Genomic DNA, 115,343 nt, shown 5'->3' on the forward strand with positions numbered 1-115,343 from the left:
AAGCGGACGCCTGCGCCAGTGTTTACAGACTCCAAAATCACGAACTTCCTGAATACTGAGGCATAACCTTGCTTTTCTTGAAGAGCAGTTATACCCCACTATCAAAAATTTTTTGTACAGTCAAATCTGCCGTTATGCAAGAGAGCTGTGCAGTTCGTAAAAGTCCTCTTTTGAAGGGGGCAGGGGGATGAAAGGCGGCCGGAAGACCCATTTCTGCTCTTGCTTGATGAGAAACAGCTTCTGAAACACCACACATATGAATGTCCGCAGGGTGTGTCATCCCCCTAACCCCCTTCTTCTTAGAGGGCCCCTACCCCCAAGGGGGACAAAAGAGGGCATTTTGTAACAGCAGATAGTAAACACTGCAGAAAATACTTCAAAGCGCAAAATCCATTCGATACTGGTATTATACCCCTGACCCCTGCATGCTACAAAGCCCCTTTTGCCTGCAGCGCCTCCAGCCCTCCGGCCAGGTACACGAATGGCGCGTTCCAGTTGATGGCGATCTCGTTGGAGGCGTAGGAGCAATCGTCGTCGGTATACATCTCATCGGGGAAGGTTGAGGAGTACGTGGTGCAGTTGTCCTGCTTGTCGGCGCGCGCGTTGGTGCCGCCGGATAGGAGGCCCGGCACTGGGTCTGCGATGCCGTCGGCAATGGAGGGACGATGGTGTGGGTGCAGGGTCGGTTTACCTCCGAATCCGGTCAGGAAGGAGTAGCCGGTAGCGTTGCGGCCCAGCAAATAGTCGAGGTTGGAAACTGCCCCCCGGATATACTTTTTGTCATTCGTCAGGCGGTAGGCCTGGAGCAGGGCGATGCCCTGGTTTGCCGCCACTGCGCTGCTGCCCCATACATAGTCTTTCTCGGTTTTTCCCATCACGGTCCGGTAGGTGCGGGCATCCACTCCGTCCAGCAGCGCATCGGCCATACCTACCATGCGTGCCTTTATTTCCGGCAGCGCTTTCCGGCCCACCGGCGTAAGCGAATCGCCCAGGCGCACCAGGGTGTAGTAACCCAGCAAGCGCACCTGCGCCCAGCTCGGCAAAGGCATATTTTGGTCGGGCAGCATATTTACGGCGGTATAAAAGCTGTCCTGCTTGGTAGTGGCGTACAGCTCGGCCGCCGCCCAGATAAACTCATCGCTCAACTCGCGGTCGCCGTAGGCCCCTGTGGTTACCTCGGGCTTAAACTGCTTGTTCATGGTGTCCTGCTCATACCGTACGGCGGGGTTTTTCCGGGCCCACTGCCAGGCGCTGGTCGCTGCCGCAAGGCAGGAGTCGGCTAGCCCCGGGTACTCGCGGCTGTAAGTGCGGTATACCCGGCTGGCCTGCGCCATCACGGCCGCAAAGTCGAGTGCGGCGGCTGTGCCTTTCTGCACCACGTAGCGCGGGTTAGTGGCCGCATCGGGCATCACCATGCCGTCAAACGCCGGATTGGTGAGTTTGTGGTATACGCCGCCGTCGTGTGGGTCCTGCATGGTCAGCATCCAGCGGAGGTTCCACAGGGATTCGTCCAGCAGGTCGGGCACGCCATTGCCGCTCTCCGGGATGTTCAGCTCCAGCGACGCAAAGTATTCCGGGAAGTCCTCGTAGGCAGCCAGCAGGGTGCCCATCGTGATGCCGGAGTTAACGATGTACTTGTTGTAGTCACCGGCATCATACCACCCACGCGGAGAGGAGAGCACGGTACCGGCCGGACGCTGCGCAGAGGCGGCAGAGGGATGCACCAGCACGTTTTTGTCGGGGTGCCCGGCGGGCCGTGCCCACTGTCCGGCATAGCGCTCCGGCAACTCCACAGACACGCGCTGGAAGTAGAACCCTTTGATGGCAGCGGCTGCGGCCTCCCGGTGTACGTTTTGTTTGATCTCAAAAGGGTATGAATGGCCTACCTCCGGCACCACCAGCACATAGCTCCCAGCAGCGGTAAAAGCAGAGAAGTCCGCCACGCGCGTGGGCCTGCCCGAAAACTCGTTGGCTTTTGGCTCGGTCAGTTGGCCGGTATAGAGCGTCTTCTGGAGATCCGTGGATTTCACAAAGAACTTCCCGCCGCTGTTATCGCCCACCACCACGGCCAGCTTTGTGGCGTTGGGGTAAAAGCCCACCTGGTTCAGGCGAATGTTCCCGGAAAGTTGCTGCTGCTGCGGTGCGCGTGTTCCACTTTCAGGCTTCAGGCCGGAGCACGAAAACAGCACGGCAACCGCCAGGCCATACAGCGCTGTTTTGATCATAGAATTAGGCATAGGGTATAACGTTTGCGTTGGATACAAAATCAGAAAACGAAAGGCGCGACATCTGCTGCGCCCCGTGAAACACGGGAATTTTAAACTTGCTCTAAAAGGACTTTGTACAGATGCCTTACTTCTGCGCCACAGCCTCTGGGCTGGTTTCGGCCAAGCGGCCTGTCTTGCGCAGCACCCACGCGCCTACCTGCAGCCCCTGCACGCGCCCGTTGTCGATCGCGTCAATGAAGTGGATGCCGCCATAAAACCGGGACATTCCCGCCTCGATGGCCGCCTGCTGGAAGGAGTCGAACGACCTGGCGGGCAGGTGATAGCGCTCCTCCACCGTGTCCACAAACTTGAAATCATCCCCGAAATAATGCGTGAGCACCACCGCCGAGGCGGCAGAGATGGTAGAGTGGCCGCTCAGGTACTCCGGAAAAGGCGGCGTCTGGAGAAATGGCTTCCATGAGGGATCCAGGTACTTGCGGATCGCCGTTTCGGGCCGGATGCGGTTGCTCCGGTACTTCTCATCCCAGCAGGAAATAAAGCCGTCCATCAGGGCAACCGACAGGACGGTATGGATTTCCATGGCTTCGGAAAAGCTCTTGTTGGCCTGTTGGCACACCAGGCCGGTTATACCCAACCAATGCGCGCCGGGGGAGATCTTCTTCATCCCGACCATCAGGTGGCCGTTTTCCTGCAGGGCAAAGGGGTTGCAGTCCCAGAAGGCGGCGATCTGCTGGTTTTCTTTGGATAAACTTGCCGCGCCCTGCTGCTGGCACTGGCGCAGGAGGGTATAAAACTCCGAGTCTTCTTTTGTGGAGAAAGGCACGGGGGCCGCGGGCTGAAACTGGCTGCAGGTATCGAGGGTGAGGGTGCGCAGCGTGTTAAACTGCGGCTCCACGGGAGCAAAAAATCCGGGTGGCGTGGGCTGCCAGGTGCCCTCCTCGCCGGTGGGCGAGTAGCGGGCATAGTTGCTGATGCGGTTGTATTTGTCGGCTTTGGCGTAGGCCAGCACCTGCTGGCTCACGGCCTGGGCATACTGCAGCGAGGCGGCGATCACCTCCTCAGGCACCCCGGCCGTGCGGCAGGAGTCGAGGAACTGCGTTTGGTAGGCTGCCAGCATGGCCCCGGAAGGCTGCATTTTCTGGGCGGTTTCCAGCATGGCCAGCAGCGCACTCAGTTGATAGGAATACCCTGTGAGGCCCGCAGGTTTGGCAATCTGCGGATAGTCGTTGAGGAGGCCGTGCATGCTGGGCTGCGTGCTGTCGTGCTGCGACACCACCTCATACCCGGCCAGTGTGGCGTAGGCGAAAAACCGGCCCGCCAGCGGTGGGTTCGTCACGTCGTTCACCATCACCTCGGTCATCTCGTCTATCACCCCGCTGATGTGCTGCGGGCCAAATTCCAAGGGGGCTTCCGCCTTGCGGGAACAGGCAAACGCGAACAGCAGGAAAACAGCGATAAGGTAGCGTTTTGTCATAGGTTACTTCAGTTTATATGCCTTCAGCGGTTGCTGGTTTATACCAACAACCATCGTTTTATTAAGGAGCAACACACGCCGCACGTCGCCTTTCAGCTGGAGTCCCGACCGGGCCTGCGGCACGTAGGCAAACCCGCCTTTGCCATTGCCCTGCAGCAGCACGCCGTAATTGGCATCGTACTGGCCGAAGCGCAAACGGGCCTCGTTCATGTTGCCGGTCAGCAGCACATCCAGCTTGCCGTCGTTGTTAAAATCCAGCGGAGAGATGGCGTATACCGGGGCAAACTGCGCCTCGATGGGCAGCTTTTTCTCCAGTAGCTTGCCCTCCGGGGTGCTTTCAAAGTAAGTTGTCGCTAAGTTACTAACAGACAAGTGTTTTGCGCCACTAAGTTCCTCCGGGGTGAAGATCTCCTGCAGCGTTGCGTCGGCGTAGCTCGCGTAGCTGGTAAAGCGCGTGCGCATCAAACTGATCTGGTCGAGGAGCTCATCGCGGGTAACGTAGGGGTGGCGCTGCCCTTGCATGTAAAAAGTGAGGATGGGGTCTACGGAGCCGTTGTCGTCGAAGTCTTTATAGTATAGCTCGGCCAGCTGCCTGTCTGAGGCCTTCACCTGTGTGTTCAGGCCCATGTTGCCCACCAGCAGGTCAGGCTTGCCATCCTGGTTAAAATCCGCAATCGCCAGCGTGTTCCACCACCCGCTATGCCGCTTCGTGAAATAGGCGTCCGTCGCCTCCGTCAGTTTGCCGCCCTCGTTCCTGAACACCGTGACCGGCATCCACTCCCCCACCAGTATCAGTTCGGGCTTTTGGTCACCGTCCAGGTCGTGCCAGGCCGCATCCGTCACCATACCGATGCGCTGCAATGCCGGGGCCACGGCAGCGGTGGCATCCGTGAACGTGCCCGTGCCATCGTTGAGCAGGATATAGCTGCGCGGCGTTTCAGGGTAGCGCCCCGGAATCACGCGGCCTCCCACAAACAAATCCATATGCCCGTCGCCATTCACGTCGGTGGCGCAGGCCACGCTGCTGCTGCCCGGCATGCGGGGCAGGGCACTGCCGCTTTTCGTGAAGTTGCCTTTGCCGTCGTTCAGGTAGAGCCTGTCCTGCAGCAAGGCGTCGTCGGGCGCAAAATTGCCATACCCACCGCTGCTCAGGTAGGCATCCACGCTCCCGTCGCCGTTCGCGTCGAAGAAGGTTACGTTGGCATCGTGGCTCAATTTGTCGGCTTCCAGCGCCGGGGTTGCCCTGGCTGTAAACCGGCCGCCGCGCTGCTGTATAAAGAGCGCCCCTGCCTGCCCTGCTCCGCCCCCTACCCATACATCCTCCAGCCCGTCGCCGTTCACATCGGCCTTCGCCAGTGCCAGTCCTGCGGAAGACAGCGGGTTTACCAGCAGCGGCTGGCGCTTGAAATCGTTTTCCCTGGTTTTCTGGTGCGTAAAGCGCACCGGCGACGCGATTTCCTCAAACACCGGAGCGGCACTGGCTTTGGGAAAACGGTAAGTCGCCGTGGCCTCTGTCTCCCGCAGGGTGAGCGTCTGGTTTGTCTTCACTTCGCGCAGCACCTGCTGCCTGCCGCCCGGCCATACTACCCGCAGCGAGTCGAGCTCACGGTCCTGCCCCGTCCCAAAATGCAGCACCCCCGACACGCTCGACTGGTAGCCGCGCGTGGGCATCTGCTCCTGGTATTGTTGCCTGCCTTCTTTGTAGAGCGTCACCCTGGCGCCCACCCCTTGCGTGTTTTTGCCGCTCCCCGCCAGCTTCAGCCGCAGGTAGTGGTGCCCCAGCTGCTTGCTGGCCTCGTTCCGGTAGATAAAAGCCGGCTTGTTGATGTTGTTCACCACCAGGTCCAGGTCGCCGTCATTATCCAGATCGGCGTAGGCGGCCCCGTTGCTGTTGGAGGCGGCGTCCATACCCCACTCCGCGCCTTTGTCCGCGAAAGTCAGGTCGCCGTTGTTGCGGAAGATGTAGTTGCGCACGTTGGAGGAGGGGATTTTATGTACCAGGTCGAGGACGCCTTTCCGATTCCCCCCACCCGCTTGCTGCATAAAGGAGCTTTTGTATTTGATGAAATCCAGGTTGGTGAAGTCGCGCAGGAAGCCGTTGGACACGAAGAGGTCTTTCCACCCGTCGTTGTCGTAGTCGGCAAACAGGGGCGCCCAGCTCCAGTCGGTGTTCGAGATGCCGGCCAGCTGCCCCACCTCGCTGAAGGTGCCGTCGCCGTTGTTCAGGTGCAGCATGTTGCGCATGTACTGCGGGCTGAAGCCCACCCGCCGGAAAAGGTCGAAGTACTCGTAATTGTCCGGGGCGAAAAGCAGTTTCTGCCGCCTGTTATCGGCTGGCAGCATGTCCAGGGTATACACATCGGGCAGCCCGTCGTTGTTGATGTCGGCAATGTCGTTCCCCATCGAGTACAGGGAGGTATGGCCCACACTCTGGTTGAGCCTGTCTGTAAAGGTGCCGTCGCCGTTGTTGAGGTATAGGTAATCCGGGGCAGAGTAGTCGTTGGAAATATAGATATCGGGCCACCCGTCCTGGTTCAGGTCTGCTATACCGGCGCCGAGGCCATAGGTAAACGCCGAGCCTGCCAGCCCCGCCCGGTCCGACACGTCCGTGAATTTGCCGGTATCGTTTCGGTAAAGCTTCACGCGCATGGCGGGCTCCTTCTGTTTCTGGATCTGGGAGATGCTCACCTCATCCAGATTCTGGAACACCATGGGGTTGTGGTTCAGCAGCAGCATGTCCAGGTCGCCGTCGCGGTCGTAGTCGAGGAAAGAGGCGCTGGTACTAAAGGCAGGATCGGCCAGGCCATACCCTGCCGCCTCGTCCACAAACACCGGGATGCCGTTCGCGCCAGCCCCCCTGTTGACAAACAGCTGGTTGGCCCTTGCCTGCGGGGGCATGTTGCCGGAATAGCAGAGGTAAATATCCAGCAGTCCGTCACCGTTCACATCGGCCATGGCCACGCCCGTTTTCCAGTTGTTAGGTCGGCCCGCCACGCCCGCCGGCGCCGTCACGTCTTCAAACTGCATGTTCCCTTTGTTGAGGTAGAGCCGGTTGGGCACCATGTTCCCCGAGAAGTAAAGGTCCTCCAGCCCGTCGTTGTTAACGTCGCCCACGGCTACACCTCCCCCGTTGTAAAAATACTGGTAGGCAAGAATATTGCCGTATGGGCTCTCCTGGATGGTATTGGCAAAGCTGACGTTAGTTTCAGTTGGAGGGAGCAGGCTGAAAAGGGGTTTTGTGGCCTGTGGGTTTTTGCTTGCCGTGCCTGCTTCTGTTGCGGCACCCTCTTTCTCGCCACACCCCGTAGCCAAAGCCATCAGGAGGAGGAGATAAAGCAGATAAGATACTCTTATTGGGCGCATGCGAGTGAACAATATACTTCTAAAATTATAAAAATTTGGCGTTAACGCAACAGGTACCCGATCCGCTGGTTACCGGTGTCGCGCGCGTAGCAGCGTGCTGATTTCTTGTGTTTTCAGTATTTCACGATCCTCACGGTTTTCGTGCGCTCCTGCTGCCGGATGCGCAGCAGGTACACGCCAGCCGGGAGTGTGCCGCCAACAGCACATGCATCCTTACAGGTCCCGGCTTCCAGCTTACTGCCCAGCAGGCTCGTGATGGTATAAGTAGCGGCCCCTTCGGTGCGGAGCTGCAGGGCTCCCCGGAAAGGATTCGGCCCAAACGTCACGGCTGGCTCCGGCGCATCGTTCAGTCCGCTTACCACGCCCATTGCATCGCCATACACAATCCCCCGGCCTGAGGTGGCGATGTATACCCGCCCGAAATGGCGCGGGTCGCCGGTGATATCGTTCACGCCGCCAAACTGGTGCTGTGCGTCATCAATTCTCAGCCAGGTGCCCCCGGCGTCATCGGAGCGGTAGAAGCCGTTGACCTGGGCAATCTTTCCCGCCAGGTATACCGCTGGGTAGGTTTTCCCCGGAGCGGGTTTCCCGAAGCCAACGTTAACCGCATCCTGCACCTGGGCCTGCTTCGCAAAGCTTGCGCCCGAATTGGAGGAACGGTACAGGCCCTGCCCGGGTATGGTTAGCCAAAGCTCGCCCGCGCTGCCATCCACCGATTTCAGGTTCGCTGCCCAGGTTAGCCAGCTGGGCACCTGGGGCAAGCAGCTGGCGGCAACGGCAAAAGAGGCTCCGCCGTTCGTGCTCACCAGCACCTTGCCCGCCTCAGCGTCATAGAGGTAAAACGTGTTGCTGCTCACTCTGTCTGCCACAGGCCGCAAACCTGCTTTCGCCACGCCAGTTGCGCTGCTCCAACTGCCTCCCTGGTTGCGCGAGTAAAACATACCCGAAACGCCGCCCGGTGTCCATACCAGTATAGCCCCATCTGCTGAAACGGCGATCGAGCCCCCGCCTGTCGTCCCGGCGGGAAAGGTGCCAAAGCTGCTCCACGAGTTGCCCCCGTCTGCTGAGTGCGCGCCATACCTGCCATCCGCGATGTTGTGCGTCCGGGCTATGATCGCGGGCTTCAGCGCAGCGAAAGCGATGCTGGTGTTCGTGCCAAAGGACGGAGCCAACCGGCCAGTGGCCGGAGACGCATCCAGCGACTCGTGCCGGAACCCGTCGATGTCCCCCAGTGCGCTCAGCAGGGGCGCGCCCTCCGGCGGACTGATCAGTTGCAGGGGCACAGTTTCCTCCAAACCTCGGTTCTGGAACTTCCAGTTTATAGGGAGGTTAGCGGCTGCGGCAGTCAGGTTAACGGTCTGGAAGACGCCATAGCCGGTCACAAACCAGGCTTTGTCGGAGTCAAAGGGGTCGAGGGCGACATCCCCGACCCAGTGCGGGGTGGAGGCGGCGGCATAAGGTGCCAGCGAATGGTCGAATGTGGCTGTGCTGAGCAAAGGCTTCCAGCTCCCCCCGCCGTTGCTGCTGTAAAACACTTCGTCTCGTGGCCACCAGCGGTCCATGGTGGAGACCAGCAGTGTTCCGGGTTTTTGAGGATCGAGGGCAAGTCCGGCGTAGCCCCCCTGCCCTGCTGGCGGGCTGATATCGGTCCAGTTGCCTGCGGCCGTGTTTAGTTTCCAGACCGCCCCATCCGTAATGTTGTTGGGGCCGGGCGCGTTGGTATAGGTCAGGTATAAAGTGCCATCGGCAGCCAGTTGGGCATGCTGCGGCATTTTAGTCGTCGGTTGCCCGGGCACAGCCGCCCAGGTGCCGCCGCCATCGGTGCTTTTATACAGGTTTGTGCCTTGCTTTAACACGCCCACATATAGGGTTGGCGTGGCACTGCCGCTGGTTCCGCTGGCCTTATCGAAGTGCACAAAAGAAATACCGCCGGAACCGACCGGGGAGCTGGACACCGGAAAGCTGCTGACTTTAGCCCAGGTGGCACCGTAATCGGAGCTTTTCCAGAGGCCGTCGGTGCTGGAGCCCAGGTATAGGATCCTCCCCAAATTCGGGTCTACCTGCAGCCGCTCCCCCGCCGACCGCCCGTCTTCGTTCCCGCCCAGTTTGATGGGGAGGTTCGCCTGAGTCCATGTAACGCCCTTATCCGTTGAGGCGAGTACTGCGCCAGTGCCGGCCCACGATTGGGTATAAAGCCCGGTGGCCAGGTATACTCTGCTGGGGTCGGCAGGGTCTGTGGCCAGGCTCAGCACTCCGGTATAGTTTTCCTGGCCTCTGCCCAGATGGTCGGTCATGGGCACCCACGTCTCCGTGAGGGCATTCCAGCGGTAAGCGCCCCCCACATCGGTCCGGGCATACGCCACATCTTTCGCCGTGGGGTGGTATTCCACTCCGGTTACAAAACCGCCACCCTGTATCTGCACATTCTTCCAGGTATAAGCGGCAGGATCCTGCGCCTCTGCACTTGGTTGGACCAGCAACACAAAGCAGCTCAGAAGAAAAGCAAAGAGTTTATTCATGGGTATAGGTTAGGCTATATGGCATAAGAGCGGGGCGCGGAAACGTTTCAGCTTCTGTAAGAATGGGCTGTTCCAGCCCCTCAGTTTGTAAGCTATAAATTTTAAGATAACGTGACCTTGGGAATATAGCGGTTATTTCAAAACTTGAACAGCCTTGCTTTCATAGCTTGCTTTGCGCTCCACGCCCGCTGGGGCGCGTTTTCCCGCTCGGCACTGTGCCGTGTTCCTTTGCTCGCTGCGCTACGCAATGCCTCACTCTGTTCGGCACCGGAACCCGCCAAGGTGCCTCCCGGAAAAACTGGGAATCACTTTGCCTTGTTCTAACAGTAAAGTATGCCCTCGATGGCTAAAAACTTCATTTTGTTTTTTTTAAACTACAACAATTCGCGGGTTCACTTCAAACTATAAAACACGCGCGCACCCCAAAGCATGTGCTTGCAATGTTCCTTGCATGAAACGTAAGTTAGATTTCGTTTTTCGAAGCGAAATCTAAACGTGCTTTCGCTACTGTTTCACCACTTTCACGGCTCCTTCCTGATCGACCTTCACGAGGTATACCCCCGGTGCGAGGCCCACGAAAGGCACCGTGGCTTTCGTGCCATTCACTTTCTGGCTGATTACCCGCATTCCGAGGGAATTATACACCTCTACCTTGTGCATCCGCTCGGTGCTGCTGACCGTCAGATGACTGGTGACCTGTGTCGGGTAGGCGATAAAGTGGCGTGCTGCCGCGGGCCTGCCCCAGATACCAGTTGGCCCTTTCACCACGTCCTGCCGTTCGTAGGTGCGAAGCTCGGGCATCTCGTCCAACGTGATCACGTAGTCGTGGGCGAACATCTTCTTCCAGAGGTCGAGGGTGTTATACTTGCTGTTGCGGGTATACCCGCCATACCAGGGCATGTACCACGACCAAGCCGCCCCGTCGCGCACCAGGTTATCGACATCCGGGAAAGAGCCCGTTTCGCTCAGCGTCAGCATTTTTTTGCCGCCATACCGGTTGTTCATGTCACTGAACTCCAGCGTCTGCGAGCTGTGGTCGCCGTCTTTGTAGATGTCACGGCCCACGATGTCCACGTACGCGTCGCCGGGGTACCAGGCATCGTCGTTCGGCTCCCGGGTCCATACCCAAATCAGGTTGCGCAGCCCGTGGTGGATAACCATGCGCTCATACATCAGGTGCCACAGTGCCTTTAGCGGCTCCGGCCCTTTGGCTCCCCACCAGAACCAACCGCCAGCCGCCTCGTGCAACGGCCGCCAGATCACGGGCACGTGCTGGTCCTGCAGCTCTTTGAGCAAACCGGCGATATAGTCGATGTCTGCCAGCATGGCCGCGTATTCGGCGGAGTTCGTGTCCGTCACTTTGGAGATATCGAAGGTGGTGCCGTTCGGCTTGCCCTGGTTTTGGGTATAAAACTCCTCTGTGGCGCGGGAGGGGTCGCGCCAGTGCCACATCAGGGCCGGGATGCCGTTGCGGGTATACCAGTTTCTGGCGTCGGTGATGGGCTCCTTGTCGTTGTACCAGGTGTAGTTGCGGCCGCTGTGCATAAAATCCATACCTGCCAGGGCTGGCTCTTTGCCCGTGTTTTGCTTCAGCCAGTTCACTTCGTCCATGCTGTTCAGGGTCATCACGCCCGAGATGATCTTGTCGCCGTAGCTGTCGAGCAGGAAATCATACAGGGCCTTTGACTCCGCGGTGGGGTTCGGCGTCACGAGCGTCTGGTTCAGGTCAAAGCGGTCGGTGCCGTCTATTTCCTCAAACGCGATATAATCGATGTTTATCCAACCCCACGACTTCATGATCTTTGCCAGGTGCGGGCCTGCCGCCAGTTTCTGCGCACTGATTAACTTAAGCGTTGTATACTGGCTGTTTTGCTTTAATGAAAAGTCCAGGGTATTTCCGCCAATCTCAAAGGTGTTGATCTTGTCGCCTCCGGGCGCGGCAGCCCTGAGGTAGATGTTATAATAGCCTTCCTTCGGCAGCGTCACGGCAAAAGTCAGGTTGCCCTCGCCCTGTGCCACGGCAAAGCCACCCGAGCATGTCGCGCATGCCTGCTTTGCCGCGCCCCCGGCAAGTGTCGCGTCCTCGGCCTCATACCGTTGCGCCATGCCTTCTAGGGCCACCAGAAGCGGAAGGACCAAAAGCAGGAATTTGGTAAAAATTTTAATCATAATGAAAAGTTTATATCTGATTGCTTTTCGTCGACTGTATGTATATCAGGCGAATCGCCCAACTAGCTGATATAAAAAAGGAAGAGCATTTACGCTCTTCCTTTTTTTCTTTGGGATCAAATCTTAACGAAGTCCAAAATCATCCACGTAGACCGTGTTCGGGTTCGTACCGTAGTTTTTAATGTAGAGCTCGGAGATCCCGCCTGACACATCCCCTAAAGAGGTGATAGGAATCTCGATCAGCTTGTACTCGCCCTTTTTGATGTCGAAAGGAACATCGGCCAGCATGGTGCCGCCAGTGTTTTTCACCTGAATCGCCATGCGGCCGTCAGCTGTGGCACCATATACATAGAGTACCAGGTGCGTGTAACCCGCCAGCACATTGGCGTTGGTCGGGTGCAGTTGCACTGCGCCATACGCGTCGTTATAGCTTATTTTCAGCGCGCTTGAACCTCGGCTCACCTGCTCTGCGTTTGCAACATCCTGCACGGCGGTGCCCCAACCGCCCCACTTGTCCCAACCTTCCGCAAATGCGTCCTGGTATATATACTTGTCGATGTTTGGTGCGGCGGAGCCTATCTCCGCTCTCTTGTCCGACTGCACCTCGAAGTTAGACACTGTGATGAGTTTCAGCAGACCGGACTTAGCATCTTCCGGAACGCGCAGTACAATCTGGTTGGAGTTCTGAGCCACGAAAGTAGAAACTGTGGCTCCACCAGTGAATACCACCGATTTCACGAGCTGCAGCTCGGTACCGGTCAAGGTCAGGAAGTTGCCAGGTACAACAGGCTCTGGCGTAACCGTTTTGATGATAGGAAGCACAATAGTTACCTGCGCCTCTGTTACCACCACGTAATCTTTAACGGTGGTCAGGGTCAGAGCGCCTTTGGTGGCGTTCATCGGCACCTTCACCACTATCTGTGTGGCAGACTGGCTTACAAAAGCAGCTACTTTAGTGCCGCCCTTAAACTCGATGCTCTTTACCAGGTCCAGGTTCGTGCCGTTGATGGTCAGGTTCTGGCCCGGGTCGATAGGAGCCGGAGAAACGGAGGTGATGGCAGGCAGGATGATGGAAACGGCCTGCGTTGTCGCAACCTCCACACCAGATTTGGCTACCAATGTCATGGTGCCGCTGGAAGCGTTGTCCGGCACCTTCACCACGATCTGTGTAGCCGACTGGCTTACGAAAGTGGCTGTTTTGGCTTCGCCCACGCCTTTGAACTTGATCTCTTTCACCAGGTTCAGGTTCGTGCCCGTAATGGTTAGGTTCTCGCTGTGCTTTATATTACTCGGAGAAACGGCTGTAACGGCAGGTAAGGTAACGTCTAACGACTGTGTTGTCTCCACCTCTACGTCAGACAATGCCACTAGCGTCAGGTTGCCGGTTTTTGCGTTGGCCGGTACGGTCACCACCATTTCGGTTGGGGTCTGGCTCACAAACGCAGTAACGGTCGCATCTCCTACGCCTGAAAACATCACTGCTTTCACCAGATCCAGGTTAGTGCCTTTTATGGTCAGGTTAGCGCCGTTGTTCACAGCTGTTGGCGTCAGGGCAGTCACTTCGGGCAGCGTCACGATCAGCTCCTCCTCCGTCTCCACGAAAGCTGGCTCCGTACCACCACCTATCACCAGCAGTTTGCCGGTTTTGGCGGTCATCGGCACCTGCAGCACCAGTTGCGTTGCAGTCTGGCTTACAAAGGTGTCCACAGTGTCGCTTTCGAAAACCACGCCCTCTACCCAGTTCAGCTTTGTGCCCGTAATGGTGATGTTAGCACCGGGCCTAGCCTCTTCTGTCATAGACGTGATGGTGATGGGCACCTCGAAACTGAGGACTGTTTTAGAAACCACATCGCCCATTGGCGTTTTCAGGGTCACCAGACCCTCGGTGGCCTCTTGCGGCACCACCAGCACGATCAGTTCTGCTGTCTGGCTCACGAAATCAGCTTTATTCACTGTTACGCTGGGTAGTTCAATCGCGTCCACTTTGTTCAGGTTATGGCCGATGAAGCGGATTTCTTCGCCATGCTGCACACCGGTAGGGCCAAAACTCAGCAGTTCTACCTGACTTGGGCCGTTATCCTCTTTGTCATCGTCGCAGGAGGTGATAAAACCCAAAGACAGCACGAGGAATGCAAGCAGCAACAGCCTCACATTATATAACTTCTTCATATCGATCTCTTAAAGAATAGACAATTATTTAGCTGTTTTAGGCACTACACGCATGTTATCCATCGCAAAGTTCGTGTTTACTGCCATTGGTCCATGGAAGTAGAAAGACACGCCATACCCAGCCGGATTATAAGGAAACTCGTTGTTATCTGTGTAAAAGACCTCAAAAGGAATGGTCACTGTTTCCCACGAGCCTCCTGTGTCCACGTTCGGCTTCCAGTTGTAGTACACATCGTTTCGTTCAGCGGCCATGTTATTGCCCATGTACATCCGCATCTCGGCTCCGGCAAGCGGGGCTAACGTAGCAATCTCAAACTTAAGCACATATGCGCTAGGTTTCGCAAAAGCTGCCTGCGGGATTTTCACGGTTTCCATCGCTACATCTGTCGGAGCAACCCAGAATTCAGAATAAGGGTATTGCCCCAGGTTTTTGTTGAAGCGCAGGAACTTGCCGTTGATCGCGGTGATTTCTGGATCTGACGCTTTTACATAATCCGCCCCAGACCAGAAACCGGCTGTGGTGCCGTCGAAGCTGGCGATAATGTTGCGGTTGTCGCGGAACCAGAAGTCTGACTCTGTTTCACCGAAGTTGGTCTTCACCGTTATTGGCCCTGGCATCGCGCCCTCTGGCACCGTCACTTCAATTATGCCATCCTCCACCGAAACAACAGCGCCTTCCACGCCACCCGTGAAAGTGACTGTCACCGGCTCATAGAAGTAGCTGCCCATGATAGTCGCTACATCCCCAGTGTTTACATATTCGCTCAGCATTCCCGTAATCACCGGCTCGCTGATGTCCACCGTAAAGTCGTGCAACAGGGAGTCGCCGTTGGCGAAGACGATCTTCATTGTGTTCGTAATGCTCGTCGGGATATTGGACGGTACACGCGTAATAATCGTGGTGTTGGTGATGAAGGTTGGGATAAGCTGTGCCGGTTGGTCGTTGAACCAAAGCTTGCGGGCGTTCTGCAGGTTTTCGCCGATGATGGCCACCATACTTCCCTGTCCTGCTTTCACTACGAGTGAGTCAGAGGCAGCCGGGCGGGTCACCCGCACGTAACTTACCATCGGTTTGCCGCCGTTCGGCAGGACGTCGTCCTCGGAGCAGCCGGAGAATATGCCTGCCATCGCGAAGGCGAGGAACAGGAACAGCCAGGAATTGTATCTTCGTTTCATAAGTTCTTTTTTCACTGTTGAATGATTGAAACCGTTAACCACCGAAATCATAAGGAACCGGGTCTTCCCTTAGACTGGGTGCCTGACTGGATTCCACTGCGGGTATAGGCAGCTCAAAGTTTCCTGAGTTCGCGTTTGCCGTTCTTTCGTTAAAACCTTCCGTTTTGACAAATTTCCAAGAAGTGGGATTAGGCATCCGGTCAGGTCGCACGATAAATAAGCCACGATCCTGGTTATTAATGATTTCGTAGGCTTTTTCTGAATCATAATAATGCAGTCTGACTAAATCATACCAGGCAAGGCCTTCCATGGCAAACTCTTTCATGCGCTCCTCAAATATGTCGTCCCAGGTCAGGGCGCCTTCATGGGGCGGCAGCCCTGCACGCTCACGGATTGTGTCGAAGTATTTTAGTATAGTGGCATCTTCTGTGGAAGCGCTGTTGCCCAGCGCAGCTTCTGCATAGATCAGGTACATTTCCGCTAGGCGCAGCATGTATGTGTCGTTGGGGTAGCGCTGCGTAGTAGCCATACCGCCCAGATCGTCAGCCTTACCCACAACGTACTTCTTTATGCTGGCAAAGCTCCGGTCTGAATCTGCTCCTGGGCTTGGGAAGATCAATTCCTGTTCGCTTTGTTTTCCTTCGCTGTCCCGTACCGTCTGCGAGATTTCGGGATAGTGGAAACCAGGCAGCATGTAAGTAGCTTTCAAGCGCGTGTCGGTAGTAAATCCGTCCTCGAACAAGCCGTCATACAGGCTCAGCATCCACCAGGTAGCTCCCAGGTCACCGCCCCAGCCATCACCGTTGGCAATATCATTGCTATAGGTGATCTGCGAAACCATGGTATTTGCATATCCATAGTTGGTGGTGAACACCCACTGCTGCTCGAACAGCGACTCGCTATTGTTGTCATAAGGATAGCGGAACAGGTCGGCATAGTTAGTCAGCAGCTTGGCACCACTCATCTCAATAACCCTATCGGCGTACTCCTTTGCCTTGTTCAGGTACTCCTGGTTTCTGTTTCCTATGGCTCCTACTCCGGCTCTGGTAAGGTACGTTCGGGCCAGCATGCCCTCTGCCGACCATTTCGTCAGCCTACCTTCCTCTAATGCTACAGCAGGCAAATTCTCGGCGGCAAACAGGTAGTCTCTGGTAATAAACTCCCACACGCTTTCGATGGTGTTACGCTTTACGGCGGAGTTGTTCAGCAACTCCAGATTGTTCTCTATGATCGGCACCGCGCCATAGTTCATCACCAGCAGGGTGTAAGCTGTGGCGCGCATAAACCTTGCCTCAGCAATGGCATGGTTCTTTATTTCAGCGCTCACCCCTGGCCCGGCGTAGCGGTTTACGTTCTGGATCAGGGTATTCGCCTGTCCCACCACAATATAAAAAGCCCTGTATGCCTCGCTGTTCGAAGTCGATACTTCGGTGGTGTTAAACAATACGTCGTCTCTGTAGCCGTAGGCCCGGAAGGTTGTTCCGGCCCTCAGGTCGCCTAACGCCCACGAGGCCTTGTCAACATAATCCTTCCAGACCACACTGTAGAGCGGCGCGGTGGCAGCCAGTACTTGCCCGTCAGTTTTAAAGAAGTTGCCATCCACCAAGGTGTCCTTGGGAGGCCTTTCTAAAAACTCTTTATCACAGCCTGTGAACACAGATAAAGTAAGGAGAGCCCCTAGGTATAGATATTTATTTTTCATCTTCGTTGCTGTTTTTTATTAGAAATCAATACCGACGTTCACTGAGTAAACTGGTGTCAGTGGATAGCGGCCGTAATCGACGCCAATGGCAGCCTGATTAGGGTTTTCAAGCCCGCCCACATGCGACCCCACTTCCGGGTCGTACCCAGTGTAATCGGTAAGTGTGTAGATATTCTGAGCACTTATGCCCACCCTTGCCCCTTTCAGGTACTTCAATTTGGTCATGAGCGAACCTGGCAGGTTATAGGTGAGTGTCACGTTTTTAAGTCTTACAAAAGACCCGTCCTCAACGTATTTGTCTGTGTGGCGCTCAAAATTGTTGTTCTTATTGCCGCCCGACATCCTGGCTACCGTGGTGCCAGGGTTCAGGAGATAGGGATTACCCTCTGCATTCAACGCCACGTTGGCATAATCAAAAGCTCCCGTAAAAAGGTTACGCCCTAGGTTGATGTTATTGGGGTTGGTGTTCTCACTGCGCAAATAGTTATAGATGTCATTACCTATAGTGCTTGTGATCAACATACTCAGATCAAATCCCCTGTATGAAAAACTGTTGGTGAAACCGGCGTAGTATTTCGGCCATGGGTTGCCAATAAAGGTCTGGTCCTCTCCCGTGATAATGCCATCCCCGTTCACGTCGCGGTACTTCACATCCCCTACCCAGATACTGTTCTCGGAAATTGGAAATTCATTACCGTTTATGTCCGCAGGCAGGGCGCTGTTCTCCAGCTCCTCGACAGACTGGAATATACCATCCTCTATGTAGCCATAAAACAGCCAAGGCGCTTGCCCTACCACGGAGCGCTGCGTCCAGTTATTCCACTCTCTGGTAGGCTTGTTCAGGATGCTGCTTTCGGAAGAAAGGGTTTTGAGCTCGGTCTTAAAATGAGACAGGTTGAAGTTAGACGACCATTGAAAGCCCCCATTGTCGATATTGATGGTATTTAAGGTAAGGCTCCACCCTTTGTTCTGAAGGGAACCGATGTTTACGGTCGGGGGTGAGATCGCACCGCTTCCGCTCGTGCCCATGTACCAGGGCAAAGAGGCCTGCAGGATCAGGTTGTCGGTGTCTTTGATATAGTAATCTGCCTCCACTTGCACCCTGTTGTCAAACAAGCCCAGGTTTATACCAAAGTTGTTTGTCTTTGTCTCCTCCCACTGATAGTTCGGGTTCGGATATCGGTTTGGTATGAAGCCCGTGCCCCACGGCGTTGGGCCTGCTCCTAGTGTGCCATATATAGCGCCGCCATCGCCCTGATTACCTGTAAGGCCAATCTCATACCGCAACCTCAGGTCGCTAATGAATGGAACGGTGAAAAAATCCTCTTCAGAAATTCTCCAGGCAGCTGAAACTGACGGGAAATACCCCCACCTGTTTTCCGGTCCAAAATTCACGGAACCATCTGCCCGGAAAGCAGCCTGCAGGATGTAGCGATCATCAAAGTTATAGTTGATCCTGCCCAGGTAAGACTCCATGGCCCAGTCGCCCTGACCACCGCTTGTCACACTTTTGAGGATGTCCCCGGCATTCAGGTCGAGCACGTCGTTTGTCTGGAAACCGCGTCTTTCCCCGGATAACTGCTTCCAGGCAGACTCCTGTGACTCGTGGGTTGCCATGACATTGATACTGTGCTTGCCCAACTGCTTGTTATACACGAGCATTTGGTTCCAGTTCCAGTAGGTGTTCAGATCGTCTCTGTTGCTTAGGCGAGCCTCCGGGTTTTGCTGATAGCCAAACTGATAAGTTGGCAGGAAAAACGTGGAGTTGGAAAAGTTAACGTTACCGTTCACAGAGGTATTGAAATCCAGCCCTTCGAGTATCTTGAACCCAAGCGTTATCCCTCCTAATAATTGTCTTCTGGTCAACTCGTTAGTCGTGAGGTTTGCCAGACCGATGGGGTTTGGCGGAGTAAACTGCTCAGACGTGTTCCTTGAGTTTACCGTTCCCCCGCCATAAGTTCCATCAATGTTTCGCACCGGGATATGGGGAGGCAACTGGATTGCCCTTGAGATCAGGTTCGATTGTGTGGCGGACAGCCGCTCGTTTGTCTGGGCGTAGTTGAAATTACCTTTGATCGTAAGCCATTTTTTGGCCTGGTTGTCCAGATTCATCCTGACAGAGTATCGGTCAAAGCCGGAGCCAATCGCAACGCCATCCTGGTTTAAGTACTCTCCGGAAAGGAAATACGTGGTTTTCTCGCTACCGCCGCTCAAACTCACCTGATGCTTTTGCATGGGTGCGCTTTTGAAGAGTTCATCCTGCCAGTTTGTTCCCTCACCCAGTAAAGATGGGTCTAAAAACTCTTCCCGAACATCACCCCCGGCAATCGTTTTATATTGATTGTCCATTTGTGCATATTGCCTCAGGTTCATCACGTTGAGCTTGTCTGGGGCATCCTGTATACTGTAGAGGTATGCATAGTTTATACGCACTTCGCCTGCCTTTCCCCGTTTCGTTGTAATCAAAACCACTCCGTTTGTACCTCTTGAGCCATATACCGCAGTAGCGGAAGGGCCCTGTAAAATCTCCATGCTCTCGATATCGGCCGGATTCAGCGCTGACAAAGGGTTCCCCCCAGAGGCTGAGGCTCTTCCAGGAATCTGCACGCCATCAATCACGTAGAGCGGCTCGTTGCTTCCGTTGATAGAGTTCACCCCCCTGATGTTCACCGAAATACCGCCACCAGGTGCCCCTGTGTTCTGGGTAACGTATACCCCTGCCGCACGGCCCTGAATGGCCTGCTCAATCGTGGTGTTTACGGTCTTTTCGATGGCGGAAGAGTTAATGGTGGTCTGCGCTCCCGTCAGGTCGCTTTTCCTGATCTCGCCATACCCCGTTACCACCACCTCATCCAGCAGTTTCTGGTCAGGGCGCAGCGTTATTGTCAGGGTGGAGCGGCCGTTCACCGGCACTTCCTGCGCCGTAAACCCGATATAGGACACTACAAGCACCGCGTCGGAGGCAGCCTGCAACTGGAACTGACCCATCGCATCGGTGATGGCCCCGGCCGAAGTTCCCTTCACGCCAATACTCACGCCCGGCAGCACCTGGTTATCCTCCGAAGACACTACTTTTCCGCTAATTGCCTGTGGTGTCTGGGCAAAAGCGCATATGCTCTGCAGGAATAGAATAGCCACCAGCAATGGGGCTATCCTCCAGACGCTCCGCGATTTACAGGAAGAGCATTTCAGCCGATTCCATCTGAAGTTGTACATGTGTTTCATCTTGCTTAGTATAAAATTGGTGAAGGTTAGATTTCCTATCCAGGAGGCAAGTTTTCTGTTACCTATCTCCCGGTTTACTCCATACATCACCTTCGCTTTCTAGCAAAAGTGATTAATCAATTATCAGTTTAAAATAACTCCGGGATAAAGAAAAAGCTAGTGGCAAAGGATCAGTGCCAACGTTGGCATAAACTTGCGAACTTTTATTTACATTTACAAGTGCTCACTGCCTAATTCTTTTTCCGGAGACTCTTTCTAAGATTTATTCGATTCTGCTCGTTTTACTGATGAACAGAATTATCAACGCCTATAAGTGCAAAGCACTGCGCTATAGTGGTTTTTCTCTCGATGGAGCGTAGTGTGCTATCGCTTACGTTTCTGCTAACCTGATTCTTAGGCGATTAAAATAATCACTGTCTGAAGCCTTGTCCTTTACTTCCAAACCATGATTTCAACTCCAGTCACAAATTTTCCACTATAGCCAGGTATTTAGAAGGAGCATCCATGGTCCTTATTCTTCTATAATTCATACCCCTCAAAACACATTAAGTAATTCTGCGGCAGAACCTAAAATAACTGTAACAAAAATAACTATAATCAATCCAGTAGAGTAATACAATTTTATCAAAAATTGTAACTAAAGCGCTTGTATCTGCTATGCTCCTGCTATTCAGCCGTGAGAAATCAATCAAAATGATGAAATGCAATCTGAAGTGAAAGTAATGGAAAATCAACTGAGGCAGGACCTTGTTAGTTCCCAGCGGGGTTCAGAAGCTATGGCAGGCTATCAGGAGGACATGAATTTGAGCTACCAGCCCAGACAGGGTATACTATTCCCAGAGGCACCGCATACATCCTATTTTGCACTTGAAGGTCAGTGTATATTCAGGGAGTATGGGCGGCGCGTATGCTCCATGCCTTGTTATACAGCACAAGCTCTCTACCGACAGCAGATGTTATACCTGAAATATGGACAAAAAACGGCCTTCTCTGCAAATGCTAGCAGAGAAGGCCGTTCGGTATGATTATACCTGTCTGAGCGCGCTATGGCGCAAGCGCTTATGCCTTATAAGCAATCCAACCTGCCGCACATCGCCCAACAATGGCAGCACAAGCGGACGCTTGCGCCGGTGTTTGTAAACTCCACTCGATAATGATATACCCCTGACTTAGCGCTTCGCCTCTGCGGAAACGGACAGTGCGTGGGTGGCTTGCAGGGCCTTGTAAACTTCTCTGGCGATTAGGGCTGCACCCTCGTCGTTAGGGTGTATGCCGTCCTTGGTGAGGGTTCCTTTGCCCAGGAACGGCGTGTAGAGGTCGATGGTTTTTACCCTGGTCTTCCGGGCGATCTTTTTCACGGCAGGCAACACTTCGTTTTTCACCACCGCTTCGTTGATGCCCCATTTATCCTCAAACACCGGCACGGGGTAGCACACGTACACCTGTGGGTCGGCGGGGAGCTTTTTGAAGGACTTCACAAATTTTTTGTAGTCGCGCACAAACTCGTCCTTATACTGCCAGTTCTGTGGCTTCGAATCATTTGTGCCCAGTTTGATTAGCACAATATCAGGGTTCCAGGCAAGCACATCCGCGTACTTCGCCTCTTTCCAGTAAGGGAAATCGCCCTTCTTCAGCAAGGTGCGGCCGCCAATCCCGTAGTTTCGGACCTCATACTCCTCGCCCAGCAGTTTCTGCAGTTTCTGAGGGTACGTCTCGGTCAGGCTTGCCCCCTCCGTGATGCTGTTGCCCACACAGGCGACTTTTATTTTTGCCTGAGCCAAGGCTGGCAGGACGTGAAAAAAGGACATTAGCAAGGCCACAAGGCCTATGGATACCATTCGTTTCATGTGCATCTATTTTGTTTAAAATTCTCGGATATCATATTCCTTAACTGGCTGTGGGGGAAAAAGCGGAAAGTCCCGGCTTACAATTCCCTGATCCAGATGTTGCGGTACTGCACGGGGTTCCCGTGGTCCTGCAGCGAGATCGGGGCCTTGCCGTGGGCTTTGTACTCGGGCAGGCCAATGTACTCCGTCGGTCCTTTCAGCTCGACGTTGTTCTGCACCAGCACGCCGTTGTGCAGCACCGTCACGCGGGCGGGGGTAAACAGCGCACCGTTTTCTTTAAAGCGCGGGGCGGTATAGATGATGTCATACACGTTCCACTCAGACGGCTTGCGCATGGCGTTTACCAGCGGGCGGTGCTGCTTGTACACGCTGCCTGCCTGGCCATTGGCATACGTGCGGTTCTCATAGTTGTCGAGCACCTGCACCTCGTAGCGGTCCTGCAAAAAGATGCCGCTGTTGCCCCTGCCCTGGCTCGTGCCCTTTACCTCGTCGGGGGCGCTCCACTCGATGTGCAACTGAAAATCGCCAAACTCCTGTTTCGTGGAGATGTTTCCTTTGCCCACGGTAAAGGCATTGTCTTTCACCTTCCAACGCGCCTCACCCTTGCCGTCGGTGGCTTTCCATTGTGAGAGGTCCTTGCCGTCGAACAGCACGATAGCGTCGGAAGGGGCACTGGTGCTATTGGCCGCCGGGGTGACCACGCGCACTTCCGGCTCCCAGAACTCCGTCATTTCAGGCACCATCTTGGGTGGTTTCGGGGTTTCCTGCGCCTGCGCCTGGGTATAGGCCAGTAGCGCCACGGCCAGAGCGGCCAGTATAGCTTTCGTTCGCATCGTGTTGTTCATTGGTCGTTTTATTTTGTCAGTAAGTAAATCGTCCTCCAGTCTGCCTCTTGGTATAAATAATCTGAGGCAGTTTATTATGTATGCTGTGGCCATACCCCTATTTCAGAGAGTTGATCCAGAAGGCTATTTTTATACCCCCTGCGTCGGGCGTGGGCGGCATCGGGGTGGCGCAATCCGGCCAACTCGGCGGCTTTGGCCGCTGGATGGGTCGTGGCCGAGTTGCGCGTGCTTGTCTCGCTCAGGCTCACTTTCTGCCCTTCCGGTAGGCTGTTGAGGGTATAATAACCAGCAGAGGTCATCACCCTGGCAGGAAGCACAAGGGCACGGGATATCGGCAAAATCTGTATTTTGTTAGGAAAACGTAGCATTAACCGTTCGAAAGTGGCACGGCCGAAAAGCTGGGTACAAAGGGAATGATTGGCGTGAGCGTCCCGCCGATTGCCAGGCCCTGCCCTAAAATTGCTGTGGTTGCCTCCTGCGCTGCACAAAACAGTGCTACAGCTTTGGCTACTTATGGCAAGCGGCTTAAAAGCAGAGACAGGCAGTTTTGACGTCATTGTTGCGGAGAGGCTGAAAGCTATATCAGGAATAGCCGGTAAGTGAGTCATTCATTTCAGGGGTAAAGTAATGCATTGACGTGACAAACACAATACTAAAGAAATGTTGGAGGGGGACATAATCCCCCTCCAGCATAGATAACTACTCACTTTCTAACACTATCTTTATACCCGGATCAGGGTAGCGTTCTTTGTGCGGAACCACATGCCAGCGGCTTTGCTGCGCATTCATACTTCTGTCCGGTCTTTATTATCTGTTTAGGTTCTGAGGCTTCCGTTTCGATCTTCCCTTTCCGACACTTCACTGTGTCTCGGGTGATTGTTTCAGCAAACCTGCCTCAAATAACTGCACGTTTTATTCTCTTTTACCGGGTTGCCTGCTTTTTGGTAAAGCAACCGGCTTTCAGTCCTGAGATATCATTTAAAAAACTTTAAATAGCACCGTACGGTGTTAAAAGTTCTCTTCTGATTTAGTGTAATTCCTCTTTCAACATTCAGTGAGTAAGTAATTACGATGACAAGGTAATAAAACATTTTTAAAGAACTAACCTTTAAGGTAAAAAAATGACAATATTTTTTAGTTAATTTAACGCAATAGCAATAAAAGCTTCTGTTTATAAGCAAATCAGTTGGCCCCAAAAGCCTTATTCAGGCAAAATAGCAGGGTCTTGCTGCTTAAGTAGCTTTTTAAATCGAGGAAAGGCCGAAAGCAGCCATCGTATACCCGCCGCCTTTGTGTTTATCCTGAATGCATACCTGTAGTTTAGCCCATGTATAAATTTCTCTTTAGGAAGCAAATTATCCGGGAACGGCTCTGGCAAAACGCTCACTGACCAGCACGACCGCCTGAGCAACGATCAATACGAGTCGTCAGATACTTGAACAGACAGTTTGCTGCCCCGAAGATGCCTCGTAAACAGGCTCTCAGCTCCCCTCTTGCGGCGTTCTTTCGGTGAGCAGGTACATGTGGTATTTCTTTTCCGGGGCTTCGGTGCTGTAATTGTACACGTTGAGTTTGCGCAGCCATACCTCTCCAGCTGCCGGGGCGGCGCCTATAGGTATGGGCTTTACGGAGAACACTATGGCCGGGAGCTTGCCGGGAATTTGCAGCCTGCGGTTCACGATCCGGATGGTGTCTACCTCCTTGCCTACTTCCCACACACTTTCGGGGCGCATGCCGTTTACCGAGTAAAAGGGCAGCAGACGCAGTTCATTCAGTTCCCGTACCTCCTCCAGCCCAGCGTAGTCGTGGGCAGGCGCCGTGATACGCTCATAGATCGGGATGGCCACCATCAGCAGGACCACATGCAGCCCCACGCCGCTGATGAATAAGTTTGCGGCTGCCTTTTTACGAACGAGCCAAAGCACGCCTGCGGCAGCCGCCAGAAAAAATACGGAAAAAGCTGCCAGCGCTCCGACTGAGATGGCCTGTACCCTATAGGCAAAAAAGTAGAGAAACACAGGCACTGCACCAACCGCCAGCGCCGTGATGCCACCGAAGGCCTGCAGAATACGACGGTCCCAGGCACTTCCCCGGCCGGCAGCAAACGCATCGATCAGGTACTTGAGGTAATGCGCGGTGAGTAATGCCATCGGGAGGAGCATGGGCAGCAGATAGCGCTCTTTTTTCTCCGGCACCAGCGAGAGCAGCACCACCGACACCAGCACCCAGGCTGCCAGAAAACGGTAATTGCCATAGCGCCCGATGCGGGGCCGGGCGTAGGGCGCGAGCAAGGCCACAAACGTGAGCAGGGTCCATAGGCCCATTTCCCCCGGGAAAGTCCAGTAATACCACACGGCCTTCACGTGCCGCGATATCCAGGCAGTGCTTTCCGCAGACATGTTTCTACTCAGGCTCTCCGGCTCAGCCACATGCACGTAAAGAGGCCAAAGCATGGCCACAACCGCGCAAATGCCCAGGGCCAGCAGCATACCGTTTCGCTTTTCCTTCACCTCCCGCAGGCCATACCCATACGCGTAACTCAACAGGAAAGGAAGCAGCAGGGCGTAAAACGAGACAGGGCCCTTGCTCATAAACGACAGGCCCAGAAACAAGCCGCTCAGGGCGAACACTCCGTATTGCTGCCCTTGCCGCCGGTACGCCACTACAAAAAGCCAGATCGCGCCCAGCATAAAGCTATGGCAGTATATGTCCCAGGTGGCCTGCCGCCCCAGGTGCACAAAAAGATAGGAGGAAAGCAGCACCAGGCCTGCCAGAAAAGGCACCAGCCGGTCGCGGGTGAGTTGGCGGGCCAGCAGAAAAAGAAACAGGACGGTGAGGCCCGCCATCACGGAGGCCGGGAAACGAAGGGCTGCCAGGTTGTACATGTCTCCGGCACGCACTCCCGCCAGTGCCGTCGCCCAGGTGGGAAGCGGGGGCTTAGCCAAACGCAGTTCGCCGTTCATGGTCGGGATGAGCCAGTTGTGGTGCTCCGTCATCTCGCGGGCAGTGATAAAGTTGCGGGCCTCCATCAGGGTTGGCTCCAGCGCGCCCAGGTGCGTGAAGAACGTGAGGCCGGTCAGCAACAGCAAAACCGCCAGCTGCACATACGTGTTTGCGAGATACTTATCTTTCACTTGCTCACTCATCCATTTTTGCCTCTACGGTATTGATCCCCTGCGTGCCACCTGGCCGGAAGATTGTCAACGTACAAAGGAATTCTGTCAACTATCTGTATGGAGCCGTCTTTTTCTCTTTTACCAATACGCATACTATGCTGTTTATCAATTATTTGCCGCTAAAAAAATCGCTTCTGCTGGCACCATAGCAAAAAAAGCCTGTCGCTGCCGCCTCATAACGAGGCAGAAGCAACAGGCTTTTCCATACCCTCCCCTACCTGTCGTCAGGCACAAGGGCGGTTTATGAGCAGGCTTTTTTAAAAATACACCTGATACTGCAGCCAGGCAGAGCTGGCGTTGGAGGCTTTGGTCACGTCGCCGTTTGCCTGCTGCGCATACACAGGCCGCACCTGGTAGTTAAGCGATAGCTTAGACTGGTGCTTGCTGAGGAGCCAGTTGATGCCAGCGTCATACACATTCACCGGGTCCTCCAGGCGATCGTAGCTTGAGCGGCGGTACGATGCATACGGCAGCAGCGTGCCCTGGTCGCCCAGCAGCTCGTTTGGTAAGCGGAGGCCCACCTGGGTATACAGCGTCTCGCCGGTCCCAAACATGGGGTAGGCATTGCCCGCGCCATTAAAGGCCGAGGCGTCACTGTTGCCGTTAGCCGGGTTCATCAGGCCGTTGTTCCGGATATAGTTTTTCCCGTAATCCGTGTTAAAATAGCCAGCGTAGGCCGACAGAGCATACTTATTCTCCTGCAAAGGCATGTCGGCAAAAGCGGCCACCGACCACAGTGTCATGTTCTCATACACCGGGTTCACGCCGTTGTTCGTGTGCCAGGTGGCGTCTCTCTGGTAAATCATACCTCCCTCCAGGTTCAGGATGCGCCTGTCGCCCAGGTACGTGCCGGTCATATAGGGGGTGGTGTGCGGCTCTTTGTCGAGGAAGTTATACACCAGCAAGCCCTGGTATTGCTTGGTATGGCCGAAGGTGGTGAAAGTGGCATTGGGACCAAGGGGCGGGGCTGTCTGCCCGTTCGTCTGCACTGGAAAGGGGTCTGTCAGGGCCACGCGGTAGTCGAGCTTGCCGACCTGGCCACGGGCATACACGCTCAGCTTGCGCCCGAACTCATCGGTCTGGTCTACGGTGGCCTGCGCGAACACAGGCACGTCGGTGGTCATGATGGTGCCGATGCTGGGTTGCGAGAAGCGGCTCAGGCCGCCCGTGATGGTCAGTCCGCCGCCCAGTTTCAGCATGTCACTGTCCTTAAACACCTTGTACTCGGCCAGCGCGTCGTGGAAGAAGGCCTGCAATTTTCTGTTGCCCGCATTCTGCGCCAGGTAGTTGAAGTTGTTCATCCCGAACTGGGTATAAAAGAACACATGATCCGAGAGCTGCCCGTAAAGCTGCATGCGCGTGCGCCGGAGGCCGATGTCCACGGTATTGTCCTGCAGGTCTCCGTTCACTGTGGTGCCGGGGTTGCTGTCGTTCCAGCGGAGCCATACCTGTGCCAGGAAAGTAGCTTTGATGTATTTAGAACCGTCTTCAGTCAGATTATACCGCAACTCAGACTTGGGTTTGGCTGCGGGGGTAAGGGGCGAACTGGTTTGTTGTGCCAGCGCTGGTTTGGCCAGGCCGAGCACGGCGGCCAACACAGGCAGTAGGATTTTTTTCATTGTAGGTGAAAGGTGCGTTGTTGAAATACAAAGATTAAAAGAAAGGCATAGCCAGACAAGCTGCGGGCACGGCTTCTGACAAATAGGTGTGTTGAAGGCGGCTGTCACCTCTCACACTAAATAATAAGCACTAGCGCAAGCGTCCGCTTGTGCTGCTATTATTGGGCGATGTGCGGTAAGTTGGATTGTAGTATCAATATTCAAGTACAACTTTTCCTCGGAGCGGTAGGAGTGGGTTATTTTTCTGCTGCTTCCGGATGAGCAATCATGACTGAGCAAAATCTATCTGATAATGGTATAATTAGGCACAAGCGGACGCTTGCGCCAGCAGAGAGATTCACAAATGCTAAATCATACCTTCAACCTAATCTACCCATTCCTACACCTTCCAAGAACACCCATACCCCCAAGTAGGGAAACTCGGGGTATAGAAGAATCCTCCTGACTAGAGGTCGCATTTAAAATAATCTGCGCTGTAGCCGGGAGCGGGCGTGTCTCCGATACGTACCAGGCGGTCGAGGCGGATCTCCTCGCCTGTGGCCAGGAGCAGGTATGCTGCCCCATCCGTTTCGATCAGCTCTGTGGGTACAGCCGTGGTGGTGGCAAACTCCCGGATGTCGGTAATGTACTGCACCCGTATAAATGGCCTATTGGTCACCACCTCCTGAAGATATTCTCTAAAACCGTTTTCCACGGGTTTATATGCCTGTTCCATCGTGTTGTTTTCTGTAAGATGAGGTGATTGAGGATTGTGTTTCAGTTAGCCGCATCGCGCAGGCAGGCATTGAAAAACCTAAACGCTTGTATGGTATAAAACCAAAGCGCAGGGCACAGCGGCAGGCATCGCCAAGCGTTGGTACCTGCCGCTGTGCTTTATACCCACTTCTTCAGCAGCGCCACCAGATCCTTATTGGTAAAAGGCTTGCAGAGGTGATCGTTCATACCCGCCTGCATGCTCTTGGAGATATCGTCTTTGTAGGCGTTGGCCGAAAAGGCCACAATCGGGCTGACGATTTCTGCACGCCGGAGCTTGCCTGCCGCCTCCAGCCCGTCCATACCCGGCATCTGGATATCCATGAAAATCAGGTCGAAGGGGTGGGCCAGCGCTATCCGCACGGCTTCTTCGCCGCTTTGGGCGGTGGTTACCCTGGCTCCCAGGCCTTCGAGCACAAACTGCATGAGCATCACGTTCACCGCATTGTCGTCCACTACCATAATCTCCACGTTCTCGCGCAGCCTGAAGGCCGGGTCTATCGTGTCGTCCTCCAGTTCCACGTTTTCCCCTCCCACGTATTCCAGCTGCACCTCAAACCAGAACATGGCACCTTTCTCCTCCCCTGGCAGCGGACTGACGATGCCCATGTCGCCGGCCATCAGGTTGACCAGCTTCTTGCAGATGGCCAGTCCCAGCCCAAAGCCGCCGTACTTGCGCGTCATGGACTGGTCGGACTGGGTGAAGGAGTCGAAGATAAGTGACTGCTTGTCTTTCGGGATACCGATGCCCGTATCCGTCACCATGAACCTGACGACAACCTTCTTATCGTGCTCGTGGAGGGCCTCCAGCCTGCTGTGCACCGAGATGCTGCCCGACTCCGTGAACTTGATCGCGTTGCTGATCAGGTTGATAAGCACCTGGTTGATACGGGTCGGGTCGCCGATGACCACCTGCGGCACGGCCTCCTCCACGGTATAGGAAAAAGCGATGTGCTTGCCCTCGGCCAGGTGCCTGTAGGGTTCGAGGTGCGAGGCGATGGTTTCGCGGAGGTTAAACGGGATAGACTCGATGCAGATCTTGTCCTGCTCTATGCGGTGCAGGTCGAGGATATCGTTGAGCAGTTTGGTGAGTGTGGAGCCTGAGGTTTTGATCAGGCTGACGTACTGGGCCTGGCTCGCGCTCATGGCCGTGTCCATCAGCAGGTTGGTGAAGCCCATGATGCCGTTCAGCGGCGTCCGGATTTCGTGGCTCATGCTGGAGAGGAAATGGCTTTTCGCCTCGTTGGCGGCCTCTGCCTTTTCCTTGGCCTCGTGCAGTTCCTGCTCTTTCTGCTTTAGCTCCGAGATGTCTTTGGCAATAATCAGGATGCCGTCTTTTTCCTGACTGCTGTTGCGCAGAAAAGAGAACGAGCAGGACGTGGGGATCATGGCTCCATTACTGCTGGTCAGCAGCAGCTCTACGTTCAGGCACTTGCCTCTTTCCTCAAACTTTGCCTGCAGGTCCTGCACAGTGCTTTCGCTGGCACAGCGGAAATCGGCAAACAGGTGCCTGCCCACTACTTCGGCCTCGGTAAAGCCCGTTGCCTCCTCAAAAGCCTCGTTCACGTTCCGGATGGTATAGTCTGTGTTGAGCACCAGCAGCATGTCCACAACGCCCTGGTAGATGCTTTGCATAAAGTCGCGCGACACGGTAGATCTCTTGAGTTCCTGCCCCAACATGCTGACCCCGGAAATCACCGCGTCCATTTCGTCGCCAGAGTCCGAGGGTTCCAGTTGGTACTCGAAATTTCCGTTCGCCACTTCGGCAATCAGGGTAATAATATCCTCAATCTTATCTTTCAGAACTTTCACGTGTTTACTCCTTGTTATATAGCACCGGTGCTTACTCCCGCTCCACGGCGATGGTCGCCTCCATCATCTCCATCGCGAAGTTGTCTTTCGCCTGGTAGTAACCGACCTTCGGGTACAGCACCGCCCCTATTCTCTTTTTCTCGATGGTGGCAGATATGCCAAAGTTTATTTTCCCGCACTTCAGGGCGTTCGCCCGCCTGATCACTTCGAAGAGGGTTTGCCTGTATACCCCGTACTCCAGCAGGTACTCATAATCCATACCGATGAGCATAGGGCTGTATACCTGCGCCGCGTTAAGGTGACAAAAGCAAACCGCCACCGGGTTCCGGTTGATGGAATATTCCTCTTTTATGTACAAGACCACAAACTCCCAGGCCGGGTTCTCATTTATCTGCTGAAACAGCTTTTCAGGAAAATGGAAAGAATTTATAGCAAAATTATTGTTCTTTACATTCCGAAACAGCTGAATCGCGCACTGAAGTTCGTCTTGGGATAATTTACTTTTAATCGCGACAGTATAAAAGTGATGGTTGCGTTTAATTTTCTGAACGTAGTGCCGCCTATTCTTCTGGGAGAGCGCCCGCACGTAATCCTCCTCGGTCTGGTTGCTCAGTTTCTCCACCACACAGGACTCCGGCAAATCGATTTTCACAAAGCCCTGGTCCACCATAAACTCGTGCATCTCAGTGTCGTCGGCTGGGAAGTCGCGCAGCAGGATATTGCTCACCTGCTCCTGCTCCTGCTCCCGGAAAAGCGCCTCCAGCAGCAGCTTGAGCGCCCCTTTCCAGTCGGGGCTTTCGCGGTCCAGGTACAGGTGATTGCCCTCCGTGAAGAGACCGCCCATGATGATGCCCCGCGAGGTCAGGTAGTAGGGGTTCTGCTCGCGCTCACGTTCAATGGCCATCGAAACGGAGGCCTGCGAGAACATGTCCTCCTTGTGCAGCGACGCCACCGTGAAGGTCATCAGAATGGTTTTGCCTGCGGTGTCCTTTACCTCAAAATACCGGAACTCCCAGTTGCTCTCCTGTTCCTCGTTCCCGCTGAAGGACGCCTCCAGAAACCGCATGCCCTCCCAGTCGAACATGGCCCGGTGCCCGAGGTGCCTGTTCCACTCCGCTTCGGGGATGCCCTCCACGGAGGTATGGGTGACCAGCCTGAGCGGCCCGGCTGCCTGCGGTAGCGCCTCGGTTGCCGCAACCTGCGGAGGCGCCATCTTGAAGGCCTTCCTGATTTTCTCGTCTGTCTGGTTGGTGGCCAGCAGCGCCTTCCGGAAGTTCGTGTCCAGTTTGCGCACCATCAGGTCAATGTCGTCGAGAGAGTTGTTGCGGGAGATGGTAATCCGGATGCCGATGTTCTTGGCCGGCACCGCCGGGAACGTGGCCAGGTTCACGTAGATGCCGTCGCGGATCAGTTCCTGCACCAGGTAATTGCCCATGTCCATGGTGCCGGTGCCCACAAAGAAGATCGGGCTGTTGTTTTCGTGCACCAGCGGCAGGCCGGTTTTTTTCAGCAACGTGTTGCAATAGGTTATCTTGTGTTGCAGCTCCTGCTGGAGGGCAATTATCTCGTCGCTGAGGTGGATGCGGGCCGAGGCGATGGCCGCCCCAAGCGTGGCTGGCTCTATCTGCACCGAGAAGGTGAGGGGTCCCCCGAAGGTGTTCACCTTGTTATACCATTCCTCGCTGGGGAACACCGAGAGGCCGCCGCAGGCCCCGAAGCCCTTGCCCAGGTTGGCGGTGAGCACCATCTTGCGGTACAGGCCGTCTTCCATCTGGCTCATCACATAGCCTGTGCCGTGCTTGCCGGCCCAGCTCATGCCGTGGGCATCGTCGACGTAGAGGTATAACTGCTCGTATTTCTCGGCCAGCGCAATCATGTCTTTGATGGGGGCATAGTCGCCATACATCGAGTACACGCCGTCGGCCATGTACCAGATCCGGTCGTACTTGTTCCGCAGCTTCTGGATGCGGTCTTCGAGCATCTCCAGGTTGTTGTGCCGGATCATCTCCACGGTAACGCCCTGGCTCAGCATTTTCTTCACGGCCTCCTGTATGCTGGCATGCACCTGGTGGTCCAGAATCACGAGGTCGGTTTGCCGGATAATGCTGGGGATGGTGGTGAGGTGAGACAGCGTGCAGTTTTTAGAAATAACAACGGGCGCACGATACATCTCCCAGATGAGTTGCTCCAGGGTGCGGTACAGGGGGTTGGAGATGTAGGTCCGCGACATCGGGAACTGCGTGCCATACCGCTCGATGGCATCGATGGCCCCGCGTTTCACGGCCGGGTGATGCTCCAGGGCCAGATAACCGCAGGTGCCAAAATGCAATACCTTATGGCCGTTCAGGGTCAGCGACTCGCCTGTAAGCACCTCATCCTCAGCATGCAAATGAATGATGCCTTTCTTCTTAGAGACGGCCAGCACAGCGTCTACGGTATCTAAGATGTTGTTATGTCTAATTTTTGCCACTTATTTTTGCTAAAATTGTTGTACAATTGTTGTGTGCAATTCGTATCAAGATTACTGTCTAACCAAGGGATGCCTATATGAAAAAAATCTACAACAAGGCCGAAAACAGATCGTTCGAATCTGCCTATATCAAGATGTCTATCATAGATGGGATATTGCACTTTACCTACAAACAGATTGAGAACATGGACCTCGACCTGGCAAAAACCTGCGTGGCCGACCGCCTTCGTTTCACCGGTGACGCATCATACCCCTGCCTGGTGGATGTGATCATGCTCAAAAGCTCATCTAAAGAAGCCCGCGACTACTTCGCGACGGCAGGCAACCAGGGCATCATCGCAAACGCCATCCTCGTGAACTCCAGCGCCTTTAAAATGATGGCCAATTTCTATATCATGGTGAACAAGCCGGTAAATACCACCCGCATGTTCACGGACAAGCAGAGCGCCCTCGAGTGGCTGCAGCAGTTTAAAGACTAAATTTCTCCTGATTTCACCCTCTCTTTACGTTTCCTTAATTCCAACAATACTCCCCGTCCACGGAACCGAAACGCCCTGTTCGAGTGAGCAAGCACTGCCCTCCCGGACTACTGTGCAATTAACAGGACTGCCCTATCAAATACAAGCTATTTCTAGGTATTCGCGCACATAAATCTGCTTGATTACAACAACGCGCCAGCGCACTTCCTAAACTACAGATGCAGCAAGTATAACTGCCCGGCATCCCCCACCCTATCTCTTGATTGTGCCATTCCCTGGCAAAGACGTTTCGCCGGTATAAAAAGACAAGATCCGGGTGATGTATCAGGCATTTTTCTGTTCCCAGGCTATTCAATGGGCTTCTATACCCACAATCAGCCACCTATAAGCATTTTACCATTTTTTCTTACTAGCATCCTTATTTAAGTGTCCTGCACCTAAAATGGAATATAGTCTTTCTTAGTTCCCTGTGTGGAAAAATCTAGCGAAAACATGCAAAGTTTATAATATACAAGGGCGAATATTTCGCAAAATGTTATAACTTTAAGAATAGCCGCCCAACCCATGAACAAACTTAACATCCTCAGAAGGCACCTGACTGTGCTACGCTTGGTTCAGCCACCGTTTACATACCCCAGCAAAGCCAAGATACTGCACCGCCTAGAGCAGGAGGACCTTGAATCCGTTTCGCCCAGAACCTTTGAGCGGGACGTTAAAGAGATTGAGTGCTCCTACGGTATAAGAATCGCGCACTGCCCGCGGCGCAGAGGCTATTTCCTGCACCAACCCGAAGACGAAGACCTTTCTAATTTCAGGCAATTCTTTCAGTTGCTGGAGCGCAGCGAGCGACTTGCCTTTCTCACCAATTCATCGGATGCCCTGCGCAGCAGCAAATACTTGCTGCTGGAGGAAAGTCAGTCGCTGTCGGGCCTGCAGCATCTGCCCGTGCTCTGGAACGCCCTGCGCCTGCAACAGGAAGTCACCTTTGGCTACCAGACTTTTAAGACCCCATTGCCCAAACCATACCAGGTAGACCCGCTGGTGCTGCTGGAGTACCGCAACCGCTGGTACCTGGCCGCCTGGGATGCAGCAGACCAGCGGTTCAAGACGTTCGGGCTGGAGCGCATGCAGGCCCCCGCCCTCACCCAACTACCGGTGCAAACAGACCGTCGGGCAGCCTTTCTGGCCCTCAAGCAGGATGCGCTGGGAGTCACCATTGGACCGGAGCACGAAGTGGCGCAAGTTGTAATAAGAGTGGATACCGCGATGGCTCCCTATATCAGAACTGTGCCCCTCCACCATAGCCAGATCGTTACTGCCGAAGACAAAGCTGGCATGACTGTCTGTTTGCACATTATAATCAACCACGAGTTAGAGAGTGCTATTTTAGGCTTCGGGGAGCATGTGGAGGTGTTGGAGCCGGTGGAATTACGGGAGAGAATACGGGGGCGGGTACGGCATCTTTTAGACCGCTATCAAAATAAAGAAACAAAAAACAACGCGCTCCGCAAGAATGTGGCGGAGCGGTTTCCTAAATAGCATCAACAACCACAAGATATGAGGATACAACTTAAACTATCGCCAAACACCCAGCCGGTTCCCTTCAACCACCTGCATCAGCTGACCCAGCGGCTGCACCACTGGCTGGGGCCGGAAAATGAACTGCACGACGGCCTGAGCCTATATAGCTTTGGGTGGCTGAAGGGAGGTACGGCAAAGAAAGGAGCACTCTCCTTCCCGACTGGTGCCAGCTGGCAGATTTCTTTCCATGATGCAGAAGCGACCCGTAAACTGCTGATGGGTATCATCAACCAGCCTGAGCTTTTCTGCGGCATGCGCATATATGAAGTGCAGGAGCTACCCACACCTGCTTTCGGAGAACAATACCGTTTTCTGGCAGATGGGCCTATTGTTGCCCGGCAGGTAAGGCCGGACGGTTCACGCGAATACCTGCTGCATGATGCTCCGACCGCTGACCTTGCCCTCACCGCCACGCTACGGCACAAGCTGGAAAAGGCCGGTCTCTCTGCCGAAGGCGTTTCTGTGGCTTTCGATCGTACGTTCCTGACACCACGCCACAAGCTGGTGGAAATAAAAGGCATCAAGCATAAAGGCAGCATCTGCCCGGTGGTGGTGGAAGGCCCGCCCGAGGCAGTGCAGTTCGCCTGGCTGGTGGGTGCTGGTGAGTTAACGGGAAGTGGTTTGGGGGCTTTGAGTTTATAGGTATGGAGGCAATGTACATAGTAGAATACAACGGCACCTTCGGGTTTATCAAACCCTGGACAGCGGTACGCGATGAAAAAACGTTCAGCCAGCAATTTCTGACACCTTCCATTATAGAGGGCCTTCGACAGAAGCTGGGCGTAACTGCCATTCTGCGGCACAAGCTTATGCATGCCGGAACCTCACTGCAGCAGGAAAGGACACAGTCCAGAGCGTTTGAGGAAAAACGAAAAGGAGGATTGAGACAGGCGGCAAGGGCGCTATCCATCATCAACAGAGGTATTATGCTGTACCCGCACCTGTGGCTGGCTTTTCCCACACTGGCAGATGCTGAACTTGCAGCCGAGCAACATATCTGCCTGAGTCGCAACGAAGATGTGCTGCTCCCCTCTTCAGGTATAGATACAGTATCAGAAGCTGAATTCGACAGGATGCCTGGCTTTGAACTGCTGTTCGGAGAAACGCCAAATAGCATTTTAGTAGGTCACAACCGCTACGAAGGCAATGTGCCTATGTATGGCGAAATTAGAATTACGGGTAATCCGATATTAGACCTCAGCCTAGAGCTATGACTTTACTAGCCAAAAGCCCAGAACAGGGAGGCCTTACCCTACATGACCATACCCGACAGGTGACTGATGCCATTGTGCTCTTTGCCAACGCCTATGGAATGCCAGCTGACCTAGCCGAAAAAGGGGCGCTGCTGCACGATTTAGGAAAAGCGCATCCATATTTCCAACGGGTACTGAAAGGAGAGATAAATCAGGATGAGGCACTACGTTCCATTCCGCACCGACATGAACTGTCGTCGCTGCTGTTTCTGCCTCTCTTTAACCGGGAGGACTGGGAGCCGCTTGTGGAAATGGTCGTTGCGCATCACAAGTCTGTGGAAGAGGACGCTCGTAGCCGTGGACTACTGGACCTGCTGAACCAGTATGGCCCAGACAAAGTGTTTCTGCGCCATGCAGAGGATTTTGAGGTTTGGCAACAGAGTTTAAAGGAGGTGCTAACTTCCACGGCTGTTGCCTTTCGGACTATCACGCTTGAGGAAGCGCGGGAAGCATTTAATTTTGCCATAGCCTATGCAGAGAGTATACCTCTTGGGTGGTCTAAATGGCGGGGGCTGCTGATGGCAGCCGATCATTTTGCCTCCGAATTTATGGCTGAGGCAGCCGGTTTGGCAGCTAACTTTTTTAAAACACCAGACCTTAGCTTTTATAACCGGAGCCATCCCCTTTATCCGTTATCGCTTATACCTTCCGATACGGAAAAGCGGCACACGCTCGTCATAGCACCAACCGGAGCAGGGAAAACAGACTTTCTGCTGAAACGCTGTCAGGGCCGAGTGGTGTATACATTGCCATTTCAGGCAAGTATAAACGCGATGTATCAGCGCATCAGTCAAGACCTGAACCAAGGCAAGACAGAAGAACAGAAAGAAGACGTGCGGAGGGTGCATGCAGCGAGCAGAATCAGCCTGAAGAAAAAGGACGGAAAACTGGTCACAGAAGAGCAGTACTTACAGCGGCAAGCAGGCGCAGGCGTTAAAGTTACCACGCCGCACCAGTTGCTTTCGCTCATTTTCCATATCAGTGGTTATGAAGCCCTTTCGCTCGATTTGCAGGGATGTGATATTATTCTGGACGAGGTACATGTGTACAACGGGCAGGTGCGGACGATGACGCTGAAGTTGATTGAACGTTTAGCTGAGATTGGCTGCCGCATACACATTGGTACGGCTACCATAGCAGACTCACTGGTACAGCATATACTTGCCGCGTTGGGCGGAGCGGAAAAAGTGCAGCAGGTGCGCTTGCATGAGGGCGAACTCCAGAAGTTTAACCGCCACGAGGTATATAAAGCATCAGACGAAACCACAGGAAGAGAGATTGTTTCGCAGGCCCTGGCGGCAAACGAGCGAGTGCTGTTTGTGGCAAATAGGGTGAAGCTGGCGCAAGAACGTTACCTGTGGGCGATGGATGAATTTCCGGATATATCCGTCCTGCTCGTGCACAGCCGATACCGCCGTTGCGACCGTGCAGCGTTGGAAAGCGAGATTTACCGCTACAACGAAATGCAGGGACCTTGCCTGGTTATCGCTACACAGGTCGTGGAAGTGAGCCTCGATATTTCATTTGACCGCATGGTGACTGATGCCGCCCCGCTGGATGCGCTGGTACAGCGATTCGGGCGCGTGCACCGCAAACGCACTGAAGCTACCATTGGCACCTACAGACCTGTCCATGTTATCGTACCGAGCGAGGAAGACAAAGACCTGCTTCCGTATGAGCCGGATATTGTCCGGCGCAGTTTTGATGCGTTGCCGAACGGCCTGCTGGAAGAAAATGAACTGCAACGCTTAATAAACAGTGTCTATGGAGATGTCCCGCTTCCTTCTGTCGATGTGCACACGGCACCGCTGCCCATGCTCTGCCACCGCCCAAAGTCTGTGCTATTAGAGGCGCTGGAGATTGAAAGTGCTGTTTGCGTGCGAGAAGAAGACAAAGAAAAATACCTCAAAAGCAGAGGCAACGAACGGCAAACGCTGGAGATACCGGTGCCGTGGAAATCCTTGATGGGGCAAATGTCTCAGATAAGCCCGCTTGAGGTTGGCAGCTATCCCTATATCATTCCTGATGAATGGTATAATTCGTCAGGTCATGCCATTGGATTAACTATACCAAAATCAAATGCTGTTCCTGCAGCTCAACCTACTCAAATGCTATAAGATATGTATACAGCCTATATCGGGAAACGACTTATTGAATTGTATAACAAACGGGAGCAAACACAGCATAATGCGTCTTCCTTCTATAAAGAGGTATATTATCAGTTGTTTTTTGACGATGATCGCTTTCTGCAGCACGTCAACAACTCTAAATTCGACCAGGCTTACAAGCAAAAGAAGAAAACACCGCTTACTGCAGCGATACGTGCACAGGCACTGGAAGCGCAGCTGGTCAGGATTGAAAACGATATGCCTGATGGCTCCTTCTATTTGGGAGGCGCCGCCGCCGATAGCACTGCTGGCACCAGTGGCCAGGTGAACAGTTTAGCCATCGAAATTCCAGCCGAGGATGTATATGCCTCTTGGATTGGAGCCGCCCTAGGTATAGGTGTGAACGGAGGGCTCAATCTTTTAGTGGATTCAGATGCAGTTATACTTGCCCTTCTTGATGGTTGGCACTGGTACAGAGAATATATGAAGCAAACGCCTTCATTAAAGCCTCACCAGATAAACACCTGGAACGGCTGGTGGCTTACCAACGCCTTTGGCAGTCGATTCAACCCTGACTCTCCTTTTACCATGAGGCAGCCGACAGTGGACACTAAAGAAGGAGTAATCAGTTTGAAAACCCAGCCTTGGATACAAGTGATTTTTGCACTGGCGCAGAAGTTGGAAAAGCCGACAACAGCTTATGTATACTCCATGAGCCAGATGAACACAACACTTGGTTTCGTGCAGCTACAGCTACATGAAATCAAGCATGAAATTGACTTATATAATAAGTTAGTCGGAGAAATATCAGGTCTGGATAATATTAAAAGTATCTCAGAAATCTACGAAACGCAATTTGGGTTTGAGCGTGCCTGCTTGCAAGGCGCGATTGGGCTAAGAGCTGTAGAGCCAGCCAAACTGCGGGAGTACATGCCTGGCTTTAAAGGGCCGGCAAAGTCTTTCAAACATGTTCAGGAAAATCAATTATTTAAAATTTACGAAATCTGGATAATCGCTATGCTTAACAACGAACAACTGCTTCAGAAAGCCCAGGATTTGGCCGAAGCGCTCAATTTTTTCTCCCAGGGAGAACGAGGCAAGAAAACCAACGCCCAACTTGTCAGCAACTTCCTCAACAGCAGTTCAAGGCGCGAATTGGTGATTCATGCTACAAAGCTGGTAGAGGAATCGAATGAATCTGCCCAGCAAATAGACGAAGCCTGTGATGAACTGGTAAAGCTGCCGAAGCAGGACTTCCCTCTTTTTATGGCGCTTCTCAGATTGAAGTATGCTGTAGCCGAAGCAAAACAAACTGTATAAAACTTAAAAACATACCCATCCATGAAACCATACCTCTATATCCGTGGCCTGCGTGTGGCCGAACACACTGTTTTTTGCGTGCAAGACGGTCAGAAGACTTATTACGACCCGATTTCGAATAGGAAAGTTGCCTACTCTAGCGGACAGCAGGTGAAGCGCTCCATTCTTGATGCTTTGTCTGAAACAATGGAAGAGCCGCGTGCGCCTATTACCTACAACTATGAAATCAACAAAAAGAAGGAACTGGAAAACAAAGAGCCCTGGTCTCCCTGCGATCCGCATTATGCTGATCAGCTAATTGGTGGATGGATGCGTGCGCGTAAAGATGAAATAACCTTGAAACGCCGTAGCCCACTTTCTATCTCTGCCATGCGTCCCCTGCATCCTTTCTTGGTTAGCATGAACTCAGAGAATATTACATTCGATCGCAGCGAGCACCCGGAGCAAAATCCGGTTCGGGTTTTAAATGCATCCGGTCAGGAACTATCATCAGAGGAAATTCAGGACTACCTTCAATCGAATAAGCGCACTTTACCAAGACGAGCTTGGATACCTGACAACAGCCGCACTACCGGTCTTTTTGTATATGATTTAGCCATTGATTTAAAAAGATTGTTCACCGTCGCTACCAACCAGCACGAGCCAGAGCTAAGCCCGGTTATGCTGGAACAGTTAAAGCAAGATGGGTGGGAGACGTCTTCTGATGGTGAATTCCTGCTCTGCCCAGATGACCGTCGTCGTGAAATTGCAGAAGGATTAGCCGCAGCCATTGTGGAGTGGCAGATAACAAGTAACCAAGCCCGCACTTATAGTCCACAAACTACGCTTGCGCTTGCCATCAGCGAAAATGCTTCCCTTATAACCGCTGCCATTCGGGCCGATCTGGATGAGGAGAACCCGCAACGCGCTGTGCCTATTATTGATACTGTGCCGAAGGTAGATGTGTATACTTCCTTAAACGCCAAAGCTTATATACAAGGTGTATCTGGCACGGCTGATGCTTTGGATCAAGCGAGGATAGCTTTGGAAGAAAGGTTGCTGGCTTTTGATTATGCAGCAGTTCTCTAATGCCAAAAGCATATCGCCCATCGGCGGTATGCTTTTTTCTTACTTCCTCATCTGCCCGCGAAAGGCGTGGCTGGTACGGCAGGGTATCTGGATGGAACAGGAGTCGGAGGACGTGGCATTGGGCAGGCTGCTGGACGAGACCAGCTACGGGCGCAGCGAAAAGCACCTCGACCTGCACGCCACTGCCCCTGATGGGACACCGCTTGTCGGGAATATAGACCGGGCATTACTTCGTGATGGGGTGCTGCACGAAACCAAGAAAGGCCGCTCGTGCCAGGAGGCGCACCTGAGTCAGGTGCGCTTTTACCTGTGGCTCCTGAAGCTGAACGGTGTAACGGGTCCGGGTGGGACACCTTTTAGCGGCCAGATCGACTACCCGGCGCTGCGCCGCTCGGAGCCGGTGGCGCTGGGGCCGCAGCAGGAAGAAGAATTGGCGCTGCAACTCCGGCATCTGAACCAGATACTCGCTGAACCGCACCCGCCGGAGCGCATTCCCAAACGCGCATTTTGCAGTAAGTGCGCCTTTGAGGAGCTGTGCTACGGGTAAGTTTGGCTTTATAGCTACACATACCGCCAGTTTGAGCGAAGCGGGAACTGGTGGTAAAGTTTGACAGCCAGTTTATAACTGGCATACCCAAAACTATACCCTCGCCAGTTACAAACTGGCCTCAATTCAAGCCACAAGTTGCGCTGCCGCTAAACTTGCGGCATAGTTGCGATAAACGCTATATGGCACCTTCCCCTTCTTTCCGCATCGTCAAAAAGAAACAAACACACGCCTATGAAACGCCCGTTTTACCTCTTCTCCAATGGCCGCCTGCGCCGGAAGCACAATACGCTGGCTTTGGAAAAAGCCGCCACAGATTGCCGCATCCCCGACGATGAAGACACGGAAGGATTGCCCAGCCAACCGGCTGACGGGCAACGACTGCCGTTTGCGGTTGAGTCGGTGGACAGCCTGTACTTGTTCGGGGAGATCGACATCAATACCAAGCTGGTGACCTTTTTGGCGCAGCAGGGCATCCCGCTGTTTTTCTTCGACTATTACGGTAACTATACCGCCTCGCTTTATCCGCGCCAGCCTGTTATCAGTGGCCGGGTGCGGATGGCGCAGGCGCAGCATTACCTCAGCCCGAAAAGGCGCATGGTACTGGCCCGCGAATTTGTGGATGCGGCCCTGTTTAACATTCTGCGGGTGATGCGCTATTACGCCCCACGCCTGCCGGAGCCGGAGGCGCTGGCACTGCAGGAGAGTTGCGAGCAGATTGAGCTGGAGCGCAGCCGCATCCCCGCCTGCCCCGACATACCCACACTGATGAGCGCCGAGGGCCGGGCCCGCGACTGCTATTACCAGACCTGGCCGCTGCTGCTGGGCGAGGCCGTGGCGCAAAAGTTCCCCTTTAACAAGCGTGAGCGCCGACCGCCGTCTAACCCCCTGAACGCGCTCATCTCCTTTGGCAACTCCATTTGTTACTCGGTGGTGCTGCGCCAGATTTACCGCACCGCCCTCGACCCCACCGTGTCGTTTTTGCATGAGCCCGGCGACCGCCGCTATTCGCTCTCGCTGGACCTGGCTGAGATTTTTAAGCCTCTGCTCATCGACCGCGCTATTTTTAAGCTCCTGAAGAACGGCGAGATACAGCCCAAACACTTTGAGCAGCGGCTGGGGGGCTGTTACCTGAAGGAGGAAGGCCGCAAGATATTTATGGCGCACCTGGACCAGCGCCTGCAGCAAACCGTGCTCCATAGGCAATTGAACCGGCATGTATCGTATGAGCGGCTGGTGCGCCTGGAGTGCCACAAGATGGTGCGCCATCTCTGCGACCCGAAACAGGACGCGTACCAGGGCCTGCACATGTGGTGGTGAGCGTGCTTTAACCTGTTCTTTGACATACTGAAAAACCGAAACCACATGCCGTACTTTATCGCCGTATATGATGTAAACCAGAAGCGGGTGGGCAAGATGCTGAAGCTCTTCCGCCGCTACCTCACCTGGATTCAGAACTCCGTGTTTGAGGGCGAGCTAACCGAGGCCCAATACCAGCGCCTCCGCCACGAGGCGAACCTCTTGATGGAGGACAGTGACGGTGTGGTGATTTACCGGATGCGGGAAGAGCGCTACCACGAGCGCCACGTGCTGGGCGAAGACAAAGGCCGGCCGCAGCGGTTCCTCTAAGCGTCGGGTGGGCGGTAACTGCTTCCGACTCTACAGCGGTACTGCTGTGTCTGGCTCACGCCCACATGTAATTAATTCATTTACAACACATTACGCAAGTCGTCAGCTCCCCGGCTTTTTTACACTACCGGCAGCCGACGCTTTTACAACAGAATTTTCAGGATAAAAAGCCCTGCAGAAAGCATTTGCAGGGCTTTTATATGTATTTTTGCGGAGGATTTCAATCGCACCTTAGTGGTATAGAAACTTGGTCTTTTTTCTCAGTGCCAGAATATTCTTTGCTTCATTTCAATCGCACCTTAGTGGTATAGAAACTTCTTCATTATCAGCAGTGCATCGGACGCGTACCGCATTTCAATCGCACCTTAGTGGTATAGAAACCGTGTGCCTGCTTCAGTATCGCGTTGAACGGTTTGAATTTCAATCGCACCTTAGTGGTATAGAAACTTATAAACAAAGTTCTCATAATCCCCGAACTCAGTAATTTCAATCGCACCTTAGTGGTATAGAAACCTATGGTTTTTGTAGTGGCACCAATATAAACCATACCATATTTCAATCGCACCTTAGTGGTATAGAAACTTGATCTTGTACACAGGCACACCGCCCAGGTAAAGAATTTCAATCGCACCTTAGTGGTATAGAAACTTCACGGTCACTGTAGACGTTCTGCTATTCGGTTCATTTCAATCGCACCTTAGTGGTATAGAAACGTAGTATGATGTCGTTGTCGTGATCCACATCCCCATTTCAATCGCACCTTAGTGGTATAGAAACCTTTCTTTCAAAACGTTACCAACAAAAATCACCTGAATTTCAATCGCACCTTAGTGGTATAGAAACTTCTGGCGCACAGATCGCAAAATCTGCGGTTTCTGATTTCAATCGCACCTTAGTGGTATAGAAACCGCTTCGTGGCTGCTCTGAAAAAACTGCACAGCGTGAATTTCAATCGCACCTTAGTGGTATAGAAACAATTCATACGCCGCCCCCTGTGTGGTTAGAGCGTTTTATTTCAATCGCACCTTAGTGGTATAGAAACGTACGTTCGGCTCCCACTCATCGGCGACTTGCTGGGTATTTCAATCGCACCTTAGTGGTATAGAAACAATTTAGGCAGATACCCGCATCCTGCCACTTTCTCTTATTTCAATCGCACCTTAGTGGTATAGAAACTGGTACTCCCACTAGCTGGATGAAGACGTATGATAACATTTCAATCGCACCTTAGTGGTATAGAAACCATTCAACAAGGCCTGGGAGGTAAGCAAAGAATCCGCATTTCAATCGCACCTTAGTGGTATAGAAACCTGCTCGTAGGCTTGCACCTCCTGAGCAATGTAGCGATTTCAATCGCACCTTAGTGGTATAGAAACAGGAGACAACGCGCTTGTTGGGTGCGTTGTCCGACAGCCAGATTTCAATCGCACCTTAGTGGTATAGAAACGTTATCTCAGCACGACCAACTTATTTATGGTAACCTCAATTTCAATCGCACCTTAGTGGTATAGAAACTTAAAGAATCAGCGGGCTCATTAGACAAAGAGTTTGAGATTTCAATCGCACCTTAGTGGTATAGAAAGTTATGCCATGCGACGACGCAAACACTCGACCCGGATTTCAATCGCACCTTAGTGGTATAGAAAGCACTGCTGCGCTCATGGTTCACCCGAAGCACCTGAATTTCAATCGCACCTTAGTGGTATAGAAAGAGGGCAAATCCAACCTGGGTGTTTTCGGAAAAAAAACATTTCAATCGCACCTTAGTGGTATAGAAAGCTGGAATGAGTAGGTTGAGTTGTTGTTTTTGCATAAATTTCAATCGCACCTTAGTGGTATAGAAAGCAGCCAAAAGTCAAAACGGTGGAGCCGGTTTCGCCTGATTTCAATCGCACCTTAGTGGTATAGAAAGGCTTGATAGTATTTTGATCACGAATTACGAACGCGCCAAATTTCAATCGCACCTTAGTGGTATAGAAAGATGTGCAGACTCAGGCTGGTATTATTTCGCAGCTACAGATTTCAATCGCACCTTAGTGGTATAGAAAGTTGCTCCTGCTCGGTAAATCCCTTTTGGGATGAACACATTTCAATCGCACCTTAGTGGTATAGAAAGGAGATAAAAACGGTAACCGGGAAAGCGAAATAGCCATTTCAATCGCACCTTAGTGGTATAGAAAGCCATAGATGCCAGTAAGCCGCGCCCAACGTTCACAGATTTCAATCGCACCTTAGTGGTATAGAAAGGCAAAGCCTATAGGCCGCAGCGCGGTAAATAATCTATTTCAATCGCACCTTAGTGGTATAGAAAGCGCATGATAACCGAACTGGCCGACAGAATGCGCAATTTCAATCGCACCTTAGTGGTATAGAAAGCAAAGCTTCGCGCACTCAAAAGTATGGTTCGAGATTTCAATCGCACCTTAGTGGTATAGAAAGTACTCTATGATTATAGAGAACAACTATGTTGAAGACATTTCAATCGCACCTTAGTGGTATAGAAAGGATTTTACAAGTGAGCCGGTATTGCCTGCCAAGCCTAATTTCAATCGCACCTTAGTGGTATAGAAAGCCGCCGAAAAGCCCCTCAAGAGGGGAGAGGATAATTTCAATCGCACCTTAGTGGTATAGAAAGCTAAAATACCCTTTTTAGTGCATTTATATCCTAAATAATTTCAATCGCACCTTAGTGGTATAGAAAGGAATTTATTGCCGTGACCATCTTTGGCGCAGTCGTGATTTCAATCGCACCTTAGTGGTATAGAAAGTACCGGCAGCGGCGTTGCCTCTTGTTTGGGCCGGGCATTTCAATCGCACCTTAGTGGTATAGAAAGCACCATACCTTTGAGCGAGCGGCTTTATGCCTCTTTGATTTCAATCGCACCTTAGTGGTATAGAAAGCTCACTTTTCCAGTCTCAAAAAGTCACTCCGCACCCCGATTTCAATCGCACCTTAGTGGTATAGAAAGGTATGTATTGAAAATTGGCGATGTGGACCAGGCAACGGATTTCAATCGCACCTTAGTGGTATAGAAAGGTATGTATTGAAAATTGGCGATGTGGACCAGGCAACGCATTTCAATCGCACCTTAGTGGTATAGAAAGAAGAACCCAGGCAAGCCCATAGGCCGCTCAGCAGTCAAATTTCAATCGCACCTTAGTGGTATAGAAAGTACAGTTCATAGTTGCTGCTGAGCACCTGGATATCGTGATTTCAATCGCACCTTAGTGGTATAGAAAGGGAGGACACGATCTTCATACCTGCTGAGGCCGCGAAATTTCAATCGCACCTCGGTGGTATAGAGGTATAGAAACCATCACAATCCCGCATCATGAGAGCGGATGCTTTTTCCACGCAAACCCTCCGCAAACAAAAAAGCACTTACATCTCTCCGACGTAAGTGCTTGATTATGAAGTGGGCCCACCTGGAATCGAACCAGGCACCTACTGATTATGAGTCAGTTGCTCTAACCGAATGAGCTATAGGCCCGTTCCCGCTAAAAAAGCCCTTTCAAGGGGGCTTTCTTTGATTTGGGAGTGCAATTCTACATATTTGCATTCAATAAGTCAAACGGAAACGAGAAATTTTTACGTGGATCTGGCACAAATAAAGAATATAATCTTCGACCTGGGCGGTGTGATCATCAACATCGACTACAACAGGAGCATTGCGGAGTTGCAAAAGCTGTGCAAGAATAATTGCAATGTCGCTTACTCTCAGCGAGAACAGGCCCAGCTCTTCGATATGTTCGAGACCGGCGCCAGCTCCCCCGGGCAGTTCCGCGACGAGCTGCGCAACGCCTATGGCATCACGGCCCCCGACGAGGAAATTGACAAGGCCTGGAACGCCATGCTGCTCGACATCCCGCAGGAGCGCATCGACCTGCTGATGGAACTGGGCAAGCGCTACCGCATCTTCCTGCTAAGCAACACCAACGCCATCCACCTGACGCGCTTCAACGAGATTGTGGCCCACAGCTTCACCATCCCGAGCCTCGACTCGCTGTTTGAGCAGAGCTACTACTCGCACCTGATTGGCAAGCGCAAGCCCGATGCCCTGGTGTTTGAGGAGATCATCGCCATGAACGGCCTCCAGAAAGACGAGACCCTGTTCATCGACGACAGCATCCAGCACATCGAGAGCGCCAGCAAGGTAGGCCTCCAGACGCTGCACCTGCAGCCCTCTCTTACCATCAACCAGTTCTTCAAGGATGTTATTGTCTAAGCAGCAGCGCTCCTATACCCTCCACCTGCTGCTTTTCTGCCTCACCCTCGTCACCACCACCATCGCTGGCACGGAGTGGCGCTTCGGCAAGCTGTTCTTTCTGGGGCCGCAGGGCTTCGACTGGACGGGCACCATCACGTGGGCGGAGTTTCTGGGAGGCTTCTATTTCTCGCTCCCCTTTCTGGGGGTGCTCACGGTGCACGAGTTTGGCCACTACTTCACGGCGAAGTATTACCGCACCCGCGTCACGCTGCCCTACTACATACCGCTGTGGTTCGGCTTCTCGTTCTCGCTGGGCACCATGGGGGCCTTTATCCGGATAAAGGAGCAGATATACTCACGCCGCCAGTTTTTCGATATCGGCATCGCTGGTCCGCTGGCGGGTTTTGTGGTGGCTGTGCCGCTGCTTTTCTACGCCTTCACGCACCTGCCGCCTCCCGAGTACATCTTCAGCATACACCCCGAGTACAAGCGCTTCGGCCTGGAATACGCCCAATACGTGTATCAGGACAATGCAGGCAGTTTTGCGCTGGGCAGAAACCTGCTGTTTATAGCCTTTGAGCGCTTTGTGGCTGACCCGGCCCTGCTGCCAAACCAGTATGAGCTGATCCATTACCCGCTGGTGTTCGCCGGGTACCTGGCCCTGTTCTTCACGGCCCTCAACCTGCTGCCTATCGGTCAGCTGGACGGTGGCCATATATTGTATGGCCTGATCGGGCACCGGCAGTTCAACCGCCTCTCCCCGATCTTCTTTGCCCTGTTTGTCACCTATGCCGGGCTCGGGATCGTGTCGCCGCACAGCACGCCGTTATGGTCCGAGGACCTGCTGGTGGTGTTCGCGCCGTTCACGTACTGGGCCTTCTGGAAGATTCTGGACAACAAGCGGTATGGCCTGATGGCGGCCGTGTCGCTGTTGCTGTTGCAGTACAGCCTGGCCGGTTTCCTGCCCGAGGTGGAGGCCTACATCTGGCTCTGGACGTTCTATGCGCTATACCTCGTTTTTGTGCTGCAGCCCGTCAGTGCCAGACTGCGGCATACCCTCTACCTGGCCAGCGCCATCCTGGTGTTGCAGTTCCTGATCTCCTTCGCCTTTCCGGAGGCCGACGGCTACAGTGGCTGGCTTGTGTTTGGCCTCCTGCTCTCGCGCGTAATGGGCATCTTCCATCCCTCCTGCCCCGACGAGCGCCCCCTCACGCCGTTCCGCAAAGCGTTGGGCATCCTGGCCTTCGTCATTTTCATTCTCTGCTTCAGCCCTTCGCCGTTTATACTGGAATAAAGAAACGCAGTGTGTCATATCCTGATGCGCCTGCTAAAAGAAATAGCCATACCTCATAAAGAGAGCGGCAGAAAGCACTGATGCTTTCCGCCGCTCTCTTTATGATGGGCTTATACCATTACCGAATGGATTTAGCGTATTCAAGTATTTTCGTGCAGTGTTTAATTACTTGCTGTTAGCCCATGCCCTCTTTTGTCCCCCTTGGGGGTAGGGGCCCTCTTGAGTAACATCAAATTTGACTGTGCAAATTCTAATTGATAGTATTGTACCCTTTCAATAGCTTTTGCGCGCTTGATAGTGTTTGTGCAGTAGCGGTCGAGGAAAACCCTGTCCCTCCCAAGAGGGTACCTACCCCCAATAGGTAAACTTACTTTGCTTGAGCGCACCGCTACCTGCCAGATGATTACCCGTTATACGCCAGGATGCCGCCCAGCAGGTTGCGCACGTTGCTGAAGCCCTGCTGCTGCAAAAACGCCTTAGCGTTGGCAGAACGGGCTCCCGAGCGGCACTGCACAATCACTTCCTGGTTCTTGTAGTCCTCCAGGTCGTCGAGACGCTGCGGCAGAGCGCCGAGTGGGATGTTCTTGGCCCCGGCGATGTTGGTCTCCTGGTACTCCCAGTCTTCCCGCACATCGATGATCACAGGGGTTTCGCCTTTGTTCAGGCGCTCTTTTAGTTCTTCTGCTGTAATGTCTGTGGATGAAGTAATCATAAGTTAGTCAGAATTAGTTTTTTGATGACAATTGCTTTCTTAGTTTGAATACGCAAAGTATACAGCCCGGGTGCCAGATGGCGCAGATCGAGTGGCTGCACGGGCCCTGCGTACGCCTGACGGTGCACCTGCTTCCCGGTGAGGTCATACACAGTTACCTGCTCGAAGGGCTCGCTGAGGAACACCTCCCCCCCGGACGGGTTCGGAAACACGCGCAGGCGGGCGGCGGCAAGCTCTTCCTCCAGGCCGAGGGCCTCCCCTATCAGCACTGGCCGCATCATGATGGCCCCCTCCAGCACGTTCTCCGGCGCCCAACCCTCGCTGGGCGTGTTGGTAAAGCGCCTGCCGGTAGCGCGCTCGTTCCTGTCGAAGCCGATGTTGACGAAGGTGCTGCCCACCTGCGACCAGCCGATGTAGAAGCTTCCCTCGATTGGCACCAGCCGTGTGAGCGGCACTTCATAAAACGCGTTTAGGGTATCGCTGTACTGGATCTGAAAACTCTGTTGGTGCAGCACCTCGCCCGGCTCGCCGTCCTCATCGGCCCATACCTTAAACGTGAGGCCAGTGCCGGCCAGGTCTCTGTTCCCGATCCTGGGGAAGTATACCCGGAAAGCGCTCAGCTGGTCGGGCACGTTCAGGTCGAAGCGCTGGGCTACCTGCGTGTTGCCGGTACCCACAAAGCTGAAGCCCGCCTCTGCCGTGCCGTCGTCGTAGGCATAATAATTCAGGAAGGCCGTTTTGCGTTCGGTGCTGTCGTTGGCGCGCTGCAGAGGGTTCTGCTCCCGGGTGTCCAGCCGGATGCCGTGCAGCAGCATAAAACTGCCGCTTTCGGGCAATACAAGCTCCTCTACGCGCGGCACACCCACAACCGGATACTGGCGGGCGGCAGCAGGCACCAGGTCCTGGCCGCGCAGGAAGGTGTCGGCGCGCGCCTCCCCCACTTTCCGGATGTAGCCGCGCCAGCTGATGGCACCGGGCAGGCCGCCCAGGTTGTTGAGCGTGGCCCTGACTTCCTCGGCCAGCTCGCCGTTGGGGTTGGCCCTGAACTGCCGGGCGGGCATGGCGGTGTACTGCCGCAGGAGTTTGCTCACGCGCTGGCTGATGCCAATATCGCGGGTGGTGCTCTGGCCCTTGCGCCGGTTTTTGTCGAGCTCTACGTAGTCCAGGTTCCATACATCGGCCAGGCCGTTGCGCTGGCCCACGTTGCGGAACCGGAACTGGAAGTCGTTGTGGAGGTAGCGCGCCTCTTTCACGCCGATGTATACCTGCGCGAAGTCGGTGACCTGGCCCACGCCCGACTGCCGCCATACCTCCCGCCAAGCCCCCGTGTTGTCTTTAAACTCCAGCTGCAGGTACCGCAGGTTGCTCGCGGTCAGGTCCGGCACATCGCCCAACCCGCCAGACTGCCAGTAAAAGCTCAGGTATACCGAATCGGAGGGGCTGAGGCCGCCCAGGGCGATAGGCTGTGACGTAAGCGTGTCGGAGGCCCCGGCACTGGTTGAACCAGGCGCGTAGGGTTGCCCCATACCGTTGAGGCCATCAAAAGAGGCAACGTTGATCGTGACGGGTGCGACCGCAAAGCGGTTGTTTACAGACACGCCCCCGCCCGGTAGCCAGCGCGTAGCCGCCGGGGTGCCGGAGGTGGCGGCAAAATCATCGAAAAAAGGCAACGGAACCAGCGCGGCCACCCGCAACGGCGCGGCCTTGTGCAGCCCCTGTCGGGTATCCTGCTGCAGCGGCTGCAACACGGCCTGTGCCCTGGCTGCAGCGGCACCGCAGAGCAACAGCACTAGAAGAACCAGCCTTTTTCTCATATACCTGCTTTGGATGTGTAACGAAAGCGCCCGCCGTTTTCGGGCAGGCGCTTCTGCGTTTTTATCAGTTTATTTTTTACTCAATGCCTTGTATCGGCTCCTCCCCCGATACCCACAGGTCCACCAGCTCGCCCACCCGAATTGTGGCCCCGACCTCGGCGTAAGGGCGTTGCTTCAGCACTGTGCCGTCTGGCTCTGTGCTGCCCTGCACATGGATAATGTTGCCGATCTGCAGGCCCTGCCCTACCAGAAGCACGGAGGCTTCGTCTACGGGCATACCCACCACATCGGGCACCTCAAACTCGGTGTTGCCCAGGCCGTCGCCCACGTGCAGGTCCACCACAGAGCCCTTCGGTATCTGCTCGCCCGGCTTCACTTCCTTGCCGTTCACAAACTGCTTCAGCACGGCATTCTGCTGCAAGTCGGGCACCATCGTGATCGTGCCTTTCCGCAGGTCGTAGCTTTTCAGGATCAGCTCCGCGTTCTTCACTGACCCGTCAATCAGCTTCGGCATCTTGATCATCGGCGGGTTCTTCATGTTCACGCTGATGTAGATCTTGCGGTTTTCCTTCACCTTTGCGTCCGGCGATGGGTCCTGGGTCAGGATGGCGTAGGGCTTCTTGTCGGAGTGATAGCTGGAGTCGTTGATGAAATAGCGCAGGTTCTGGGCTTCCAGCAACTCCTCGGCGTCTGCCAGCTGCATGCCCTCGATGCGGGGCACCGAGATGCTCTCGCCGTGGTTGGTGGCCGAAGGCAGGTATACATAAAAGAAGCCAACGACCAGGGCCGCCACGATCACCGCCATCAGGCTAAGGTGCACAAGAACACTTACAAAAGACTTTGCTTTGAACATGAGGGGATTTAATTGTTAAATGGTCTGGTGGTTAAATTGTTGAAACTTCTGGGGTGGATTAATCAGGTTATGCAGAATTCCGCACGACCGGAACTGAAGGCTATCCTCCTGTAGATAGATCCACTTTATATATAAATATTACGCCCAAGAGGCAAACAAAATGCTACAGACCAGATACTATAGACTTTGTTTTCCTGCGTTTTGCGTTTGAAAATATGCAACAATTTCCTTCGGAGATTTTCCTTCGGTTTCCTTTGCTATTCTTTCCCTCTCCACCCTGACAGCCTGAACACAGTCATACGTTTTTTTAGTCGTTGTCTTCATAATCAAATATTTCTCTTGGGTTCCTTATCTCAAGGGTTTGATACCCATTCATAAGATTTACCGCATTATACCCATGTATGCGCTGCATGTTAACGATATGCTTGAAATTCCAACTTACCAAAACATCTGCTTTCAAGATAGTCGCGATGGCAATGTGATAACAATCAGCGCGGCTAGATTTCCCTCTGACTTTTCGGCTAAATATTTCTCAGCCAGTAGCACCGCTTCTTCTGTAATTTCTACTCTTAAACTCTCGAACTGCTCCGTCTCGCTAACCCAGTTTCATCTCGTTTCGCTCGATGCCGAACCGCAGGATGCGGTCGATGAAGTCGTAGGGCTTATACCCGTTGATAGCCGTCTGGTGGAAGATGCAGGTGGCTGGCGTCATGCCCGGCAGTGAGTTCACCTCGATGATGATGGTCTCCACCTCGTCGTTCTCCAGCACGCGCACAAAAGCGTCGATGCGGGCGTAGCCCTCTATCTGCAGAATCTGTGCCACGCGCCTCAGGTCCTCTTTCACCTTGTCGGATATTTTCTGGCGGCGCTCCGGGTTGGCGGCATACCGTGCCGGGGTGATGTTCTGCCCCTCTCCGGCCAGGAACTTCTCCTCCAGCGACAGCACCTCGCCTTCGGCCAGGGCCTCCGAGGCCTCAAACACCTCGTACTCCACGGCACCGTCCGGGCCAAAGGTGGTCAGCAAGCCCCCCGTGATTTCAAGGAAGTGCTTTGCCCCCTCTCTGGAGATCAGCGTCTCGACCAGGAAACCGGCCTTGTTCGGAAACTCCTCTTTAAACCCAAGCGACAGCGTGCGGGCGCACTCAGCGTCCAGCTCCTCCATCTCCCGGAACATCAGGGTGGCGAACGCGGCCAGCTCGGCGCGGTTCTTTATTTTCTTAACGGCAGAACTGCAGCCATCGTCTGCGGGCTTGGCAATAAAAGGGTATGGAAACGCCGCTTCTATATGCCCGAAAAATGCCTCCGCATCTTTCAGCCAGTTTTCTTTCAGGGCCATCATGTGTTTGGCCACCGGCACGCCATGCTGGGCAAGCAGCTCGTTGGTGTCAAACTTGTTGATGGTGATGCGGGAAGAGCGGATGCCGGAGCCGTTGTACGGGATGTGCAGCTTCTCCAGCTCGCCCTGCAGCGCGCCGTCCTCCCCCGGACGGCCGTGCAGGGCGATGAACACCGCATCTACCAGGTTCTGCAGTTGGGCATAGCTGATGCGCTGTGGCTCCTGCAGGCTGCGGCCTGTGTAGGTGCGGGTGATGCTCTCGGCCTCCGCTATTATTTGCGCCAGCACCGGGTGGGGCTTTCCGCCCTGCTCAAAGTGCTGGATTTTCTCTTTGATGTCGTCCGCGTTGTCCTTCAGCATGATGTTCACGGGGATGGTATACAGGCGGTGCGCCTCGTTGCTCCCGGTCAGAAAGATGGGCAGCGGCTCATACCGCGTGGACGAGGCCAGCTTCTCGTAAATGTTGCGGCCGCTTTCCACGGAGATATGGCGCTCCGAGGAGTAGCCCCCCATGATCACGCCCACCCGCACCTTGTCGTGGCGGTGGGCCTGCTCGTCCTTGATCGCGCCGTCCAGCTTGGCCAGCAGGCGCGTCAGTTGCACCGTGTCTTTCCCCGACTTCAGGCGCTCGGCCACCGAGGTCCGGATGATATAGGTCAGGAACTGCGACGGGTTCAGGCCAATCTCGGCGGCCTGGTGGAAAAAGAACGACGAGGGCAGCATGCCCGACGTGGTGTTCGGGTCGTTCAGGAAAATCTCACCCGCGTCGGTGATAAAGCCGTCCAGGCGGGCATATACGTTAAAGCCAAAGCTCTTGTAGAGCCGGGCGCAGGCCTGCCGTATTTCCTGTATCTGCTCGGTGGGCAGGTTGATCGGGGTGATCTTACGGCTCAGGCCGGGTAGGTATTTCGAGCGGTAGTCGAACACCTCGCTGCCTTTCACGATCTCGGTTGGGGGCAGGGCCAGCGGCTTGCCGCTTTCCTCCTGCACCACAATGCACGAGAACTCCTTGCCCTTGATAAACGCCTCGACCAGCACCTGCTGCTCGTGCTCCACGTTGGTGAGCGTGATGCTGTCGGTGGCAGTGCCGTTAAACGTCTCGGTGATATGCTGCAACAGGGCCTCCGGATGGTATATGATGGTGCCGTCCTGCAGCAGTACCGGCATACCGATACCCTCACGGATGTCCACGAGTTGCTTCATGCTGGCTACCTGCTTCTCCTCGCCCAGGGCCAGCCACTGGCTTTTTTTGATGGTCTTGGTAAAAAAGCTGCGGTCTACGCCTGCCTCAAAAGCGGCAAAGTCGTTTTCCTTGAGGATAGAGACCCCGATGGAGGAGCCCTGGTGGGGAGCCTTGAGCACCAGCGGCAGGCCGAGTTTCTCCACAAGCCGGTCAAAAATGCGGCCGCGCCGGGTTTTGTCCTGCCAGTCGCGGTACTGGATGGTGCTGTAGTCGGGTGTCGGGAAGCCCTGCTGCTTCAGCATCTCCTTCTGGGCGGCCTTGTCGATGCCGATGGCCGAGGGGAGGATGCCGGAGCCGGAGTATGGGATGTGGTACCACTCGAGCAAACCCTGAATACTGCCGTCTTCGCCGTAAGGGCCGTGGAGGGCCAGAAAAGCAAAGTCGAAGTGCTGCTTAAACTCGTGGGGCAGCAGGCGCCTGCCCGCTTTGGCGATAATGGCGTCCTGCTCAGCGATGCTCAGCTCGCCCATCGACTCCAGGTATACCTGCAAGCCGTGCGCACTGGCGGGCAGGGCGTCCACGGGCGGGTAAAAATCGCGGATAGTGCCTTTGTAGATATACTGCCAGTCGAGCAGTATAAAGTTTCCTAAGCTGTCGGCAAACACCGGAACAGCCTCGAACAGCGCCTTGTCTAAATTATCGTATACCGTACGGCCGCCCGCAAACGAGATCTCCCGCTCACGCGACGGCCCTCCGAAAATTATTCCTACTTTCATCCTTACAAAGGTAATAAATCAGGGAGTAAAGTTATGCTATATCCCCGTCAGTTAAAATTGTTTTAGCCGCGGCTCCGCTTCGCTCGGTTCCGAGTGCCTGCCGGGGCCAATGCTGGGGTATACCCCTCCTCCGCTCCTGCCTGGCCAAAGCGTGCCCCGATTAACAATAACTCAAAAATCAGTGCCTCTCGTTCACAAACACATGGCTTTTTCTCTAAACTTATACCTGTTTTGCTATATTTGCCGCAGCAACAAAAATTTCTGATTCTCGAACAACGAGTATCAGACAACGAAACCATACCATTTCATGAGAACCATAGACAATTATAACTTTGCCGGCAAGAAGGCATTGGTGCGCGTGGATTTTAACGTGCCCCTCGACGAGAATTACCGCATCACCGACGACAACCGCATCCGCGCGGCCGTGCCCACTATCCAGAAGATCCTCAGCGACGGCGGAGCCGTTATCCTGATGTCGCACCTGGGCCGCCCTAAAAGCGGGCCGGAGGAAAAGTTCTCGCTGGTACACCTGGTGCCGCGTTTGGAGGAAGAGTTTAACACCACCGTGAAGTTCGCTAACGACTGCACTGGTCCGGACGCGGGTGCGCTGGCCCACAGCCTGCAGCCTGGCGAGATCCTGCTGCTCGAGAACCTGCGCTTCCACAAAGCCGAGGAAAAAGGCGACCCTGATTTCGCAAAGGAACTGGCTACCCTGGGGGATGTGTACGTGAACGATGCCTTTGGCACGGCTCACCGCGAGCATGCCTCTACCGCCGTGATTGCGCGCTACTTCCCGAACGACAAAGTGATGGGCTACGTGATGCAGGCCGAGCTGGACAACGCCCGCCGCGTGCTCGAGAACGTGGAGCGCCCGTATACCGCCATCATGGGCGGTGCCAAGATCTCAGACAAGATCCTGATCATCGAGAAGCTGATGGACAAGGTGGACAACCTGATCATCGGGGGCGGCATGTCTTATACCTTCGTTAAGGCAGACGGCGGCCAGATTGGTTCGTCGTTGGTAGAAGAAGACAAGGTAGAGCTGGCTGGCCGACTGATTGCCATGGCCCGCGAAAAAGGGGTGCAGCTGATGATCCCGGTGGACTCTGTGGTAGCGGACGCCTTCAGCAACGACGCCAACATCGACACCTGCCTGAGCCACCACATCAAGCCGATGTGGATGGGACTGGACATCGGCCCGGAGGCCCGCGAAGCATACGCTGCCGTGATCGCCAATTCTAAAACCATCCTGTGGAACGGCCCGATGGGCGTGTTTGAGATGTCGAACTTCTCGGTAGGCACCGAGGAGGTGGCGGAGGCTGTTGTGGAAGCAACCCGCCGTGGCGCTTACTCCCTGATTGGGGGCGGCGACTCTGCCGCTGCCGTGAACCAGCTGGGCTACGCCGACCGCGTGTCCTACGTGTCCACTGGTGGCGGTGCGCTGCTTGAGTACATGGAAGGCAAGACCCTGCCGGGCGTTGCCGCCATTGAGCGCGACGATTATTAACTGACAAAAAGCATAATAAGCAAGAAAGCCCTGCCGAGCGTTAGCATACGTTCTGGCAGGGCTTTTTTGTGTGCCTATTGCACTTTCTCACGAATACCATCCTAAATTATTTTTGCTCATTTGAGATTGTTCGTGCGGTAGAACCCACCCCTGCCCCTCCGAGGAGGGTAGGGCCGTTAAGTTCTAACGAAAATTGTCCCCTTGAGGGGACCGCAGGGGTGTAAAGCCAGCAAAAAGTACTTTTCGCAAAGAGTAAACACCCCTCTAACTCCCCTCAAGGGGAGAATTGTTATTTTGGTGTTTTGAAACTTTACGTAAAGGCACACTACCAACTCTTAGAACTTAACAGCCCTACCAGTTGGCAGGGGTGGGTTTAACTAAAGCAGTTAATCGTAACTTTAATTAAAGTTAGAGAACTGAATTAACCTACTGTACCAGCACCGTCACCTTCCCGCGCGTTTTATGGGATTCTACCTGCTGATGGGCCTTGGCCATGTCTTCGAAAGGGAAGGTAAACGCCACATGCGCCCTAATTATCCCGCGCTGCAGCAGGTCTGCCAGTTGGGTCATGTCTTCGGCGCTGGAGTGCACGAGGTAGTTTTTCGCTTCGATGTGATGCTTGCTGGCCTCTTCCTGCACCGTGTCGTTGGCACCGCCCAGTATGGAGACGATCTTGCCGCCGCTTCTCAATGTTTTCAGTGATTTCAAGGTGTTCTCCACTCCCAGCGAATCAAGTACTATGTCTACATTCTTCACCACTTCCTCTACCTTCTGCCGCTTGTAGTCGATGGTTTCGTCCACGTCGAGGCTCCTCAGGAAGTCGTGGTTTTCGACAGAGGCGGTGCCAATCACGTAAGCGCCGAAATGCTTGGCAATCTGGACGGCGAAGTGCCCCACGCCGCCTGCCGCCGCATGTATGAGCACGCGCTGCCCCGACTGGATTTTGGCCTCGTGTACCAGCACCTGCCAGGCCGTGAGAGCTGCCAAGGTTGCCGCGGCCGCCTCTTCGTGCGAGATGTTGGCAGGCTTGTGCGCCAAATGCGCGACCGGGGCAGCTACATATTCGGCGTACGCCTTGCCGCTCCCCGGAAAGTTAACCATGCCAAACACTCCATCGCCCGGCTTAAACTCCGTTACTCCCTCGCCCACTTCTGCCACTTCACCCGATATGTCCCAGCCGACGATTACGGGTCCGTCGTCTTTCAGCTGCCCGTAAAACGCTTCCCCCGCGCGGGTTTTGGTATCCACAGGGTTTACGCTGATTGCTTTCACTTTCACCAATACCTCGTTTTTCTGGGGCTTTGGTGTATCAATTTCTGCTAGCTGGAAGTTTTCCACGTCTCCCGGCGCTGTTAATATCATTGCTTTCATAACTGTGGTTTGGTTGATGTACCCTTTTTTAAACCTGATGGCCTACAAAAGGGTTTTACGTGTATCACCTGCCACAAGGCGCACAAAACAAGCTTATGCGTGGTCGTTGTTGACCTCCAGCCAGTAACCGTCCGGGTCCTGGAAGAAAATCTGGCAGATGCCATCAGAACGTCTGTTCTGCGCTTTCGGCTCTCCCTGAAAATTGCCATACGGGATCTTCAGCTCGTCCAGGTTTTCCATAAACTCCTCCAGCGAGGCCACACTGAAACAGATATGCGTGTTCTTCTCGTTCAGGATTTCAGCTGCCGCTCCCTCAATCAGGTGTAACTGGCTGCGCCCCCCGATGCTGAACCATACATGCCACCCGTCTTTAAAAGGCTCCGGAATCTGGCGCAATTGCAGCACCTCTTCGTAAAACTTGACGCTTCGTTTGAGGTCATGCACAAAAAGTGCGATGTGGTTGATGGTAGCAGCAATGGGATGCATGGGGTAGGTATAGATCTAGGTATAGGTTTATACCTCAAATTTAAAGAAATCCTTCGGAGATAAATCCCGTGCCCTCCCCCTCCCAAGTATAGCGTTTGAAGTACGGCTATACCCATACATAGCCTATGGCGCGGATTTGCAATCCGTGCCTATCTATAAGGCCGAGTCTGTGACTCGACTGGGCCAGAGTTCCAGTTAACAGCTGTGGCGTAACTTCCGGTTTAATCGAATCTCAGGTTTAATCGAACCTCTGGTTTAATCGAATCACAGATTCGAATTTATAGAAAGTCACAATTCTGGAGAATTGCGCCAGGTAGTAGGGTTTTACTCCCCTCCTGGGGGTAGGGGCCCTCGAAAAAGGACAAGGAGGGGCCGGGGGTGGTTTGACCCGGCAATGCAAGTTTTTTAAACCACAGCATTTATCTGACTGTGCTTCGATTCTTCCGCAATGTTTACCCCCCCCGGCATCCATACATAAAAAAAACGCCCCTTGAAATCAAGAGGCGTTTTCGTTTAGCTTTTCGATGGGTTCAGGATATTGTCGATCCGGACGAGGGCATCCTGCACGTGGTAGCGCGAGAGGTCATCGCGGTAGCGGTTCTGGGTGCTTTTCAGCTGCCGTTGCAACTTCACCAGCTCGCCCCGCACAATCGAGCGGATATCGGACTGGCTGATGTCTACGGGGGTGCCGTAGCTGCGGCTGCTGCGGGCAGGCGTCTCGTTCAGGAGGGTGTTCATCTGGTCGAGGTAAGCCTTCTGCAGGTTGCGGCGGTAGATGTTGATCCCGGAGCCACTGTATACCTCGCTCCAGATGCCGCGCTGCAGCTGGCGCACCATGTCCAGGGCATTGTAGGGCACGTTGTTCACCTCGTTCTCCATCAGGCGCGCCATGCGGTCTGCCGAGAGCAGGCTGTTGAGGTGGCGCACTTGCAGGCTACGGATACCTTCTACATAGCTGGCGTGGTGGATGTTGCGCGCAATCTTGGCCTGGTGCAGCCACTCCGGCGAGGTAAAGGCATTTTGCAGCAGCCAGTCCAGCGACGCTTTTTGTGCCTTGGCCGCCACCGGGGTATAAATAAAGCCCTGCTGGTTCGGCTTCAGGCGATTTTCGTGCACGCCGCCCACGTTGGTTACCACATGGCCGATGTAGCGACTCCATACCCCCAGCAACTCGCCGTACAGTTCCTCTAGGTCGTCGTAGTCGTTGGTTTGGGCTGCGGTCCAGTCATACAGTTTCGGGGCCACCAGCTTCAGGTTCTTTAGGCCGTAAGTGCTGGCCTGCACCACATCGGCCCCGATGCCCTCGGTCTGGCTCTCCGGGTCGTGGTTGCCATACCCACTGCCAAACTGGTAGATCGGGTCTCCGGACTTGTCGTTGATCCACTGCGAGAGCGTCGGCACCTCGGCGTCGGCGTTGCGGGCCTCCGGCAGGTAGCGGTAGCCCCAGTTGATCACATAATGGTCGTAGGGGCCGAGCTGGCGCACAAACCGGATGCCTTTATCGCCGGGCTGGGCCACGTAGTTGTAGCGGGCATAGTCCATGATGGTAGCGGCGATGCCATACTGCTGCGTGAACTTGCCCGAACGGAGCGAGTCGGTGGGATAGGCGGCGCTGGCTTTCATGTTGTGCGGCAGCCCCAGGGCATGGCCCACCTCATGCGTAATCACCTCCTTCATCATCTCGCCCAAGTCTTCCATCGGTGTGTCCAGGGTGCGGGCGCCGGGGTTGGCCGCGCCAGTCTCCAGCAGGTAGCGGTTGCGGTATGAGCGCAGGTGGTTGTGGTACCAGATAATATCACTTTCGATGATCTCGCCGGAGCGCGGGTCTGATACGCTTGGACCCACGGCGTTGCGGGTGGTGCTGGCCACGTACCGGATCACAGAATAGCGCACATCCTCGGGGCTGAAATCAGGATCTTCCTCGGCGGTTGGCGGGTCTTTGGCGATGATGGCATTCTTGAAACCGGCTGTCTCGAAGGCCTCCTGCCACTGCTCCACCCCTGCCTTGATGTATGGCCGGAGTTTGGCTGGCGTGGCCGGGTCGAGGTAGTATACGATGGGCTTGATGGGCTCCACCAGTTCGCCGCGCTTATAGGCTTCGATGTCTTTGGGCACCAGTTGCCAGCGGCGGATGTATGATTTTTCGTCGGCTTTCAGGGCCTCGGAGCCATAGTCGAACTGGCGGATGTTGAAATAGCCCACGCGGTAGTCGTTGAGGCGGGGCTGCATCGGCACCTGCGGCAGCAGCACCATCGACTGGTTCATCATCAAACTAATGGCACCCGTGGCTGCGTTGGAAGGCGGCTCTGCGGCATCGTAGGTAAAGTCCTGCTTCACCTCGATGTTGAGCGGAAAGCTTTTGGCGCTGTAGATAAAGCTGCGGCTATCGTCGAGCTTACTCACTTTGTAGTTCTTGCGCATGTCGGCATCCAGTCCGCTGAAGGCCTTCACGTCGCTGGTGAAAAACTTGGTCACCTCGATCACATACCCTGCGGAGTCCGGGGAGAGTGCGGCGATATCAAACGCGTAGATCGTGGGCTGGTAGTTATTGGCCTGCACCGACAGGTTGATTGGCAGCGAGTCGGCGGCCACCGAGTTGTACGACTTCGTTTTGAGCACAATCTTGTCGCCGAACTTCTGCCACTCCACCATCTGCTCGTTCACCGACGAGCCCGCGTTCACGTAGCCACCACCCAGGCCGGAGGGCAGGTTGGCAAAGCGGCTGATCCACAGAAAGTCGCGGTGCAGCAGTGAATCAGCAATCTCGTAATAGTATTTGTCGCCCACTTTATGGATGGTAAAAACCCCCGGATCTGAAACGGCGTCTTTGGTGATTACCTCGCCGTAGCTTTTCATACCCCCTCTTGGGGCTGGCTTCGGCTTTTCGCTGTTCTCGGTTTTGGGGGCTGCAGCTGTCTTCTCGGGTACTTTTGTGCTGGAACAGGAGGCCTGGCTAAGGGCTAACAGGCAGGCAACACTGATTACCTGGTAAAAATTAGGCATGAGTAGGTTGGTTTAAAAGGACACAAAAAAGGAGCGCCGCAATGCGCTCCTTAAAGATAGGTTTTATTCTAAAAATATCCTGAGTTAGGGTGAGGGAGATGGAATACTTTACTGGATCATGGGAAAGCATTTCCTCTATGCCGCAAGTTTAGCGCAGCGCAACTTGTGGCTTATGTGCAATCCTAGTGTTTTTTTAAGCTCAAATCTGTATCATTCAGTAGCGTTCTATAGTACTCAACAATTAACAAGTGCAGCAGTAAGTCCTGGAGCTAAAAACATGCTTTTGCAAAGCAGAGAAGTTTCAAACTTCTTTTATACCTCCCACAAGTTACGCTGCGCTAAACTTGCGGCATAAGGGCTATATATTATAGTTTGTGTTACACACCTTATTTTTTTTTATACAAATCCCCCCCCTTTATAATGATTTTATCGGATAATAAATTTTTATAATCATCAAATGGATCTTTATCAAAAACTATCAAATCAGCCTTTTTACCTGGTTTAATTGAGCCAAAGTCATCATCTATATTCATTGCTTTAGCACCATTATAGGTTGCAATTTGTAAAGTATCCTCTATGGATATACCTGCTTCATAAAGTAAGAGCATTTCAGAAAGAGCTGCTTTTCCTCCATCTTTAGAGTCTGTTCCTATTCTTAGTTTAAGTCCTTTATCATGAGCCTCTTTAATGTAAGCCATATAGCTATCAAAAGCGGTATTCATCCTTTTTATTTGATTTTCATTTAATTCAGGGTTTTCCTCGCTGTAATATGATTCTAAAAAGGAATTGAAATATGTTCTTCCGCTAAACGAACCGAATAAATGGATGGTGGTAGAGAGGGTTGCATCCATGTCTATCATCTTCTGAATGAGCTTTTCTCTCCTATCACGCAGCTCCGGACTATCTTCAACATACTGTATCTTTTCAAGAGCATAAGGCATATATGCTCTAATATCAGGATAATGTTGTTGCATGATTTTGTTCAGGGAATCACCATGCTCTTCAAAGAGAAAGACATCATTAGAAATAGTACTTGCATGCTCAAAGTTTTTTACTCCCATATCGAGTGTTTCATCGATACTCATTACATTATTATCAATGTGAGCAAACATGTTCATGTTTAAAGATTTAGCCTTTTCGACTGCTGCTTTCATTTCCGGTTCTCTCAATCGCCAATACAGTTTGATGTGTCTCAACCCCATATCATAATATTCCTGTACCTTTTTTTGGGCTTCTTCAGGGTTCAGTACCTCCACGTGGTTTAAGTAAGGCTTTCTTTCCTCGTCCGAAATAAGCGCTCCACCACCGATGAACAAATTGGGGGCATTCGGCTCAGGGTTCTTTTGCCAATCCAGTGATACATTCATCCACTTTTCAGATTGCCCCATATCTGCTACTGTAGTAATGCCATAGTTAAGATGGGTTTTAGCCAATCTATCCCTATAAATAGCAATAGAGTCTTTGGGAATATACACAGGAGCTGTATCATAATCTCCTATAATATCTGTTAAATGAATATGTGTATCTATAAATCCAGGACTTACCAATCTCCCATTCCCCTCTATTCGCTCTTTTGCCAAGATTTTCTGATCACTATTAACTATGGCAGCAATGGTATCACTGTTAATTAGAATTGTTTTATTATTAAAGATCTGTTTATTTTCTGAATCAAATAGCTTTGCGTTGGTTATTGCCAAATCATATCCTACGCGCTTCGAACAAGCGCAGAACAAAATTAAAATTGTGACTGTCAATAAGTATATACTTTTCATATTATTCATTGTGTTCAACTAACAGTTAGCAATCGAGTACCCTACTCCTGCCACCCACCCAATCCGGCTTCTAAACGGAATCGATTTACCGAATATACTATATAGCATCGGTAAAATACCTAAACAAAATAAGCTTATTTTCAGAAACTCCGGTTTCGTCTTTCCTGAAATACCAGTAGCTTTACTTCACAACACCCTTTACTGCTATTGTTCATGCGCGCCAAACATATACCGCTTACCCTTTTCCTGCTTTTCACCTTACTTATCAGTGGCTGCGTGCAGCAACCGTCCAGCACCGCCGCCAAAAAGAAAAAGCCCTTTGACGTAGAGGAAGCCACTATCGCTGAGATACATCAGGCCCTTCAAGAGGGCGCCTGCAGCTGCGAGAAACTCGTAACGACCTACCTCAACCGCATCAAAAGCTACGACAAGCCAACCAAGCTCAACGCCATCATCGTCACCAATCCCGAGGCGCTCAGCATCGCGCGGCAACTCGACCAGGAATATGCCCAGACCGGAAAACTGCGGAACCTGCACTGTATCCCTGTCGTCGTGAAGGACAACTACAACACCAAGGGCTTGCAAACCACCGCCGGCTCGCTGGCCATGAAGGGCTTCGCTCCTTCCTCCGACGCATACCAGGTAAAGGCCCTGAAAGAAGCCGGTGCAATTGTGCTGGCCAAGTCAAACATGGCGGAGTGGGCCTTTAGCCCGATGGTGACCATCAGCTCTATTGCCGGCGAAACCCTGAATCCTTATAACCTGGCCCATGTGCCGGCTGGCTCCAGCGGAGGAACGGCCGCGGCTGTGGCCGCCAACTTCGGCACGGTGGGCCTGGGCACCGACACCGGTAATTCTGTTCGGGGGCCGTCGGCACACAATGCGCTGGTGGGCTTCCGGACCACGCTTGGCCTGACCAGCCGAAGCGGCATCGCGCCGTTATACCTGCGCAACGACGTGGGCGGCCCGATGGCGCGCACCGTAGAGGACGCCACCAAAGTGCTGGAGGCAACGGCCGGATACGACCCCGCCGACCCGCTGACAGCACAGAGTCGGGGCCACGTGCCGGATACCTATACCCAGTATCTGAAGAGAGACGGATTGAAAGGAGCCCGCATTGGGGTGCTGCGCACGCTCAGCGAGAAAGACCCTGATCCGCAGGTGAAGGCGCTTTTCGAGCAGGCCATTGCCGACCTGCGCCGCCTGGGTGCCGTGGTGGTGGACTCGGTGGAAGTAGCGGATTTTGACAACCTGCGCCAGAACCAGTGGTGCTCCGTTTTCCGGCACGACATCAACCAATACCTGTTCGCGCTCGGCGACAGCGTGCCGGTAACCAGTCTGGAAGAGATCATCGCCTCGGGCAAATACGCGCCATACATCGAAGAAAACCTGAAACACCACATGGCGCAGGAGCAGCACGAAGACATGACGACACATACCTGCGGCGACGCCTACAGCGACCCGCGCCGCATTGCTTTCCGAGAGGCGGTGGAGGCTGCCATGGATGCAAACAAGGTGGAGGCGCTCATCTACCCGACCTGGAACAACCCGCCTGCCCGCGTGGGCGATCTGAAAGGGTATAAAGGCGACAACAGCCAGATTATTGCCCCGCATACCGGCCAACCGGCGTTTACGGTGCCGATGGGCTATACCTACGACAACCTGCCTGCCGGGCTGCAGTTCCTGGGCCGCATATTCGACGAGCCCACGCTCATCCGCCTGACCTACGCCTACGAGCAGGGCACCAAACACCGGAAGCCACCCGTGCGCTTCTCCAGTAAAAACCGCTAAATAACTATATAACAAGCCCCCAATTGCACGCAAAGCAGCACTTTCTGAACGCGCAAGCTGCCAAACGGTGTTAATTAAACTACGAAAAGAAACATGAAAGCAACCTTGTCCATATTACTCCTGGCTTTGCTTACCCTCTCCTCGTCGGGGCAGGATTTTGATTTTACCTACCATTCGGATTACCCCACCGTGCTGGCCCGCACTCAGGCAAAAACCGACAAGCTATACTACCCAAAGCAGGTGAAGCGGTTTGTGCAGAACGACCCCAGCCTGACGGATTTTGAGGTGCTGGCCCTGATGATCGGGTTCACGGCAGAAAAACAGTATGACGCATACGGCGACCTCGACACGGAACGCGCCATTTACAAATTGAATGACACCGGAAAACACCGGGAGGCGGTTCGGAAAGGAAGAAGCTTCAACAAAACGCACCCTCTGCACCAGATGACACTGATCGAACTGTCCTTTGCCTACCACCAGCTGCAGAAACCCGACTCTTCAGCCTATTTCGGGAGGCAGTTTCAGCGCATCATGGACGCCATGGCCCTGTCCGGCTCCGGCCTCCACCCCGACTCCGCCCTATTCTCGCTCACACCCGTAGATGGGCAGAACTTTATCCGCAAGTACCTGGATGCGGACATCGGCACCATGGGCTCCAACACCGACAAGCACGGCCATTTTCTGGATGTGCTGGAGTATGTTTCGCAGGAAGACGGAGCAAAGCTCCCGCTCTACTTCAACATCGAGCACGCCTCGAAGCAACTGAAAAAGCAACTGCGGGAGAAAAACGCCAAAGCCCAGGTACAGCAGCCAAAGACAAAAAGCCAGTAACAGCTAAAAATCTCGCTATGTCATTTCGAGCCCTGGCAAGAAATCTGAACTCATTCGAAGCGATTCCCCATACTGTTGAGTGGCAGAAAAACCCACCCCTACCCCTCCGAGGAGGGGAATCCGGTAAAGCAGAAAACCACTTTAGGGGATGAGCAGGAGAAGCCCATAAAGCAGAAAACTCCCCTCCTTGGACAAGGAGGGGCCGGGGGTGGTTGGACCCGGCCAAGGAAAGCTAATCAAGACACCATTTCAGCTGTAATCATACCTATCCATACATCACAAACAAAGAAAAAATGGCAGCATACGTACTTGTTGAAGTAGAAGTAACGGACCCGACGACTTACGAGGATTACAAAAAGCTTACCCCCGCCACCCTGGCCAAATATGATGGCAGGTTTATCGTGCGGGGCGGAGCTACCGTAACGCTGGAGGGCGATGAAAAATCAGTCCGCACCGTGGTGCTGGAGTTCCCGACGATGGAACGGGCACAGGAATGGTGGAACTCGCCGGAATATACTGAAGCGAGGGCCATACGCCAGCGTGCGGCCAATACCAGAATGGTCGTGCTGGAAGGCTTCGAGGGCTAAGAGCGATTTGATACGTTGCAGCGGCAGCACAGAAAGGCCTGAACTTTACCGCGGCTGTATTTCTCGGGTTTGCCGTGTTCTTTTCTGCCGGAATTGACTAATTTTGTGCTTCGTATGATGGAAGAGCAAAAAAACAACCCGCTGCATGGCAAAACACTGGAGATGATTCTGGTGCTTCTGGTAGATTATTATGGATGGGAAGAGCTGGGGTATAAAATCAATATCAACAGCTTTAACAGCAACCCCAGCATCAAGTCCAGCCTGAAGTTTCTGCGTAAAACGCCGTGGGCGCGCGAAAAAGTGGAGAAATTATACGTATACACCTTTCACAGGTAGTAACACAGCATTACCCGCTCCCCTGGCAGCATCAACACCACGCTATACCCCTGCCCTGCCCGCATCGGCGTATAAAATGTATGCGTGGCGCCCCTGATTATAGTATACCCTGGCCTACCCCGCCACTATTTTAGAAAAGATCAACACTTATGGCTACAGATACAGATAGCAACATACGCCTGAATAAATTCATCTCTGACTCTGGTTTTTGCTCTCGCCGCGAGGCCGACCGCTACATAGAGGAAGGCCGCGTGACCATTAACGGCAAGGAGCCCCGCATGGGCGCCACCGTGAAAGCAGGCGATAAAGTGGCCGTGGACGGCGAGCAGATCAAGCACAAAAAGCCAACCGACCGCCCTGTTTACATTGCCTTTAACAAGCCGGCGGGCGTTACCACCACCACCGACACCAAGGACAAAAACAACATCATCGACTTCATCGGTTTTCCGAAGCGCATCTTCCCGATCGGCCGCCTCGACAACCCAACCGAAGGCCTGATCCTGCTCACCAACAACGGCGACATCATCAACAAGATCCTGCGGGCGGGAAACCTCCACGAGAAAGAATATATCGTGACGGTAGACAAGCCGCTCACAAATGACTTTATCTCGCGCATGACCAACGGCGTGCGCATCCTGGACACCGTTACCCAAAAGTGCACGGTGCATCAGCAGGGCAAGAACACCTTTCGCATTATCCTGACGCAGGGCCTGAACCGCCAGATTCGCCGTATGTGCGAGGCGCTGGAGTACAAAGTGGTCCGCCTGAAGCGCACGCGCGTGATGAACATTAAGCTGGGCAGCCAGCCGGTAGGCAACTGGCGACACCTGACGCAGGAGGAAACGGATACGCTGCACCAGATGCTGGCCGAGTCGGTGAACACCGAAGAGGCTTCTTTCCTTGACTTTGACGAGGAGGCAGCTCCGAGCAAAAAGCCAAGGGTAAAGGCCAGGCCTCGTGGCGAAGGTAGTAAGCCAAAACCAAGCAACGACCGCCCGAAAGGATCTTCGCGCAAACCGAAGGCTGCTCCTGCCGCCCCGAAAGATGAATTTGTGAACCCGAAGTCTGCTTTGCTCCGCGGAAGAGGCGGCGTGGGTAAAACAGCCCTCCGTAGCAAAGACAAGCCGTCGGCTGCAGGCCGTGGCCGGGGCACCACCAGCGGTGGCCCGCGCAAATCAACCAAAAACACGAAAGGCAGAGGCAGATAGTCGGCTTGCTTACTTCATACCTAAAAAATCCCCTGTCGCGCTACTGAGCGGCAGGGGATTTTTGTTTTAAGTCTGTTTTGAGATAATCAGCCGTTAAATGTAGTGCTTCGCCAAATTAAAAATTAAGAATTAGAAATGAGTAATAAAAACCTTTCTAAGCATATAAATCAAACGCTACTTCTGGCAATTAAATTGGTTAAGTAGTCGTACAGGTTGCGGTTTACAAAAGCTGGACAAACTATCACATGATGTGCCTCTCTGAGGAGCGGGGCTGTCTGTGTCATGCTAGAAGATTCTCCCCTTGAGGACAAGCGAGAACGTGCGTTTGAAGCTTGCGACCATAGTTCAGAGGGGTGTTTACATTGGATAATTCAGTACTCAAAAGGTGATTTTCCCAACTAATTCAGGTATCTACACCCTGAAATATGTAATACAAGGAGACAATGGTATGGCAGCAAGCTATACCTATAAGCGAAGATTACTATGGCAAAAATAAAAAAAGTCAATGTGCTCTCTTTCGCAAAGTTTCAAGCGATATTGTTAGCGCTAGTGGGTATGATTTGCGGGATCTGGTATTCCATTGGCGGGCTGCTTGTGGATACACTCGTGAGCTTGGGCTGGGTCATTACATCAGAAACGCCCGGTTTAAGCTATGGCACTGTACTGGCATTGATGGCCCTCCTGGCGATGCCCGCCCTCGCTGCCATCGCAGGGTTTGTCCTCGGCCTGGTAGAAGCGATCCTGTTTAATGTAGTGGCAAAATGGCTTGGAGGGATTGAGTTGGAGTTTGAATAAGAAATTTGAATGCCGATTACAGGCCCTCCCTTAGGTATAAAGGCCATGCTTTTACACCTTGACAATAACGCTACACAATTCTGACAATTGTAGTTATAATGTATGATCCGAGCCTATACCCCAGCAGACGAAGGAGAGCTTATCGCCTTACTGCAGCTTAACATCCCGCGCTATTTTCACCCGGACGAGGAAAGTGATTTTGTGGCATACCTTCTCCAGTTTAGGGAAGACTATTTTGTGATGGAAGAAAACAGGCGTATCATTGGTGCAGGGGGTATAAATTATGTTGCGGGCCAACCAGAAGCCCGAATCTCCTGGGACATTATTCACCCCGATTTTCAGGGGCAAGGAATCGGAACGCAGCTGATGCTGCACAGAATCAACCATATTAAACAGATGCCAACGATCCGCCGGATCACAGTAAGGACCTCGCAATTGGTCTACCCGTTTTATGAAAAAATGGGCTTTGTGCTGGAACGGACTGAAAAGGATTTCTGGGCAAAGGGCTTCGACCTATACCAACTGAAAATGACGCTTGACTAAATGAAAGAAACCCACCACATCGACAAGGTATTCGACAGGATAAATTACGCTGGCAAAACAGTCAGCGGCAGAGAGTTTGAGGCTTGCACGTTCACTAACTGCGATTTTTCGGACAGCAACTTCTCGGGCAACGAGTTCCTCGACTGTCGGTTCGAAAACTGCAATTTAAGCATGATGCAACTGGCTCAGACGGGCCTGAAGGACGTTCGGTTTGCACACTGCAAAATGCTGGGCATCGACTTTAGCGCCTGCAGTGAGTTCCTGTTCGAAGTAGCCTTCGATACCTGCATCCTCGACTTCACCTCCTACTTTAAGCGAAAGCTCCGGAAGACTTCCTTTAAAGACTGCAGCATCAAAGAAGCCAACTTTACCCAGTCCGACCTGACCGGGGCTGCCTTCGTGCACTGCGACCTGACGCGCACAATATTTCAACAAACCATCCTGGAGAAAGCCGACTTCCGCTCGTCCAGCCACTACGCCTTCGACCCGGAGGCAAACCGCATCAAAAAAGCGAAATTCTCCCTGACCGGAGTTGTTGGGCTGCTGGATAAATATGATATTATCATCGAGTAAGCCCCTTGCTAATCACTGATTTTCATACCCATTTATACCTCGCTACCACACCCATGAACAAACATAACGCCCTCCTCCTCGCCCAAGGCATCCTCCTGAATTTTGTGACTATCACGTTTTTTTCATCCTGTTCGACTCCTGAGATAAATTGAAAAAGCTATGCACAGGGGTTGGTTTATCGAAACAGGAAATCCTGGTTAGCCTTGACGTGCGCAACGGCCTGCCCGCCATTGTCGTGCTTTCGCTGCTTTTAGGGTATCGCATACACCGCAGAGAAAAAAAACTGGCGCACGAGTACAAGCTAAAGCCATCTGACGCTGCCTGAAGGCAATAAACTTGTTACTTAAACCGAACACGTGCCCCAACGAATACCGTATAGCGTTTTAAAAACACCGTGATCCGAGAAGCCGACCCCGACGATATTGACGACATATATGCCCTCTGGCACGAGCTGCTGGACATGCATCAGTCCCACCACCCTGTTTTCCGGTATAAACCGGGCAGCGATCAGGAGCTACACAAAGAGTTGCTGTCGCGGTTGAAGGCCAGAGACACGCGCTTTTTTGGGTATGTGCGGCAAGACGAGTGGCAGGGCCTGATTGTGGCTACCCTGAAACAGTCGGCACCGGGTTTCAGGCTTTCGCGCAAAGGCTACATTGCCGAGACCATCGTAAAGGAAAGATACCGGGGCACCGGCGTGGGCAGCCTGCTGGTGGAAGCCGCCAGAAACTGGCTGATCGACCACGGGGCCGACCACATCGAGCTGCAGGTGTCCGTAAAGAACAAAGCGGGCATCCGGTTTTGGGAACGGCAGGGGTTTACGCCATCCACGCAGCACATGGTGCTGGCTGTATCTCCCAAAAACCAGAAAGACTAACCAAAGCCATACCACAAACTCTACGCTAAAGCCTCCCCCATGAAATTGCTCACGACCCTTGCACTGTTCCTCTACACGTTTCTTCTCGCTGGCTGCGCCCTCTTACAACCCTCCACCCACGACCTTGTGATTACCAACGCCAATGTGGTGGACGTCGTCTCGGGCAAGGTGTTTCCGGGCAAAACGCTGCTGGTTGATGCCGGTGTGATTACAGACATCACCGACACAAAACCTGGCAAAACCTACAAGTCCGACACTACCATCGACGCGCAGGGCAAGTACATCATCCCCGGCCTCTGGGACAACCACATCCACCTGCGCGGCGGCATGGCCCTGGAGGAAGAGAATAAGCGTTTGCTGCCCCTCTACATCGCCAACGGTATAACCACAGTGCGCGATGCCGGCGGAGACCTCTACCCAGCCATCCGACAGTGGCGCGACGAAATAGCGGCTGAAAAACTGGTAGGCCCCAGGATCATTTCGGCGGGCCCGAAATTGGACGGCCCTAACCCGATCTGGGAGGGCTCTATACCTGTGGCCACCGTCGCCGACGTGCCTGCCGCCCTGGACTCGCTGCAGCGCCTCGGGGTGGACTTCGTGAAGATTTACGACAGCACCATTTCGGGGGAGGTTTTTCTGGCGATTGTGGAGCAGGCCGAGGCCAGGGGAATGAAAACCTCCGGCCACATGCCCTTCACCATCACGCTGGGCGAGGCCATCGACCGCGGCCTCGACATCACCGAGCACCTGTACTACGCTTTCAAGGCCGGATCAGCGCAGGAAGACAGCCTTACTGCACTGGTGCGCAAAAGCACCTATACCGATCAGCCCATCGGGTTTTATACTGCCCTCGGCTGGGTTTATTCATCTTACGACACCACCACGGCACGGCAGTTTTTCCAGCGTATGGCCAAAGCCAATACCGCCGTGGTACCCACGCTGCACATCAGCCGGGTGCTCAACAACCTGCAGCAGGATGACCATAGCACAGACGACTACCTGGCATACATCGGGCCCGGTATACAGCAAACCTATGCCCGCCGCTTCGACAGCGCCAAGCGGCAGTCGGCGGAGACGGTGCAGTTTATGCGCGACCTCAACGCCCGGTTCCATACCATGGTGCCCGCCATGCAGCAAGCAGGCGTAACGCTACTGGCCGGTTCCGACGCGGGCGCTTACAACTCGTATGTATACCCTGGGGAGTCGCTGCACAAAGAGCTGGAACTGTTGGTGGAAGCCGGCCTCACGCCTGCACAGGCGCTCCGGACTGCCACCATAAACGGGGCCAACGTGATGGGCAAGGCCCAACAGTATGGAAGCGTACAGCAAGGCAAAGTGGCGGACCTGGTGATCCTGGACAATAACCCGCTGGAGAACATCAGCCATACCCAAGGCATCCATACCGTTATTTTTGGCGGGAAAGTTTACACGGCAGAAGAATTGGAGCATTTGCTGGAAAGCCAGAAGGAGTAAGCAAAGCGTATGTATAAAGCACCGGGGCAGCGCAAAATCTCCCCACAACATGCTTGCTTTATATAGGCAACAGCAACAGGCTGCCCAAGTATAAACAAGAAAGAAACAGCACGTATGGATATCCGGAAAAACAAAGAAAACGCCATTGCCTTTTATAAAATGGCTTACCAAGGCGATCCACGGCAAGCGGCAGCGCTATATGCTGGCTCCAGCTATACCCAGCACAACCCGCTGGTTGCGGATGGCATCGAACCCTTTATCGCCTACTTCAAGCGTATGCAGCACGAGTACCCCGATAAGTCGATTACGTTTGTAAGAGCTGTGGCGGAGGATGATCTTGTGGCGTTGCATACCCACCAGGTATGGCCCGGCAACGACGAGTGGGTGACGATGGACTTCTTCAGGTTCGACGAAAATGGGAAGATTGTAGAGCACTGGGATTCCATACAGAGAATCCCGGAAGAGGCGGCAAACGACAACAAGATGTATTAAAAACAGCTGGATTGTACCAAAGTCAAAAGCTCATGATCAGGAGATCTCCCAGGAAAACAAGGGGTTAAGATGGCTGCGGACTCTTGGGTTATGTATACCTCAGCAACCTATAAATCAACCTTGCTCAAAACACGTGGGGATGGGTGCCTGGCAATTATTTTTGCACCACTTTGCCCGAGCCGCTGACAGATGCGTTTACTGTGGGGTTGCCAGTATAGTATACCTTTCCACTGCCCGTGATATTAACGGTTAGTGTGCTGCTGGCGCTCACCTCGGCTGTCCCGGAACCCGTAATGCGCACGCCCACGTCTTTGGCCAGCAACCCAAACATGGCAGCAGTGCACGAGCCGGACATGTTGATACTCTGCATATCGGTGGCACCGCTCAGCTGTGCGTCTCCCGATCCGGTCATCCGAAGGATCACTTTGGAGGCCTCTACCTCCATCATTACCCTACCTGAGCCGTTCACCTCCACGGGCAAGTCGGCAGCGACAATTTTATTCTCTCCGTATATGCTGCCGGAGCCGTTTAGGTATACACCTTTTACCTCGGGAATGGTGATGTACACAGCCACATCCTCGCTCCGGCGCACGCAATCCTCGTGCTCTATTTTCCATTTGCCGTTGCGCACCTGCGTGCTCAGCTGATCCAGAATGTTTGGTTCGCCCATTACTTCAACCTGCTGTGTGGGCCCCTGGGTCAGGTATACCCTGAAATCGCCATTTGCCTCCACCTCGCTAAACGGCTGTAGCTGTAATACCCGGCGTTCCACGTCGCCTTCGCCCTTGATGCATCTAAGGTCGTCGCAGGCGCTAAGTACTGGCAGGGCAAGCAGCAGGAATACCCACAGCCATGTGCTTCCTGCTTTTTGGTTATGATAGTTTCTCATGTGTTTTTCAGTTTAAGCCCGGGCCTCTTATATGGAATGGGCAAAACACGCGAAACGTTGCATGTCACCGCGCTTTAAACGTAAAGATCGGATGCAGCCAGGGCAGAAGCAGTATTTGGAGGGTGGACAGATCTGTAAGACTATAAACGCAACGCCTGGTTGGCATCGTCAATCGGTAAAGTATGGGGTATGGAAGTTTTCTGTTGCTCTGCTAAACTGCCGCGGTGCCTGGCATGGGATGTATGCGATGGCTCCTGATAGTACGCTTTCAAGCTCTCCGGCACCAGCCGTACGTCTGGCTTGGCGAGAGGATGCCCCTGGACTTGATGTGAGAAGTACTTCAAGGTTTGCCCCTTTGCCGTTAGTCACGCAAAAGGGCAAGTAAATTGAGATATGGACACGACACAGATTAAATCATACCCTAAGCAGACCGCGCTGAATCCGTAATTGCACCAACAGTACGCTGCTTACTGGTATAGATTTGTTTTATATTTGAAAAACGAATCGCCTAAACCCCTCCATGCCACACGCACCTGTTGAAAGACAAAAGATTGCCTACCTTGCCATTCTGGGTACAGGTCTGTTGGTTTTAGTCCCTTTCCTGCTCCTGACGCTATATAATCACCCGCAGGCAGACGATTTTGGCTTTGCAGTGCGGGACAATACGTTTAACTTCTGGGAAACACAGGTCAATTTTTACTTAAACTGGTCAGGCAGGTATTTTAGTACGGCTTCTACAATACTGAGTCCCGTTAATAGTCATGATTTTGACGGATACAAGCTGTACTCATTCCTGCTGATCATGCTTTTTGCAGCATCTATTTACCTCCTGATTTATACCCTCCTGAACAAAAGCTGCAACCCATTGCAGTTTAGCGCCTTGGCAGTATTGTTTATCAGTCTGTATATCTTACAGTTGCCAAGCGTGTCCGAAGGGCTGTTTTGGATGCCCGGACTCCTTGCTTACCAGCTTCCTAACATCATGATGCTGATGGTACTGGCCTTGCTCGTCAGCTTCTTCCAGACAGGCAACCAAGTGCTGAAGCTGGTATACATCGGGCTTGCAGCTGTGCTGTGTATTGCCATTGTCGGCTCAAACGAAATGTCCATCGTCATGGCCTTTACAACTGTGCTTCTCCTTTTTTACCTAAATTGGAAGGACACACAAAACAGGCCTTATCTTGCTTTCCTCCTGTTTATCTGCACTGTGGCGTGCCTGGTGGCGGTACTGGCTCCCGGAAACTATGCCCGCATGGAGGATCACCCGGATGGGAAAAAACCACTTTGGGCATTAACCTATGCCGCTTTCTTAACCATTTTGAGCTTTTACCGGTGGCTTGCGCCAGTGCTTATTGCATCGGTACTGTATGTTATTTACTGGGGCCTGCCTTTGGCGGACAAGAAAGTCAGGGATGCCATCTTTAGGGTAGATCTGCGGGTATCGTTACTCTATTACCTCGTAACGCTCTTTCTCATGCAATTTGCCTATACCTGGGCAGTCGGGGAGCGCCCTACGCCAAGGGTAGAGAATGTGATTTACTTTTTCTTTGTCTTCGGCTGGTTCTATAACCTGCAGGTTGCACTCACCACCTATGGGCACTTGCTCCGTTCCGAGCGCAATCTCTCACCCGCATTGCCTGTGGCCGCATTCATACTCCTGCTGCTTTCGGTTTTTGACATGAACAGCACTATCGCAACGGCATACATTGATTTGATCTCCGGAAAGGCCCAAGCCTATGATGCTGCCCTCAACGAACGGTATACCTACCTCCAAAACTCCGGATGCGACACCTGTGCCCTTGCGCCGTTGCCTGCTATCCCGCAGTCGCTTTACTTTATGGATGCCTTAGATGGAGAAGCGAACAGTAAGTTTTGGGTAAATGCCGATTTAGCCCGGTACTGGCACAAATCATCGGTGTTTTTGACGTCGCCGAACCCTGAAATAGTGGACAACGTGACCACATTGCGCGAGGCGGGCAAAAGTCGGATCCAGAACTGAAGCGGCCTCTATCTTCCCGCCAACTCGACAAAAGTTAGTTTCCCGTTTTCCTGGTACTGCAGTTGCCCGAGGTCCAGGAGCTCGCGCACCACGGCGATCACGGTTTCGGCGTGCTGTGGTTCAAACTGCAGGAGCAGCGCTTTGGGCAGACAGGCCTCCTTTTGGAGCAGCGCCAGCACTTGGTCGCGCAGGGCATCCTGCTGCTGGCTTTCCCGTTCTTTTTTACGCTCCGCCATACAGTAGTCGCAGATGCGGCAACGGATATCGGACGCTTCGCCAAAATAGGCTAAAAGCAGCTGCGTGCGGCAGCGGTTGGCGGTGCCAACGTAGCGACCCATCTCGCGGGCCTGCACCAGCGCCCGCTCGCGCAGGGTAGCCAGCCGCCTGGTGTCCAGGGCGAGCGTGGCCGCGTCTTCGCGGGGCTTCGTGAACACCAGCTGCGGCGAATCGTGCTTTGGCTCGTAGGCGATCACCTGAAGCTTGCTGAGGTAGTCGAGTTTGCGGCGCAGCTCCTGCTCTGGCATGTTCAGTTGCTGCGCCAGCCGCCGCTCCGAAAGCTTCACATAATTTGTAAACGCCTCGCCGCCATATACCCGCAGCACCATCCGGATCAGGCGGTCGTGGTCGGGGTTGGCCAGCTGGAACTCATACAGGGCCAGATTGTTGAGCAGCAGCATCAGCCGGGAGGGCATGTAATAGCTCTCATTCAGCTGCAGGTGTCCCTCTCCCTCCAGCCGCTTAATGGTATGGTGCACCTCCAGCGGCTGCAATTTGTAGGTTTTGGCAAAAGCCGCCAGATCAAAGTCAAAGCTGCTCATCAGGCCACTGCCCACAGCCAGTTGGTAGTAATTGGCCAGGCACTGGTATACCCTCCGAATCAACTCAACCGACGGGTGTGCCTCCTGCACCTTGCGCTGCAGCGCTTCCACGTCGTTCGGGCCATGCAGAATCACAGCGTAGGCATACCGCTCATCGCGCCCCGCGCGCCCTGCCTCCTGATAGTACGCCTCCAGGCTCTCCGGCAGGTCCAGGTGCACCACCAGTCGCACGTCTGGCTTGTCGATGCCCATCCCAAAGGCATTGGTGGCCACCATCACGCGCACCCTGTCTTCAATCCAGCTTTGCTGCACGGCGTTGCGCTCCTCAAACTTAAGCCCGGCATGGTAGGCCGCAGCCGGAATTTGCCTGCTTTGCAGCAGCCTGGCCACCTCTGCCGTCTGGCGGCGACTGCGCACATACACAATACTCTGGCCGGACATCCGCTGCAACATCTCCAGCAGGCGGCCTGTTTTGTCCTCGGTTTCGAGGCAGGAATAGGACAGGTTGGCGCGGGCGAAGCTTTTCTGAAACACGTTCGGCTTCGGGAATTTCAGTTTCTCCTGTATGTCCTGCTTCACCCGCTCCGTGGCTGTGGCCGTCAGGGCGATGACCGGCACCTTGGGCAATGCCTCGCGCAACTCCGCCAGTTGCAGGTACGGTGGCCTGAAATCATACCCCCACTGCGAGATACAGTGAGCCTCGTCCACCGCGATCAGGTTCACTTTCATACGCTTCACGCGCTCCTGAAACAGCTCGGTAAGCAGGCGCTCCGGCGAGAGGTAGAGGAACTTGATATGGCCGTACACACAATTATCGAGCGCGATGTCGATCTCGCGGCGGTTCATGCCGGAGTATACCGCCATCGCCGCAATGCCCCTTTTGTTCAGTTGCGCCACCTGGTCCTTCATCAGGGCGATGAGCGGCGTAACGACCAGGCACAAACCCTCCTGCGCCAGCGCGGGCACCTGAAAGCAAACGGATTTACCTCCGCCTGTCGGAAGCAGGGCCAGCGTGTCCTGCCCTGCCAGCACCGCCCGGATAATCTCCTCCTGCAACGGCCTGAATTGCCCGTAGCCCCAATAGGTTTTCAGGATGTGATGAATGCTCTGCAAGTTCTCCATAGGTTTACACAGCGAAGATAGGGCATCTGAAACCAGAGACCAAAACAAGGTGCGCGGCCATACCCCCGTTTGCAGTGTTGGGCAGCAAGCTTGAAGTTTATCGCGGCAACCGCACCGAAACGCCCGTAGTGAAAAAGTAGTCTGTGGCCAGGCTGTTGAGTTGCCTGCCGGCAGCCAGATCGAGCTGTAGGTTTGGCCTAAGCCGCCACAAAATACCCGAGTCTGCCAGATAGGCCGCTCCCTCCCCCTGCGGTTTGTCCAGGGCCGTCTCGATGTATACGGATAGGGTCTGGCTCAGCGCGGTGCCCAGGTTCAGGACAAGGTGCGGGATGGGGTCGCCTCCCTCCCAACTGTAGCCCAGGTTCAGCAGCACCTCCGACTGCTCCGTTATGCTCTTCGATGCGGCCAGTGTAAACTCGGGTTCTGCATGGCGCGGCGCGAAGGCATCATTGCCGATGGGCAGTGTGAGAGCGCCCCGCAAGGCAACCGCAGGCAAGCTGCCCTTTTCATCCCACAGGCTTGCCACCACCCCCGCCGACCATGGCCCTACGCCACGCACTTTTCTGCGGCTGCCTGCCTCCCGGACGATGGAGTCCTGCACAGCGCCTTCCAACTGCAACTCCAGCCATTTCAGGAGGCCAATGCGCACCGCCACATCCGGGTAGGTATGGGCGTTGACCCGTGTCCCGTCGGGGGTATCCTTCCAGTAGCTTACGCCAACCTCTACCTGCACGGTGCCCTGTGGCACCACCTGCGCACTCTGCGACAGGTCCGGGCGATTGGTGCTGATGTCGGATACCTCAGGCTCTGGTGTTCCCTGGCCATACCCCTGCCCCGCCAGCAGGAGCAAGAAAAGGAATAGAAGCGACTTTGCGGCGCGGCTACTTATACTATCGGTGTAGGTTCTCATGTATGGTTGTTGCGTTTGTTGCGGGTATACGGTACTGGCTGCGCGGTGTCCGTCACGCATGGCTCACATTCCGCCTGCAGTGTAGGTATACATCAAAAAAGCCTGTCCCTTTGCAGGAACAGGCTTTTGTAAGCTATGTAGTATTCGGTTATGCCGCAGCCGACTGGCCGTCTTCGCGGTCTTCGATCACTTTCTTCAGTTTCTCGATGGCCTGTGCGGCGCGCTCTTCGTCGAAGCGGTTGATGTTGAGTAGCATCTTCGTCTTCTCCTGCCGGGTAATGGTCGGGTTGTTGAGGAGGCTGATGATCTCTTCTTTCTGCTTGGCCGACGCGTAGCGCACGCTGGTGCTCTTCTCTTCCTCTGCAGTTACCGGCGTAGTGTTGGTCGATGACTTCATCGTCACCTTCTTCTCGGTAGGCACCGCAGGCTTGGCTACCGTCTCGTTGCCGCCATAGTCCATCTCCTCCACAGGGGTCGGCTCATACCCCGCTGCCCGAATGATCCAGGCCAGGATGTTGCGGTATGCTTTGCCGATGGCGCGTGTCTGCGCCATAGAGGCAATGGCGAACTCCTGATAATACTTTTTGCCCTGCTCGCGGTTGGAGCAGATGGCAAAGCCCGCGCCCACCACCTGTTGGCTGCGCAGGTCCAGCAAGTTTACTTTCGCCTGGTATTTGATCTCCTCGTCGGTGCTGATGTTGACCACGTGCTCCACCACTGGCAGAATGCCCAGTCGGGAACCGGCGTACTGCCAGCCCTCCACGTTCACGTATTCTTTGCCCTGTATATTCTGATAAAGGCGGTTTTCCTTGATGAACTTGGCCAGATCCACGGCCAGATGAAGCGTCTCATCAGACTTGGCTATATCATAGCTTTCCACCTTGGGTTTCTTCATCGTTTTTATCTCTTTTGTATCCTGACTCATAATCATTTAGCTTTCATAGTGTGGTACATTAGTTAAACAGCAGCCCCTCCTAAATAGTGCAAAACATGCTAAAAAAAACACAGTTTAACTAACTGATTATCAGCATTTTATAAATTAATTTAAAAGTTTTTTCGAGGTCTTTCGCTGCCTGTCCTCAATTAGCTAAAAGTTGAGAAAAAGAGTAAAGTTTGTATACGGGTTTTTGCGCTGGAAGTATATCCCACGGCGCTGAAGAGAAGAATAAGGAAGGGAGAATCAGGCTTCGTTCACGGGCAGATCGGGCACAATCATACCGTCTTTCATCACTAGGGTACGGTCGGCCATACCGGCAAGCTGCTCGTTGTGCGTCACGATCACGAAGGTCTGGTTGAACTCGGCGCGCAGCCGGAAAAAGATGTCGTGCAGTTCCTGCGCGTTCTGCGAGTCGAGGTTACCGCTCGGCTCGTCGGCGAAGATGATGCGGGGCGAGTTGATCAGGGCACGGGCCACGGCGGTGCGCTGCTGCTCCCCGCCCGACATCTCGGAGGGCTTGTGGTTGAGCCGGTGCGACAGCCCCAGCATATCCAGGAGCTGGGCGGCCTGCTCCCGCACCTCTTTCTCGGGCCTGCCCGCCAAAAAGCCGGGCAGGCAGGCATTCTCCAGCGCCGTGAACTCAGGCAGCAGGTTGTGGAACTGGAAGATGAAGCCGATGTGCCGGTTGCGGAAACGGGCCATCTCCGTTGCGTTCATCTTCGCGATGTTTTTGCCATCAAAGTGCACCTCGCCCGTATCGGTGGTATCCAGTGTGCCCAGAATGTGCAGCAGCGTGCTTTTGCCCGCACCGGAGGCGCCGACAATGGAAACCACCTCTCCGGCGGCGATAAAAAGATCGATGCCCTTGAGCACCTCCAGCGAACCGTACTTTTTATGAATATTGGATACCTGCAGCACTTCGTGAAATAGATTTAATGGAGAATCAGCATGGCAGCCCTACTGCCACACCCACAAATATAGGCATTAGTTGGCGGTTGTTGGCAATCCCGGCCCGAAGAAACGAGGCGGGTAAACCAGCCGGAAAGCAGCTACGCGCCGGTAGCGTCGGCAGGCCCGGCCTCCAGCACATCCTTGATATACAGCTCGTTGACCACGACCATCACCACCGCAAGGATCGGGGCGGCCAGCAATAGCCCCATTGCCCCCTGCAGGATGCCCAGCAGCACCTGAAAAAACAAGAGCAGGGCGGGCGGCAGGTTCACCGTTTTCTGGAAGATGATCGGGGTGATCAGGTAGCTCTCCACCATCTGGATTCCGCCGTACAGCAGCACCACATACAGGGCCATCTGCGGACTGACGGTGAGCCCCACCAGCACCGCTGGAAGCCCGGCCACCCACGGGCCGACATTGGGTATAAACGCCAGGAAAAAAGCGATCAGGGCCAGCGCAAAGGCAAGCGGCAGGCCCAGCAGGCTATACCCGATGGCCGCGCTCACCCCAACAATCACCATCGCCGACAGCATGCCCACCAGCCACGACTTCAGGGTGGTATAGCTCTGGCCGAGCACCTGCATGATGCGCGAGCGGTGCCGCACCGGGAAAAGCTTTGTAAAACCCACCGTGTACAGCTTCGGGCTTGAGGCCAGAAACAGGGCCGTGATGATCACGATAAAGAAATCCGCCAGGAAGCTCAGGGTAGTGGAGAAAATACCGGTGATGCTGGAAAACAGGGCGTCTTGCCTGGGCAGCATCTTGCTCATGTCGTCGGGCACCTTGTTCACCAGCCGCTGGCCCCAGCCAAACTGCGTGAGCCAGCCCTGCACCTGGCTCATGGCCTGCGGAATCGTCTCCTTCATCTCCTGCACCTGGCTACTGACAGTGGGCGCTACAAACCAGAACGCCGCGGTGATACTGCCAAAGAACAAGACCACGGCCAGCACCAGGCTTAGTCCGCGCCTCAGGTGCAGTTTGTCGGTTATCCAGTCGGTAAGGCCACAAAACAGCACGGCAAGCAGTATGGCCGCAAACACCAGCAAGAAAAAGTAAACGTGTTGCCCCAGCAGGTAAAAACCCGAGACGAGCAGTAAAATAATGAATGCGGCAATGGCAACTCTTTTGGCGTAGGTGTATACGTCGGGCATGAATATTTCTTTTAGGGTATAGTTTGCTTACGATGTGGGTCTTTTTACTGTGCAAAGCCAGCGGCAGTTGCCTTGGCCTGGGTATGAGACTATTTTGAGAGGGTATATTTTAAAAAAGCTTTACTTGAATCTGAGGGAATAAAGGTTTAATTTCGTGGCGTCCATTAAAACTGAAAGCATGAACATACACGAATATCAGGCTAAAGAAATTTTAAAGAGCTACGGAGTGCGTATCCAGGAGGGTATCGTGGCTGACACGCCAGACCAAGCCGTGAAAGCTGCCATGAAGCTGACCGAGGAAACCGGCACCAGCTGGCACGTGATCAAGGCCCAGATCCATGCGGGTGGCCGTGGCAAAGGGGGCGGTGTGAAACTGGCTAAAAACCTGGATCAGGTGAAGCAGATCGCCGACGAGATTCTGGGCATGACGCTGGTAACGCACCAGACCGGCCCTGAGGGCAAGCTGGTGCACAAAGTGCTGGTGGCGCAGGATGTATACTATCCCGGCGACTCAGAGCCAAAGGAATTTTACCTGAGCATCCTGCTGGACCGCGCAAAGGGCCAGAACGTGATCATGGCATCTACAGAAGGTGGTATGGACATTGAGGAAGTTGCTGAGAAGACACCAGACAAAATCATCAAAGAGTGGATCGACCCGGCTGTCGGGCTGCAGGGCTTCCAGGCGCGCAAGATCGCGTTTGCCTTCGGTTTGCAGGGCGAAGCCTTCAAGGAGATGGTGAAGTTTGTGACCAACCTGTACAAGGCATACGTAGAGACAGACTCTTCTATGTTCGAGATCAACCCTGTCCTGAAAACTTCTGACAACAAGATACTGGCCGTTGACGCCAAGGTTGACCTGGACGACAACGCCCTGTTCCGCCACAAGAACCTGGCTGCCATGCGCGACACCTTAGAAGAGGATCCGTTGGAAGTGGAGGCAAGCGAGTCGAACCTGAACTATGTGAAGCTGGACGGTAACGTTGGCTGCATGGTGAACGGTGCCGGCCTGGCCATGGCAACGATGGACATCATCAAGCTTTCTGGCGGCGATCCTGCCAACTTCCTGGACGTAGGGGGTGGGGCCAACGCGCAGACGGTTGAGGCTGGTTTCCGCCTTATCCTGAAAGACCCGAACGTGAAGGCGATCCTGATCAACATTTTCGGTGGTATCGTGCGTTGCGACCGCGTAGCCAACGGTGTGGTGGAGGCCTACAAAAACATCGGCGACATCCGTGTGCCGATCATTGTGCGTCTGCAAGGCACAAACGCCGAGGAAGGCGCCAAGATCATTGACGAGTCTGGCCTGAAGGTATACTCTGCCGTAGCCCTGAAAGAGGCTGCCGAGAAAGTGAAGCAAGTGCTGGCGGAGGTATAGTCTCCCCCATTCTATATAAAACAGAAAAGGCGGCCAAATTTGGCCGCCTTTTCTGTTTTATATAGAATGGGGTTTGGCGCGTTAGAAAGCCCGAACTCAATTCCAATGCATTGCCCCTGTGCCGGTCGCCCGGAGGTATGGCAGACAAAAGCGTGAGGCGGCTGCGCAAGCAAGCACGTTCAGCATGCATACCCCATTGGCTGCGCCACAGCACCGTCACTTTCCGGCTCCCTGGCTCTGCCTTACAAAACCTCCAGCTCTACGTTGATGTTGCCCCGTGTGCCAACAGAGTAAGGGCAAATCTGGTGCGCCTCGTCTACCATCTGCTTCGCTTTTCCGTTCTCCACTCCTTTCAGGTCTACCGCCAGTTTCACGGTCAGGCTGTAGCTGCCATTCTCCATCTTGTTCAGGTCTACATGGGCTGTTACGGTAGAGTCCGGGTTCAGGCGCTCTTTGTGCTGGCCCGCCACCACCAGCAGGGCACTCTGGAAGCAGGCCGCGTAGCCCGCCGCAAACAGCTGCTCCGGGTTACTTTTCCCCTTCTCGCCACCCAGTCCCTCCGGTATGGACAAAGGCATGTCGATCACGCCGTCTGATGACTTTACATGGCCTTTACGGCCTCCTGTGGCAGTAACTTCTGCCGTATATAGTTTCTCCATTGATCTTGTATGTTATCCTTTGCTTATTTTTTGTTTCAAACCGCAGGATACCTTGATTGTTTTGAAAAAAAGCAAATGGCTGTGGCTGAACAACCTGCGTCAGAAAAGCGGGCGGGGGTATAAATTTTGTCTGGGAATGTTTTCTTTTACCAGCTTAGTTCCTATTTTTGCACACACCAGCACCCGTAGTTCAACTGGATAGAATATCGGATTTCGGCTCCGAGGGTTAGGGGTTCGAATCCTCTCGGGTGCACCAGCAGAGAAAGCCTTGTGGCAACACAGGGCTTTCCTCCTCGCTGGATAAAGTTCGGGGTGTAGCGTAGCCCGGTATCGCGCCACATTTGGGATGTGGAGGTCGTAGGTTCGAATCCTGCCACCCCGACAGTAAAAAGCCCTGCAAGTTCGCTTGCAGGGCTTTTTTTATTCTCAGCCATTTACTCCCCTGCCGGCCCTCTCATCCTAACCCAATAGAACTACCGCAAGCCGATGCCCGGGCATGCTCCACACTTTCTCTAACCGCGAAATCCAAAATAGTGCTATCCTGTAGCATCTGAACATCGGAGCCATACCCCCTCTAAAAGCGCAAAGGCAGCCTGTTGGTACAGACTGCCTTTGCGCTTCATAAAACTGTCATCCCAGGCCTACTCCCAACGGAAAGGCAGGTACCAGTTCTCTTTGTTCATCAGCTTCGACCGCACCGCCGCAGCCTGCGGGTTGCCGGCTTTCTGCAGTTTCTCGTATACCCTGTCGGCCAGGAAAGCGGGGTCGTTCCGACGCATCGCAATGCGCAGCAGGTCCGGCCATCTGTTTCCCTCGAAAGCAAGCTCCAGGGCAGCCTCCTCAATAATCTTGTTCTCGATCTCGATCACCAGCCCCTCCCGGTTAGTCAGCACGGGGTCAGAGGGCACAGAAAGGTCGTAGTAGGCTGCGGAGTCTATCTGGCTCGGCAGTAGTCCGATCCGGCCCCGCACGCCCATGTTTCGGTACCAAGCCCCCCTGTAGTTCGGGAAGTCGCCCTGGCGGCCATCAAAATCATACGGCGCAGCTTCCATCGTGCGCTGAATGTCGGTCACGTCCCGGTTGTTCGAGAGCCGTGGGCGCGTCACCGGGTCCCAGTCCGGGTCGTAGGTCAGTTTGATGCCCTCGTTCAGCAAGGCATAGGCCACTTTAAACTTCTCGTCGCGGTTGGCGGCCTCTGCGAAACGCAAGTGCACCATCGCGGCGCGAGCCAAAAACCAGTTGCCCGGTGCCTCACGCAAAAAGGAAGTGTTGATGTTCTCCAGATACTTCTGCACCACTGGCTTCCCGGCTTTATACTCCACCGCGGCATAGGCCCGTGGGTCAACGGGTGTGTTGTCGAGGCGCGTTTCGGCATCCCACTTGTCCAGTATGGCCTCAGACGGCTTCAGCAGGTACTTGCCGGCGTTGTCTGAAAACAGGTTCACGAAGGGGTTCTTCGGGCTGAAGTTCTTGTTGAAGGGCAAGTCCCAGATAAACTCATAGTTCCAGTTGCGGGTCTGTGAGCCCGTAAAACCCACCTCATGCGAGAACGGGTAGCCCCAGGCGATCCGGTATGACTCGTAGTAATTGTCGAGGTTGCTGTCGGTGGTGCCCGTCTCCAGGATGGCCTTGTAGTGCGTGGCCGCCTGGGTATAGTTTCCTTTCCAGAGGTGGAGGTCGCCGAGCAGCAGCTGCTTGTTGATGAAGAACTTCTGGGTGGTATAACCGTCTGTGTTCGCCATCAGGGAGGCGCTCTGCGGGTACTGGTCCTTCACGGGGAGCCCCTCTGTAAAGTCAATCAGCGCATCAAGCAGCTGGTCGAACTCCAGCACCGGGAACTTGGCCTGGTCCTTCAGGTCCGCCACGGTGGCAAGCGGATCCGTCACGTAGGGCACGCGGCCGAAATGGATACCCAGCTGCAGGTATACCCAGCTCCGGAGCGCCCCGATATCGGAATAGCGCTGCGCATACTCGGCCTGCTCCATTTTGTTCTCCTGCACCATCTTGTCGAAGTTGGCCAGCACGTCGTTGCAGTTCACGATCACCTCGTAAAACGGGCGCGGGTCGGCGTACTTGTTGGTCTCGTTCACGCTGTGGTTGTTGATCTGGATCAGGTCCGGGTCGGAGGAGGCGTTCACGGTCACGTTCAGCAGGTCGCCCCGCAGCTCGTTCAGCACCACGTACTGCTCGGCCAGGTTCATGAACTTGCCATACACCCCGATCACGGCGGCATCGGCGTCAAACACATTCTGGTACGTCTGGTCTTTGTCGAGGGCCGTCTCCGGCTGTATGTCAAAGGTATCCTTGCAGGAGAGCGTGGCCACGCCAAGCAGCACCACCGGCATCACACGAATCAATGACCTGAATAATGTCTTTTTCATAAGAGGATATGTTATTTTCGAAGAAGTCTTTTGTTATAGTCCGAGCCGCACGCCCAGCAACACCGAGCGGAACTGTGGGATCAGCCCCAGGTCCACGCCCTGCGCGAAGACGCTGGAAGATGCGCTGAACTCAGGGTCATACCCCAGGTAGTCCGTCACCGTGAACAGGTTGTTGGCCGTGGCATACACCGATGCGTTTTTCAGGAAACGGTTGTTCAGGGCCAGGTCGTAGTTCAGCGTCAGGGTGCGCAGGCGCAGGTAAGAGCCGTCCTCAATCCAGCGGTCCGAGAAGCGGGCGTTGCCCATCGGGTCTCCCCAGCTGGCGCGCGGCATGTCTGTCTGCTGGCCGTTGGCCCTCCAGCGGTTCTGCACGCTCATCAGCTGGTTCTCCGTGCCGCGCATCGACTCGAGCTGCGCGCGGGTATAGTTGTAGATGTCGTTGCCCTTGCTGAAGGTGAACGCCGCATCAAGCGAGAGCTTTTTGTATGTGAACCGGGTGCTGAACATACCCGTGAAGTCGGGGTTCGGGTTACCGATCACGGCACGGTCGTCGCTGTTGATCAGGTTGTCGCCGTTGAGGTCGAGGAAGCGGATGTCGCCCCCGCGGAAAGCGGAGACAGTGCCGTCAGGCGTCACGGTGGAAAGCCCGGCGCTGCTGGCCTCCTCGTCGGAGGTATACACGCCGTTGGTTTTATACCCATAGAACAGGTTGGCCTGCTCCCCCACCTGCGTCAGGATGGTGGCTCCGGCAAAGTCGGTAAGCATACGCTCGCCGGGCAACTGCGTGATCTCGTTTTTATACTTCGCCACTTTCAGGCCCACATCCCATTTAAATGTCTCGCTGTTGATCAGCCGCCCGTTCACTGACAGCTCCAGGCCCTTGTTTTCCATCGCCCCGTTGTTGGTATACATATAGGCAAAACCTACGGCCGTGCTCAGGCGCTCCTGTATCAGCATGTCCTGGGTGGTGCTGCTATATGCATCCACGCTCAGTGCCAGCCGTTCGTTCAGCAAGGCCAGGTCCAGGCCCGCGTTCAGCTTTTTATACGTCTCCCACTGCAGCGCCGGGTTGCCGATGTTGCCCCGCACCAGGCCTTGCAGGCCCAGCAGGTTCTGCGACACATAGAACTGCCGTGAGGTGTAGTTGCCGATGTCGTCGTTGCCGGTGATGCTGTAGGTGGCGCGCACTTTCAGCAGGTCGATGGGGGTTACGCCCGCCATAAAGTCCTCGGAGGAAACGAGCCAGGCCGCGCCCACCGACGGGAACACGCCGAAGCGGTTGCCGTTGATCCGGAGCCCGTCCTCGCCCTCCCTGCCGAAGCGCGAAGAACCGTCGATCGCCATGCTCAGCGTCAGGAAATACTTGTCTAGGAAGCCGTAGTTTAGGCCGGAGTAGAGGCTCATCCAGTTCCATTTGCCGATGTCGCCGCTTGCCCTGCGCAGCGCCGTAGAACCGGTGCCGATGCTCTTCAGCTCATCCGTGGCCGAGTTGAACCCGAGGCCATAGTCGCTCTCGCTGTTGTTGTCGCTGTAGCGGAGGCCCACGTTGGCGTTCAGGTGGTGGATGTTGTTAAACCGCTTGTCGTAAGACAGGCGCGAGTCGGAGTATACCGTGAACAGGCGCTTCACCTGGTTGCCCATCCTGCTTTCGGCCACAGCGCTCTCCAGCGTGTCGGCCAGCAGGCCCCTGCGGGGGATAAAGAAAGTCTCCCGGATCTTGTCGTAGTTGATGCCGAACTGTGTGCTGGCCGTCAGGTCCTTGGTAAGCTCGTAGTTGAAGTCGATGGAGCCGAAGAAGCGGTAGTTCTGGCCTGTCGCCGTCACGTTGCTCACCACCGCAGCCGGGTTGCCCACATGAAAGAGGTCCAGGTCGGAAAGGTTCGGGGAGGTGATGCCCTCGTCAGAGATCTCGTTGCGCGACAGAAACGGCGCTTTGATCAGGCTCAGGTAAATCGGGTTCGTCTTGAAGGCGAGGCCCTGCTCGGCCAGGTTCTGCTCGCTGTACGAGAAACCCAGGTTGGTCTGCACCTGCAGCTTCGGCGACATGTTCAGGTCGGCGTTGAAGCGGGTGGTATAACGGTTGAAATCCGTGTTCCGCACCGTGCCGCCCTGGTCGAGGTAGCCCATGGAGAGCGCATACTTGGCGATGTTGTCGCCGCCCGACACCTTCAGGTAATAGTTCTTGTTGAAGCTCTGGTCAAAAGCCTCTTTCTGCCAGTCGGTGTCGTTGTGGTAATTGTGGTAGCCAGGAGCGCCCGGGTCATCGTTCATAAACGGCAGCGCCTGGATGTCCTGATCGGAGTAGCCGCTTCCGCGCAGCACGTCCGAGAGGTATACCCTGTAGTTGTAGGCGTCCATCACGGGCAGCTCCTCCGGGGTCATGTTCACGCCGGCGTAGCTGGCAAAGTCGATGCGGGTGGCCAGTTGCTCGGCGTGGCCCGTGGTGATGAAGATCGCGCCGTTCGCCCCTTTCGAGCCATAGATGGAGGTCGCGTCTTTCACCACCGAGATGTTGTCGATGTCCTTGATGTCGATGTTACTGAGCGGGTTGGTATAATGTCCGCTGATGAGCGAGCCGCCGTAATCGTTGATGTCGTAGATCATCCCGTCCACCACGATCAGGGGCTGGTTGCCGGTATACAGCGAGGAGTAGCCCCGCAGCGCCAGGTTGCCCCCGATGCCGGGCTCACCCGAGCGCCGGATCACGTTGAGTCCCGCCACGCGCCCCTGCAGGAAGTTCTCGGGGGTGGTGGCCGACATGGCGTATTTCTCCTGGCCGGGATTCAGCGACGTGACGGCGCTGGTGGTATGGTTCAGCGGCTGTGCCACGCCGCCCGACAGGTTTGCCACCTCATACAGCGAGCCGAACGTGTTCTCATACACCCGCACGGTCACGCTTTGTTGGCCTTTCATGGCCACCTGCTTGCGCTGGAAGCCCTCGCCGGTGATGGTGATCGCCGCCGAAGGGTTCGGGATGTTCAGTTTGAAGTTTCCGTCGTCGTCGGTGAGGGCGGCCGAGTAGCCGGGCACGCTCACGCTGATGCCGGGCACCGGAAGGCCGCTGGCGGCATCCAGCACCGAGCCCGTGATCACGGTCCCGCCGGTGTACTGCCGGGTCACGGCTACCGAGTCCGCCTGCTGTGCAAACAGGCAAACCGGGGAGGCAACCAGGGCAACGACAAACGAGAGCTCTTTTATTCTTCTTATAACTAGCTGCATAATATTAGCTTTAATTTAGGGTCTTTAGAACACAGGTACCAGTTCGATGTAGTCCACGGACAGCGGGTTCACGACGTCGTTCGTCGAGAGGGCCCCTACCAGGTACATGTCGATGAAGCCATACTTATCCACGGTGTACTCCCCCACCAGCACGCGCTCGCCGTAGTTGTTCGGCGTCACCTCGGTATAAGGCAGGTCGTTGGCCGTCGGGTTTTTGAAGGCGACTTTCTGGCTGAAGGTATACCCACTGTTAAAGTCGTTCAGGGCCTGCCAGTACACTTTGTAGGTGGTGGAGTTGACGTTGGGCACGCGGTACCGGATATGGAAGCCCCAGATGTCGTGGTTGTAGGCCAGGATGTCGGTAAACTTCTTGCCCGTCTCGCTTCTGCGCAGGCGCATGCCCACACTGCCGGCTTTCTCGGGGTGGCTCAGCGTGACGTTGCGGTTGTAGTACGCCCACTCCCCCTCGATGCGGATAGGCTTCAGTTTCTCCACTGGCTGCAGGTCGAGGCTGTTGAGCACGTACACGATGCCGTTGCTGGTCCGCTCTGTCCGCACTATGGCGCCTGGGTCGATGTGCACCTTCACGCTGTCGCGGGAGTAGAGCACGCTGGGCAGGTTTTCGGGGGTATACACGCCGCGCAGCGCAAGGTCTTTTACCACGCCCCACGCGGTGGCGTCGTAGGTACTGTCTTCGGTGTTGGTGGTATAGTAGGGCTTATACTCCTCAATCTCGGCCTGGAAGGCGGCATCTGTCAGCACGATGAAGGTATAAAGCGAATCTTCGTTGGAGATGTCCAGGGCCTGGCGGAAATAGCGGTTGCGCTGCACGATGCCCTGGATCGAATCATACACCGGCTTGCCGGTGGCGGGGTCCACGCCGGTTTGCGTGGCCAGGCTGTCGATAAACACCGTGTACTCCAGCGACTTCATATAGGCCTGCTGCTTCGAGGCCAGGTCTGTGCTCATCAGAAACTCCCAGGAGCTCATTTTGGGCGGCATGGCGGCGTCTATCACATGCAGCACGCCGTTGCCCGCATACCTGTCGGCCGCCGTGATTGCGGCACCGTCCACGCGGGCGCTTGCCTTGTCCCAGGTAATGTACTTGCCGTTCAGGGTCTGGATGCGCGACGACTTGGGCAGCGGCGTGTTGGTGAGGTACTGCTGGTAGCTGATGTGGTTGCCCACAAAGGCCTTCAGCCGCTCCGGGTCGTTCACGATCGCCTGGTCCACGTTTTGCAGGGCCTCGTTGGAGGGGGCAAACACGGTGAACGTCTTCGAGGATTTCAGCACCTGGTCGTACTCCGTTTTCACGAGGAACTCGCTGAACTTGCTCAGGGCCGGGTCCGCCTCAATCGCCTGAAAAATGTTCTCGCCCAGCGCCTGCTCCGTCACCGCGGTATGGTCTTCCCATTTGTCTTCGCAGGCCACCAGCGTGGCCAGTAGGAACAGGACGAGTATGTAATTTTTATATGATGCCATCTTTAAGAATTTAAAACAGACAAGGTGCTTGGGGTATGCCGGCGGTAAACAGGGCCGCCGCCAGCACACATGAAGCTTTTATGGGTTGAAATTCGTTCTCCGCAAAGGAGAAGGGCTTATTCTTCGAAAACCGGGGTGCCGTCTCTGTCCAGCTTCGGCCACAGCTGATCCTGGTCTACCGGTATAAACTGGATCATGTCGAGCTGTATCCACTGGCGCGACAGGTTTACCAGGCCCACCAGCTTGATGCTGTGGCGGTCCGTGGTCTCCACCTCGATGGTGCCCGCCAGCCTGGCGAAGCTGTTGTTCTCCGGGGCGGTGGTGTAGCGCTTCCATCCCTGGGCCAGCAGGTCGCCCTCCGGCACGCCGTTTGGCCAGTACTCGCTCATGTTGATGGTGCGCTGCAGCGGCTTGCCGTCGAAGAACGTCTGGATCGTTGTGCCCAGCCTTCTGTAGGCGATCCATACCTTGTACTTGCCCTTCACCAGCACCGGTGTCTTAAACTCGATCGACTTGACTACGGCTGGCCGCAGGTATATCTCCAGGAAGTCGTTGTACACGCGGGTGTTGCTCTCCGAGGACGGAACCGTGGTATACTTAAAGTCACCTCCGTCCGTGCCGCCTTCCAGCTTCACGTCCTTCAGCTGCGAGATACCCAGGTTGGTGGAGGTTGGGGTGGCGGAGCGCCACTGCGGCATAACGCGCAGCTCCGGCTGGTCGGCCACGTCAAAGTCCACGCGCACGGGCTTGCGCACCTTAATGGCGATGTTCTTGGTGATGGCGTGCAGCACGCCGTTTGTGCCTGAGTTGTCGCTGGCGGCGCGGTCAATGGGTGCGCCAGGCTCCAGTATACCGGCAAAGGTGTCTTCGTTGATCAGCACCGAGTCGCCTTTCAGCTTGGTGGTCAGCACCTCCAGCGGTGCCAGGGTGGCGTGCGAGGGGGCCGTCACGATGTCGGCCACATACTTGTTGTCCGGCAGGATGTGGTAGGCCACGTAGAGGTTCAGGCTGTCGCCCTCGGCGGCGGGGTTCCCGGTGTCGGAGTACTCTTCCTTCAGCGCCTCGTAGCTGCCGATGCCCATGTTGCTGTATACTGCGTCGGTTTGCGCCAGCAGGGTATACCAGGCGCGCTTCGTGTTGGCCTCATCCAGGTAAAGGGCGTTCAGTTTCTCATAGTACCCGGTCTCTTTCAGGGCTTGGGTAAAAATGGAATAGCTCGGGTTGTCGGCTACCAGTTCGGCTACCGTTCTGGTGGCGGGCTGCAGCACCCGGTCGATGCTGTGGATAATGCCGTTGCCCACCTTTATGTTGCCCTGCACCACTTTCGCCTGCCGGTTCACGTTTATCCTGGATTTGCCATCCTCGTTCACGGCACCCGTGATCAGGTACTGGCCCAACATCGTGATCTTGGGCAGCTTGCCGTCGGTGAAGAGGGACGTGGAGATCGTGTCTTCGATCAGGTGGAATTTCACCACTTTTTTTAGTTCCTCTAACTCCAGCTGGTCCACGGCGCTCACGCCTTTGTCCTGCATGTATAGCCGCACGGCGTCGTTGTTTGGCGCGAACAGGGTATAGGCCCCGTAGGCCCCAAGGTAACCCGCGTTCCCGGTCAGTTCCAGAATCTTTGAGAACTCGGAGAACTGCTCCTGGTTTTTCTCAAAGTAGCCCGTCATGTTCACGTCGGTGGTGGTGCTCGTCTCGAGGTACTCTTCCTGGCACCCCCACAGCACTGTCACCATCAGGAGGCAGGCAGCGGTCAGCTTTACCAGAATATTCCCACTTTCATTCCTATTTTTCATGTCTGTAGCAGTTTAAGGGAAAAGCTTATTTATAGAAGGGGTTCTGTTCCAGGTTCTTGTTGGTCAGGAGCTCATACTGGTAGATGGGCCAGTAGTGGCTGTTCACGTCCCGGATCTTGTTCATGATCGTCTGCTGCCGGTCCACCGGGGCGCTCGCGATCACCATATCGCGCAGGATGTCCATGCGGGCGTAGTCGTCGCGGCGGGCGTTGCGCAGCACGTCATACCAGCGCTTGCCCTCGAAGGCGAACTCCCGTGCCCGCTCCTCCAGTATGTAGTCGACGAGGCCGTTCACATCGCCGGCCCCCACGGTGCGCTCGGTGCCTGGCAGGGCATTGGCGCGCTCCCGGATTTTCGAGACGATGCCCAGCGCCTCCTCGCCCTGGCCGGTCAAGGCAAGCGCCTCGGCCTTCATCAGCAGGATGTCGGCGTAACGGTAGAAGATGAAGTGGGCGTATGAGTCGTTGAAAGACCGTCTTTGGTCCTGGGTCAGGCCAAGATATTTCCATACCTCGCTGCTTGAGAGCCGAACAGAGGCGTTCAGCCGCGCGTCCACGTTCAGCGGGTCATTCTCATCGAGGGTATACACCTCCTCTATCACGCGGGGGGCCACCAGGAACCGGCGACCCACGCTGGCGCTCAACAGCGCATAGTATGGGTTATTCTTCTGCTCGCTGAACTGCAACTCAAAAATGCTCTCGCTCGAGTTGCCCACCCCGTACAGATCCTGAAACCAGCTTGAGTTTAGCTTTGGCTGCACCAGGGCAAACTGGCCGGAGTTAATGAGCTTGTCGCAGGCTGCGATGCTTTTTTCGTACTCGCTTTTCCAGAGGTATACATCGGCCTGCAGGGCGTTCACGGTGTACTTGGTCACGCGGCCCTTGTTTGCCGCCGTGTTGCCGTACGTGATCGCGGCCCACTGCTCTGCCTGCTCCAGGTCTTTGGTGATCTGCTCCAGAATCTCCTCGGCGCTGTTTTTGGGCAGGGCAATGTCCTGCTCGTCGCTAATGGTGGCGTCCAGCTTTAGCGGCACCTCCCCGAAGCTGCGCACCAGGTAAAAGTACATCAGGCTCCGGATGGTCAGGGCCTCGGCCATGTAGGCGTGCAGCTGATCCTCGTGAAAGGTGTTGTCCTGGTCGAGGGTGCCGGGGGCCAGCTCCAGCACCGTGTTGCAGTAGTTGATGGTTCTGTAAAAGGGCCGCCAGTTGGCGATGGGGTTGGTGTCTACGATGTTGCCGTTGATCACGTCCTGCTCGTTGTAGCGCACCCCGGAGTTGGCCATCAGCATGTCCGCCCGCAGCTCGCCCCACAGGAAGAGCTTTTCGGAGAGATCGTTGTCCAGCATGGAGGCGTAAATGCCCACCACCGCAGACTGCACCTGCTCTTTGGTCTTCCAGAAGTTCTGCCGCACAATGCCGTCCTGGGGCCGCAGGTCGAGGTATTTCTCGCAGGCGCTGGTGCCCACCAGCACGGCCATAAACAGGACCGCCTTTATCAGTGTATTCTTACTTTTAAACATATTCAGAGTGTTTAGAGCCTAGCGTATCTATTTTAGAATCTGACGTTTGCACCGATCGTGATGGTCTGCACCGGCGGTGTTCTCGATTCGTCAAACCCGATCCGGAAGGGGTCGCTTCCGCGAAGGGTCACCTCCGGGTCCTGGCCGGTGTAGTTCGTGAAGGTGAGCAGGTTCTCGGCCGTCACGTAAAAGCCCAGGTCCTTCATACCCAGTGGCTGAATGATGTGCTGCGGCAGGTTATACCGCACCGTGATGTACTTGAAGCGCAGGAACGAGGCATCCTCTACGTAGCGGTCGGAGGCCAGCCAGTTGTACCCGTAGCCGAGCAGCGCGCGCGGAATGTCGGTCTCGTCTCCGGGGTTGCGCCACCTGCGCAGCACGGCCGTGCTCTGGTTGTCGTAGCTGTACATGTTCTCGGTCAGCATCTTGGTCTGGTTCACCACATCAAACTTGTAGCGGAAGTTGAAGAACAGGTTCACTTTCCAGTTCTTGTAGCTCACCGACGGGCCAAAGCCGCCTGTCAGCTTGGGGTTGGCGTTGCCCAGGTACACCACGTCCATGTGGTCGATGTTGCCGTCGTGGTTGATGTCCTCATACATGGCATCGCCCGGCTGGAACGTGTAGTCGATGGTTGGGTAGCCGAAGCGCATCGGGATAATCTGCCCGTTGGGGCCCACGATGGTGTTGCCGTTCTTGTCGCGGGCAGTGGTCGACTCTGAGTCGGGGTATACCCCCTTGTAGCGATAGCCATAGAAGGAGCCAAACGGGTTGTTCTCCTGGATGGTGATGAGGTAGCTGCCGTTGCGCAGCAGGTCGCCGCCGGTACGGGGGTATAAATCAGAGATTTCGCGGATGATGTTGTTGTTCTGAGCGAAGTTGAAGCCGAAGTTCACCGTCAGGTCTTTGCTGCGGTACGGCGTGGTGTTAAAGGCCAGTTCCCAGCCCTGGTTATCCATGATGCCCACGTTCATGTCCACCTCGTTAAAGCCGGAAACGGAGGAAATGTCCAGCCCCTGATAAAACATGTCTTTTGTGCGCTTCTTGTAGAAGTCCACATCCATGCCTACCCGCTGCTGAAACAACTGCACGTTAAAGCCCACGTTCTGCTGCACCACGGTTTCCCACTGCAGGTTTTTCAGCTCCATGTTGGCCGGGTACACCCCAGACATACCCAGGTAGTTCCAGTCGTAGTTGTTGTAGATGTTGAAGTGGCCGTAGCTTGCCCGTGGCTCGTTGCCGCTGGTACCGTAACTGGCGCGTGCGCTCAGGTCGTCGATAAAGGTCAGGCTTTGCATGAACGGCTCGCCCGACACACGCCATCTGGCGGAGATGGACGGAAACGTGCCCCAGCGGTGGTTCTGTCCAAACTTCGAGCTGCCGTCGCGGCGAACGCTGGCATTCAGGATATAGCGGTCGAGGAAGCCGTACTGCGCGTTCAGCAGCACCCCCACGCTTCTGTTCTGGTTCGAGAAGGAGTACAGGTTGAGCTCCTCGTTCTGAATACGGGACGGAACAGAGGGGTCCTGCAGCAAAGCCGATGCGGCATTGGAAGTGGTGAGGCCATACCCTACGGTCTTATAGTCGAAGGTCATGAACGAGGCCAGCGCCTGCAGGCTGTGGTTTACGCCAAGCTGCGGGGTATAGATCAGGTTCGTTTTGGAGACAACGCTGAACTGGTCAAAGTCAGAGTCAGAGGCCCTGTTCACGGTGGTCTCGGTGGCTGGCCGCCCTGTAGCTGTCTGCGGCAGGAACGTCTTGGTCTTGCTGTTGTTGATGTCGAACTGCACGTCCGAGGTTGCCATCAGGCGGTTCGGGATGATGTCGTACTGCAGGTTGAATTTCGGGATGATCCGCTCGCCGATCAGCTTGTTCTGCCCTTCCAGCGCCATGGCCAGCGGGTTGTAGGTTCTGCTATAGCCCCCCTGAATGTTGGAGGCCGGCGAGAAGTAGTTTGGCGTCACGTTGCCGTACTCGTCCACTTCATACAGGCCCATGTTGGGCATTTTGTTGTAAGCCACCCCGCGAATGCTGTTGGTATAGCTCCGGTTGTTCTCCGAGTGGGTATACGCCAGGTCCGTTCTGAAGCGGATGCGCTTCGACACGTTAAAGTCGAGGTTGATGCGGGAGGAGATACGGGAAAGGTCGGTGCCGATGGTCGTTCCCTCCTGCCCCAGATACCCCACCGAGGCATAGTAGCGGGCCTTGTCGCCGCCACCCGACAGCGACAGGTTGTGGTCGTTGATGTAGCCTGTCTGCGTGATGGCGTCGATCCAGTCGGTGTTGTTGCTGTAGTTGTAGAAGTAATATGGGTCGTTCGGGTCGTATAGGAACTCCTTTACGTTGGTGGTGTTCAGCGGAGAGCCGGTGCGGTTCATGTAGGCCTCCGGGATCAGCATCGAGTACTGGTCACCGCTCAGCATCGGGATCGCGTCCGGCTGCTTGCTCACGTTTCCCTTGAAGGAGTAGTTCACCGTCGGCTTGCCTTTCGCGCCCCGCTTGGTCGTGATCACGAGCACCCCGTTGGAGGCCCGGGAGCCCCAGATGGCCGTGGCCGCCGCGTCTTTCAGCACCGATATCTCCTTAATGTCGGCCGGTGCGATGTTGAGGAGCTGCGCATACCCCTGCTCGTCGGCGGTCGCGAAGTTAAAGTCGGCGGCAATCTCGATGGCATAGGGCATGCCGTCCACCACAATCAGCGGGTCGGCGCTGGAGTTGATGGAAGACGTGCCGCGGATACGGATCGACATACCGGCTCCGGGGTCACCGGTGTTAGTGGTGATGTCCACGCCGGCCAGACGCCCCTGCAGGGCCTGGTCGATGGAGGTGGCCTGCACCTCTGCGATCTCCCGCGTGTCCAGCTTGGCCACGGCCGAAGTCAGGTTGCGCGTCTCGATCTGCATCATGCCGCTGTTCACCGCGTCGGCCACAATCTGCACCTCGCCCAGCGTCTTGGCATCCGACTCCAGCTGCACATTAATTGTAGCGCGGTTATTGGCGTTCACCGTCACGGTCCGGAAACCGATGTAGGAAATCACGAGCTTGTGCATCGGGTCTTTCATCCGGACAGCGAAGTTACCGTCGATGTCGGTCTGTGCGCCCGTCACCACGCGGTTGTCTTCATCCATCTCTGTCACCGACACGCCCACGAGCGGCTCCTGCGTGCCCTGCTCGGTTATCTTGCCCCGCACGATGGGGAAGGCAGCCTGCGCCTGCGCCACAGCGCCACTTAGCAGAAACACTGCGGCCAGCGACAGGTATACCATCTTTCCAAGTAATTTTTTCATATCTACTTTCTGTTAATTCCGCTTCGATTAATTTTCAGGGTGCTGCAGGTAGCCGTCGATCTGGTGGATGATCACCTTGTTCGCCAGCACGTTGCTGTTGGCCCTGACCACCTCGACAGTCCGGCCATTCGCGTCAGTCACGCGCGTGTCCACCAGCTTGCCTTTTTGGGTTACCGGGTCGGCCTGCACGGTCAGCGAGGTGGTCACACCGTCCAGATCCTTGTGCAGGGTCGGGAAGCTGCCTGTCTTCTGGCCATCCGTCACGATGTTCTGGTTACCGACGATGTGGTACTGGATGAACTTGGCTATTTTCTCCTGATCGGCGGTAGACATTTTATTGTAGAGCGGGGGCAGCTTGCCATCTTCCAGGGCCTGCGCCATGGCCTCGTTGCTCGGCACAAAGATGGTATAGGGCGTTCCGCCCGACATGCCTTTGATGTCCTGGGTGGACCAGTCGTAGGCAAACGAGGAGTAGGTCAGGTACTCATGGAACTTGGAGAAATTCTCGTTCTCGGCCAGGTGCTGGCTCGGTTTCTTGTCAGTGAAGCTCAGGATATCGTCCAGGTAGTACACAATGCCGTTGAGGGTTTCCACGGGACCGGTTGCCTGCACCATCTCGCCGTTGTCGGCGTTGCCCGATGCGGTTACCTTGCCGTCTTTGTACTTGATGTACTCGCCGCCAAACGTCTCCATAATCCCCTCGCCGCTCAGGTCGTTCAGCTGGTTGTCGAAGGTGAAGGCGATGTGCTGCTGGATGATTCTGTTCATCCGGAGCTGCGCCTGGCCACCGGCCAGCACGGAGCCTCCCATGGGCGGGGTGTATACCCAGTACTGGAACTGCGAATCCCAGCTAAACCCGGCGTTCGTCAGGGCCTCGTCCGAGATCAGGAACATCGTGAACTTCACGGCAGGGTTTGTCACCGTAAACTTCATGTCTCCCTCCAGCGCCCGGATCATCATCGAATACTTTGGGTTGAGGTAAGCCTTGCCGTACACGGTATGGAAGACGTTGGCCCGCTGCACCTTGTTCGTGCCGTAGAAGAAGCCGTTGCTCAGCACTTTCTGGTCGATCACGTTGGAGGCTGGGTCAAAGCGGGCCTCCTCGCCGAAATCGTTGCTGGTGGTTTTGAATTTGGTAGGCCATACCGTCGTCGGGAACATGTGGGCCGACACAAAATCGCGGATAATGTTGAGCGGGAGCTTGTCCACAGTCCCGTAGTGCTCCAGCAGCACCGACGAGATGTACTGGGTCAGCTCGTTGTTGGTCGGCACGAAGAGGGTGCGGCCGTTTGTCTGCCCGTCGTTGTCCTGCATCTTCTCGTAGTTCTCGTTGTTGAGGGCGAAGGGCAGCTCTTGGCTGTAGTACTTCACATACACAGGGTCGCCCTGGCCGGTGCGCACCTGGTGCCGCCGGGTGGCCTCGGTGTTGGTGAAGAAAGACACCATGTATTTCTCGAGCAGCTTCCGGAACTCGCTGTACTCCGGCTTGGTGGCCAGGTACTCTTCCATGTTCTGCAGGGGCAGGATCACCCTGTCGATCACGTGGATCACGCCGTTCTCGGCCAGTATGTTCGCCGACACCACCGAGGCACCCGCCACGTTAAAGCCCGTGCGAGGCGTGTTGGGGTAAAAGAAGTTATAGTCCGCGTCCGACAGCCCTTTCTTGGTAAAGTAGGCGTCGGTAAAGAACGGGATGTGCTTGTTGTTGTAGTCGGCAGACACGTAGGTGGCGTTGTTGCGGTTAGAGGCGATCACGTACTGGTTGCTCATCTCCTGGCCGTCCACAGTAATCTTATCGGCTGTGTACACGCCGGTATAAAAGGCCGTGCGGCGCTTAAAGGCCTCGTTCTCCACCCACCCGATATTCGATTGGAAGTCATCGAGGCGGTCTTTGGTGAAGGCATTGTAGGTAAGGGCGTAGGCCACAATCTGGCTCGCCATCGCTTCGTCTATGGCGTCCACGCTGGCAATGCCGTTTTCCTGGAAGAACTTCTGGAAAGCCTCGTCGTTAGGGGCGAAAACCGTCCAGTAGCCGGCGCCGCTCAACGTGTTCTTGTAGCCTGCCTTCTCGATGAGGGCCACAAAGTTCTTGAAGTTCCCGCTTGCCTCCAGCTGTTGGTACACGGGGTCAGCAAGCGTGTCGGGCCGGGCATAATACTCGTCCATGGTTTTGTCTCGGCAGTTGGTCAGCAAGACCAGGAAGGACAAATAGTACAGTATAATCTTTGCAGGTTTGCTCATAATGATGAGTAATTGTGAGAACTAAGAATTATCGACTGATTACTGATTGTGGAATTCCGGTTAATGGTATGGCACTTAGGATTTTTCAGGCACAAAGCTCCCCTCTCGGGATAGACCAGTATCTCTTGCTTGTATTATTTTAAACCGGAATGTGATTTTATCCTATCTATACCTTGCACCCGAGAAAAATACACTGCTTCCGAAAACCCGAGGGCTCCCAACAGTATAGCCAGGCTGGTGTGGTTGTAGGATTTAGGTAAGTATGTAGAGTTTATCCATTCGCTATATCAGTTAAGTGTTAAATATAAATTTTATTTAATCCTTCTAAAGTAATTGGTCACTCGCGGTTAGGGCTATAATTAGGGGCATTTGTCGCCTCGGTAGTACTGCGCAACCGATTGTCTGACAGCACAATACTAAACCATTGATTAAATGTATAAATAACATGTCCAAACCCTATCCTGCTCTATCCTGTCTCCGGGACATTTTGTGTAATGCAGCAGAATTAGCTGTGAACGGTTTTGTCCAAAATCAGCCTGCTCGTATAACCTGACGGGCTGAAACGGCACAATACACCATATGGCTGAGAAAATATTTCGCGGATGATTTTAGGGTATGATTTTTTTGTGGCCCGTCTGCATGATATCACAGTCGTAATGGTGCAATTTCTCAGATAAGGCTGAGGAATGGTATGGCCAGCATCAGGCAGGCAGCATTGCGCTCCCTTAAACTTATAGAATCGTTTGCGCAGACCTGCTCCGCTACCGCCCAGCTGCCACATCGGCGGCCTTGCCCCGCCGGGCCAGGTAAGCGCGCAGCCCCAGCTTGTTTTCCTCCCGGATGCCTTGTGCCACGGCGGCGGCGTTCACTTTTGCGCCTGCCTCGATGGTATGGGTATGGTCTTTTGTGTTGAAGTAGGTGCTTCGCACTTTCTCCTCCCCTTCCTGCTCGTAGCGGTCGGCGATAAGTTTGTTCAGATCGATGAAGGCGGCGTTTTCCTGCTGGGCGGCGGCGGCGGCCCACTTCCCGTAACTGTCGGCGTTGCGGTCGGTCTTGCCATCGTGCCAGCTGTTGCGGGGCACCGGCGACAATACCACCGGAGTGGCGCCCTTGGCTTTTACCTCAGTGATAAACTGGCGCAGGTACCAGCCATACGAATGCACAATCTCGTGCTTTTTGGTGATGAGGTTGTCGATCTCCTCGATTTCGTCTGAATTGCTCCTGATAGTGCCGCGCGCGCGCAGGGTATCGTTCACGGGGCTGCTGTCGTTGTGGCCGAACTGCATCAGCACATAGTCGCCAGGCTTGATGAGGGGCAGCACCTTGTCCCAATGCCCCTGGGTACGGAACGTGCGGCTGCTGGTTCCGCCAAGGGCATGGTTCTGCACCGCAATCCGGGACGTGTCGAAATGCGCCGCCAGAAAATCGCCCCACCCCCACAAGCCACCGTCGCCTCTCCCCTGCCCGTTCTTCACCGTCGAGTCCCCGATCAGGTATAAAGTGGGCTTTGGCTGGTTGGTTTTGAGCGCCACACACGAGGCGGTCAGCACCACAACCAAAAGGGATAAATACACGAGCTTGCTTTTCAGGGACTTTAAAATGGCCATAGGGAGATAGATTGGGGATACGTTATTTTAAGGTGAATTCGATGATTTGGAATAATACTACTATCAATTAGAATTTGCACAGTCAAATTTGACGTTACGCAAGAGAGCCGCGCAGTTCGTAAAAGTCCCCCTTGGGGGTAGGGGCCCTCTAAGATGAAGGGGGCAGGGGGATGAGAGGCGGCCGGAATAACCTTTCGTGTTCTTGCTTAATGAGAAATAGCTTCTAAAATATTTCACAGTAGACTCTCCGCAGGGGGTGTCATCCCCCTAACCCCTTCAAAGGGGGACTAAAGAGGGCATGGCGTAACAGCAGGTACAAACAATTCACGAAAATACTTTAATACGCTAAATCCATTCGATAATGGTATAAGTAACTCTAGTTGCGATAAACTGCTCTATATAAACCCACCCCTAGCCCCTCCGAGGAGGGGAATTTTTCTTTAGAACCGAAACAGTGAAATGCGTTGTATAACTTAATCCCTCTCCACGACTGGGGTATGGGCTCTTTTTTCGCTGCGCTACGGGCTGTCGGTTAAGGCGCTTCCGTTTTGTTATCTGGGCTTCTTCAGAAGATATTTGTTGAGGGGATGGCGCTTGTTCTGTTTGAGGCCATCCACCACAGAGGCCGCGTTGATCCGGGCTCCCTCGGGGCTGGTATGGGTATGATCCGAGGGGAAAAGCGCGTCTACTTTTTCGGGCCCGAACGCCTCGTATTTTTCTGCCGTTATCCGGTTCAGGTCCACAAAGTATACCCCCTCGGCCTGCGCCACTTCCCGGGCCCATTTGCCGAAGTCGTTATCGGCGCGCACCACTTTCCCGTCTTTCCACTGGTTACGCGGAATCATGGAGGCGATGATCGGGGTGGCTCCCTTCTCCTTGGCCTCTTTCACGAATTTGGAGAGGTACCACCCATAGGTATGCACCACTTCCTTCTCGCCGTCTTTCCATGTCAGTTCCTTGGTTTCCGGGCCCGTGCCCCGCAGCACACCCCTGTAGCCGGCACGGGAGGTATCGGGCGCGCTTCCCTCGTTGTGGCCAAACTGCATGATCACAAAATCGCCGGGCTTCAGCGTAGACAGCACTTTCTCCCAGCGGCCCTCTTTAATGAAGGTGCGGGTGCTTCGGCCCGCCATGGCCTGGTTGCTCACGCTGATCCGGGTGGTGTCAAACAGCTCCTGTATGTAGGATCCCCATCCGCCATACCCCTCGCCCGTGTTCCGGACCGTGGAGTCGCCGATGATGTAGAGTGTTGGTTTTTGCTTGTGGGTAAAGCCAAACAAAAGGACGGCCAGCACAAGAAGCGCGGCAAAAAAGGGAGGTATGTTTTTTCGGAGCATCATCTGCTTATTTTTTGTTTTTGTGTTTTGTCACCGTGATGGCGGCGCGTTTTGCCGGAGCCATGTGCTCGCCTATATAAAAGCCCGGGTGCGGCGGCTGGTTATACCCCGCGTTCTGCCAGGCGATGGCCATACGGTACTGCGGGTCGTGCATCAGCGTGGGCATCCGGTGTTTTGTCGGGATGGTGGTGGTGAAAATCCGCAGCTCCTGGTTGTCCTGCGTCCTGAAGATAACTTCCTCGCGCCAATCGCCAAAAAGATCGGCGCTGAGCGCGGGCGTGGACTTACTGCCGTTGTTGGACACGCAGCCCTCGGCGGTGAAGAGGCGGCCCTGCCCGTACTTGTCGATGTGGTTGCCGTCGAGCAGCTCGCGGCTCAGGTCGCCGTCCCACCAGATCACGAAGTTGGTGGAGGGCGGGTTGTCGCCTATCCGCTCCCCTTTCAGGTTCAGCAGCCCGCCGGAGCCCGAAAACCACATCTCTGCGCCCGGGTTTCCGGGGTCAATGTCGGCGGCCACGCCTCTTCCGGCGTCCTGCCCATCCAGACCCGACCAGAGAATCTCCCCGGTTCGGGCATCATACACGGCAGCGCCGGGGCCGGTCGTGCTCTCCTCGATTTCGTGCACGCCAAACACCTCCAGGCCGGGCCGCGTGGGGTCCAGGTCGGTGACGTGCAGGGCATCGCCGTGCCGGAGGCCGGTGGTAAACAGGCCTTTTCCGTCGTCATCCACCACCATGGCCCCGTAAATTATCTCGTCCTTCCCGTCGGCATCCACATCAGCGATGCTGAGGCCGTGGTTGCCCATGCCGGAATAGGGGTTTTTGCCGTTTTTGGAATCGAACACCCAACGGGACGTCAGCTTGCCCTTGCGGTAGTCCCAGGCCGCGATGACGGAGCGGCCGTAGTAGCCGCGGCACATGAGCACGCTCGGTAGCTTTCCGTCGAGGTAGGCGGCCCCGGCCACGAAGCGGTCTACCCGGTTGCCGGTGCCGTCGTTCTTGCCGTTGCCGCCCACGCCGCCCCAGCCGCGCAGGTTGCCCCGCCCGGGTATAAAGTCGGTGGTGGCCAGGGCCTCCCCGGTTTCCCCGCTGAAAACGGTGAAATACTCCGGCCCTTTCAGGATCTTGCCGTCCGTGTTGCGCCAGTCGGCTGCCGCGTCGCCAATCACTTTTCCCTTGCCGTCCACGGTGCCGTCGGCGGTTTTGCAGGCAAACTCCGCCTTGCCGTCACCGTCCATGTCGATGACCACAAACTGGGTATAATGCGCGCCTTCCCGGATGTTCCTGCCCAGGTTGATCGTCCAGAGCAGGGTGCCGCTGAGGGTATAGGCCTGGAATATCGGTTCGTCGGTAAAGCCACTCATGGAATTGTCGCGCCCGCGCCCCGTCTGATGGAGAATTATTTCATACGCGCCGTCGCCATTCAGGTCACCCACGGAGGCATCGTTGGGGGTATAGCCCGCAGGCGTTTGCAGGGGTATGGACAGGTACTGCTGCACGGGCGCTTTGGCGGGCAGCACAGCAGTGGCGCAGATTTCCCTTTCCTTGCCCTTTAGCACGGTTTTCACCACATAAGTAGTTGCCTGGCTCAGGTCTGCCGCCTCGTCCACGAAGTTCGTGCTTTCGGAAAGGGGTGCCTCGTTGAGTCTGACGGGGGTTTTGCCGCCGTTCACCCGGTAGAGGTTAAAGGCGATGTCGTCAGGGTCTGTGCCCAGCATCCGCCACCCGATGTATACTTTTCCTTCTCCCTGGTTGATGGCGATCAGGCCGCGGTCGAGGTTTTCCAGTACGCGTTGCGCCTGGGCCGACACCGCCGTAAACAGCGCCCAACACAGCACAAGGATCCATTTCACTATATATTTTTTGTTTTCCATGTTCTTCTGTGGTAGGAGCATGTATAAAGTTCATTTGAAACAGGACTTTCGCAAAGCTGCCCTTGTTGCGTCTTTTGACCTACAAGTTGTTGGTGAGAACACACAACAACGGCAGGCTACATACTGCTTTCGCTCCGTGTTTCAATTCGATGCGGAAGTCCTGTGAAAGCAAAATGTGTGCTTCCCGATTCTAAAGGCACTTGTTTGCAGCGCAAAGGGGTAAAATTTATACCTGCTCTGAGCCCGACCGCCACAGTCGGGCTTTCTGTTGGGTATACCCAGCCCGGTATGGCAAGCGGGCGGCTAGCGCCTTCGGTTCCGGGTACCGTTTCCGGAAAGTGAAATTCTCAGCCAGTGCAATCTTCTCAAATAGTTTCGCTTGCTAATCCTGTGGTGTCCGGTGCGGGACCAGCCTTGCCGGGGTGTGGCGCAGGGGATGCGCTGCAAAGAAACGGCTGTCGGGTACTTTAGGTCCGGGTTTCGGCTGCCCGGCGGGATGAATAACGCGCCAAATGCCAGCCGGGAATTTAATCGGATTGTTATAAATTCTTGCAACTTATACTTATTCCCCAGATATTTAGCAGCCAGTTTCGCGTACCCGGCCCAACAGCAGTGCAGCAACAGCCTTCTCCAGCCTCGGCAGCCTGCCCTGCTTCTCAGAAGTGCTTCCGACGGATTTTTCCTATACCATACCGAATATCCATACCTAACCTAGCGGCCCCTTTGGGCAATGAACATGAGAAAATTACTGTGCCTGATTCTGATATCCCTTTCGGCTTGTGCCGGTCTGCAAAAGCAACCTCAGCAACGCGCGGAGGGGGAGGTATACCTGTTCTCCTACTTCAAAGGAAACGGCGACGGCCTGCACCTGGCCTACAGCCTGGACGGGTATAACTGGCAAGCCCTGAAGCAAGACTCCATTTTTGTGAAGCCCACCGCCGGCAACGACAAGCTGATGCGCGACCCCTGTATTATCCGGGGCGGCGACGGCCGCTTTCACATGGTCTGGACGGTGAGCTGGAACGAGAAAGGCATCGGCTACGCCAGCTCCCCGGATTTGCTCCACTGGTCGGAGCAGCAGTTTATACCCGTGATGGCGCACGAGCCCGAGGCCCGCAACACCTGGGCCCCGGAGATTACCTATGATGCCCGGACAAAGGAGTATATGATTTACTGGGCTTCCACCGTCACGGGCCTGTACCCCGAAACGCAGTCCACGGCCGACAATGGGTATAACCACCGCATGTACTATACCACGACCAGGGACTTCGCGCGTTTCTCAGACACGAAGCTACTCTACGAGCCGGGCTTCAACGTGATCGATGCCACCATAGTGCCCGAGGGTGACCGGTATGTGATGTTCCTGAAAGACGAAACCCGCGAGCCTGCCGCCAAGAACCTGAGGATAGCCTACGCCGACCACCTGACCGGCCCCTACAGCCCCGCCAGCCCCGCCATCACGGGCAAGTACTGGGCAGAAGGCCCCACAACGCTGAAAGTGAATGACAAGTGGCTGGTTTACTTCGACAAGTATACCGAGCACAGCATGGGCGCAGTGCAGTCTGAGAACCTGAAAGACTGGGAGGATATCTCGGCGCAAATCTCCTTTCCGAAGGGCATGCGCCACGGCACCATCTTTACCGTCACCAGAGCGGAATTCGAAAAGCTGCAGTAACCGGAGCAGCTGCGGGGCAGCGGTAAAGTAAGCCATTTAATTTATCAAGAGGCACCAGGTAACTCTTTTCAAACTCCCCTCCTTTTTTCAAGGAGGGGTGCCGCAGGCGGGGTGGTTTTTTTCGGGCGCGAGAGTAAAGCGGATTACACTCATTAACTCCAGATCGAAGCAATAAGCTCCCCGGTTTTTGCCCCCCTATTTCATCTTCATTATCTCGGTGCCTGCCAGCAGGAAGCAGCCGAGGCCGTAGTCCTCAAAATCAGGTTTGCTGGTATAGGTCACGGGCTGGCCGTCTTTGGGCTCCTTGCCGGTGCCCTGCACATACCCCAGAAAACCGTTGGGGTGCACCGCCTCCTTTTCCATCGCGTTCCAGGCCTTTGTGATCACCGGGTTGTATACCTCCGGGGCCAGCAAGCCGTTGTTTACGCCCCAGGCCATGCCATACACAAAAAGGGCTGTGCCGGTAGTCTCTTTCCCGCCGAAGTGGTTGGGGTCGTGGAGGCTCACGTTCCAGAAGCCGTCCGGGCGCTGAAGCGGCACCAGCGCTTGCATCATCTCGAGGTACGTCTGCTGGTATTCGTCGCGGTGCGGGGCGTTTTTCGGCATAATGTCCAGCACGCGCACGAGTGCCGCCACCACCCAGCCGTTGCCCCTCGACCAATAGCAGTCTTCGCCGTTGGGCGCTGTGTATGGGGCCACAAAATCGGCGTCGCGCCACCACAGGCTGTCCTCCGGGTTATATAGCCCCCCGCCGATCTCGGTTTTGGCAGCGTTGTACAGGTCATACATCTTCTCGAAATACGCATCGTCCTGCTTGAGCACGCCCAGCTTCGCGTACACGGGCATGGCCATTTGCAGGGCATCAATCCAGTGCCAGTCGTCTTTCTTGTCGGAGTATACCATGCTATCGACGGAGGCCTTGATGTCGCGAATGCGCTCAGGTTTTGGGTCAATCTGGTATAGGTCGAGGTAGGTTTGCCCGGCAGCCTGGTCGTCGGCGTCGCGGGTATGCACCCCGTTGCGGAGGCCCCAGTTGTGCTTCTCACCCCATTCCACGGCATAGTCGTAGTAGCGCTGCTGCGGGTCGGCCGCATATAGGGCCATCAGCCCCTCGTAGTACACGGCGCGCGTCCAGAGGTTGCTGGGGCGTGTTTTGTTGGTTACCACCTCCTTACCTGGGTCGGGCCACTTCTGCATGAAGTAGGCATTGGCCAGCGTGAGGGTCTTCAGCACTTCATTCTTCTTCGGCAACTCTTTTGCCGGTTTCTGCGCCACGCAGGCAAACAGGCAGAGGCATACCAGGATACTCTTGGGAAAAGGTAATTTAAAAGTGCGCATGCTTTTTTTCTTCTGATTCGTTCGTTTTTATCCTTCGTGGCTCAGGCGGTGCCCACGGGAAATCTGAGCAAGATGTACTTGCCCCGTAGCTCGTGAATCCACCTTAAAGCACCTCAAATTAACGCGAAAAGGCAAGTCCCCTATCCTGCTCTATCCTGTAAACCCGCAGCCAGCTGCTGTCCTCAACCAAAAACCAACTTGCCACTACAGGTCAGGGCAGGATAGCTTTTTGGCCGTGCGTTTCTATTTTTGATAAACTGCATGCACGTGCGCGCAGCCATCTACTTAACCGACGCTCCATGATCAAAAATGGCCTTCTTTCGCTTTCCATCGCGTGTTTGTGCGGCGCTGTGGTTTCCTGCCAGTCAGGGGATAAAACGCAGCCTCAGGAAATCACGCTCACCAACCGTTCCGCCATCAGCCTCACCGACAAAGGCATCGCGATAAAACGCGCTGCGCTGACGGCCATCCCGGAGGGTATGAATTTCCCGCTTTTGCTGACCGGACAGGGCGACACAGTGGCGGTGCAGGCTGACGACCTGGACGGCGACCAAGAGTGGGACGAGCTTTTTTTTGTGACTGACCTGCCGGCAAACGGAACCCAGACGCTGCACCTGTCGTGGCTGGCCACGCAGCCCAGGTATACCCCCCGCACCAGCGTCCGGTTCGGGAAGCGCACCTCACAAAACACGCCCGTGCAGGCCCGCACCAGCGACACCCTGCTTGCCAACCAGCTGCCCAAAAGCGCAGGGTATGGCTACCAGCCCTACCAGACCGACGGCCCGACCTGGGAGAATGACAAGGTGGGCTTTCGCCATTATTTCGACGGCCGCAACGCAAAGGACATCTTCGGAAAGCGGGTGTCCTATATGTCGCCTGAGACGGTGGGTATAAATGCCGCCGGGGAGGTGGAAGACAACTACCACGTGATGGAAGCCTGGGGCCGGGATGTGATGGCGGTGGGCAACTCAACGGGCATTGGCGGTATTGCCCTGATGATCGGGGACACGCCCTACCGCCTGGGCGTCACGGCCGCCGACTCGGTCAACAACATAGAAAGCACCACGCTGCGGCTTGTGTGCGAGGGGCCAGTGCGCTCGGCGCTGCGCCTGGGCTATACCAACTGGCAGCCCGACGGCACGGCGCGGCGGTATACCCTCTCGGAGCAGCCCACGATCTGGCCCGGCATGTATGCCTACCGCAACACGGCCAGCGTGTCGGGTTTGCAGGGCGACGAAACGCTGCTGATCGGGATGAACAACCTGGACCCATCCGGCCAGGTGACCGAGATTGACGTGGACGACACCTGGGTGGTGCTGCTGACGCATGACCGCGAGACGTATAACAACGAATGGCTGCTGGGCCTGGCGCTCATCCTCCCGAAAGACGCTTACCTGGGGTATACCGCGGCCCCGGATACCGGTAACCTGTCTCGGGCGTACTTTGCCAAAATGAAGGCGCAGGAAAACCAGCCCGTGACCTATTACGCCGTGGGAGGCTGGGAAATGAGCGATGAGAAATTCAAGAGCGAGGCAGGATTCAAGGCCTACGTGCAAAACCTCGCCCGCCAACTGGCAGCTGAAGTGGATATAGAAATAAAGTGATCCGCTGGGACACACTCATCGGGATACCCTCATTGGGATACACTCCTGTAGAGACGCAAAATTTTGCGTCTTGGGTATGGGTTGGGTATGGGTTAAGTCCAGGCGCAGAGTAGCAAATGATCACCCTGTATACCCTTTCCTTTCAAGTGGTATAAGACGCAAAATTTTGCGTCTCTACGACTGATGGGTCTATATGAAGAACAGACCGGTCAGCACAGGACGGTTCGCTGGCTTTTCCTGCCGATATTATCGGACATTGGCCGTGGCGGTGCTAAAACCTGGTAATTCAGACTGGCAATGGTGGCGGACGATAACGATGGCAAAAACTAAATTTGAAACCGATGAAAAATGTAGCTGATTATACCCTCAATCGTAACCGGCAGGGGGCAAGCAAAATAGTATGGCGCGCCTGTCTCGCGCTGTCGCTGGCAGCCGTGCTCCAGCCCGCGCAGGCGCAGACGACCCCGGCCAAGGTGTCGGACACCACCACGCCCCTGCACGCCATGCAGCCCGACTACCCCACCCCTTACGGTCAAGCCACGGCAAAGGACGTGACGCAGGTGTTGCTGCGGGTACATGCTTACCTCGATGCCGCCACCCCGGCCCGGCTGCTCGACAAGGAAACCGGAAAGCCCGTCACGGATCTCAAGAAGCTTAGCCCTTCCACCGTCATCGAGCAGGGAGACTTCCGGTTGACCAGCTACGAGTGGGGCGTGACGTACGCGGGCATGCTGCTGGCGGGTGAGGCCACCGGCGATGCCCGTTTCACCAAATATACCGCCCAGCGGCTGAGCTTCCTGGCCGACCTGGCCCCCTACTACCGCAAGGAAATCAAGAAAAACCCTGAACTTGATACCCCGCTCCGGCAGGTGCTGCAGCCCCACGCCCTGGATGACGCCGGGGCCATGGCCGCCGCCATGATCAAGGCGAGCCGCGCCGGGGTAACCAAAGCAGACGTGCGCCCCCTCATCGACAACTACATCGACTACATCATGAACAAGGAGTTCCGGCTGGCCGACGGCACCCTGGCGCGCAACCGCCCCTTGCCAAACACCGTTTGGCTGGACGACATGTTCATGAGCGTGCCTGCCCTGGCCCAAATGGGCAAGCTGACCGGTGAGCAGCGCTACTATGACGAGGCCGTGAAACAGGTCGTGCAAATCTCAGAGCGCATGTTCAACAAAGAGAAAGGGCTGTATATGCACGGCTGGGTGCAGGGTATGGAGCCGCACCCGCAGTTCCATTGGGCACGCGCCAACGGCTGGGCCGTTATGACGCTGGTGGAGCTGCTGGACGTGCTGCCCCAGAACCACTCCGGCTACCCTAAAGTGCTGGCGCAGCTGCGTGCGCACGTGGCGGGGCTTGCTGCCTACCAGGCTGGCGAAGGCTTCTGGCACCAGCTCCTGGACCGCAACAACTCATATCTGGAGACCTCTGCCACCGCTATTTATACCTACTCCATTGCCCGGGCCATTAACCGCGGCTGGATCGACAGGCAAGCTTACGGTCCGATGGTGCTGCTGGCCTGGAACGCTGTGGCAACCCAGGTAAACGCCAAAGGCCAGGTGGAGGGAACCTGCGTGGGTACGGGTATGGCCTTCGACCCGGCTTTCTACTTTTACCGCCCCATCAGTGTGTATGCCGCCCATGGGTATGGCCCCGTGCTGCTGGCCGGCGCCGAGATCATCCACCTGCTGAAGGGCAGCAAATACGAAATAAACGACAGCGCGGTACAGTTTTCAGCCCGCTAGCTTATTCCTTTTCCACGCATTTATCCATACACCGCACCCATGAAACGGAGCTTTTTGAACTTCCTCCTATACCCCTTCCTTCCACAGAAGGCAGCCCTGCTGGCTACCCTCTGCTGCCTGGCTGCAGGCTGCAAAACCACACAGCCCGAAGAGGCGGCTACCATCACGGCAACCGCAGCTATACCTCCCGCTGCTTCCTCCGCGCTTCTGAAAAAGTTTGACTTTGGCTCCGGGGCTGTAGCGGAAGGGTATGATCAGGTGCTTCCGGGCACGGCGTATACGGCGGCGCGTGGGTATGGCCTCATCTCCAAATCACCCCTGGAGGCCATCAGCAGGAAAGGGAAAGATGCCCTGAAAAGCGACTTTATCACGAGCAGTGCCCCTTTTTACTTCACCGTGGACTTGCCCGAGGGCAACTATGAGGTGACCGTGCTGCTCGGCGATGCGGAAGGAACCTCTAAAACCACCGTCAAAGCTGAGTCGCGGCGGCTGATGCTGGAAGACGTGCAGACGCCTGCCGGCAAAGTGGAGGCCCATACCTTCGTGGTGAACGTGCGTACGCCCAAAATCAATGAGCAGGAAAGCATACGGCTGAAATCCAGGGAAGTGAACTACCTGAACTGGGACGACAAACTGACGCTGGAGTTTAACAACGACCGCCCTGCTGTGGCTGCCATCGAGATCAGGGAAGTAGAAGATATAATCACGGTGTACCTGGCGGGCAACTCCACGGTGGTAGACCAGGAGTATGAGCCCTGGGCCGCCTGGGGGCAGATGGTGCCGCGCTTTTTTAAACCTGGCGTGGTGGTGGCCAACTATGCCGAGTCCGGGGAAACCCTCAAGGCTTTCGTCGGTGAAAAAAGGCTGGAGAAAGTGCTCAGCGTGATCAAACCCAACGACTACCTGTTCATCGAGTTTGCCCACAACGACCAGAAGCCCGGCTCCTCGCACGTCGATCCGTTTACAACCTACAAGGAGATGCTGAAGCACTTTATTGCCGAAGCCCGGGAACGTGGGGCGATACCGGTGTTGGTTACCTCGATGCATCGCCGCAATTTCGACGGGGCCGGAAAGATTGTGAACACGCTGGGAGATTACCCGGAGGCGGTGCGCCAGACGGCCCAGGAAGAGAACGTGGCCGTGATTGACCTGAACGCCATGAGCAAGCAGTTTTATGAGGCGATGGGCCCTGAAAACTCAAAGAAAGCCTTTGTGCACTATCCGGCCAACACGTTTCCGGGTCAGGACAAGGCCCTGGAGGACAACACCCACTTCAGCACCTACGGCGCGTATCAACTTGCCAGGGGCATTGTGGAGGGTATAAAGAGCAACAACCTGAAGCTCGCTGCTTACTTGCGGGAGGATGTCCGCCCCTTCGACCCCGCCCACCCCGACGCCTTTGCCAACTGGGCCCTTCCCCAAAGCCCGGACGTGACCGCCGTGAAACCGGATGGGAATTGAAGCTGGCTATTCGAGGATGTGACTTCATGATTTACCAAGGACTCCTTTCACCCAGGATCGTTTCGGATACCAATAGCGAGTGGGTTGTGCCTATTGGAGTATTTTCGTGCAGTATTGATACAAACTTCCATACCCCATCAGGTGCTACCCAATCATACCACCCAACAGCTCTCCATCCCCTTACTGCTCTGCACGCTGGCGCAAGCGTCCGCTTGTGCCGCTACCGCTACTAGTACTCAACCAATTTAATGACCAGAATTAGCGGTTGTTTTTATATGTATAGAAACGGCTTTTAGGCCTCATTTCTAATTCTTAATTTCTAATTTTTAATTTGGCAAAGCACTAGCATAGTGAGCACAAGCGGACGCTTGCGCCATAGTAATAGAGAGGGTTTAGCTTTGAAGGGCGCTTTGCTGCTCTTTACCGCTGCGCAGTCGACTTATCGGGGTGGAGGGGCACCAGCATGAGGTCGCTGTCGGTGAGCAGGCTGGAGTTGAAGAGCACCCACTTGCCGTCGGGGCTGATGGACTGGTGGGCGTGGGCCTGGCTGGAGAACGGGCTTTTGGTGGTAGGCCGATGCCCGGTGGTGAGCAGCGTGGCTTCCCCGGTTTCAATGTTGAGGCGGTAGATATTGCCATCAAATGAGTCGCCCACAGCCCATTTCAAATCTTTGGTGCCCGCGCTGTGCCAGTAGCCTCCTGATTCTTTCGCCTGTCCCAGCAGCCTGGCCTCGTTGGTCCGGGTGTTCAGCAGCTTGATGCCTGTCGGGTTTTTCCTGAGTCGGTCCAGATGCCCCATCACGTTGAACAGCACATAGTCTGGGGCGGCAAACACCTCGTGCGTCACCCACTCGTCGTCTTTCTCTTTGTAGATCGGGCGGTTTTGTACGTTGCCCTGCTTATCGACATTCAGTAGCCACATCCGTTGGGGTGAATCGCCGCCGGTTTCCCAGCAATACATCATTTCGCCTGACACGAACGGATTCGCCTGAAAATGACCTGTCCGGAAAGGCACCTCTGCCAGCTTCGTGGTTTTGTTGGTGTCAAATTCCACACTGTAGATGGCCGAGCGATTTTCGCCTTCTTTCGTCGAGAAAAAAATCCTGTTATCGTTTATGTCCAGGCACATGCCGCCGGGCTTCAGGGCGTCGGGCAGCGTGGCCACCACCTTTTCATACCCTGTCACGTCCTGCACCTTCTTCCGCTCGCTGTCAGCCAGCAGTTTCCCCAGGCTGAATTCAATCACCTGGTTGTCCCGGATATAAAAGGCCACGTTTTTTTTGTTTCCGAGCAGCAGGTCTTTTGTGTTCGCCCCGGTTGTTACCTGCACAATCTCGTGGGTGTCCATGGATATGGCATAAAACTGCCGCCCACTCCGAGCATCGCGGTTGCTGGCGAAGGTCACGTTGCCTCCTGCCGCCGTGTTGCGGTTCGAGCTGAAAACGATGTATTTCCCATCGGCGGTCCAGTTCGGATGATCCTGGTAGATCTTGGAGCTGCTGTGCCGGGAGGTGGTGAGCGCCGTCACCTTCACGCCCGTGACGGGGTCCACAATCGTGAGGCTTTCGGAGGGGAAGCGCTGGCCGAAGATGTCCGTGCCCGCCATATCGAAGGTATGGTCTACGTGCGCCCGGTCGGCGTAATCAACGCCGTTGACCACCTGCGCCTGCGCCACCGGGTTTATCGCCAAGGCGCAAAGACCGACAAAGGCCAACTTTATACCGGCCTGGCAGGGGCGGCGAAGCACCCGTGAGAGAATAGCTGAGGCAAAATATGGTTTAGGCATAGTTTCGGGTTTTAGTGATGCGTGTTTACTTGAGGCATTGAAAGCAATTCAGTAAGGGGTATGGCCGAAGCCACCCTGGGAAAAGGTGGGAGGAGAAGCTGCCTGCCACACGTGGGATACCTCTATCCACGCGGGCAGACAGCCCCAAAACCGGCTGCATGCCCTAAGAGCAACAGCCGGCCACTACCACCTCAAAATCAGTACCCCGCGTTTTGCTGCAGTTTCGGGTTGGCGTCAATGGCGCGGCTCGGAATCGGGTAGAGCACCCGGAAAGGCTCGGAGGCCTCCTTGAATTCCCAGGCATTGGTGAACTTCCCAAACCGGATCAGGTCCCTCCTTCTGGACATCTCGAACGTGAGTTCTCTGCCCCGCTCCTCAAACACGTCATTCAGGGTGAGGGAGCTTAGCACAGAGGCGTTGCTCCGGGTCCTGATCTGGTTGATGAGGGGCAGCGCCGCCCCAAAGTTGCCTTGCCGGGCCAGGGCCTCGGCCTTTACCAGCAGCACGTCCGCGTAGCGGATAAAAGCGATATCGTTGCCGGCGTTGCCTCCGTTGGTGTTCGGGTCCAGCCCCCACTTGATCCACTTCTCGCCCGCGTTCATGGGCTGGTTACGGATGCCCGTGGCCGGTATGATAACGTAGGGCACAGGGTCGCCTTTGGAAACACCCGGCTTGTAGAGCTGCGAGTTATTGTCCGGCACGATGCGCTCCACCAGCACGGTTTCGCCGGTTCTGGGGTCTTTCAGCTCGCCCGGGGTCATGAACATGCCTTTCCGCGCGTCCTGGTCTTCATACAGGGCCACCACAGACGGGCGGGTGCCAAAGCCGTTTTGGGGGGTATAGGGCAAGCCAAACAGACCGCCGCTAATGCCCGGAAGCACTTTCTGCACCAGCGGGTGGCCGATGCCCCCGGGGATGTTGGGGGTATAAATCCCGCCGAAGATAAACTCCTTGTTCTCCTCGTTGTCGTGCTTAAAGTTGTCGAAGTAATCGGGCAGCAGGATGTAGGCACCCGAGTTGATCACCAGGTCGGCGTATTCGATGGCCCCGTCGAGCTGCGCCGTGCCGGTATACACCTCGGCATTCAGGTACACGGTGGCCAGCAGCGCATACACCGCCTCTTTGGTCAGGCGGCCGTAATACTGGCCTCCTACCTCCGTCTGCGAGGGCAGGTCGGCGGCGGCCTCTTTGAGTTCCGCCACTACAAAGTTAAAGACCTCGGTCCGGGTGTTCTGCTCGGGCAGGTTATTGGGGTCTACCTTGGGCTCCGTAAAAATGGGCACGTTGCCGAACAGGTCCATCAGGTAAAAATAGGCATAGGCGCGCAGGGCTTTCAGCTCGGCTTTGGCCCCTCCCACCCCTTCGAGTTTGGAGGCATCCAGCGCCGCGATCAGGGCGTTGGCCTGGCCCACCGTCTGGAAGAAAGTGTTCCAGGTGCCGTTCAGGTAGTTGTGGTCCGGGCCCCACTTGTGCTCCATCAGTTGCTCAAAATCGTTGTTGGCCCACCAGCCCTGAATCTTGCCGTGCGTCAGCACCTGGTCCGCTGAAAGCTCCAGTGTGCGGTACTCCACCCCCATACCCGAAATCTGGGCAAAGTTGCGGTATACCCCGGACAGGGAGGAGAGCACCTGGGTTTCGCTGGTATAAAACGTCTCGGGGGTATACACCGAGTATACCTCCTCGTCGAGCTCGCAGCTCGGCAAGGCCAGCAACAGGGCCGCCGCCAACACCACTACTTTCTTATTTTTATAGAATCTGAAATTGATCATCTCGCTAAAATTTAAACTGTGTTACACAACCGCTAAAAAGAGAAACTGCCACCT

The 115,343-nt window shown here is 54.9% G+C and carries 78 protein-coding genes, 3 tRNA genes and 1 CRISPR repeat array (1 of these 82 running past the window's edge); of the genes, 33 read left to right on the forward strand and 48 right to left on the reverse strand.

The features are described from left to right. Positions 1-428: 428 nt before the first annotated feature. The 17 genes from MKJ04_RS13550 to MKJ04_RS13630 all read right to left on the reverse strand — a co-directional run bounded on the left by MKJ04_RS13550 (position 429) and on the right by MKJ04_RS13630 (position 32,547). The gene (locus tag MKJ04_RS13550) at positions 429-2,237 is read right to left on the reverse strand and encodes a glycoside hydrolase family 9 protein (protein ID WP_241642189.1); all 1,809 of its coding nucleotides are present in this window, start codon (positions 2,235-2,237) and stop codon (positions 429-431) included. Positions 2,238-2,352: 115 nt separating this feature from the next. Beyond that, positions 2,353-3,702 (reverse strand): vanadium-dependent haloperoxidase, encoded by a 1,350-nt coding sequence (locus MKJ04_RS13555; protein WP_241642190.1) that lies wholly within the window; start codon positions 3,700-3,702, stop codon positions 2,353-2,355. Positions 3,703-3,705: 3 nt separating this feature from the next. Next, positions 3,706-7,020: a VCBS repeat-containing protein gene (locus MKJ04_RS13560; protein ID WP_241642191.1), complete on the reverse strand. Its 3,315-nt coding sequence runs from the start codon at positions 7,018-7,020 to the stop codon at positions 3,706-3,708. Between the two features lie 158 nt (positions 7,021-7,178). Then, positions 7,179-9,584 (reverse strand): xyloglucanase, encoded by a 2,406-nt coding sequence (locus tag MKJ04_RS13565; protein WP_241642192.1) that lies wholly within the window; start codon positions 9,582-9,584, stop codon positions 7,179-7,181. Positions 9,585-10,088: 504 nt separating this feature from the next. Continuing rightward, positions 10,089-11,753: a glycosyl hydrolase gene (locus tag MKJ04_RS13570; protein WP_241642193.1), complete on the reverse strand. Its 1,665-nt coding sequence runs from the start codon at positions 11,751-11,753 to the stop codon at positions 10,089-10,091. A 123-nt stretch (positions 11,754-11,876) separates the two neighbouring features. Further along, a complete protein-coding gene (locus MKJ04_RS13575; protein WP_241642194.1) occupies positions 11,877-13,922 on the reverse strand; it encodes an IPT/TIG domain-containing protein in 2,046 nt (681 codons plus the stop codon). 24 nt (positions 13,923-13,946) lie between these two features. Continuing rightward, positions 13,947-15,098 carry a glycan-binding surface protein gene (locus MKJ04_RS13580; RefSeq protein WP_241642195.1) on the reverse strand — a complete coding sequence of 384 codons (1,152 nt, stop codon included), beginning with the start codon at positions 15,096-15,098 and terminating at the stop codon, positions 13,947-13,949. Between the two features lie 34 nt (positions 15,099-15,132). Further along, on the reverse strand, positions 15,133-16,800 hold the full coding sequence (locus MKJ04_RS13585) for a RagB/SusD family nutrient uptake outer membrane protein (RefSeq protein WP_241642196.1): 1,668 nt from the start codon (positions 16,798-16,800) through the stop codon (positions 15,133-15,135). A gap of 18 nt (positions 16,801-16,818) precedes the next feature. Further along, positions 16,819-19,938 (reverse strand): SusC/RagA family TonB-linked outer membrane protein, encoded by a 3,120-nt coding sequence (locus tag MKJ04_RS13590; protein WP_241642197.1) that lies wholly within the window; start codon positions 19,936-19,938, stop codon positions 16,819-16,821. 1,256 nt (positions 19,939-21,194) lie between these two features. After that, positions 21,195-21,872, reverse strand: a complete 678-nt coding sequence (locus MKJ04_RS13595) for a GDSL-type esterase/lipase family protein (RefSeq protein ID WP_241642198.1) — start codon at positions 21,870-21,872, stop codon at positions 21,195-21,197. Between the two features lie 77 nt (positions 21,873-21,949). After that, a complete protein-coding gene (locus MKJ04_RS13600; RefSeq protein ID WP_241642199.1) occupies positions 21,950-22,717 on the reverse strand; it encodes a DUF1080 domain-containing protein in 768 nt (255 codons plus the stop codon). Between the two features lie 74 nt (positions 22,718-22,791). Beyond that, positions 22,792-23,055, reverse strand: a complete 264-nt coding sequence (locus tag MKJ04_RS13605) for a hypothetical protein (protein ID WP_241642200.1) — start codon at positions 23,053-23,055, stop codon at positions 22,792-22,794. Between the two features lie 1,143 nt (positions 23,056-24,198). Then, positions 24,199-25,851 carry an ArnT family glycosyltransferase gene (locus MKJ04_RS13610; RefSeq protein WP_241642201.1) on the reverse strand — a complete coding sequence of 551 codons (1,653 nt, stop codon included), beginning with the start codon at positions 25,849-25,851 and terminating at the stop codon, positions 24,199-24,201. 299 nt (positions 25,852-26,150) lie between these two features. After that, the gene (locus MKJ04_RS13615) at positions 26,151-27,512 is read right to left on the reverse strand and encodes a hypothetical protein (protein ID WP_241642202.1); all 1,362 of its coding nucleotides are present in this window, start codon (positions 27,510-27,512) and stop codon (positions 26,151-26,153) included. Between the two features lie 445 nt (positions 27,513-27,957). Next, positions 27,958-28,227 carry a hypothetical protein gene (locus tag MKJ04_RS13620; RefSeq protein ID WP_241642203.1) on the reverse strand — a complete coding sequence of 90 codons (270 nt, stop codon included), beginning with the start codon at positions 28,225-28,227 and terminating at the stop codon, positions 27,958-27,960. Positions 28,228-28,385: 158 nt separating this feature from the next. Further along, positions 28,386-30,077 (reverse strand): PAS domain-containing hybrid sensor histidine kinase/response regulator, encoded by a 1,692-nt coding sequence (locus tag MKJ04_RS13625; protein WP_241642204.1) that lies wholly within the window; start codon positions 30,075-30,077, stop codon positions 28,386-28,388. A gap of 31 nt (positions 30,078-30,108) precedes the next feature. Further along, a complete protein-coding gene (locus tag MKJ04_RS13630; RefSeq protein WP_241642205.1) occupies positions 30,109-32,547 on the reverse strand; it encodes a GNAT family N-acetyltransferase in 2,439 nt (812 codons plus the stop codon). A gap of 77 nt (positions 32,548-32,624) precedes the next feature. Between MKJ04_RS13630 and MKJ04_RS13635 the strand changes: the two genes are divergently transcribed. The 10 genes from MKJ04_RS13635 (at position 32,625) to cas2 (ending at position 42,532) form a co-directional block, all read left to right on the forward strand. Then, positions 32,625-33,026 (forward strand): hypothetical protein, encoded by a 402-nt coding sequence (locus tag MKJ04_RS13635; protein WP_241642206.1) that lies wholly within the window; start codon positions 32,625-32,627, stop codon positions 33,024-33,026. Between the two features lie 564 nt (positions 33,027-33,590). Then, the gene (locus tag MKJ04_RS13640) at positions 33,591-34,565 is read left to right on the forward strand and encodes a helix-turn-helix transcriptional regulator (RefSeq protein ID WP_241642207.1); all 975 of its coding nucleotides are present in this window, start codon (positions 33,591-33,593) and stop codon (positions 34,563-34,565) included. A gap of 18 nt (positions 34,566-34,583) precedes the next feature. After that, complete coding sequence (locus tag MKJ04_RS13645) at positions 34,584-35,249, forward strand: CRISPR-associated endoribonuclease Cas6 (RefSeq protein WP_241642208.1); 666 nt, start codon at positions 34,584-34,586, stop codon at positions 35,247-35,249. A 2-nt stretch (positions 35,250-35,251) separates the two neighbouring features. Next, on the forward strand, positions 35,252-35,821 hold the full coding sequence (locus MKJ04_RS13650; protein ID WP_241642209.1) for a hypothetical protein: 570 nt from the start codon (positions 35,252-35,254) through the stop codon (positions 35,819-35,821). After that, on the forward strand, positions 35,818-37,977 hold the full coding sequence (cas3, locus tag MKJ04_RS13655; protein WP_241642210.1) for a CRISPR-associated helicase Cas3': 2,160 nt from the start codon (positions 35,818-35,820) through the stop codon (positions 37,975-37,977). The genes MKJ04_RS13650 and cas3 overlap by 4 nt, the downstream gene beginning before the upstream one ends. 3 nt (positions 37,978-37,980) lie before the next feature. After that, the gene (locus tag MKJ04_RS13660; RefSeq protein ID WP_241642211.1) at positions 37,981-39,288 is read left to right on the forward strand and encodes a hypothetical protein; all 1,308 of its coding nucleotides are present in this window, start codon (positions 37,981-37,983) and stop codon (positions 39,286-39,288) included. A gap of 21 nt (positions 39,289-39,309) precedes the next feature. Further along, positions 39,310-40,356 (forward strand): CRISPR-associated protein Cas7, encoded by a 1,047-nt coding sequence (locus MKJ04_RS13665; RefSeq protein ID WP_241642212.1) that lies wholly within the window; start codon positions 39,310-39,312, stop codon positions 40,354-40,356. Between the two features lie 28 nt (positions 40,357-40,384). Continuing rightward, positions 40,385-40,903: a CRISPR-associated protein Cas4 gene (locus MKJ04_RS13670; RefSeq protein ID WP_241642213.1), complete on the forward strand. Its 519-nt coding sequence runs from the start codon at positions 40,385-40,387 to the stop codon at positions 40,901-40,903. Between the two features lie 234 nt (positions 40,904-41,137). Next, entirely contained in the window at positions 41,138-42,223 is a 1,086-nt protein-coding gene (gene cas1b, locus MKJ04_RS13675) for a type I-B CRISPR-associated endonuclease Cas1b (protein WP_241642214.1), read from the forward strand. Between the two features lie 45 nt (positions 42,224-42,268). Continuing rightward, positions 42,269-42,532, forward strand: coding sequence for a CRISPR-associated endonuclease Cas2 (gene cas2, locus MKJ04_RS13680; RefSeq protein ID WP_241642215.1), 264 nt, complete (start codon positions 42,269-42,271; stop codon positions 42,530-42,532). Positions 42,533-42,749: 217 nt separating this feature from the next. After that, positions 42,750-45,839: direct repeats of the CRISPR family, unit length 30 nt; unit sequence ATTTCAATCGCACCTTAGTGGTATAGAAAG. A gap of 110 nt (positions 45,840-45,949) precedes the next feature. On the opposite strand, the gene MKJ04_RS13685 is transcribed toward cas2, so the two are convergent. Beyond that, a tRNA-Ile gene (locus MKJ04_RS13685) sits at positions 45,950-46,023 on the reverse strand. Positions 46,024-46,125: 102 nt separating this feature from the next. Between MKJ04_RS13685 and MKJ04_RS13690 the strand changes: the two genes are divergently transcribed. Further along, complete coding sequence (locus MKJ04_RS13690) at positions 46,126-46,758, forward strand: HAD family hydrolase (RefSeq protein ID WP_241642216.1); 633 nt, start codon at positions 46,126-46,128, stop codon at positions 46,756-46,758. Next, positions 46,745-48,034 carry a site-2 protease family protein gene (locus MKJ04_RS13695; protein WP_241642217.1) on the forward strand — a complete coding sequence of 430 codons (1,290 nt, stop codon included), beginning with the start codon at positions 46,745-46,747 and terminating at the stop codon, positions 48,032-48,034. The genes MKJ04_RS13690 and MKJ04_RS13695 overlap by 14 nt, the downstream gene beginning before the upstream one ends. A gap of 403 nt (positions 48,035-48,437) precedes the next feature. On the opposite strand, the gene MKJ04_RS13700 is transcribed toward MKJ04_RS13695, so the two are convergent. The 5 genes from MKJ04_RS13700 to MKJ04_RS13720 all read right to left on the reverse strand — a co-directional run bounded on the left by MKJ04_RS13700 (position 48,438) and on the right by MKJ04_RS13720 (position 54,708). Next, the gene (locus tag MKJ04_RS13700; protein ID WP_241642218.1) at positions 48,438-48,746 is read right to left on the reverse strand and encodes a rhodanese-like domain-containing protein; all 309 of its coding nucleotides are present in this window, start codon (positions 48,744-48,746) and stop codon (positions 48,438-48,440) included. Further along, positions 48,743-50,560 carry a T9SS type A sorting domain-containing protein gene (locus MKJ04_RS13705; protein WP_241642219.1) on the reverse strand — a complete coding sequence of 606 codons (1,818 nt, stop codon included), beginning with the start codon at positions 50,558-50,560 and terminating at the stop codon, positions 48,743-48,745. Before MKJ04_RS13705 ends, MKJ04_RS13700 begins: the two co-directional genes overlap by 4 nt. A 76-nt stretch (positions 50,561-50,636) precedes the next feature. Next, on the reverse strand, positions 50,637-51,413 hold the full coding sequence (locus tag MKJ04_RS13710; protein ID WP_241642220.1) for a PASTA domain-containing protein: 777 nt from the start codon (positions 51,411-51,413) through the stop codon (positions 50,637-50,639). A 177-nt stretch (positions 51,414-51,590) separates the two neighbouring features. Continuing rightward, positions 51,591-51,737 carry a hypothetical protein gene (locus MKJ04_RS13715; protein WP_241642221.1) on the reverse strand — a complete coding sequence of 49 codons (147 nt, stop codon included), beginning with the start codon at positions 51,735-51,737 and terminating at the stop codon, positions 51,591-51,593. 271 nt (positions 51,738-52,008) lie between these two features. Then, positions 52,009-54,708, reverse strand: a complete 2,700-nt coding sequence (locus MKJ04_RS13720; protein ID WP_241642222.1) for a D-alanine--D-alanine ligase — start codon at positions 54,706-54,708, stop codon at positions 52,009-52,011. A 307-nt stretch (positions 54,709-55,015) separates the two neighbouring features. Between MKJ04_RS13720 and MKJ04_RS13725 the strand changes: the two genes are divergently transcribed. Next, positions 55,016-56,215 (forward strand): phosphoglycerate kinase, encoded by a 1,200-nt coding sequence (locus MKJ04_RS13725; protein WP_241642223.1) that lies wholly within the window; start codon positions 55,016-55,018, stop codon positions 56,213-56,215. Positions 56,216-56,641: 426 nt separating this feature from the next. On the opposite strand, the gene MKJ04_RS13730 is transcribed toward MKJ04_RS13725, so the two are convergent. The 4 genes from MKJ04_RS13730 to MKJ04_RS13745 all read right to left on the reverse strand — a co-directional run bounded on the left by MKJ04_RS13730 (position 56,642) and on the right by MKJ04_RS13745 (position 62,847). Next, on the reverse strand, positions 56,642-57,586 hold the full coding sequence (locus MKJ04_RS13730; RefSeq protein WP_241642224.1) for an NADP-dependent oxidoreductase: 945 nt from the start codon (positions 57,584-57,586) through the stop codon (positions 56,642-56,644). Between the two features lie 93 nt (positions 57,587-57,679). Beyond that, on the reverse strand, positions 57,680-58,072 hold the full coding sequence (locus MKJ04_RS13735) for a VOC family protein (RefSeq protein ID WP_241642225.1): 393 nt from the start codon (positions 58,070-58,072) through the stop codon (positions 57,680-57,682). 513 nt (positions 58,073-58,585) lie between these two features. Continuing rightward, positions 58,586-61,075, reverse strand: coding sequence for a zinc-dependent metalloprotease (locus MKJ04_RS13740; RefSeq protein WP_241642226.1), 2,490 nt, complete (start codon positions 61,073-61,075; stop codon positions 58,586-58,588). Between the two features lie 386 nt (positions 61,076-61,461). Continuing rightward, entirely contained in the window at positions 61,462-62,847 is a 1,386-nt protein-coding gene (locus tag MKJ04_RS13745) for an amidohydrolase family protein (RefSeq protein ID WP_241642227.1), read from the reverse strand. Between the two features lie 213 nt (positions 62,848-63,060). On the opposite strand from MKJ04_RS13745, the gene MKJ04_RS13750 reads away from it, so the two are divergent. The 12 genes from MKJ04_RS13750 (at position 63,061) to MKJ04_RS13805 (ending at position 72,353) form a co-directional block, all read left to right on the forward strand. Next, a complete protein-coding gene (locus MKJ04_RS13750) occupies positions 63,061-64,638 on the forward strand; it encodes an amidase family protein (RefSeq protein WP_241642228.1) in 1,578 nt (525 codons plus the stop codon). 93 nt (positions 64,639-64,731) lie between these two features. Next, positions 64,732-65,469, forward strand: coding sequence for a DUF4919 domain-containing protein (locus MKJ04_RS13755; protein ID WP_241642229.1), 738 nt, complete (start codon positions 64,732-64,734; stop codon positions 65,467-65,469). A gap of 293 nt (positions 65,470-65,762) precedes the next feature. Then, positions 65,763-66,056, forward strand: a complete 294-nt coding sequence (locus MKJ04_RS13760; protein ID WP_241642230.1) for a DUF1330 domain-containing protein — start codon at positions 65,763-65,765, stop codon at positions 66,054-66,056. A gap of 114 nt (positions 66,057-66,170) precedes the next feature. Continuing rightward, a complete protein-coding gene (locus tag MKJ04_RS13765; protein ID WP_241642231.1) occupies positions 66,171-66,392 on the forward strand; it encodes a VF530 family DNA-binding protein in 222 nt (73 codons plus the stop codon). Between the two features lie 149 nt (positions 66,393-66,541). After that, the gene (rluF, locus tag MKJ04_RS13770; RefSeq protein ID WP_241642232.1) at positions 66,542-67,600 is read left to right on the forward strand and encodes a 23S rRNA pseudouridine(2604) synthase RluF; all 1,059 of its coding nucleotides are present in this window, start codon (positions 66,542-66,544) and stop codon (positions 67,598-67,600) included. Between the two features lie 483 nt (positions 67,601-68,083). Further along, positions 68,084-68,395, forward strand: a complete 312-nt coding sequence (locus MKJ04_RS13775) for a hypothetical protein (RefSeq protein ID WP_241642233.1) — start codon at positions 68,084-68,086, stop codon at positions 68,393-68,395. Between the two features lie 102 nt (positions 68,396-68,497). Further along, the gene (locus MKJ04_RS13780; RefSeq protein ID WP_241642234.1) at positions 68,498-68,938 is read left to right on the forward strand and encodes a GNAT family N-acetyltransferase; all 441 of its coding nucleotides are present in this window, start codon (positions 68,498-68,500) and stop codon (positions 68,936-68,938) included. Further along, a complete protein-coding gene (locus tag MKJ04_RS13785; RefSeq protein WP_241642235.1) occupies positions 68,939-69,511 on the forward strand; it encodes a pentapeptide repeat-containing protein in 573 nt (190 codons plus the stop codon). A gap of 148 nt (positions 69,512-69,659) precedes the next feature. Beyond that, positions 69,660-69,836 (forward strand): hypothetical protein, encoded by a 177-nt coding sequence (locus MKJ04_RS13790; protein ID WP_241642236.1) that lies wholly within the window; start codon positions 69,660-69,662, stop codon positions 69,834-69,836. Between the two features lie 69 nt (positions 69,837-69,905). Then, the gene (locus MKJ04_RS13795) at positions 69,906-70,388 is read left to right on the forward strand and encodes a GNAT family N-acetyltransferase (protein WP_241642237.1); all 483 of its coding nucleotides are present in this window, start codon (positions 69,906-69,908) and stop codon (positions 70,386-70,388) included. A gap of 39 nt (positions 70,389-70,427) precedes the next feature. Next, a complete protein-coding gene (locus tag MKJ04_RS13800; protein WP_241642238.1) occupies positions 70,428-71,861 on the forward strand; it encodes an amidohydrolase family protein in 1,434 nt (477 codons plus the stop codon). A gap of 114 nt (positions 71,862-71,975) precedes the next feature. Further along, positions 71,976-72,353: a nuclear transport factor 2 family protein gene (locus MKJ04_RS13805; protein ID WP_241642239.1), complete on the forward strand. Its 378-nt coding sequence runs from the start codon at positions 71,976-71,978 to the stop codon at positions 72,351-72,353. A gap of 154 nt (positions 72,354-72,507) precedes the next feature. Here the strand turns inward: MKJ04_RS13805 and MKJ04_RS13810 are convergent, their stop codons facing one another. Then, positions 72,508-73,242 carry a head GIN domain-containing protein gene (locus tag MKJ04_RS13810; protein ID WP_241642240.1) on the reverse strand — a complete coding sequence of 245 codons (735 nt, stop codon included), beginning with the start codon at positions 73,240-73,242 and terminating at the stop codon, positions 72,508-72,510. A 520-nt stretch (positions 73,243-73,762) separates the two neighbouring features. On the opposite strand from MKJ04_RS13810, the gene MKJ04_RS13815 reads away from it, so the two are divergent. Next, the gene (locus MKJ04_RS13815; RefSeq protein WP_241642241.1) at positions 73,763-75,241 is read left to right on the forward strand and encodes a DUF6056 family protein; all 1,479 of its coding nucleotides are present in this window, start codon (positions 73,763-73,765) and stop codon (positions 75,239-75,241) included. An 8-nt stretch (positions 75,242-75,249) separates the two neighbouring features. On the opposite strand, the gene MKJ04_RS13820 is transcribed toward MKJ04_RS13815, so the two are convergent. The 5 genes from MKJ04_RS13820 to MKJ04_RS13840 form a co-directional block, all read right to left on the reverse strand. Next, entirely contained in the window at positions 75,250-77,181 is a 1,932-nt protein-coding gene (locus MKJ04_RS13820; RefSeq protein ID WP_241642242.1) for an ATP-dependent DNA helicase RecQ, read from the reverse strand. A 97-nt stretch (positions 77,182-77,278) separates the two neighbouring features. Then, on the reverse strand, positions 77,279-78,091 hold the full coding sequence (locus MKJ04_RS13825; protein WP_241642243.1) for a transporter: 813 nt from the start codon (positions 78,089-78,091) through the stop codon (positions 77,279-77,281). Positions 78,092-78,239: 148 nt separating this feature from the next. Continuing rightward, positions 78,240-79,016, reverse strand: a complete 777-nt coding sequence (locus MKJ04_RS13830) for a hypothetical protein (RefSeq protein WP_241642244.1) — start codon at positions 79,014-79,016, stop codon at positions 78,240-78,242. A gap of 255 nt (positions 79,017-79,271) precedes the next feature. After that, a complete protein-coding gene (locus MKJ04_RS13835; protein ID WP_241642245.1) occupies positions 79,272-79,946 on the reverse strand; it encodes an ABC transporter ATP-binding protein in 675 nt (224 codons plus the stop codon). Between the two features lie 131 nt (positions 79,947-80,077). Further along, entirely contained in the window at positions 80,078-81,130 is a 1,053-nt protein-coding gene (locus MKJ04_RS13840) for an AI-2E family transporter (protein ID WP_241642246.1), read from the reverse strand. Between the two features lie 178 nt (positions 81,131-81,308). Here MKJ04_RS13840 and sucC point away from each other — a divergent pair, with 178 nt between their 5' ends. Further along, positions 81,309-82,505, forward strand: a complete 1,197-nt coding sequence (gene sucC, locus MKJ04_RS13845; RefSeq protein WP_241642247.1) for an ADP-forming succinate--CoA ligase subunit beta — start codon at positions 81,309-81,311, stop codon at positions 82,503-82,505. Positions 82,506-82,747: 242 nt separating this feature from the next. Here sucC and MKJ04_RS13850 read toward each other — a convergent pair whose 3' ends face one another. Further along, on the reverse strand, positions 82,748-83,164 hold the full coding sequence (locus tag MKJ04_RS13850; protein ID WP_241642248.1) for an organic hydroperoxide resistance protein: 417 nt from the start codon (positions 83,162-83,164) through the stop codon (positions 82,748-82,750). Positions 83,165-83,343: 179 nt separating this feature from the next. On the opposite strand from MKJ04_RS13850, the gene MKJ04_RS13855 reads away from it, so the two are divergent. Next, positions 83,344-83,420: transfer RNA gene (locus MKJ04_RS13855), tRNA-Arg, on the forward strand. 52 nt (positions 83,421-83,472) lie between these two features. After that, a tRNA-Pro gene (locus MKJ04_RS13860) sits at positions 83,473-83,546 on the forward strand. Positions 83,547-83,805: 259 nt separating this feature from the next. Here the strand turns inward: MKJ04_RS13860 and MKJ04_RS13865 are convergent. The 10 genes from MKJ04_RS13865 to MKJ04_RS13910 all read right to left on the reverse strand — a co-directional run bounded on the left by MKJ04_RS13865 (position 83,806) and on the right by MKJ04_RS13910 (position 103,906). Further along, positions 83,806-85,545, reverse strand: a complete 1,740-nt coding sequence (locus MKJ04_RS13865; protein ID WP_241642249.1) for a RagB/SusD family nutrient uptake outer membrane protein — start codon at positions 85,543-85,545, stop codon at positions 83,806-83,808. 33 nt (positions 85,546-85,578) lie between these two features. After that, positions 85,579-88,764: a SusC/RagA family TonB-linked outer membrane protein gene (locus tag MKJ04_RS13870; RefSeq protein WP_241642250.1), complete on the reverse strand. Its 3,186-nt coding sequence runs from the start codon at positions 88,762-88,764 to the stop codon at positions 85,579-85,581. A 24-nt stretch (positions 88,765-88,788) separates the two neighbouring features. After that, positions 88,789-90,246, reverse strand: coding sequence for a fasciclin domain-containing protein (locus tag MKJ04_RS13875; protein WP_241642251.1), 1,458 nt, complete (start codon positions 90,244-90,246; stop codon positions 88,789-88,791). 116 nt (positions 90,247-90,362) lie between these two features. Continuing rightward, a complete protein-coding gene (locus MKJ04_RS13880; RefSeq protein WP_241642252.1) occupies positions 90,363-92,045 on the reverse strand; it encodes a fasciclin domain-containing protein in 1,683 nt (560 codons plus the stop codon). 25 nt (positions 92,046-92,070) lie between these two features. Further along, on the reverse strand, positions 92,071-93,564 hold the full coding sequence (locus MKJ04_RS13885; protein WP_241642253.1) for a RagB/SusD family nutrient uptake outer membrane protein: 1,494 nt from the start codon (positions 93,562-93,564) through the stop codon (positions 92,071-92,073). A 32-nt stretch (positions 93,565-93,596) separates the two neighbouring features. Beyond that, the gene (locus MKJ04_RS13890) at positions 93,597-96,848 is read right to left on the reverse strand and encodes a SusC/RagA family TonB-linked outer membrane protein (protein WP_241642254.1); all 3,252 of its coding nucleotides are present in this window, start codon (positions 96,846-96,848) and stop codon (positions 93,597-93,599) included. Between the two features lie 27 nt (positions 96,849-96,875). After that, positions 96,876-99,089 (reverse strand): fasciclin domain-containing protein, encoded by a 2,214-nt coding sequence (locus tag MKJ04_RS13895; RefSeq protein WP_241642255.1) that lies wholly within the window; start codon positions 99,087-99,089, stop codon positions 96,876-96,878. Between the two features lie 761 nt (positions 99,090-99,850). Further along, complete coding sequence (locus tag MKJ04_RS13900) at positions 99,851-100,696, reverse strand: rhamnogalacturonan acetylesterase (protein WP_241642256.1); 846 nt, start codon at positions 100,694-100,696, stop codon at positions 99,851-99,853. A gap of 551 nt (positions 100,697-101,247) precedes the next feature. Beyond that, positions 101,248-102,036, reverse strand: coding sequence for a rhamnogalacturonan acetylesterase (locus MKJ04_RS13905; protein WP_241642257.1), 789 nt, complete (start codon positions 102,034-102,036; stop codon positions 101,248-101,250). Between the two features lie 4 nt (positions 102,037-102,040). Next, complete coding sequence (locus tag MKJ04_RS13910; RefSeq protein ID WP_241642258.1) at positions 102,041-103,906, reverse strand: rhamnogalacturonan lyase; 1,866 nt, start codon at positions 103,904-103,906, stop codon at positions 102,041-102,043. 736 nt (positions 103,907-104,642) lie between these two features. Between MKJ04_RS13910 and MKJ04_RS13915 the strand changes: the two genes are divergently transcribed. Then, a complete protein-coding gene (locus MKJ04_RS13915; protein ID WP_241642259.1) occupies positions 104,643-105,581 on the forward strand; it encodes a glycoside hydrolase family 43 protein in 939 nt (312 codons plus the stop codon). Between the two features lie 195 nt (positions 105,582-105,776). On the opposite strand, the gene MKJ04_RS13920 is transcribed toward MKJ04_RS13915, so the two are convergent. Further along, positions 105,777-106,919 (reverse strand): glycoside hydrolase family 88 protein, encoded by a 1,143-nt coding sequence (locus tag MKJ04_RS13920; RefSeq protein ID WP_241642260.1) that lies wholly within the window; start codon positions 106,917-106,919, stop codon positions 105,777-105,779. 299 nt (positions 106,920-107,218) lie between these two features. Between MKJ04_RS13920 and MKJ04_RS13925 the strand changes: the two genes are divergently transcribed. The 3 genes from MKJ04_RS13925 (at position 107,219) to MKJ04_RS13935 (ending at position 111,735) form a co-directional block, all read left to right on the forward strand. Next, a complete protein-coding gene (locus MKJ04_RS13925) occupies positions 107,219-108,523 on the forward strand; it encodes a DUF4861 domain-containing protein (protein WP_241642261.1) in 1,305 nt (434 codons plus the stop codon). A gap of 341 nt (positions 108,524-108,864) precedes the next feature. Further along, positions 108,865-110,274, forward strand: a complete 1,410-nt coding sequence (locus MKJ04_RS13930) for a glycoside hydrolase family 105 protein (RefSeq protein WP_241642262.1) — start codon at positions 108,865-108,867, stop codon at positions 110,272-110,274. Between the two features lie 39 nt (positions 110,275-110,313). Further along, positions 110,314-111,735, forward strand: coding sequence for a rhamnogalacturonan acetylesterase (locus MKJ04_RS13935; RefSeq protein WP_241642263.1), 1,422 nt, complete (start codon positions 110,314-110,316; stop codon positions 111,733-111,735). A 420-nt stretch (positions 111,736-112,155) separates the two neighbouring features. Here the strand turns inward: MKJ04_RS13935 and MKJ04_RS13940 are convergent, their stop codons facing one another. The 3 genes from MKJ04_RS13940 to MKJ04_RS13950 form a co-directional block, all read right to left on the reverse strand. After that, the gene (locus MKJ04_RS13940) at positions 112,156-113,520 is read right to left on the reverse strand and encodes a TolB family protein (protein WP_241642264.1); all 1,365 of its coding nucleotides are present in this window, start codon (positions 113,518-113,520) and stop codon (positions 112,156-112,158) included. 197 nt (positions 113,521-113,717) lie between these two features. Then, positions 113,718-115,289 (reverse strand): RagB/SusD family nutrient uptake outer membrane protein, encoded by a 1,572-nt coding sequence (locus MKJ04_RS13945; RefSeq protein WP_241642265.1) that lies wholly within the window; start codon positions 115,287-115,289, stop codon positions 113,718-113,720. A gap of 32 nt (positions 115,290-115,321) precedes the next feature. Beyond that, on the reverse strand, positions 115,322-115,343 hold the 3' end of the coding sequence (locus MKJ04_RS13950) for a SusC/RagA family TonB-linked outer membrane protein (RefSeq protein ID WP_241642266.1). Its footprint extends 2,975 nt past the window's final position; the window shows 22 of its 2,997 coding nt (coding positions 2,976-2,997); the start codon falls outside the window, past its right edge; the stop codon is at positions 115,322-115,324.

This window comes from Pontibacter sp. E15-1 (genome assembly GCF_022601975.1).
Taxonomy (GTDB): domain Bacteria; phylum Bacteroidota; class Bacteroidia; order Cytophagales; family Hymenobacteraceae; genus Pontibacter.

What these genes read in the sequence shown, in the direction of transcription:
- MKJ04_RS13550 (WP_241642189.1), bottom strand. Translation starts at nt 2,237, where the DNA reads ATGCCTAATTCTATGATCAAAACAGCGCTGTATGGCCTGGCGGTTGCC.
- MKJ04_RS13555 (WP_241642190.1), bottom strand. Translation starts at nt 3,702, where the DNA reads ATGACAAAACGCTACCTTATCGCTGTTTTCCTGCTGTTCGCGTTTGCC.
- MKJ04_RS13560 (WP_241642191.1), bottom strand. Translation starts at nt 7,020, where the DNA reads ATGGCTTTGGCTACGGGGTGTGGCGAGAAAGAGGGTGCCGCAACAGAA.
- MKJ04_RS13565 (WP_241642192.1), bottom strand. Translation starts at nt 9,584, where the DNA reads ATGAATAAACTCTTTGCTTTTCTTCTGAGCTGCTTTGTGTTGCTGGTC.
- MKJ04_RS13570 (WP_241642193.1), bottom strand. Translation starts at nt 11,753, where the DNA reads ATGATTAAAATTTTTACCAAATTCCTGCTTTTGGTCCTTCCGCTTCTG.
- MKJ04_RS13575 (WP_241642194.1), bottom strand. Translation starts at nt 13,922, where the DNA reads ATGAAGAAGTTATATAATGTGAGGCTGTTGCTGCTTGCATTCCTCGTG.
- MKJ04_RS13580 (WP_241642195.1), bottom strand. Translation starts at nt 15,098, where the DNA reads ATGAAACGAAGATACAATTCCTGGCTGTTCCTGTTCCTCGCCTTCGCG.
- MKJ04_RS13585 (WP_241642196.1), bottom strand. Translation starts at nt 16,800, where the DNA reads ATGAAAAATAAATATCTATACCTAGGGGCTCTCCTTACTTTATCTGTG.
- MKJ04_RS13595 (WP_241642198.1), bottom strand. Translation starts at nt 21,872, where the DNA reads ATGAAACGAATGGTATCCATAGGCCTTGTGGCCTTGCTAATGTCCTTT.
- MKJ04_RS13600 (WP_241642199.1), bottom strand. Translation starts at nt 22,717, where the DNA reads ATGAACAACACGATGCGAACGAAAGCTATACTGGCCGCTCTGGCCGTG.
- MKJ04_RS13615 (WP_241642202.1), bottom strand. Translation starts at nt 27,512, where the DNA reads ATGAAAAAAATCCTACTGCCTGTGTTGGCCGCCGTGCTCGGCCTGGCC.
- MKJ04_RS13620 (WP_241642203.1), bottom strand. Translation starts at nt 28,227, where the DNA reads ATGGAACAGGCATATAAACCCGTGGAAAACGGTTTTAGAGAATATCTT.
- MKJ04_RS13635 (WP_241642206.1), top strand. Translation starts at nt 32,625, where the DNA reads ATGAAAAAAATCTACAACAAGGCCGAAAACAGATCGTTCGAATCTGCC.
- MKJ04_RS13640 (WP_241642207.1), top strand. Translation starts at nt 33,591, where the DNA reads ATGAACAAACTTAACATCCTCAGAAGGCACCTGACTGTGCTACGCTTG.
- MKJ04_RS13645 (WP_241642208.1), top strand. Translation starts at nt 34,584, where the DNA reads ATGAGGATACAACTTAAACTATCGCCAAACACCCAGCCGGTTCCCTTC.
- MKJ04_RS13650 (WP_241642209.1), top strand. Translation starts at nt 35,252, where the DNA reads ATGGAGGCAATGTACATAGTAGAATACAACGGCACCTTCGGGTTTATC.
- cas3 (WP_241642210.1), top strand. Translation starts at nt 35,818, where the DNA reads ATGACTTTACTAGCCAAAAGCCCAGAACAGGGAGGCCTTACCCTACAT.
- MKJ04_RS13660 (WP_241642211.1), top strand. Translation starts at nt 37,981, where the DNA reads ATGTATACAGCCTATATCGGGAAACGACTTATTGAATTGTATAACAAA.
- MKJ04_RS13665 (WP_241642212.1), top strand. Translation starts at nt 39,310, where the DNA reads ATGAAACCATACCTCTATATCCGTGGCCTGCGTGTGGCCGAACACACT.
- MKJ04_RS13670 (WP_241642213.1), top strand. Translation starts at nt 40,385, where the DNA reads ATGCTTTTTTCTTACTTCCTCATCTGCCCGCGAAAGGCGTGGCTGGTA.
- cas1b (WP_241642214.1), top strand. Translation starts at nt 41,138, where the DNA reads ATGAAACGCCCGTTTTACCTCTTCTCCAATGGCCGCCTGCGCCGGAAG.
- cas2 (WP_241642215.1), top strand. Translation starts at nt 42,269, where the DNA reads ATGCCGTACTTTATCGCCGTATATGATGTAAACCAGAAGCGGGTGGGC.
- MKJ04_RS13695 (WP_241642217.1), top strand. Translation starts at nt 46,745, where the DNA reads ATGTTATTGTCTAAGCAGCAGCGCTCCTATACCCTCCACCTGCTGCTT.
- MKJ04_RS13700 (WP_241642218.1), bottom strand. Translation starts at nt 48,746, where the DNA reads ATGATTACTTCATCCACAGACATTACAGCAGAAGAACTAAAAGAGCGC.
- MKJ04_RS13705 (WP_241642219.1), bottom strand. Translation starts at nt 50,560, where the DNA reads ATGAGAAAAAGGCTGGTTCTTCTAGTGCTGTTGCTCTGCGGTGCCGCT.
- MKJ04_RS13710 (WP_241642220.1), bottom strand. Translation starts at nt 51,413, where the DNA reads ATGTTCAAAGCAAAGTCTTTTGTAAGTGTTCTTGTGCACCTTAGCCTG.
- MKJ04_RS13715 (WP_241642221.1), bottom strand. Translation starts at nt 51,737, where the DNA reads ATGAAGACAACGACTAAAAAAACGTATGACTGTGTTCAGGCTGTCAGG.
- MKJ04_RS13720 (WP_241642222.1), bottom strand. Translation starts at nt 54,708, where the DNA reads ATGAAAGTAGGAATAATTTTCGGAGGGCCGTCGCGTGAGCGGGAGATC.
- MKJ04_RS13725 (WP_241642223.1), top strand. Translation starts at nt 55,016, where the DNA reads ATGAGAACCATAGACAATTATAACTTTGCCGGCAAGAAGGCATTGGTG.
- MKJ04_RS13730 (WP_241642224.1), bottom strand. Translation starts at nt 57,586, where the DNA reads ATGAAAGCAATGATATTAACAGCGCCGGGAGACGTGGAAAACTTCCAG.
- MKJ04_RS13735 (WP_241642225.1), bottom strand. Translation starts at nt 58,072, where the DNA reads ATGCATCCCATTGCTGCTACCATCAACCACATCGCACTTTTTGTGCAT.
- MKJ04_RS13740 (WP_241642226.1), bottom strand. Translation starts at nt 61,075, where the DNA reads ATGCCTAATTTTTACCAGGTAATCAGTGTTGCCTGCCTGTTAGCCCTT.
- MKJ04_RS13745 (WP_241642227.1), bottom strand. Translation starts at nt 62,847, where the DNA reads ATGAAAAGTATATACTTATTGACAGTCACAATTTTAATTTTGTTCTGC.
- MKJ04_RS13750 (WP_241642228.1), top strand. Translation starts at nt 63,061, where the DNA reads ATGCGCGCCAAACATATACCGCTTACCCTTTTCCTGCTTTTCACCTTA.
- MKJ04_RS13755 (WP_241642229.1), top strand. Translation starts at nt 64,732, where the DNA reads ATGAAAGCAACCTTGTCCATATTACTCCTGGCTTTGCTTACCCTCTCC.
- MKJ04_RS13760 (WP_241642230.1), top strand. Translation starts at nt 65,763, where the DNA reads ATGGCAGCATACGTACTTGTTGAAGTAGAAGTAACGGACCCGACGACT.
- MKJ04_RS13765 (WP_241642231.1), top strand. Translation starts at nt 66,171, where the DNA reads ATGATGGAAGAGCAAAAAAACAACCCGCTGCATGGCAAAACACTGGAG.
- rluF (WP_241642232.1), top strand. Translation starts at nt 66,542, where the DNA reads ATGGCTACAGATACAGATAGCAACATACGCCTGAATAAATTCATCTCT.
- MKJ04_RS13775 (WP_241642233.1), top strand. Translation starts at nt 68,084, where the DNA reads ATGGCAAAAATAAAAAAAGTCAATGTGCTCTCTTTCGCAAAGTTTCAA.
- MKJ04_RS13780 (WP_241642234.1), top strand. Translation starts at nt 68,498, where the DNA reads ATGATCCGAGCCTATACCCCAGCAGACGAAGGAGAGCTTATCGCCTTA.
- MKJ04_RS13785 (WP_241642235.1), top strand. Translation starts at nt 68,939, where the DNA reads ATGAAAGAAACCCACCACATCGACAAGGTATTCGACAGGATAAATTAC.
- MKJ04_RS13800 (WP_241642238.1), top strand. Translation starts at nt 70,428, where the DNA reads ATGAAATTGCTCACGACCCTTGCACTGTTCCTCTACACGTTTCTTCTC.
- MKJ04_RS13805 (WP_241642239.1), top strand. Translation starts at nt 71,976, where the DNA reads ATGGATATCCGGAAAAACAAAGAAAACGCCATTGCCTTTTATAAAATG.
- MKJ04_RS13810 (WP_241642240.1), bottom strand. Translation starts at nt 73,242, where the DNA reads ATGAGAAACTATCATAACCAAAAAGCAGGAAGCACATGGCTGTGGGTA.
- MKJ04_RS13815 (WP_241642241.1), top strand. Translation starts at nt 73,763, where the DNA reads ATGCCACACGCACCTGTTGAAAGACAAAAGATTGCCTACCTTGCCATT.
- MKJ04_RS13820 (WP_241642242.1), bottom strand. Translation starts at nt 77,181, where the DNA reads ATGGAGAACTTGCAGAGCATTCATCACATCCTGAAAACCTATTGGGGC.
- MKJ04_RS13825 (WP_241642243.1), bottom strand. Translation starts at nt 78,091, where the DNA reads ATGAGAACCTACACCGATAGTATAAGTAGCCGCGCCGCAAAGTCGCTT.
- MKJ04_RS13830 (WP_241642244.1), bottom strand. Translation starts at nt 79,016, where the DNA reads ATGAGTCAGGATACAAAAGAGATAAAAACGATGAAGAAACCCAAGGTG.
- MKJ04_RS13840 (WP_241642246.1), bottom strand. Translation starts at nt 81,130, where the DNA reads ATGCCCGACGTATACACCTACGCCAAAAGAGTTGCCATTGCCGCATTC.
- sucC (WP_241642247.1), top strand. Translation starts at nt 81,309, where the DNA reads ATGAACATACACGAATATCAGGCTAAAGAAATTTTAAAGAGCTACGGA.
- MKJ04_RS13850 (WP_241642248.1), bottom strand. Translation starts at nt 83,164, where the DNA reads ATGGAGAAACTATATACGGCAGAAGTTACTGCCACAGGAGGCCGTAAA.
- MKJ04_RS13865 (WP_241642249.1), bottom strand. Translation starts at nt 85,545, where the DNA reads ATGAAAAAGACATTATTCAGGTCATTGATTCGTGTGATGCCGGTGGTG.
- MKJ04_RS13870 (WP_241642250.1), bottom strand. Translation starts at nt 88,764, where the DNA reads ATGCAGCTAGTTATAAGAAGAATAAAAGAGCTCTCGTTTGTCGTTGCC.
- MKJ04_RS13875 (WP_241642251.1), bottom strand. Translation starts at nt 90,246, where the DNA reads ATGGCATCATATAAAAATTACATACTCGTCCTGTTCCTACTGGCCACG.
- MKJ04_RS13880 (WP_241642252.1), bottom strand. Translation starts at nt 92,045, where the DNA reads ATGAAAAATAGGAATGAAAGTGGGAATATTCTGGTAAAGCTGACCGCT.
- MKJ04_RS13885 (WP_241642253.1), bottom strand. Translation starts at nt 93,564, where the DNA reads ATGTTTAAAAGTAAGAATACACTGATAAAGGCGGTCCTGTTTATGGCC.
- MKJ04_RS13890 (WP_241642254.1), bottom strand. Translation starts at nt 96,848, where the DNA reads ATGAAAAAATTACTTGGAAAGATGGTATACCTGTCGCTGGCCGCAGTG.
- MKJ04_RS13895 (WP_241642255.1), bottom strand. Translation starts at nt 99,089, where the DNA reads ATGAGCAAACCTGCAAAGATTATACTGTACTATTTGTCCTTCCTGGTC.
- MKJ04_RS13900 (WP_241642256.1), bottom strand. Translation starts at nt 100,696, where the DNA reads ATGGCCATTTTAAAGTCCCTGAAAAGCAAGCTCGTGTATTTATCCCTT.
- MKJ04_RS13905 (WP_241642257.1), bottom strand. Translation starts at nt 102,036, where the DNA reads ATGATGCTCCGAAAAAACATACCTCCCTTTTTTGCCGCGCTTCTTGTG.
- MKJ04_RS13910 (WP_241642258.1), bottom strand. Translation starts at nt 103,906, where the DNA reads ATGGAAAACAAAAAATATATAGTGAAATGGATCCTTGTGCTGTGTTGG.
- MKJ04_RS13915 (WP_241642259.1), top strand. Translation starts at nt 104,643, where the DNA reads ATGAGAAAATTACTGTGCCTGATTCTGATATCCCTTTCGGCTTGTGCC.
- MKJ04_RS13920 (WP_241642260.1), bottom strand. Translation starts at nt 106,919, where the DNA reads ATGCGCACTTTTAAATTACCTTTTCCCAAGAGTATCCTGGTATGCCTC.
- MKJ04_RS13925 (WP_241642261.1), top strand. Translation starts at nt 107,219, where the DNA reads ATGATCAAAAATGGCCTTCTTTCGCTTTCCATCGCGTGTTTGTGCGGC.
- MKJ04_RS13930 (WP_241642262.1), top strand. Translation starts at nt 108,865, where the DNA reads ATGAAAAATGTAGCTGATTATACCCTCAATCGTAACCGGCAGGGGGCA.
- MKJ04_RS13935 (WP_241642263.1), top strand. Translation starts at nt 110,314, where the DNA reads ATGAAACGGAGCTTTTTGAACTTCCTCCTATACCCCTTCCTTCCACAG.
- MKJ04_RS13940 (WP_241642264.1), bottom strand. Translation starts at nt 113,520, where the DNA reads ATGCCTAAACCATATTTTGCCTCAGCTATTCTCTCACGGGTGCTTCGC.
- MKJ04_RS13945 (WP_241642265.1), bottom strand. Translation starts at nt 115,289, where the DNA reads ATGATCAATTTCAGATTCTATAAAAATAAGAAAGTAGTGGTGTTGGCG.